General features: G+C 69.8%; 100 protein-coding genes, 3 pseudogenes and 1 riboswitch (2 of these 104 cut by a window edge). Of the genes and pseudogenes, 36 read left to right on the forward strand and 67 right to left on the reverse strand.

What is annotated here, in order from left to right:
- Positions 1 to 333 carry the 5' portion of a bifunctional adenosylcobinamide kinase/adenosylcobinamide-phosphate guanylyltransferase gene (cobU, locus tag C8P69_RS07985; RefSeq protein ID WP_108175874.1) on the reverse strand. It extends 207 nt beyond the left edge of the window, so only the first 333 of its 540 coding nucleotides appear in the window; it begins with the start codon at positions 331 to 333; the stop codon falls past the left edge of the window.
- A 106-nt stretch (positions 334 to 439) separates the two neighbouring features.
- Positions 440 to 631: riboswitch (cobalamin riboswitch) on the reverse strand.
- Between the two features lie 113 nt (positions 632 to 744).
- Between cobU and C8P69_RS07990 the strand changes: the two genes are divergently transcribed.
- Complete coding sequence (locus C8P69_RS07990) at positions 745 to 1,323, forward strand: GbsR/MarR family transcriptional regulator (RefSeq protein ID WP_108175876.1); 579 nt, start codon at positions 745 to 747, stop codon at positions 1,321 to 1,323.
- Here C8P69_RS07990 and C8P69_RS07995 read toward each other — a convergent pair.
- From C8P69_RS07995 to C8P69_RS08020, 7 genes are all read right to left on the reverse strand, one after another.
- Entirely contained in the window at positions 1,314 to 2,318 is a 1,005-nt protein-coding gene (locus tag C8P69_RS07995) for a cytochrome d ubiquinol oxidase subunit II (RefSeq protein WP_108175879.1), read from the reverse strand. The genes C8P69_RS07990 and C8P69_RS07995 overlap by 10 nt on opposite strands.
- Before the next feature lie 5 nt (positions 2,319 to 2,323).
- A complete protein-coding gene (locus tag C8P69_RS08000) occupies positions 2,324 to 3,676 on the reverse strand; it encodes a cytochrome ubiquinol oxidase subunit I (protein ID WP_108176528.1) in 1,353 nt (450 codons plus the stop codon).
- A 327-nt stretch (positions 3,677 to 4,003) separates the two neighbouring features.
- Positions 4,004 to 5,710, reverse strand: coding sequence for a methyl-accepting chemotaxis protein (locus C8P69_RS08005; protein ID WP_108175880.1), 1,707 nt, complete (start codon positions 5,708 to 5,710; stop codon positions 4,004 to 4,006).
- 157 nt (positions 5,711 to 5,867) lie between these two features.
- Positions 5,868 to 6,032 carry a hypothetical protein gene (locus tag C8P69_RS23805; protein ID WP_170118171.1) on the reverse strand — a complete coding sequence of 55 codons (165 nt, stop codon included), beginning with the start codon at positions 6,030 to 6,032 and terminating at the stop codon, positions 5,868 to 5,870.
- Positions 6,029 to 6,334 (reverse strand): hypothetical protein, encoded by a 306-nt coding sequence (locus C8P69_RS08010; protein WP_108175882.1) that lies wholly within the window; start codon positions 6,332 to 6,334, stop codon positions 6,029 to 6,031. The genes C8P69_RS23805 and C8P69_RS08010 overlap by 4 nt, the downstream gene beginning before the upstream one ends.
- Before the next feature lie 49 nt (positions 6,335 to 6,383).
- A complete protein-coding gene (locus C8P69_RS08015; RefSeq protein WP_108175884.1) occupies positions 6,384 to 7,262 on the reverse strand; it encodes a polysaccharide deacetylase family protein in 879 nt (292 codons plus the stop codon).
- Between the two features lie 113 nt (positions 7,263 to 7,375).
- Positions 7,376 to 8,983, reverse strand: a complete 1,608-nt coding sequence (locus C8P69_RS08020; protein WP_108175886.1) for a class I adenylate-forming enzyme family protein — start codon at positions 8,981 to 8,983, stop codon at positions 7,376 to 7,378.
- A gap of 394 nt (positions 8,984 to 9,377) precedes the next feature.
- On the opposite strand from C8P69_RS08020, the gene C8P69_RS08025 reads away from it, so the two are divergent.
- On the forward strand, positions 9,378 to 9,620 hold the full coding sequence (locus tag C8P69_RS08025) for a hypothetical protein (RefSeq protein WP_108175888.1): 243 nt from the start codon (positions 9,378 to 9,380) through the stop codon (positions 9,618 to 9,620).
- 76 nt (positions 9,621 to 9,696) lie between these two features.
- Here the strand turns inward: C8P69_RS08025 and C8P69_RS08030 are convergent, their stop codons facing one another.
- The 7 genes from C8P69_RS08030 to C8P69_RS08060 are packed head-to-tail and all read right to left on the reverse strand — an operon-like array spanning position 9,697 to position 15,302.
- The gene (locus C8P69_RS08030; protein WP_108175890.1) at positions 9,697 to 10,176 is read right to left on the reverse strand and encodes a GAF domain-containing protein; all 480 of its coding nucleotides are present in this window, start codon (positions 10,174 to 10,176) and stop codon (positions 9,697 to 9,699) included.
- Positions 10,173 to 11,075: a branched-chain amino acid ABC transporter permease gene (locus C8P69_RS08035; RefSeq protein WP_108175892.1), complete on the reverse strand. Its 903-nt coding sequence runs from the start codon at positions 11,073 to 11,075 to the stop codon at positions 10,173 to 10,175. Before C8P69_RS08035 ends, C8P69_RS08030 begins: the two co-directional genes overlap by 4 nt.
- Positions 11,075 to 11,938, reverse strand: coding sequence for a branched-chain amino acid ABC transporter permease (locus C8P69_RS08040; RefSeq protein ID WP_108175894.1), 864 nt, complete (start codon positions 11,936 to 11,938; stop codon positions 11,075 to 11,077). The genes C8P69_RS08035 and C8P69_RS08040 overlap by 1 nt, the downstream gene beginning before the upstream one ends.
- Before the next feature lie 2 nt (positions 11,939 to 11,940).
- Positions 11,941 to 13,143 (reverse strand): ABC transporter substrate-binding protein, encoded by a 1,203-nt coding sequence (locus tag C8P69_RS08045; protein ID WP_108175896.1) that lies wholly within the window; start codon positions 13,141 to 13,143, stop codon positions 11,941 to 11,943.
- Between the two features lie 28 nt (positions 13,144 to 13,171).
- Positions 13,172 to 13,873, reverse strand: a complete 702-nt coding sequence (locus C8P69_RS08050; protein ID WP_108176531.1) for an ABC transporter ATP-binding protein — start codon at positions 13,871 to 13,873, stop codon at positions 13,172 to 13,174.
- A 2-nt stretch (positions 13,874 to 13,875) separates the two neighbouring features.
- Entirely contained in the window at positions 13,876 to 14,640 is a 765-nt protein-coding gene (locus tag C8P69_RS08055) for an ABC transporter ATP-binding protein (RefSeq protein WP_108175898.1), read from the reverse strand.
- Positions 14,637 to 15,302 carry a TetR/AcrR family transcriptional regulator gene (locus tag C8P69_RS08060; RefSeq protein WP_108175900.1) on the reverse strand — a complete coding sequence of 222 codons (666 nt, stop codon included), beginning with the start codon at positions 15,300 to 15,302 and terminating at the stop codon, positions 14,637 to 14,639. Before C8P69_RS08060 ends, C8P69_RS08055 begins: the two co-directional genes overlap by 4 nt.
- A 188-nt stretch (positions 15,303 to 15,490) precedes the next feature.
- On the opposite strand from C8P69_RS08060, the gene lptM reads away from it, so the two are divergent.
- The 3 genes from lptM (at position 15,491) to C8P69_RS08075 (ending at position 17,834) form a co-directional block, all read left to right on the forward strand.
- On the forward strand, positions 15,491 to 15,778 hold the full coding sequence (gene lptM, locus C8P69_RS08065) for an LPS translocon maturation chaperone LptM (protein WP_108175902.1): 288 nt from the start codon (positions 15,491 to 15,493) through the stop codon (positions 15,776 to 15,778).
- Between the two features lie 36 nt (positions 15,779 to 15,814).
- Positions 15,815 to 17,080: a diaminopimelate decarboxylase gene (gene lysA / locus C8P69_RS08070; RefSeq protein ID WP_108175904.1), complete on the forward strand. Its 1,266-nt coding sequence runs from the start codon at positions 15,815 to 15,817 to the stop codon at positions 17,078 to 17,080.
- A gap of 82 nt (positions 17,081 to 17,162) precedes the next feature.
- Positions 17,163 to 17,834, forward strand: a complete 672-nt coding sequence (locus tag C8P69_RS08075) for a carbonic anhydrase (protein ID WP_108176533.1) — start codon at positions 17,163 to 17,165, stop codon at positions 17,832 to 17,834.
- Position 17,835: 1 nt separating this feature from the next.
- Here C8P69_RS08075 and C8P69_RS08080 read toward each other — a convergent pair whose 3' ends face one another.
- Both C8P69_RS08080 and C8P69_RS08085 read right to left on the reverse strand, forming a co-directional pair.
- Entirely contained in the window at positions 17,836 to 18,135 is a 300-nt protein-coding gene (locus tag C8P69_RS08080) for a YciI family protein (RefSeq protein WP_108175906.1), read from the reverse strand.
- An 85-nt stretch (positions 18,136 to 18,220) separates the two neighbouring features.
- Positions 18,221 to 19,258 (reverse strand): aspartate-semialdehyde dehydrogenase, encoded by a 1,038-nt coding sequence (locus C8P69_RS08085; protein WP_108175908.1) that lies wholly within the window; start codon positions 19,256 to 19,258, stop codon positions 18,221 to 18,223.
- 362 nt (positions 19,259 to 19,620) lie between these two features.
- Here C8P69_RS08085 and C8P69_RS08090 point away from each other — a divergent pair, with 362 nt between their 5' ends.
- Entirely contained in the window at positions 19,621 to 21,204 is a 1,584-nt protein-coding gene (locus tag C8P69_RS08090; RefSeq protein ID WP_108175910.1) for an OpgD/OpgG family glucan biosynthesis protein, read from the forward strand.
- Positions 21,205 to 21,635: 431 nt separating this feature from the next.
- Here C8P69_RS08090 and pbpC read toward each other — a convergent pair whose 3' ends face one another.
- The 7 genes from pbpC to C8P69_RS08125 all read right to left on the reverse strand — a co-directional run bounded on the left by pbpC (position 21,636) and on the right by C8P69_RS08125 (position 33,764).
- Complete coding sequence (gene pbpC / locus C8P69_RS08095; RefSeq protein ID WP_170118158.1) at positions 21,636 to 23,690, reverse strand: penicillin-binding protein 1C; 2,055 nt, start codon at positions 23,688 to 23,690, stop codon at positions 21,636 to 21,638.
- Entirely contained in the window at positions 23,690 to 28,579 is a 4,890-nt protein-coding gene (locus C8P69_RS08100; RefSeq protein WP_425440750.1) for an alpha-2-macroglobulin family protein, read from the reverse strand. The genes pbpC and C8P69_RS08100 overlap by 1 nt, the downstream gene beginning before the upstream one ends.
- 623 nt (positions 28,580 to 29,202) lie before the next feature.
- Positions 29,203 to 30,183, reverse strand: a complete 981-nt coding sequence (locus tag C8P69_RS08105) for an alpha-ketoacid dehydrogenase subunit beta (protein WP_108175916.1) — start codon at positions 30,181 to 30,183, stop codon at positions 29,203 to 29,205.
- Positions 30,180 to 31,175 carry a thiamine pyrophosphate-dependent dehydrogenase E1 component subunit alpha gene (locus tag C8P69_RS08110; RefSeq protein WP_108175918.1) on the reverse strand — a complete coding sequence of 332 codons (996 nt, stop codon included), beginning with the start codon at positions 31,173 to 31,175 and terminating at the stop codon, positions 30,180 to 30,182. The genes C8P69_RS08105 and C8P69_RS08110 overlap by 4 nt, the downstream gene beginning before the upstream one ends.
- Before the next feature lie 28 nt (positions 31,176 to 31,203).
- Positions 31,204 to 32,370, reverse strand: a complete 1,167-nt coding sequence (locus C8P69_RS08115) for an acyl-CoA dehydrogenase family protein (RefSeq protein WP_108175920.1) — start codon at positions 32,368 to 32,370, stop codon at positions 31,204 to 31,206.
- A gap of 5 nt (positions 32,371 to 32,375) precedes the next feature.
- Positions 32,376 to 33,341, reverse strand: a complete 966-nt coding sequence (locus C8P69_RS08120; protein ID WP_425440751.1) for a Bug family tripartite tricarboxylate transporter substrate binding protein — start codon at positions 33,339 to 33,341, stop codon at positions 32,376 to 32,378.
- 18 nt (positions 33,342 to 33,359) lie between these two features.
- The gene (locus tag C8P69_RS08125; protein ID WP_108175924.1) at positions 33,360 to 33,764 is read right to left on the reverse strand and encodes a cupin domain-containing protein; all 405 of its coding nucleotides are present in this window, start codon (positions 33,762 to 33,764) and stop codon (positions 33,360 to 33,362) included.
- Between the two features lie 197 nt (positions 33,765 to 33,961).
- On the opposite strand from C8P69_RS08125, the gene C8P69_RS08130 reads away from it, so the two are divergent.
- The gene (locus C8P69_RS08130; RefSeq protein ID WP_245901931.1) at positions 33,962 to 34,774 is read left to right on the forward strand and encodes a hypothetical protein; all 813 of its coding nucleotides are present in this window, start codon (positions 33,962 to 33,964) and stop codon (positions 34,772 to 34,774) included.
- On the opposite strand, the gene atzD is transcribed toward C8P69_RS08130, so the two are convergent.
- On the reverse strand, positions 34,775 to 35,866 hold the full coding sequence (gene atzD / locus C8P69_RS08135; protein ID WP_108175926.1) for a cyanuric acid amidohydrolase: 1,092 nt from the start codon (positions 35,864 to 35,866) through the stop codon (positions 34,775 to 34,777). It abuts the gene before it with no gap.
- Positions 35,867 to 36,019: 153 nt separating this feature from the next.
- On the opposite strand from atzD, the gene rpmB reads away from it, so the two are divergent.
- The 4 genes from rpmB (at position 36,020) to ppa (ending at position 38,803) form a co-directional block, all read left to right on the forward strand.
- A complete protein-coding gene (gene rpmB, locus C8P69_RS08140; RefSeq protein WP_108175928.1) occupies positions 36,020 to 36,310 on the forward strand; it encodes a 50S ribosomal protein L28 in 291 nt (96 codons plus the stop codon).
- 157 nt (positions 36,311 to 36,467) lie between these two features.
- Complete coding sequence (locus C8P69_RS08145; RefSeq protein WP_108175930.1) at positions 36,468 to 37,457, forward strand: TIM44-like domain-containing protein; 990 nt, start codon at positions 36,468 to 36,470, stop codon at positions 37,455 to 37,457.
- Positions 37,458 to 37,631: 174 nt separating this feature from the next.
- On the forward strand, positions 37,632 to 38,141 hold the full coding sequence (locus C8P69_RS08150; protein ID WP_108175931.1) for a GNAT family N-acetyltransferase: 510 nt from the start codon (positions 37,632 to 37,634) through the stop codon (positions 38,139 to 38,141).
- 122 nt (positions 38,142 to 38,263) lie between these two features.
- Positions 38,264 to 38,803, forward strand: a complete 540-nt coding sequence (gene ppa, locus C8P69_RS08155; protein ID WP_108175933.1) for an inorganic diphosphatase — start codon at positions 38,264 to 38,266, stop codon at positions 38,801 to 38,803.
- 61 nt (positions 38,804 to 38,864) lie between these two features.
- On the opposite strand, the gene C8P69_RS08160 is transcribed toward ppa, so the two are convergent.
- From C8P69_RS08160 to C8P69_RS24555, 4 genes and pseudogenes are all read right to left on the reverse strand, one after another.
- Entirely contained in the window at positions 38,865 to 39,248 is a 384-nt protein-coding gene (locus C8P69_RS08160) for a response regulator (protein ID WP_108175935.1), read from the reverse strand.
- A 2-nt stretch (positions 39,249 to 39,250) separates the two neighbouring features.
- Positions 39,251 to 39,781: a hypoxanthine phosphoribosyltransferase gene (gene hpt, locus C8P69_RS08165; RefSeq protein WP_108175937.1), complete on the reverse strand. Its 531-nt coding sequence runs from the start codon at positions 39,779 to 39,781 to the stop codon at positions 39,251 to 39,253.
- A gap of 105 nt (positions 39,782 to 39,886) precedes the next feature.
- Positions 39,887 to 40,681 (reverse strand): FxLYD domain-containing protein, encoded by a 795-nt coding sequence (locus C8P69_RS08170; RefSeq protein ID WP_245901932.1) that lies wholly within the window; start codon positions 40,679 to 40,681, stop codon positions 39,887 to 39,889.
- Positions 40,682 to 40,723: 42 nt separating this feature from the next.
- Positions 40,724 to 40,822: pseudogene (locus tag C8P69_RS24555) on the reverse strand (MJ0042-type zinc finger domain-containing protein); the annotation flags it as partial.
- A gap of 127 nt (positions 40,823 to 40,949) precedes the next feature.
- Here C8P69_RS24555 and ftsE point away from each other — a divergent pair.
- On the forward strand, positions 40,950 to 41,636 hold the full coding sequence (gene ftsE / locus C8P69_RS08175) for a cell division ATP-binding protein FtsE (RefSeq protein ID WP_170118172.1): 687 nt from the start codon (positions 40,950 to 40,952) through the stop codon (positions 41,634 to 41,636).
- Positions 41,630 to 42,613: a cell division protein FtsX gene (locus C8P69_RS08180; protein ID WP_245901933.1), complete on the forward strand. Its 984-nt coding sequence runs from the start codon at positions 41,630 to 41,632 to the stop codon at positions 42,611 to 42,613. The genes ftsE and C8P69_RS08180 overlap by 7 nt, the downstream gene beginning before the upstream one ends.
- Before the next feature lie 255 nt (positions 42,614 to 42,868).
- Here the strand turns inward: C8P69_RS08180 and C8P69_RS08185 are convergent, their stop codons facing one another.
- The 13 genes from C8P69_RS08185 to C8P69_RS08245 all read right to left on the reverse strand — a co-directional run bounded on the left by C8P69_RS08185 (position 42,869) and on the right by C8P69_RS08245 (position 58,311).
- Positions 42,869 to 43,606, reverse strand: coding sequence for a LolA family protein (locus C8P69_RS08185; protein ID WP_245901934.1), 738 nt, complete (start codon positions 43,604 to 43,606; stop codon positions 42,869 to 42,871).
- 127 nt (positions 43,607 to 43,733) lie between these two features.
- Positions 43,734 to 46,418: a DNA translocase FtsK gene (locus C8P69_RS08190; RefSeq protein ID WP_108175943.1), complete on the reverse strand. Its 2,685-nt coding sequence runs from the start codon at positions 46,416 to 46,418 to the stop codon at positions 43,734 to 43,736.
- Between the two features lie 237 nt (positions 46,419 to 46,655).
- Positions 46,656 to 48,155, reverse strand: a complete 1,500-nt coding sequence (locus C8P69_RS08195; RefSeq protein WP_425440754.1) for an ammonium transporter — start codon at positions 48,153 to 48,155, stop codon at positions 46,656 to 46,658.
- Positions 48,156 to 48,202: 47 nt separating this feature from the next.
- Positions 48,203 to 48,541 (reverse strand): P-II family nitrogen regulator, encoded by a 339-nt coding sequence (locus C8P69_RS08200; protein ID WP_108175947.1) that lies wholly within the window; start codon positions 48,539 to 48,541, stop codon positions 48,203 to 48,205.
- Positions 48,542 to 48,829: 288 nt separating this feature from the next.
- Positions 48,830 to 49,702 (reverse strand): acyl-CoA thioesterase II, encoded by an 873-nt coding sequence (gene tesB, locus C8P69_RS08205; protein WP_108175949.1) that lies wholly within the window; start codon positions 49,700 to 49,702, stop codon positions 48,830 to 48,832.
- Positions 49,703 to 49,801: 99 nt separating this feature from the next.
- The gene (locus C8P69_RS08210; protein ID WP_211353813.1) at positions 49,802 to 50,590 is read right to left on the reverse strand and encodes an ABC transporter permease; all 789 of its coding nucleotides are present in this window, start codon (positions 50,588 to 50,590) and stop codon (positions 49,802 to 49,804) included.
- Positions 50,590 to 51,492: an ABC transporter permease gene (locus C8P69_RS08215; RefSeq protein WP_108175953.1), complete on the reverse strand. Its 903-nt coding sequence runs from the start codon at positions 51,490 to 51,492 to the stop codon at positions 50,590 to 50,592. Before C8P69_RS08215 ends, C8P69_RS08210 begins: the two co-directional genes overlap by 1 nt.
- A 232-nt stretch (positions 51,493 to 51,724) precedes the next feature.
- The gene (locus C8P69_RS08220; RefSeq protein ID WP_108175955.1) at positions 51,725 to 52,885 is read right to left on the reverse strand and encodes an ABC transporter ATP-binding protein; all 1,161 of its coding nucleotides are present in this window, start codon (positions 52,883 to 52,885) and stop codon (positions 51,725 to 51,727) included.
- Between the two features lie 9 nt (positions 52,886 to 52,894).
- Entirely contained in the window at positions 52,895 to 54,013 is a 1,119-nt protein-coding gene (locus tag C8P69_RS08225; RefSeq protein ID WP_108175957.1) for a polyamine ABC transporter substrate-binding protein, read from the reverse strand.
- Between the two features lie 63 nt (positions 54,014 to 54,076).
- Positions 54,077 to 55,516, reverse strand: coding sequence for an amidohydrolase family protein (locus C8P69_RS08230; RefSeq protein ID WP_108175959.1), 1,440 nt, complete (start codon positions 55,514 to 55,516; stop codon positions 54,077 to 54,079).
- A gap of 32 nt (positions 55,517 to 55,548) precedes the next feature.
- Positions 55,549 to 56,571 carry an ABC transporter substrate-binding protein gene (locus tag C8P69_RS08235; RefSeq protein ID WP_245901935.1) on the reverse strand — a complete coding sequence of 341 codons (1,023 nt, stop codon included), beginning with the start codon at positions 56,569 to 56,571 and terminating at the stop codon, positions 55,549 to 55,551.
- A 37-nt stretch (positions 56,572 to 56,608) separates the two neighbouring features.
- The gene (locus C8P69_RS08240) at positions 56,609 to 57,388 is read right to left on the reverse strand and encodes an ABC transporter permease (RefSeq protein WP_108175963.1); all 780 of its coding nucleotides are present in this window, start codon (positions 57,386 to 57,388) and stop codon (positions 56,609 to 56,611) included.
- A 2-nt stretch (positions 57,389 to 57,390) separates the two neighbouring features.
- Positions 57,391 to 58,311 carry an ABC transporter ATP-binding protein gene (locus C8P69_RS08245; protein WP_108175965.1) on the reverse strand — a complete coding sequence of 307 codons (921 nt, stop codon included), beginning with the start codon at positions 58,309 to 58,311 and terminating at the stop codon, positions 57,391 to 57,393.
- Between the two features lie 171 nt (positions 58,312 to 58,482).
- Between C8P69_RS08245 and C8P69_RS08250 the strand changes: the two genes are divergently transcribed.
- Positions 58,483 to 58,986 carry a CinA family protein gene (locus C8P69_RS08250; RefSeq protein ID WP_108175967.1) on the forward strand — a complete coding sequence of 168 codons (504 nt, stop codon included), beginning with the start codon at positions 58,483 to 58,485 and terminating at the stop codon, positions 58,984 to 58,986.
- A 235-nt stretch (positions 58,987 to 59,221) separates the two neighbouring features.
- Here C8P69_RS08250 and C8P69_RS08255 read toward each other — a convergent pair whose 3' ends face one another.
- From C8P69_RS08255 to C8P69_RS08280, 6 genes are all read right to left on the reverse strand, one after another.
- On the reverse strand, positions 59,222 to 60,658 hold the full coding sequence (locus C8P69_RS08255; protein WP_108175969.1) for a homospermidine synthase: 1,437 nt from the start codon (positions 60,656 to 60,658) through the stop codon (positions 59,222 to 59,224).
- 140 nt (positions 60,659 to 60,798) lie between these two features.
- The gene (locus C8P69_RS08260; protein WP_108175971.1) at positions 60,799 to 61,593 is read right to left on the reverse strand and encodes an enoyl-CoA hydratase; all 795 of its coding nucleotides are present in this window, start codon (positions 61,591 to 61,593) and stop codon (positions 60,799 to 60,801) included.
- Positions 61,594 to 62,022: 429 nt separating this feature from the next.
- A complete protein-coding gene (locus tag C8P69_RS08265; RefSeq protein WP_108175973.1) occupies positions 62,023 to 62,595 on the reverse strand; it encodes a DsbE family thiol:disulfide interchange protein in 573 nt (190 codons plus the stop codon).
- Positions 62,592 to 62,768 carry a heme exporter protein CcmD gene (gene ccmD / locus C8P69_RS08270; RefSeq protein ID WP_108176541.1) on the reverse strand — a complete coding sequence of 59 codons (177 nt, stop codon included), beginning with the start codon at positions 62,766 to 62,768 and terminating at the stop codon, positions 62,592 to 62,594. Before ccmD ends, C8P69_RS08265 begins: the two co-directional genes overlap by 4 nt.
- Before the next feature lie 14 nt (positions 62,769 to 62,782).
- The gene (locus tag C8P69_RS08275; protein WP_108175975.1) at positions 62,783 to 63,547 is read right to left on the reverse strand and encodes a heme ABC transporter permease; all 765 of its coding nucleotides are present in this window, start codon (positions 63,545 to 63,547) and stop codon (positions 62,783 to 62,785) included.
- A 115-nt stretch (positions 63,548 to 63,662) separates the two neighbouring features.
- Positions 63,663 to 64,331 (reverse strand): outer membrane protein, encoded by a 669-nt coding sequence (locus C8P69_RS08280; RefSeq protein ID WP_170118173.1) that lies wholly within the window; start codon positions 64,329 to 64,331, stop codon positions 63,663 to 63,665.
- Between the two features lie 537 nt (positions 64,332 to 64,868).
- Here C8P69_RS08280 and C8P69_RS08285 point away from each other — a divergent pair.
- Positions 64,869 to 65,624 carry an SDR family oxidoreductase gene (locus C8P69_RS08285; protein WP_211353809.1) on the forward strand — a complete coding sequence of 252 codons (756 nt, stop codon included), beginning with the start codon at positions 64,869 to 64,871 and terminating at the stop codon, positions 65,622 to 65,624.
- A gap of 60 nt (positions 65,625 to 65,684) precedes the next feature.
- Positions 65,685 to 67,694 carry an excinuclease ABC subunit UvrC gene (uvrC, locus tag C8P69_RS08290; protein WP_108176545.1) on the forward strand — a complete coding sequence of 670 codons (2,010 nt, stop codon included), beginning with the start codon at positions 65,685 to 65,687 and terminating at the stop codon, positions 67,692 to 67,694.
- 3 nt (positions 67,695 to 67,697) lie between these two features.
- Here the strand turns inward: uvrC and C8P69_RS08295 are convergent, their stop codons facing one another.
- Complete coding sequence (locus tag C8P69_RS08295) at positions 67,698 to 68,432, reverse strand: lysophospholipid acyltransferase family protein (RefSeq protein ID WP_108175980.1); 735 nt, start codon at positions 68,430 to 68,432, stop codon at positions 67,698 to 67,700.
- Positions 68,433 to 68,460: 28 nt separating this feature from the next.
- The gene (locus C8P69_RS08300) at positions 68,461 to 69,087 is read right to left on the reverse strand and encodes a YdcF family protein (protein WP_170118175.1); all 627 of its coding nucleotides are present in this window, start codon (positions 69,085 to 69,087) and stop codon (positions 68,461 to 68,463) included.
- Positions 69,088 to 69,370: 283 nt separating this feature from the next.
- Between C8P69_RS08300 and C8P69_RS08305 the strand changes: the two genes are divergently transcribed.
- Positions 69,371 to 70,345, forward strand: coding sequence for an NADPH:quinone oxidoreductase family protein (locus tag C8P69_RS08305; RefSeq protein ID WP_108175983.1), 975 nt, complete (start codon positions 69,371 to 69,373; stop codon positions 70,343 to 70,345).
- A 9-nt stretch (positions 70,346 to 70,354) separates the two neighbouring features.
- Here C8P69_RS08305 and C8P69_RS08310 read toward each other — a convergent pair whose 3' ends face one another.
- Complete coding sequence (locus tag C8P69_RS08310; RefSeq protein WP_170118176.1) at positions 70,355 to 70,732, reverse strand: hypothetical protein; 378 nt, start codon at positions 70,730 to 70,732, stop codon at positions 70,355 to 70,357.
- A gap of 89 nt (positions 70,733 to 70,821) precedes the next feature.
- Positions 70,822 to 72,564, reverse strand: coding sequence for a gamma-glutamyltransferase (gene ggt, locus C8P69_RS08315; RefSeq protein ID WP_245901936.1), 1,743 nt, complete (start codon positions 72,562 to 72,564; stop codon positions 70,822 to 70,824).
- Between the two features lie 169 nt (positions 72,565 to 72,733).
- On the opposite strand from ggt, the gene C8P69_RS24190 reads away from it, so the two are divergent.
- A complete protein-coding gene (locus C8P69_RS24190) occupies positions 72,734 to 73,297 on the forward strand; it encodes a carboxymuconolactone decarboxylase family protein (protein WP_245901937.1) in 564 nt (187 codons plus the stop codon).
- Positions 73,298 to 73,299: 2 nt separating this feature from the next.
- Positions 73,300 to 74,781, forward strand: a complete 1,482-nt coding sequence (locus C8P69_RS08325) for an MFS transporter (protein WP_245901938.1) — start codon at positions 73,300 to 73,302, stop codon at positions 74,779 to 74,781.
- Positions 74,782 to 75,056: 275 nt separating this feature from the next.
- Here C8P69_RS08325 and C8P69_RS08330 read toward each other — a convergent pair.
- From C8P69_RS08330 to C8P69_RS08340, 3 genes and pseudogenes are all read right to left on the reverse strand, one after another.
- Positions 75,057 to 75,365, reverse strand: a pseudogene (locus C8P69_RS08330) (heavy metal-binding domain-containing protein); the annotation flags it as partial.
- Between the two features lie 46 nt (positions 75,366 to 75,411).
- The gene (gene purH / locus C8P69_RS08335) at positions 75,412 to 77,010 is read right to left on the reverse strand and encodes a bifunctional phosphoribosylaminoimidazolecarboxamide formyltransferase/IMP cyclohydrolase (RefSeq protein ID WP_108175999.1); all 1,599 of its coding nucleotides are present in this window, start codon (positions 77,008 to 77,010) and stop codon (positions 75,412 to 75,414) included.
- A gap of 78 nt (positions 77,011 to 77,088) precedes the next feature.
- Complete coding sequence (locus tag C8P69_RS08340; protein ID WP_108176001.1) at positions 77,089 to 78,795, reverse strand: heparinase II/III family protein; 1,707 nt, start codon at positions 78,793 to 78,795, stop codon at positions 77,089 to 77,091.
- 159 nt (positions 78,796 to 78,954) lie between these two features.
- On the opposite strand from C8P69_RS08340, the gene C8P69_RS23810 reads away from it, so the two are divergent.
- The 7 genes and pseudogenes from C8P69_RS23810 (at position 78,955) to C8P69_RS08375 (ending at position 84,800) form a co-directional block, all read left to right on the forward strand.
- Positions 78,955 to 79,767, forward strand: a complete 813-nt coding sequence (locus tag C8P69_RS23810) for a DUF3108 domain-containing protein (protein WP_170118177.1) — start codon at positions 78,955 to 78,957, stop codon at positions 79,765 to 79,767.
- A gap of 198 nt (positions 79,768 to 79,965) precedes the next feature.
- Complete coding sequence (locus tag C8P69_RS08350; RefSeq protein WP_108176003.1) at positions 79,966 to 81,015, forward strand: ABC transporter substrate-binding protein; 1,050 nt, start codon at positions 79,966 to 79,968, stop codon at positions 81,013 to 81,015.
- 109 nt (positions 81,016 to 81,124) lie between these two features.
- On the forward strand, positions 81,125 to 81,916 hold the full coding sequence (locus tag C8P69_RS08355; protein ID WP_108176005.1) for an ABC transporter ATP-binding protein: 792 nt from the start codon (positions 81,125 to 81,127) through the stop codon (positions 81,914 to 81,916).
- A gap of 84 nt (positions 81,917 to 82,000) precedes the next feature.
- Positions 82,001 to 82,807: an ABC transporter permease gene (locus C8P69_RS08360; protein ID WP_108176549.1), complete on the forward strand. Its 807-nt coding sequence runs from the start codon at positions 82,001 to 82,003 to the stop codon at positions 82,805 to 82,807.
- A 74-nt stretch (positions 82,808 to 82,881) separates the two neighbouring features.
- Positions 82,882 to 83,172, forward strand: a complete 291-nt coding sequence (locus C8P69_RS08365; protein WP_108176007.1) for a YggT family protein — start codon at positions 82,882 to 82,884, stop codon at positions 83,170 to 83,172.
- A gap of 12 nt (positions 83,173 to 83,184) precedes the next feature.
- A pseudogene (locus C8P69_RS24560) lies at positions 83,185 to 83,496 on the forward strand (DUF167 family protein); the annotation flags it as partial.
- 398 nt (positions 83,497 to 83,894) lie between these two features.
- Entirely contained in the window at positions 83,895 to 84,800 is a 906-nt protein-coding gene (locus C8P69_RS08375; RefSeq protein WP_108176009.1) for a DMT family transporter, read from the forward strand.
- A gap of 206 nt (positions 84,801 to 85,006) precedes the next feature.
- Here the strand turns inward: C8P69_RS08375 and putA are convergent, their stop codons facing one another.
- Entirely contained in the window at positions 85,007 to 88,099 is a 3,093-nt protein-coding gene (gene putA, locus C8P69_RS08380; protein WP_108176011.1) for a bifunctional proline dehydrogenase/L-glutamate gamma-semialdehyde dehydrogenase PutA, read from the reverse strand.
- A gap of 112 nt (positions 88,100 to 88,211) precedes the next feature.
- On the opposite strand from putA, the gene C8P69_RS08385 reads away from it, so the two are divergent.
- Positions 88,212 to 88,685, forward strand: coding sequence for an Lrp/AsnC ligand binding domain-containing protein (locus tag C8P69_RS08385; protein ID WP_108176551.1), 474 nt, complete (start codon positions 88,212 to 88,214; stop codon positions 88,683 to 88,685).
- Here the strand turns inward: C8P69_RS08385 and C8P69_RS08390 are convergent.
- Together C8P69_RS08390 and C8P69_RS08395 are read right to left on the reverse strand one after the other, a co-directional pair.
- A complete protein-coding gene (locus C8P69_RS08390; protein ID WP_108176013.1) occupies positions 88,682 to 88,882 on the reverse strand; it encodes a hypothetical protein in 201 nt (66 codons plus the stop codon). The genes C8P69_RS08385 and C8P69_RS08390 overlap by 4 nt on opposite strands.
- 99 nt (positions 88,883 to 88,981) lie before the next feature.
- Positions 88,982 to 91,327 (reverse strand): penicillin acylase family protein, encoded by a 2,346-nt coding sequence (locus tag C8P69_RS08395; RefSeq protein WP_245901939.1) that lies wholly within the window; start codon positions 91,325 to 91,327, stop codon positions 88,982 to 88,984.
- Positions 91,328 to 91,515: 188 nt separating this feature from the next.
- On the opposite strand from C8P69_RS08395, the gene C8P69_RS08400 reads away from it, so the two are divergent.
- The 7 genes from C8P69_RS08400 to C8P69_RS08430 all read left to right on the forward strand — a co-directional run bounded on the left by C8P69_RS08400 (position 91,516) and on the right by C8P69_RS08430 (position 98,612).
- On the forward strand, positions 91,516 to 92,256 hold the full coding sequence (locus tag C8P69_RS08400) for an MBL fold metallo-hydrolase (protein WP_170118178.1): 741 nt from the start codon (positions 91,516 to 91,518) through the stop codon (positions 92,254 to 92,256).
- 4 nt (positions 92,257 to 92,260) lie between these two features.
- The gene (locus C8P69_RS08405) at positions 92,261 to 92,677 is read left to right on the forward strand and encodes a cytidine deaminase (RefSeq protein WP_108176017.1); all 417 of its coding nucleotides are present in this window, start codon (positions 92,261 to 92,263) and stop codon (positions 92,675 to 92,677) included.
- On the forward strand, positions 92,674 to 93,474 hold the full coding sequence (locus C8P69_RS08410) for a purine-nucleoside phosphorylase (RefSeq protein ID WP_108176019.1): 801 nt from the start codon (positions 92,674 to 92,676) through the stop codon (positions 93,472 to 93,474). The genes C8P69_RS08405 and C8P69_RS08410 overlap by 4 nt, the downstream gene beginning before the upstream one ends.
- Positions 93,467 to 94,201 carry a deoxyribose-phosphate aldolase gene (gene deoC / locus C8P69_RS08415; protein ID WP_108176021.1) on the forward strand — a complete coding sequence of 245 codons (735 nt, stop codon included), beginning with the start codon at positions 93,467 to 93,469 and terminating at the stop codon, positions 94,199 to 94,201. Before C8P69_RS08410 ends, deoC begins: the two co-directional genes overlap by 8 nt.
- Positions 94,198 to 95,523, forward strand: a complete 1,326-nt coding sequence (gene deoA, locus C8P69_RS08420) for a thymidine phosphorylase (protein WP_108176023.1) — start codon at positions 94,198 to 94,200, stop codon at positions 95,521 to 95,523. Before deoC ends, deoA begins: the two co-directional genes overlap by 4 nt.
- Complete coding sequence (locus C8P69_RS08425; protein WP_108176025.1) at positions 95,523 to 96,716, forward strand: phosphopentomutase; 1,194 nt, start codon at positions 95,523 to 95,525, stop codon at positions 96,714 to 96,716. The genes deoA and C8P69_RS08425 overlap by 1 nt, the downstream gene beginning before the upstream one ends.
- 105 nt (positions 96,717 to 96,821) lie before the next feature.
- Entirely contained in the window at positions 96,822 to 98,612 is a 1,791-nt protein-coding gene (locus C8P69_RS08430) for a glucan ABC transporter ATP-binding protein/ permease (protein WP_108176027.1), read from the forward strand.
- Positions 98,613 to 98,941: 329 nt separating this feature from the next.
- Here the strand turns inward: C8P69_RS08430 and C8P69_RS08435 are convergent, their stop codons facing one another.
- The 4 genes from C8P69_RS08435 to C8P69_RS08450 all read right to left on the reverse strand — a co-directional run bounded on the left by C8P69_RS08435 (position 98,942) and on the right by C8P69_RS08450 (position 103,402).
- Positions 98,942 to 99,760, reverse strand: a complete 819-nt coding sequence (locus C8P69_RS08435) for a 2-keto-4-pentenoate hydratase (protein ID WP_108176029.1) — start codon at positions 99,758 to 99,760, stop codon at positions 98,942 to 98,944.
- Positions 99,761 to 99,841: 81 nt separating this feature from the next.
- Positions 99,842 to 101,218: a S41 family peptidase gene (locus C8P69_RS08440; protein WP_108176030.1), complete on the reverse strand. Its 1,377-nt coding sequence runs from the start codon at positions 101,216 to 101,218 to the stop codon at positions 99,842 to 99,844.
- On the reverse strand, positions 101,215 to 102,549 hold the full coding sequence (locus C8P69_RS08445; protein WP_108176032.1) for a murein hydrolase activator EnvC family protein: 1,335 nt from the start codon (positions 102,547 to 102,549) through the stop codon (positions 101,215 to 101,217). The genes C8P69_RS08440 and C8P69_RS08445 overlap by 4 nt, the downstream gene beginning before the upstream one ends.
- A gap of 133 nt (positions 102,550 to 102,682) precedes the next feature.
- Positions 102,683 to 103,402: a protein phosphatase CheZ gene (locus tag C8P69_RS08450; protein WP_108176034.1), complete on the reverse strand. Its 720-nt coding sequence runs from the start codon at positions 103,400 to 103,402 to the stop codon at positions 102,683 to 102,685.
- Between the two features lie 358 nt (positions 103,403 to 103,760).
- Between C8P69_RS08450 and C8P69_RS08455 the strand changes: the two genes are divergently transcribed.
- Together C8P69_RS08455 and aptA are read left to right on the forward strand one after the other, a co-directional pair.
- The gene (locus tag C8P69_RS08455) at positions 103,761 to 104,540 is read left to right on the forward strand and encodes a L,D-transpeptidase (protein WP_108176036.1); all 780 of its coding nucleotides are present in this window, start codon (positions 103,761 to 103,763) and stop codon (positions 104,538 to 104,540) included.
- A gap of 238 nt (positions 104,541 to 104,778) precedes the next feature.
- The gene (gene aptA, locus C8P69_RS08460; RefSeq protein WP_108176037.1) at positions 104,779 to 106,155 is read left to right on the forward strand and encodes an omega-aminotransferase AptA; all 1,377 of its coding nucleotides are present in this window, start codon (positions 104,779 to 104,781) and stop codon (positions 106,153 to 106,155) included.
- An 887-nt stretch (positions 106,156 to 107,042) separates the two neighbouring features.
- Here aptA and C8P69_RS08465 read toward each other — a convergent pair.
- From C8P69_RS08465 to argE, 5 genes are all read right to left on the reverse strand, one after another.
- Positions 107,043 to 108,092 (reverse strand): L-idonate 5-dehydrogenase, encoded by a 1,050-nt coding sequence (locus C8P69_RS08465; RefSeq protein ID WP_108176039.1) that lies wholly within the window; start codon positions 108,090 to 108,092, stop codon positions 107,043 to 107,045.
- A gap of 55 nt (positions 108,093 to 108,147) precedes the next feature.
- The gene (locus tag C8P69_RS08470) at positions 108,148 to 109,218 is read right to left on the reverse strand and encodes an NAD(P)H-dependent flavin oxidoreductase (RefSeq protein WP_108176041.1); all 1,071 of its coding nucleotides are present in this window, start codon (positions 109,216 to 109,218) and stop codon (positions 108,148 to 108,150) included.
- A gap of 589 nt (positions 109,219 to 109,807) precedes the next feature.
- Positions 109,808 to 110,863 (reverse strand): GTPase ObgE, encoded by a 1,056-nt coding sequence (gene obgE, locus C8P69_RS08475; protein ID WP_108176043.1) that lies wholly within the window; start codon positions 110,861 to 110,863, stop codon positions 109,808 to 109,810.
- A 97-nt stretch (positions 110,864 to 110,960) separates the two neighbouring features.
- Positions 110,961 to 111,926, reverse strand: coding sequence for a radical SAM protein (locus C8P69_RS08480; protein WP_170118179.1), 966 nt, complete (start codon positions 111,924 to 111,926; stop codon positions 110,961 to 110,963).
- A gap of 183 nt (positions 111,927 to 112,109) precedes the next feature.
- Positions 112,110 to 112,588, reverse strand: the final stretch of a protein-coding gene (gene argE / locus C8P69_RS08485; protein WP_108176047.1) for an acetylornithine deacetylase. It continues 685 nt past the right edge of the window; 479 of the gene's 1,164 nt are visible here — the last part of the coding sequence; its start codon lies beyond the right edge, outside the window; the stop codon is at positions 112,110 to 112,112.

Consider the following 112,588-nt stretch of genomic DNA (forward strand, 5'->3'; position numbering starts at 1 on the left):
CGCGTCGGCCGGATCGCGACCGGCGAGCATGACATTGGAGAGCCACAGGGTCAGGCAGTCGACGAGCAGGGAGCGGCCCGGGCGGGCTTCGCGCCCGATGGCGCCGGCCAGGTCCAGCGGCTCCTCCACCGTGGTCCAGCCGCGCCCCTGCCGGTCGGCGCGGTGGCGGGCGATGCGCTCCGCCATTTCCTCGTCATGGGCTTCCGCCGTGGCGATGTAGACGGGCTCGCCGCCGGCTCCCAGCGCGAGGCGCTCGGCATGGGCGGATTTTCCGGATCGCGCGCCGCCGAGGACGAGCGTCACGAGGCCGGTCGGAGGGAATGGAGGTGACACGAATCCTGTCCCGGCGCACGGCGCCAGAAGGCCAGCCCTGACGGTCGAGACCTGGCATTCGGCCTCGCCAGCGCGCCGCCCGTGCTCCCCGCCGGGCTGCGTCCATCAGCAGCGTTCCCGAGCAGCCGGTCTCCTGGCTCGCGACTCCAGCGCCCCATCGGCCTTCCCGGCCTCTCGGCCAGTGGCTGTCGACGGGGCTCGTCGCCTACAGTTGCGGGGGCAGCCGCGGCTTCGGGCGAACCCCCACCGCATTCCCGTTTCACCCGCCGCGGCGGGCACTGCTCGTGGGGCCAAGGTTGCACAACCCAAGGGGGCGCTCAACGTCGCCTGCCGCACATGGTGAACGCATCGGCGTTGATCGGCAGGGCCCCTTCCGCTAGTGCGGTGCGACCGATAAGGCTGATCCAACCGATGAACCTTCCGCCGCTCATTCAGGCCTTCGTGCTCCATTTCGGCGAGATGGGCTCGCGCTGGGGCATCAACCGCACCGTCGGCCAGGTCTATGCGGTGTTCTTCCTCGCCGACCGGCCGCTCTGCGCCGACGATCTCGTCGATGCCCTGGGCGTGGCGCGCTCCAACGTCGCCATGGCCCTGAAGGAATTGCAGAGCTGGGAGCTCATCCGGCTGAAGCATGTGCCCGGCGAGCGCCGCGACTTCTACGTCACGCTCGACGATGTCTGGGCCATCGTCCGCAAGCTGGTCGAGCAGAGGAAGCGCCGCGAGATCGACCCGACCATGACGGTCCTGCGCGAATTGCTGATGGAGCAGCCGGGGTCGGAGGCCGAGCGCTACGCCCAGGGGCGGATGCAGGCCATGCATGAGGCCATCGACCTGCTCACCACCTGGTACGACGACGTCGAGCGGCTGGAGACCGAGCGGTTGATCCAGCTCCTCAGCCTCGGCTCGCGCATCGTCAAGGCGCTGGACTGGAAGGACAAGCTCTTCCCCGGCAAGGGCCGCCGGGGCAAGGGCGAGCCCGATCAGTCGTAGCGCAGCTCGCCGGCCTTGCCGCGGAACACCCAGTAGGCGAAGGCCGAATAGGCGATGATGACCGGCACGACGATGAGCGCGCCGAAGAGGATGATCGCGAGGCTCTCGGGCGCAGCCGCCGCCGCATAGATGGTGAGCCTGTCCGGGACGATGAACGGATAGAAGGAATAGGCGAGGCCGAAGAAGGCCAGCACCATGATGCCGGCGGAGCCTGCGAAGGGCACCCAGCGGAACCGGTCGCGCGAATCCGGCAGATGCGAGAGGGCGATGAAGACCGCCACGGCGAGGAGGCCGGCGGTGATCGGCAGCGGCGACAGGAAGAGGATCTCCGGCAGCGAGAACCACTTGGTGAAGATGCGCGGCGAGACGAGCGGCGTCGCCACCGAGATGGCGAGGAAGCCGATCATGGTGACCACCAGCGCCAGCCGCGCCCGCTTCACCGCATAGCGCTGCAAATCGCCCTCGGTCTTGATGATGAGCCAGGCCGCGCCCATCAGCGCATAGCCGGCGGCGACGCAGACCGCCGTCAGCAGCCCAAAGGAGACGGTGGGCAGCGTGCTCTCGAGCCCGGTCACATAGAGGCCGAGCATGTAGCCCTGGGTCAGCGCGGTGAGCAGCGAGCCGCCGAAGAAGGCGCGGTCCCACAGCGGCTTCCACGAGGCCTCCGCCTTGGCGCGGAACTCGAAGGCGACGCCGCGCAGGATCAGCGCCACCAGCATCAGCGCCACCGGCAGGTAGAGCGCGGTGAGGATCATGCCGTGGGCGATGGGGAAGGCGACGAGCAGCAGGCCGATGGCCAGCACCAGCCAGGTCTCGTTGGCGTCCCAGAAGGGGCCGATCGAGGCGACCATGCGGTCGCGCTCCGCGCCGCTGGCGCCGGGAAAGAGGATGCCCACCCCGAGATCGAAGCCGTCGAGGACGACATAGATCAGGATCGACAGGCCCATCAGGGCGGCGAAGGCGAGCGGCAGCCAGACGGCGGGATCGTTGAACATCAGGCTCACTCCGCCGCGACGAAGGCGTTGGGATGCGGCGTCGGACCCGTCTCCACCGGCTTGCCGGCCGCACCCTTGCGGGCGAGCAGGAACAGCGTGGCGATATAGGCCGCGAGCAGCGCCGCATAAACGAGGAGGTAGCCGACCAGCGTCGTCGCCACCATCGCGGCCGGCACCGCCGAGACCGCGTCCGCCGTGCGCAGCACGCCCGAGACGAGCCAGGGCTGGCGGCCGATCTCGGTGACGTACCAGCCGGCGAGAGTCGCGACCCAACCCGAGAAGGTCATGGCGACGAGGCCGCGGGCGAGCCAGGGATGCGGCTCGCCGCGCCGCCACAGCCAGAAGGCGCCGCCCCACGAGACCAGCAGCATCAGCATGCCGACGCCGACCATGATGCGGAAGGCGAAGAAGACCGGCGCCACTGGCGGATGCTTGCCCTGATAGTCGTTGAGGCCGGGAATGACGCCCTGCGGGTCATGCTTGAGGATGAGGCTGGCGCCATAGGGCACGCCGATCTCGAAGCGGTTCTCGCGCGCCTTCTCGTCGGGCCAGGCGAAGAGGAGCAGCGGCTTGGCGGGACCGGTCTCCCAGTTGCCCTCCATGGCCGCGACCTTCTGCGGCTGGTGCTTCAGCGTGTTGAGGCCGTGCATGTCGCCGGCGAAGATCTGGATGGGGATGAGGATCGCCGCGAGGCCGACGCCGAATCGCAGGGCCGAGAGCACGGCCGGCGAGCGGTCATTGCGCAGCCACCGATAGGCGGACAGGCCCGCGATGAGGAAGGCCGCCGTCAGGCCCGAGGCGAGCAGCATATGCGCCAGCCGGTAGGGCATGGACGGGTTGAAGATGATGGCGAACCAGTCGGTCGCATGGACCACGCCATTGCGGATCTCGAACCCGACCGGCGTGTGCATCCACGAGTTCAGCACGATGATCCAGAAGGCCGAGAGCGTGGTGCCGCCGGCGACCAGCACCGTCGCGGTGGTATGCGCCCAGCCCGGCACCTTGCGGAAGCCGAACAGCATGATGCCGAGGAACACCGCCTCGAGGAAGAAGGCGGTCATCACCTCATAGGCGAGCAAGGGGCCGGCGACATTGCCGACTTTTTCCATGAAGCCCGGCCAGTTCGTGCCGAACTGGAAGCTCATGGTGATGCCCGAGACGACGCCGAGCGCGAAGGACAGGGCGAAGACCTTCACCCAGAAATGGTAGACGTCCATCCACTTGAGGTCGCCGGTCGCGCGGTAGCGGAGCTTGAAGAAGACCAGCGCCCAGCCCATCGCGATGGTGATGGTGGGGAAGAGGATGTGGAACGAGATGTTCGCAGCGAACTGGATCCGCGCGAGGATGGTCGGGTCCATGATGGTCGCGTTCATGGCGTCAAGGCTCCTGTTCCTGGCCGGGGGATACCGGAACACCCGCGAGCCGGGACCATGCCGGTGCGCGTCTCAAGAATGCCGTCAGCCCATGACGGCTGCAATGCTGAGGCGCGGGACGCGGCGGAGGACCAGGACATCGGGGGAACGGCTGGCTATCGTTATTTTCTGTTATTTCTGAAAATAACGATACCACCCGGAAAAGCAAGGGCACGGGGCCTGCTGAAACGCCGCGCCCGCCGGTGAGGGCACCGGCGGGCGAGATCATGGTGAAGGAAAGCTGGATGTGGGGGGCAGCCAGCCGTCCGGATGTCAGGCCGCGCGCACCGTCGCGAGGAAGGTCTGCAGCTCCTGCTGCAGCCGCTCCGAATTGCGCGACAGCTCACCCGCCGAGGCCAGCACCTGGCTCGCCGCAGCGCCGGTCGAGGACGCCGACTGGTTCACGCCTTCGATGTTCGAGGAGACCTCCGCCGTGCCGGCCGAAGCCTGCTGCACGTTGCGGGCGATCTCGCCGGTGGCCGAGGTCTGCTCCTCCATGGCCGCCGCGATGGAGGCCGAGATGGCGCTCATCTGGCGGATGGTCTCGCTGATGCCGTTGATGGCCGCAGCGGCGCCGCCGGTGGCATCCTGGATCTGGGTGATCTGGGCGCCGATCTGGGCCGTGGCCTTGCTGGTCTGCTCGGCCAGCTGCTTGACCTCGGAGGCGACGACCGCGAAGCCCTTGCCGGCCTCGCCGGCCCGCGCCGCCTCGATCGTGGCGTTGAGCGCCAGCAGGTTGGTCTGCGCCGCGATGGCGTCGATCAGGCTGACGATGGCGCCGATCGACTGGGTCGTCGTCGAGAGCTCCTGCATCTTGCGGCCGGTCTCGCCCGCCTCGTGAACCGCCTTCTCGGCGATCTCGGAGGACTTGGCGACCTGCGTCGCGATCTCCCGAGCGGAGATCGACATCTCCTCCGTCGCCGAGGCGACGGTCTGGACGTTGTTGGCCATCTGCTCGGAGGCCGAAGCAACGGCCGAGGTCTGGATCGAGGTTTCCTCGGCGGTGGAGGTCAGGGTGCGGGCCGCAGCCTCCAGCTCGGTAGCGGCGGAGGAGACCGAGCCGACGATCCCGCCGACGGCGCGATCGAACTGGTCGGCCAGCTCGTTCATGCTGCGGCGCTTCTCCTCGGCAGCGCGCTGCTCGGCCGCCCTCTGCTCCTCCTCCATGCGCTGCTTCGCCAGGCCGTTCTCGCGGAAGACCACGGCGGCGCGGGCGACATCACCCACCTCGTCCTTGCGATCGCCACCTTCGACAGGGGTCGCGTAGTTGCCGGCCGCCAGGGCCTGAAGCGTGGCGACGATCCGGCGGATCGGCGAAGCGATGCCGACATGGCCGATGAGCACGCCGATGCCGAGGCCCACCGCGATGCCGATGCCCGCAACCATGTTGATGATGAAGGAGCTGGACTTGTACTCCGCCGTCGCCTGGGCGGAGACCGCCGCGACATTGGAGTCGAGGGCCTCGGCGAAGGTCCGCATGTCGTTGCCGAGCCGGTCGGCGACGACACGGCTGCTTTCGACCGACTTCTGCAGGTTGGCGAGATCCTCAGACACGTCGAAGCGACGGACCTTGGCGGCCTGCACGAAGGTATCGTCGAGCTCGGCCTGATAGGCGCGCATCGCCTCGTCCACCTGGGCGAGGCGGCCGCGGAACTCGGCCGGCAGGTTGCGGCCGAGCCTCTCGCGCAGCTCGACATAGGCGCGCATGGTCTCGGCGATCTGCTGCTTCAGCCGCGCCACGCTTTCCGGGCGCGGGTCCGCGGCGATCGCATATTCGTTGCGGTTGAGCAGCGCGACGACCCGGTTCATCCGGGCGGCGATGAGCGCCTGGTTGGCCGAACGCTCCATGACGTCGGTCGCGTCGTTGAGCGAATGGAGGGACGTCGATCCCACATAGGCAATGGTGATAGAGACGGCTGATAGCAGGCCGATCAGGAAAAGGATTTTCGGAAGAATCTTGATACGTGACAGGATATTCATGGTGCCCCACCCCCAGGCTTTTGGCGACCACACCGGCCTACCGCACAAAGCTTAACGAGGTGGAAACCATGCAAAACATGGCAACATGCGACGTATGCTGGAATAAAGGCTCCTGAAAATCGTCAATACCGTCACGCAATACTGACGTTGCGGAAACTCAACGTGCGGCTGTGATCACCACCGGCGTCGTGGGGGTGGTCGTGACCGGCGACATGGCCGGGTGGGGCGGCCGAAGAGCAGTGGCGGCAAACAGGACGAGGCCGAACGACGCTGCGACCATGCTCCAGTCGCCGAGCCGCTTCAGGATGGAGGGCTCTCTCATCGCCCGCCCTCTACGACGGCGAGGGCGGCGAGCAGTCCGGGCGCCGGGGTGGCAACCACGGGGGTCTCAGGCCTTCCCGGCGCGAGGCCAAGGGACAGGCCGATCACGACCAGCACGGACGCGATGGCGCGGGCGCGATCGGCAGGAGGCAACGCGGCTTCGGCGGGATCATGGCTTTCGAGCATGGCGGCACGGCGGTGAGTGATCGGGACCGCAATGATCGGTCTGGAACACCGCGCCGGCAATGAAATGGCCCACTGAATGTGAGCGACGCCGGAGAAGACGATGGCACCGGAAGACATGTGGGGAGGAGGTTTTCCTCATGGGTCCCCGACAGGCACCGGCGACCGGTCAGCCGCCGGCCCGGACGCCCTGGTACCAGTCGTGGATCTCCTCGCCGTTCCAGAAGACCACGTCGCCGAGCGAGCGCGCGTACTCGTAGACCTCCTCGAGGTACCGGATGCGGTGCGGCTGGCCGGAAATGTAGGGGTGGATCGCCACCGCCATGATCTTGGCCCGCTCGGCGCCCTCGGCATGGAGCCGGTCCAGGCTGTCGCGGCAGCGCTGCGCCCAGTAGGGGCTCTCGTGGTGCTGCACGATCATGGTCGGAATGTCGTTGAGCTCGACCGTGTAGGGCAGCGTGGTCAGCGGGCCGTTGGCCGTCTCGATGACCGAGGGCTCGTCGTCCCAGACCCAGTCGCCGATATATTTGACCCCGGCCTCGGTCAGGAGATCGGGCGTCTCCAGCGTCTGCGTCAGGCCAGGTCCGAGCCAGCCGATCGGGCGCTTGCCGGTGAAGCGCTCGAGGATGTCCATGGAGCGGTGGATCATGCCACGCTGGTCCTCGACCTTGTGGATCGGCATCTGCTCATAGGCGTGGCCCATGAACTCCCAGCCGGCATCGCGCGCCTCCGCCGCCACCCGCTCGTAGTCCTCGCAGACGCGGGCATTGATCGAGAGAGTGGGGCGGATGCCCAGCCGGCGATAGAGGTCGAAGAAGCGCCAGACGCCGACCCGCATCCCGTATTCGTGCCAGCTCCAATTCGGCACGTCCGGCAGCAGGACCTGCCCCGTCGGCGCGGGCAGCACCTGGCGGGCCATGGGGCGGGAAATGTCCCAGACCTCGAGATTGACGATGGTCCACAGGACCACGCGCGCCTTGCCCGGCAGCTTCAGCGGCGGCCGGTCGACGATGGCGGAATAGGGAGCGCGGTCGCGGGGAAGGGTCATGGGGGGCCTGCGGGACAAATGTCTGATCGGCGTTGGGCGCGATTGTATACATACGCGCCGGACCTGCGTCACGGATCGTCGCTGGGAGCCCCTGCCGCAAAAAGCAGCACCCGTCAGGCGACGGGCCTCAGCCCTTCGCGCAGCACGCGCTTCATCACCTTGCCATTGGCGTTGCGCGGCAACGGATCGGTGGTCAGCGTCAGCGTCTCCGGCACCTTGTAGTCGGACAGCCGCGCCGCGCACCAGGCGCGGATCGTCTCCGCAGCGGGCTCACTCGCATCGGTGACGACCACCGCATGGACGCGCTCGCCGAGCACCGGACAGGGCACCGCGACAACGGCGCATTCGATCACGCCGGGGCAGGCGACGAGCACCGTCTCGACTTCCGCGGTGAAGATCTTGTAGCCGCCGCGATTGATCATGTCCTTCTTGCGGTCGAGCACCTGGACGAAGCCGTCAGCATCGATGCAGCCGAGATCGCCGGAATGCCAGAAGCCGGCCGTGAAGCCCTCGGCCGTCGCCTGCGGATTGCCCCAGTAGCCCTTCACCACATGAGGGCCCGCGATCCAGATCTCGCCGACCTCCCCGGCCGGCAATTCGCGGCCGTGATCGTCGACCACGATGATCTCGACGCCCGGTGCGGCCATCCCGACGCTGTAGCCATGGGTCGCCGTATAGCGCGGCGGCATGATCGTCGTCGGCGAGGTGGTCTCGGTGGCGCCATAGGCGTTCATCAGTGCGAGACCCGGGCAGCGGGCGGCGAGCCGCTCGATGGTCGGCGTCGGCATGGGCGCGCCGCCATAGCCGCCGATCCGCCAGGCCGAGAGGTCGTGGCTGTCGAAATCGGGCTGCAAGAGGCAAAGATTGTACATGGCCGGCACGAGCACCGACTGGGTCATGCGCTCCCGAGCGGCGAGAACGAGGAAATCCGCCGCCTTGAAGGCCGGCATGATGATGAGCGTCGCCGCCGCCCGGATCGTCGCGGTGATGTTGGCGATGAGCCCGGTGACATGGCTGAGCGGCACAGCGGCCAGCGAGCGGTCCGCCGCCGTCAGCCCCATGCAATGCTCATAGACCAGCGAGGAATGGACGATGCCGAGATGGGTGAGCATGGCGCCCTTCGGCCGTCCCGTCGTGCCGGAGGTGTAGAGGATCACCGCAAGATCCTCCTCATTCACCGCGGCAACGGGCGGTAGGGGGAGGTCCGCCGCCTTCGCCACCAGATCGGCGAGGCGCTCGCCGCCCTCGCCGCCCACTGTGAGACGGCGCACCGGGGCGGGGAGAGAACTGTCCGCGGGCAGCCTGTCCGCCATCTCGGCCTCGTGGACGAGGAGCCGCGCGCCGCAATCGGCTAGGATATGGGCAATCTCCGGCGCCTGGAGACGCAGGCCCATGGGGACCGCCACGGCGCCAAGGCGTGCGAGGGCGAAAAGCGCGGTGACGAAATCCGGCCGGTTGCCGACGAGGAGCCCGACCCGGTCGCCGGCAGTGACCCCCACGCCCGCAAAACCCGCCGCCATCCGGCCGACGGCCGCATCGAGATCGGCATAGGTCCAGCGGACGTCACCGCAGACGATCGCCTCGCCGCCAGGCCGGCGGGCAACAGCCTCCTCCAGCAGCGCGAAGAGGCTCGCCGGACGGTCGGCGAAGCAGGAGACCACGCGATCGCCGAAATGGGCCTCGCGTCGGAGGGGCGGCGGAGAGGTGTCGCGCCAGCTCATGCTCTGCTCCTGCAGCTGCCGGTCGGCGCTTCCCAAGGGAGGCGCCGCCAGCCGGATGCGCCAAGATCGCCGACATTCGCCCGCTCGCGCCATTGGCGGTTGGACAGAGTGTGAGGAGCCGCCGTCACGGCCAGCCCTGTCGCGCGGTACCGTTCCGCAAGGCTTGCCGGCTCACGGTTTCGCGACTGATGATCACGGATGTGCGATTGTGCACGAATGCAATATTAAGACGGCATTCATCATTGCATTTTCTCAAGTTCGTGATTGGCAAGTGATCGGGCGAAGGTCCATCTGTCTCCCTGTCGACGGCGGACACCTCCCGCCGACACCAACCTTTCGCAGGCGACGCGTGTCCCGATATGCCGCCCGCACCTCAACCGATCAGGAGATCATCATGAACTTCCGCACCCTGGCTCTCGCCACCCTCGCCATCGCTCCCCTCGCCACCGGCGCCCTCGCCCAGGAGGCTGGCTCGCCCTTCGCTGGCTCGCCGGAGCGTGACATCGTCAACACCGCCTCGCCCCGCGAGTTCAGCGCCCCGCGCGTGACCTACCGCTCGGCGACGCGCGTCCAGGCCGACGCCACTGGCGCCCAGGACCATGCCAATGTCCCGGAGGCCGGTTCCTTCGGTCAGTGAACGGGGGACATCGTCCCACATGGAAAAGCCGGGGCTCGCGCCCCGGCTTTTTCGTGCGTGGTCATGGGTATGGCCGTTACAGGCCGGCGCGCGCGGCGAGGAAGGCCGGCACCAGCACCGGGGCGAGCCGCGCCACCGGCGCCACATGCTCCTCGCGATAATGATGCTCGACGTCGAGCAGGTTCATCGTCCCGATCGTCGTGCCGTCATAGATCACCGGCACGTTGATGACCGAGCCAAGGCCCATGCTGCCGATCAGGTCGTGGTCGAAGAAGGCCCAGCGGATCGCCTCGCGGTCCCGGCCGAGATAGGGCCGCTGCTCTTCCAGCACATGCTTGCCCCAGGGCGTGGCGCCCATGGTCTTGCGGCCGGAGACCGGATATTCCGCCGGCCGGTTCGAATAGATGCGGGCGACGTCGGCCCCATCGACGAAGAGCAGCGTGAACAGCTTATGGCCGACGAGGGCCTGCGTCTCGCGCTCCAGCGCGGCGAACAGCGTCTGCGGCTGGCCGGGCGCGGCAAGGCTGGCGGCGAGAACGGCGAGCGGATCGGTCATGACGGCCTCGGGGCGGGAGGAATGCGCTCGGGCAGAAGGCCCTGCGGCCTCAGGTAGAGCACGAGGATGAGGGCGGCTCCGACCAGCATCTCGCGCAGGGCGGCCACCTGGACCGGCTGCAGGCCGGGAACCACCTCGCCGACGAAACGGGTCGCCTCAAGGAAGGCGACGACCAGCAAAGCGCCGATCACCGCGCCGATGGGCCGGCCGACGCCGCCCGCGGTCACCGCGAGGAAGATGTAGATGGTGATCAGCGGCTGGAAATGGTCGGGCGAGACATAGGTCTGGTAGTGGCCGTAGAGCGCGCCGGCGAGCCCGGCAATGGCGGCCGAGAGCGCGAAGGCCTGAAGCTTGAAGCGCAGGACCTTCTTGCCCGCGAAGGCGGCGAGCTCCTGGTCCTCGCGGATCGCCTTGAGCGTGCGGCCGAAGGGCGAGAGGTCCAGCCGCCGCAGCGCCAGCCAGACCAGCGCCACGATCACCGCGACGAGGCCGCAATAGAACAGGTTGAAGCCGAGCGGACCGAGCTCCGCCTTGAACGGGGCGCGGATGCCGGACATGCCGTCCGAGCCATTGGTGAGCCAGCGCTCGTTGAGGGCGACGAGTCGCACGACCTCCGCGAAGCCGAGGGTGACGATGGCGAGATAATCGTCGCGCAGCCGGAGCGTCGCGAAGGTGACGACGAGGCCGGCGACGACGCCAGCGCAGGCCGCCGCGATGAGACCCAGCGGCACCGGCGCGCCGGCGCCCGTCGCGATCGCCGAGGCATAGGCCCCCACCGCGAAGAAGCCGGCAAGGCCGAGATTGACCATGCCCGCGCCACCCCAGATCAGGTTGAGGCTGAGCGCCAGCAGGCCGTAGATCCCGCCGATGGTGAGGGTGAAGAGCAGGTAGTTCAGCATCACACGGCCCTCTCGCCGAGGAGGCCGCGCGGCCGGAAGGTCAGCATGAGCAGGATGGCGGCAAAGCCGATGGCCGAGCGATAGGTCGCCGGCACGGCGAGAACGGCCAGTTCCTCCGCAATGCCGACGCAGAAAGCGCCGACCACCGCCCCGGGAATGGAGCCGAGGCCGCCGAGCACCGCGGCGGCGAAGACCGTCAGCAGGATGCGCGTCCCCGCGAGCGGATCGATGGAGGTGTCGACGGCGAGCAGCACGCCGCCGGCCCCCGAGAGCCCGGCCCCGACGAACAGCGTCACCACCGCGACGAGCTGCGGGTCGATGCCCTTGAGGCGGGCGAGGTCGACATTGTCGGCCACGGCCCGCATCGCCTTGCCGAAGCGCGTATGGCGCAGGAACAGGAACACCGCCGCCATGACGATCGCGGCGAGGATGACATTCTCGATCTGCTGCGGCCCGATCCTCAGGTCGAGGAACCGGAGGTCGGGCTTGAGCGGCAGGTCATAGCCGCGCAGGTCGTTGCCGAAGCCGAAGCGGATGAGGTTTTCCAGGATCAGGTTCAGCGCGATGGTGGCGATCGCCACCGTCAGCGCTCCCGCAGGCCGGAGCCGCCTCAGGCCGCCCTCCTCCCCGATCACGCCCACTGCCCCCGCCACCACGAAGGCGATGGCCACCACGGGGAGCACGCCCAGGCCCAGCGTCGTGTTGGCGACCCACCCGGCGAAGCCGCCGATGGTGATGTAGGCCGCCACCGCGAAGCTCGGATAGCGCAGCACGGCGAAGATCGCCGTGAAGCCGATGGCCGGCACGGCAATCAGCGCGCCGGTCATCACGCCATTGAGGATGGCCTGGGCGAGAGGCGTCATGGTCAGGCGATCTTGACCAGGGCGATCTTGCCGTCGCGCACCTGTTCGTAGCGGAAGCGGCTATCGGTGATGTCGCCGCTGTCGAGGAAGTCGCAGGGACCGGAGGCGCCCTCGTAGTCGACCGCCTGACCCGCGGCGATGGCCTTCAGGCCGTCGATGGCATTGTCGACCTTGGCGCCGCCGGGCGCCTGGCTGACCTTGCGCAACGTGTCGCGGATGGCGGTGCCCGAGGAATCCTTCGCCGCGGCGATGGCCATGAGGATCAGGTTCACCTGGTCATAGACCTGCGTCGTGTAGGGATCGGGATTGGCGACGCCGATGAGCTTCACCAGCCGCGCATAGGCGCCCGAGGCCTCGTCGGAGGACGGCGAGATGGTGAAGATGTTCTGCACGACCTCGGCCGGCAGGCTCTCGACCAGCTTCTGGTTCACCGAATAGCCGAAGGCGATCTTCCGGCCCTGGAACCCGGCGCGGAACAGGTCGCGCAGCAGCACGGTCGTGTCCGGCGCATAGCCGCCGAGGATCAGCGCATCGGGGCGGAAGCGCAGGATCTCGTCCACCTCGGAGCGGTAGGACGGCTTCTTGTCGTCATAGATGAGCGCGCCGGTCTCGCCGCCCTTGGCCTTCACGGCGAGGGTGATGTTGTCGAACTGGCTCTTCTGGAAAGGGGTCTGCGGCGAGACGAAGAAGACGCGCTTCGCCCCCTGCTCCAGCGCGAACTCGCCGAACTTGCGGCCCTGCAGCGTCGTGTTGGGCTGGGTGCGGGCGATATAGCCCTGGTGCGGCAGCAGGGTGATGGAATCGGCGCCGGAAACGGTGGCGAGGAAGGTCTTCGATTCCCAGCAGAGCGGCGCGACCGCCGTCGTCACCGACGAGGCCCAGGTGCCAACGATGGCCGAGACCTTGTCGACATCGATCAGCTTGCGGGCGGCGCGCACGCCAGCCTCGGGGTTGGTCTGGTCGTCCTCGACGCTGAGCTCGACGCGACGGCCGAGCACGCCGCCGGCCGCGTTCACCTCGTCGACCACGGCGCGCATGGCGCGCGCCATGATGGGCCCATAGGAGCCGCCGGCGCCGGTGAGCGGCACCAGGGGCCCGAGGCGGATCGGTGCGGCCTGCGCGAGGACCAGGGCGGGAGCGGCCGGCAGGAGGCTGGCGGCAGCCGCGCCCTGCAGGAGAAGGCGTCGTGTGATGCTCTGTGTCATGCCGGGGCTCCTCTGGATCATGGTTCGCTCAGCCGCCCAGGAACAGGCGGCGAATCTCCGGGTCTGCTGCAAGGCCCGGGCCGGTTCCCTCGGCGCTGTTGCGCCCCGAAACCAGCACGTAGCCACGATGGGAGACGGCCAGCGCTTCCACCGCATGCTGCTCCACCATCAGGATGGGGAGCCCGTCGCGGTTGAGCGCGACGATGGCGTCGAAGAGGTCGTCGGCCGCCTTGGGCGACAGGCCGGCGGTCGGCTCGTCCAAGAGCATCAGGGACGGATTGCTCATCAGGCCCATGGCCATGGCGAGGATCTGCCGCTGGCCGCCGGAGAGGGTCCGGGCCAGCGCCCGGCGCTTGGCCGCAAGCATCGGATAGGTGGCATAGAGCCCCTCGGCGCGGGCGGAGGCCCCCGCCGGATCGAGGAAACCGGCGATCTCCAGGTTCTCGGCGACCGTGAGGCTGCCGAAGACATTGCGCTCCTGCGGCACGAAGGCGATGCCGGCCTTGGCCCGGCCGCCGGCATCGGCGGATGTCACGTCCTTGCCAGAAAGGATGATCTGTCCCTCCTTGGCGGCGACCAGTCCGGCAATAGTCTTCAGCAGGGTCGACTTGCCCGCCCCGTTCGGCCCGATGATCGTGACGATCTCGCCCGGCTCGACGCGCACCGAGGCGCCCTTGAGAATCTGCTCGGCGGCGCCATAGCCGGCGACGACGCCCTCGGCGGCGAGCACGCTCAATGCCGCCTCCCCAGATAGGCTTCGAGCACCCGCTCATCGCTGGCGACCTCGTCGAAGCTGCCGCGGGTGAGCGTCCGCCCCTCCGCCATGACGATGACCGGATCGCAGAGGCGGCGGATGAGGCCCATGTCGTGCTCGATCAGGCAGATGGTGACGCCCTCGCGGTTCAGCGCCACGAGATGGCCGGCGATCTCTTCCGTCAGGCTCGGATTGACCCCCGCCATGGGCTCGTCGAGCAGGATGAGCCGCGGCTCGGCCATGAGGGCCCGGCCGATCTCCACGAGCTTCTTCTGTCCGCCCGAGAGGGCGACGACCGGATTGTCCACCACCCCATCGAGCTTCAGGCGGCGGATGACCGCCCAGGCCTGTTCGGCCAGCGCCTCCTCGCGCAGGCGGGCTTTGTGAGAGCCGATCAGGGCGGATACTAGGGATTCTCCCGCCTGCTCGCGGCCATAGAGCATCAGGTGCTGGAACACGCTGAGCTTGGGGAAGCCGCGCGCCAGCTGGAAGGTGCGCACCAGCCGCCGGCGCACCAGCGCTTCCGGCGGCAAGGCCGTGACATCCTCGCCGGCGAAGGTGACCGCGCCGCCATCGGGCCGGTAGAGGCCGGAGACCACGTTGAAGAGCGTCGACTTGCCCGCGCCATTCGGGCCGATCAGGCCGGTGAAGCTGCCCTCGGGGATGGCGATGTCGACGCCGTTGAGGACGCTGACGCCGTAGAAGCCGCGGGTGAGGCCGGAGATGGTGAGGAGATCGGTCACGCCTTGCCTCCCCGCGAGGGAGCCTGCCGCACCGGCAGCGACGGGAAATGGCCGCGCACCTGATCCTTCCAGAAGGCCAGAAGACCGGCGAAATAGACGGGGTCGTCGCGCAGCACGGTCTGGGCGATCATGCCGCGGATCAGGCACATGGTGGCGTTGAGCACGGTGCGCGTTGTCTCCGGGTCCGTGCCGCAGCGGCTCGCCAGCGCCATCCAGATAGCATCCAGCGCCGCGTGGAAATCGCGCACCATCGGCACCAGGCGCGCCCGGAACTCGGGATTGTGTCGCGCCTCCGGCAGGTATTCGAGGGTGATGTAGAACAGCCGGTCGTTCATCACGTCCCAGATGCGGTCGACGATCTCGTCGCTCGACCCGCCGCGCTCCGCAACCTCCAGCGCAAAGGCATGGAGCGTCTCCGTCACCTGCTGGAGATTGCGGGTGACCGCGGTGATGATGAGCTCGTCGCGGCTGGCGAAATGATGGGTCAGCGCCCCGCGCGAGACGCCGGCATGGGCGGCGATGTCGGTGGTCGACAGGCGAGTGAGGCCGCGGTCGTGAATGAGGTCGATCGCGGCGTCCAGGATCTTGCTGGACGTCTCGCGACTGCGCTCCTCCTGCGATCGCCGGTCCCGCGCCGCCACGCCATCCCCCTTGGGTCCCATCGGATGGCCCGAGTTGATCGGGCGAAAAACAAACAGTCAAGTATGTTTCTATTCGGATGAGGGATGAGACAGGCGAGGGTCGGAAGGGTTCTGCAACGCCGGACGGCGAAGCAGCGCCTCGACCCCCTCGCAGTCGCTTCCGCCATCCGCTATGGTCCGCCGCGAACACGTGCCCGAGGGCTTCTGTCTTGACCGCATCGCTTTCCCGTCGCACCGCTCTCCTCGCCGTCGTCGCGGGCGCCGTGGCGCTCGGCGGCTGCGGCCGCCGCGGAGGCCTCGAATTGCCGGGCGAGACGCCCGCCGCCATCGGCGGACCGACGCCGCCGAACCTGCCGCCGCGCGCGGAAGCCGCGGCCGATCCCGCCAACCCAGCCCAGCGCGAGGCCGGCCCGCGCCGCGACTATGACCGCAATCGCCCCGTCGGCCGCGGTCAGCTCCTGCCGTCCGGACAGTTCATCCTCGATCCGCTGCTCTGAGCGGCCCTCCCGCCGCCAACGCCGAACGCTCGCCCCATGCATCATTTCGCCTATCGCGACGGCCGCCTCCATGCCGAGGACGTGCCGCTTGAGACCATCGCGGCCGAGGTCGGCACGCCGTTCTACTGCTATTCCACGGCGACGCTGGAACGGCACTACCGCGTCTTCACCGAAGCCTTCGCCGGCCTCGACACGCTGGTCTGCTACGCGATGAAGGCCAATTCCAACCAAGCCGTCATCCGCACGCTCGGCCGCCTCGGCGCAGGCATGGACGTGGTGTCGGGCGGCGAGCTGAAGCGGGCGCTGGCCGCCGGCATTCCGGGCGAGCGCATCATGTTCTCCGGCGTCGGCAAGACCGAGGCCGAGCACGCCGCCGCGCTCGAGGCCGGCGTCTTCTGCATCAATGTCGAGAGCGAGCCGGAAGTGGCCCAGCTGTCGCGTGTTGCCACCTCCCTCGGCAAGACCGCCCACATCTCCTTCCGCGTCAATCCGGATGTCGACGCCAGGACCCACGCCAAGATCTCGACGGGCAAGAAGGGCGACAAGTTCGGCATCCCCATTTCCACGGCGCGCGAGGCCTATGCCCGCGCCGCCAAGCTGCCGGGCATCCACATTGCCGGCATCGACATGCATATCGGCTCGCAGATCACCGACCTGCAGCCCTTCGACGATGCCTATGCCCTGCTGGCCGAATTCGTCGGCACGCTGCGCGCCGACGGCCACGCCATCGACCATGTCGATGTCGGCGGTGGCCTCGGCATCCCCTATCGCGACGACAACGAGCCGCCGCCCGAGCCGATGCGCTATGCCGAGGTGGTGAAGCGCCACACGGCCTCACTCGGCTGCCGCGTCATCATGGAGCCGGGGCGGATGATGGTCGGCAATGCCGGCATCCTCGTCACCCGCGTCATCTATGTGAAGGAGACGGAGGGCCACACCTTCGTCATCGTCGACGGGGCCATGAACGACCTCATCCGCCCGACGCTCTACGACGCCCATCACGAGATCCGCCCGGTCAAGGAGCCCGTCCCCGGCGCACCGAAGCCGAAGGTCGACGTCGTCGGCCCCATCTGCGAGAGCGGCGACTACCTGGCGCTGGGCCGCAAGCTGCCGAAGGTCGGCCCCGGCGACCTGCTCGCGGTGATGACGGCCGGCGCCTATGGCGCGGTCCAGGCCGGCACCTACAACACCCGCCCGCTCTCGCCGGAGGTGCTGGTCAAGGACGCCGACTATGCGGTCGTCCGCCCGCGCCTCGACGTCGAGGCCATCATCGCCATGGACAGGCTGCCCGGCTGGCTCTGAAACCCAGCCCTGCCGAAAGCCTGATTGACCGGCCGGGAACAAGGGTCTTCAAGCACGGTTTAAACCGTCACGGAGCCCCATGATGCTGCCCAAGCGCCTGGTCGACGGCTATGCCTCCTTTCTGGAAGGCCGCTTTCCGCAGGAATCCGAGCGCTACAGGCAGCTCGGCGAGGACGGCCAGAGCCCGAAGACCATGGTCGTCTCCTGCTGCGACAGCCGCGTCTCGCCGGAGGTGATCTTCGACGTCGGGCCGGGCGAACTCTTCATCGTCCGCAACGTCGCCAACCTCGTGCCGCCCTACGCGCCCGACGGCAGCCAGCACGGCACCTCGGCGGCGCTCGAATTCGCGGTCCAGGCGCTGCGCGTCTCCGACATCGTCGTTCTCGGCCATGCCCGCTGCGGCGGCATCCGCGCCTCGGTCGCCGAGGACGCGGAGCCCCTCTCCCCCGGCGACTTCATCGGCAAATGGATGTCGATGATCTCGCCGGCCATCGACCGCCTTGGGCCGCGCGGCAACCGGCCCATGGCCGACTATCTGAGCGCGCTGGAGCGCGCCTCCGTCGTCCATTCGCTGGCGAACCTCAGGACCTTTCCCTGCGTGAACATCCTCGAGCAGCGCGGACGCCTGCGCCTGCACGGCGCCTTCTTCGGCGTCGCCACGGGCGTGCTCAGCGTGTTGGACGAAGCGTCAGGCGTCTTCGAGCCGGTCCTCGACGCGCCGGGCAAGGTCTTCGCCTGCTCGGCGGCGAGCTGACCTACAGCGTCACCGCGCCATAGCATGGCGCCTTGCCCCAGACCGCGAGCCGATAGCCCTTGCGCAGCCCGAGGGTGAAATAGGGATCAGCCTCGACGAGGGCGACGGCCTCCTCACGGCTGTCCACCTCCAGCACCCACAGACCGCCTTCGAACCAGGCGCCCGGTTCCGGCCTTAGTCCGCCGCCGATCAGGATGCGGTCGGCATGGGCGGCGAGATAGTCGAAATGCGCCTGCGAATGGTCCTTCCGGACCCAGGCGGCGTCGGAATTGTCGTCGAACAGAACGATCCAGCGGGCCATGACGGCTCTCCAAAACGACGAACGGCGGGCCTTGGGGGCCCGCCGTCGCACACAATGGGTTCGATGCGAAGGAGAGGGCGACCGATCAGGCCGCCGCTTTCGCCCGCGGCTGGATGAGCTTGCGGTTGATCAGCACCTCGGCGATCTGCACCGCGTTGAGCGCCGCGCCCTTGCGCAGGTTGTCGGAGACGCACCAGAAGGCGAGGCCGTTCTCCACCGTGGCGTCCTCGCGGATGCGCGACACATAGGTCGCATCCTCGCCGGCGGCGTCGAGCGGCGTGGCGTAGCCGCCGTTCTCATGCTTGTCGATGACCAGCACGCCCGGGGCCTGGCGCAGCACCTCACGCGCCTCATCGGCGGTGATCGGCTGCTCGCACTCGATGTTCACGGCTTCCGAATGGGCGATGAAGACCGGCACGCGCACGCAGGTCGCGGTCAGCTTGATCTTCGGGTCGAGGATCTTCTTGGTCTCGACCGTCATCTTCCATTCCTCCTTCGTGAACCCGTCCTCCATGAAGACGTCGATATGGGGAATGAGGTTGAAGGCGATGCGGGCCGGGAACTTCTTGGTCTCCGGGTCCTTCATCGAATAGAGCGCCTTGGTCTGGCGATCGAGCTCGTCCATGCCTTCCTTGCCGGCGCCGGAGACCGACTGGTAGGTCGAGACGACGACGCGCTTGATGCCGAAGCGGTCGTGCAGCGGCTTCAGCGCCACCACGAGCTGGGCGGTCGAGCAGTTCGGATTGGCGATGATGTTGCGCTTGGAGAAGCCGGTGATCGCATCGGCATTCACTTCCGGAACGATCAGCGGCACGTCGGAATCGTAGCGCCAGGCCGAGGAATTATCGATCACCACGCAGCCCTGGGCGCCGATCTTCGGCGACCATTCCTTCGACACGGCGCCGCCGGCCGACATCAGGCAGATGTCGGTGTCGGAGAAGTCGTAATGCTCGAGGGCCTTCACCTTCAGCACCTTGTCGCCGAAGGAGACCTCCTGGCCGACCGAGCGGCGGGAGGCCAGCGGAACGACCTCGGAAACGGGGAACCCGCGCTCCTCGAGGATGGCGAGCATCTCGCGGCCCACATTGCCCGTGGCACCCGCGACGGCGACCTTGTAACCCATGATCTGGCCTCTTTCGGCTATGGTTCTCCCCCGGGACCGGATCGCCTGGCGATCCGTTGGCGCCCATCTCCCCGTCGGGGGAGCACCCGGAAGCGAGGACGAAGCGTCAGCCTGCCGTGCCGCGCGTGGCGACCGGCTTGGTTTTCGTCGTCGTTTTGCTGCGACCGAAAGCCATGGCTGGGATGGGGTGTCCTCGGCGGAAGTGCCGTGAGGCCAGCGAAAAACACCAGGTGCGGCGAAATGTCAATCGCGCTAAGGGCTCAGGGCTGGCAAGGGCACGACCCCGGGCACGAGAGCGCCCAAGTTTCGCCCGGAAGGCCATGCCATCACGGAGGGGGCCTCGTCGCCCGTTCGAGACAGAGATGACCCAGACCCTCACCCGCCGGAACCTGCTGACCGTCGCTGCCGCCGCTGGCCTCGCCCCGCTCCTGTCCGGGGAAAGCCGCGCCGCGACCCCGCTGCGCTTCGGCCCAGCCGCCCCCTTCTCCTACAACGCCCTGAAGCAGATGGCCGCCGCCCGCGCCGGCCGGCCCTATGTCGCCCCGCCGCGCCCGAACCCCGAGGTCGTCCGCCGCATCGACTACGATGCGCATGGCAAGCTGCGCTTCGACAAGGACAACGCGCTGTTCGGCGAGGGACCCGGCGCCTATCCCGTCACCTTCCAGCATGTCGGGCAGTACTTCCCCAAGACCGTCTCCATGCATGTGGTCCAGGGCGAGACGGCCCGCGAGATCCTCTACGACCCGCGCTACTTCACCATCGGCCCCGACCATCCCGCCTCGGCGCTGCCGGCCGAGCCCTCCGCCTTTGCCGGCCTCTGGCTGCAGGAGGCGAAGTCCGGCCCGTGGAAGACGCAGGAGCCCTGGGCCACCTGGCTCGGCGCGTCCTATTTCCGCGGCGTCGGCGAACTCGGCCAGGTCGGCCTCTCCGCCCGCGGCCTCGCGCTCGCCCCGGGCCAGGGCCCCGGGCCCGAGGAGTTCCCCGACTTCGTCGCCTTCTGGATCGCCCCGGCCGCCAGCGAGACGGATCCCGTCACGCTCTATGCGCTGATGGACTCGCCCTCTCTGTCGGGCGCCTACCGGTTCCTGTGCCGGCGCACCAATGGCGTCGTCATGGACATCGAGGCGACGCTGCATTTCCGCCAGCGGGTCACCCATCTCGGCGTCGCGCCGCTCACCTCCATGTACTGGTACTCGGAGACGACCTCGTCGCGGACCATCGACTGGCGCCCCGAGGTGCATGATTCCGACGGCCTTGCCATCTGGACCGGCGGCGGTGAGCGCATCTGGCGCCCGCTCAACAACCCGCCGCGCACCATGACCTCGAGCTTCGTCGACGAGCGCCCGCGCGGCTTCGGCCTGCTGCAGCGCGACCGCGAGTTCCTGCACTATCTCGACGGCGTGAAATACGAGAAGCGCCCCTCCGCCTGGGTTGAGCCGCAGGGGGACTGGGGCCGCGGCGCGGTGCAGCTTGTCGAGTTGAACACCGACGACGAGATCCACGACAACATCGTCGCCATGTGGGTGCCCGAGGTGCCGGGCGAACCCGGCCAGCCCCGCGAGTTCCGCTACCGCCTGCACTGGCTCGCCGACGAGCCCTACCCGACGCCGCTCGCGCGCGTGGTGGCGACCCGCCTCGGCCGCGGCGGCCAGCCGGGCCAGCCGCGCCCGCAAGGGGTGCGCAAGTTCCTGGTGGAGTTCGCCGGCGGCCCGCTGACCAGCCTGCCCAAGGGCACCCTGCCCCGTCCGGTGCTCTGGGCCTCGCGCGGCACCTTCGGCGAGTACCAGTACACCGAGGCCGTGCCGAACGACGTGCCGGGCCACTGGCGCACCCAGTTCGACCTCAAGGTCGAGGGCAACGAGCCAGTCGAGATGCGCTGCTACCTGCGCGTCGGCGACCAGGTGGCCTCGGAGAGCTGGCTCTACCAGTATCATCCGGGGGCGTGAGGCGGCCCACGGGCGCCGATAAGCGTACCTCCTGAACCTCCACCGTCATGCCCGCCCTTGTGGCGGGTATCCACGACTTGAGCACCGCATATCGAGAAGTCGTGGATGCCCGGGGCAAGCCCGGGCATGACGCGGAGAGGTGTCGCGAGACCCAACCACCACCAGCCTCCCGGCCTAAGCGCGGCGGCACCTTTCGCTCAGCCCGTCACCCCCGGCGAGGCCCGAAGCGAAAGGCGAACGCATCTTGCGTTCGCGTGAGCTTGGGCCGAGGGAAGGGGGTCCAGGGGCCGGTTCACGGCCCTTCATCCGGACGGATGGCTGGCGATCGGCAATCCTGGATCCCCTTCCCTCGCTCGCTGACGCTCGCTCGCCGGGGATGACGGCGGTGGGCGCTGGAGGCGCGCAGCGGATTTCCTCAGCTCAACCACCCGCTACTCCACTCGCACCGTCACCGAGGCGCTGCGGCCCTCGCCATCCACCACCGACAGCGTCGTGAAGCCCGGCCCGTCCGGCTGGACGTTCACCTGCCTCTGCGCGCCGAAACGCCCGGCGGGCCTCCCGTCCAGCAGCACCGTGAAGGGCGGACGGCCACCCTTGGTGTGGACCACGAGAGGGTCCATGGCGCCGCGCAGCGCACCGAGGTCGACGCGGACCCCATCCGGCGGGAAGGCGATCTTGAGGTCGCGCGTGTCGGTCGCCTCCTCCCGCGACGGCCCGAAGCGGCGAAGCGGCGCGGGCAGTTGGGCATGGGTGAGCGCCGGCGCACTCGACGGCCGCGGCGGCATGGCGGCCGGCGCGCCGAGCCGGGCGAAGGCGTCGAAGAGGATGGGGGCCGCGGCCGTGCGGCCGGTGATGCCCGGCACGGAGGACCCGTCGGGACGGCCGACCCAGACGGCAATGGTCCGACGGCCGTCGAAGCCCACGGCCCAGGCGTCGCGGAAGCCGTAGGACGTGCCGGTCTTATAGGCGAGGCGGCCGGTGATCGCGGCGTCCGGCGCCGGCGCCTCGGTGAGAATATCGCCGACATGCCAGGCTGCGGCCTCGTCCGTCACCGGACGGCCCGCCATCTGCGGCGCGCCCAGCCGCTCCACCAGCGCTGGCATCTCGCCGCCGCGGGCGAGGCCCGCATAGAGCGCCGCGAGGTCCGCGAGGCGAAGGCCGACGCCACCGAGGCCGACAGCGAGCCCCGGCACCTCGCCGCGCGGCAGTTGCGGGCGAATGCCGGCCTGTTCCAGCCGCGAGAAGAAGCGCTGCGGCCCCACCGCCTCCAGCAGCGCCACGGCCGGCACGTTCAGCGACATCTGCAGCGCCACGCGGGTCGGCACCGTGCCCTGATAGCCCCTGTCGAAATTGGCCGGCGCATAGGTGCCGAAGCGCGAGGGACGGTCCTCGATCAGCGTCTCGGGATGGGCAAGGCCCGCCTCATAGGCCATGGCGTAGATGAAGGGCTTCAGCGTCGAACCGGGGGAACGCACCGCCCGGGTCATGTCCACCGCGCCCTGCCGCTCCGTATCGAGCGGATCGGCCGCGCCGATACGGGCGATGACCTCCCCGCTCCGGTGATCGATGGCGATGAGCGCGCCGGAGAGCCGCGCGCCTTGAGCCCTCACGCGGTCGCGCAGCAGAGTCTCCAGCGCCTCCTGCGCCGTGCGATCGAAGGCCATGCGGTGGACGCGGCGGGCCGGCTCGGCGGCGATGGCCTCGTTCGCCGCATGCCAGGCGAAGGTCGGCATGGGCCGGCGTGCGACCGGCACGCGCTCGGCCTTGCCGGAGGCGACCTGCTCGGGCTTCAGCACGCCCGCCAGCAGCATCCGCTCGAGCACGCGGTCGCGGGCGCGCCGGGCCGCCTCGGGGTGGCGGTCGGGCCGCCGCGCTTCCGGCGATTGCGGGATGGCGACGAGCAGGGCCGCCTCGCCCGGCGAGAGGCGGCGCGGCTCCTTGCCGAAATAGGCGAGCGAGGCGGCGCGGATGCCCTCGACATTGCCGCCGTAAGGGGCGAGCGAGAGATAGAGGTCGAGCATCCGCGGCTTGCCGAGCTCGCGCTCCAGCCGCACGGCCCGGGCGATCTCGCGGAGTTTCACCGACAGCGAGCGCCCGTCCTCGCGCTTGTCGATGAGGCGCGCCACCTGCATGGACAGGGTCGAGCCGCCGGAGACGATGCGGCCCTGGCGCAGCCACTGGCCGGTGGCGCGGACGAGGGCGAGGGGATCGACACCGGGATGATGGGCGAAGCGCCGGTCCTCGAAGGCGGTGAGCATCTTCAGGAACAGCGGGTCCACCTCGGCGACGGCGCCGGGGAAGCGCCACATGTCGTCGTCGGTCTGGAAGGGCCGCAGCAGCCGGCCGTTGCGGTCCACCACCTCGCGCGAATAGGGCGTCGCCGCGCCGTCCGGACCCTCGCCCGCCCGGTGCAGCGCCACGAGCCCGCCCGCGCCGGCGAGCACGAGGCCGCCGGCGGCGAGCGCGAGAAGGCGGCGGCGGCCCATCAGCGGCCCGCCGTGACCTCGGTCTGGGCGGTGGCGGTGCGCGCCGCCCGCTCGGGCCGGTACATGTCCTCGATGGTGGCCGGCGGCACGAGGTAGCGCCCCGGCGTCACCGCACGGATCATGTAGGCGACCTGCCAGGTGCCGGCCGCGTCCGAGGTCCGGCTGTAGGCCGCCAGGAACCGATCGTCGCGGAAGGCCTTGTAGTCCGGCTGGACGGCTTCCGCCGGCAGCCATTTCAGCGCCGAGGTCTCGGCCGAGGCGATGAGGCTCGGATTGTCGATCTCGAAGCCGGCCGGCAGGCGGTCGACCAGCATGATCTGGCCAAGCTGGGGCTGGGCCTCCGTCACCTGCAGCACCACGACAAGCCGCGTGCCCTGGGCGACCCGGGCGATGTCGGCGGGCTGGCCGGTGAGCGTCATATAGCGCCGCTGCAGCGTGAAGCCGCTCGCCGCCGCCGGCTCCGGCGTCGCCGGCGTGCCGGTGACGGTGATGACGGCGCGCGCCGCCTCCGCGCCGGTATTCCGCAGCACGAGGCCGCTGCCGAGCTCGTCGGACCGGATCGTGCGGGCGAGCGCGCCCTCATACGGGCTGCCACCGACATCGAGGCGGATGCGCTTGGCATCCTCGATCAGCGCCTGGGCCGCCAGCACCAGCCAGACCTTCTCCTGGGTGGAGAGGTAGCGGGTCCGGCCGCGCAGGTCCTCGACCACGCGCTGGGCGTCGGCGACGATGCGGCGCGTCACCCGCGCCTCGACGCCGAGCGCCATGATGGCGGCAGCGTCCCGCAGCCGCGAGCCGTAGTCGAAGCGGCCCATGTCGGTCTGGCCGCGGGCGGTGAGCAGCGTCACCGCCGAGGCCATGACCCGCTCCGCCCGTGCCATGTCGCCCATCAGGGCGAGCGCCGCGCCAAGCTGGCCACGCGCCACCGGCGTGCCGATCTCGTTCAGCTGGGTGTCGGCGAGCCAGCGCAGCTCGGAGAGCGAACCGCGGCCGTTCCGCGCCAGCACGTAATGGGCATAGGCGAGGTCCATGCCCTTGTTGTCGCCGACGCCGTTGGTCGAGACCACGAGGGTGCGCAGCCGCTCGATGGCGAGGTTGAACGCCGTCGTCGGGATGCCGTAGCCCTTCTCCTTCGCCCGCGACAGGAAGTCCGTCACATAGGCGTCGAGCCAGGGATCCTCGTTGGCGCCGGCAGTCCACAGGCCGAAGGAGCCCGAGCCCGAGGCGCGCGACAGAATGCGCTCGATCGAGTCGGCGATGCGCTCGCGCACCGGCGTCTCAAGCCCGAGCCCGCCCTCGGCGGCCGACAGCACGTCGAGATAGAGCAGCGGCAGCGCCCGCGAGGTGATCTGCTCGGTGCAGCCGAAGGGATAGCGGTCAAGCGCCAGGATGAGGCCGGGCACGTCGATGGCCGTGGAGGGCCCGACCGAGATGGCGACCCGCGCCGAATTCGGCAGGAAGTCGCCGAGCAGGTCGTTCGACACGGTCACGGACTGGCCGGGCTCCATGGTCATCACCGTGCGCCGGGTGATGTCCGGTAGGGCCGGGCGCACGCCGAGCGCATAGCGCGAGGTGACGTCGAGCCCGTTCGGTCCGGTGAGCTGGACCGACAGGTGGCCGACGCCGAGCCCGCTCGCCGCGAGCGGCAGCGAGACCGAGCCGCGGCCGCCGCTGGCGCCGAGCTGCACCGTGGCTTCCGTCTGCGACAGGCGCAGCGGACCCTCGGGCCGCACGGTGACGCGGTAGGCGCCGGCCGGACCCTCGGCATTGACGAGGTCGAGCCGCGCCGTGGCGCTGTCGGCATGGCCGAGCACGCGCGGCAGCGTCGCCGTCACCACGACCGGATCGCGGGCGATCACGTCGCGCGACGCCGAACCGTGCTTGGTCGACGTCCAGGCCATGGCCATGAGACGGACCGTGCCGTTGAAGTCGGGGATGTCGAAAACCGCTTCCGCCGTGCCGTCTGGCCCGACGGTGAGGATGCCGGAGAACAGCGACAGCGGCTGCTGCGCCGGCGGCGCGCCGGAGAAGCGGTTGCCGGGTCCGTCGCCGCCGGAGCGGATGGAGCCGCGCACCGCCGACATGCCGTCGATCAGCAGGCCGTAGAGGTCGCGCACCTCGGCCGAGAGCCGGCGCTGGCCGAGATAGTGCTCCTCGGGCTTCGGCGGCTGGTAGTTGGTGATGGTGAGGATGCCGAGGTCGACGGCGGCGACCGTCACCCGCGCCTCCTCGCCGGGGCTGAGCCCCTCGACCTTCACCGGCACGCGCAGGGCAGTGCGCGGCGCCATCTTCTCGGGCGCGGTGAGGCTCACCTTGAGGCGGCGCGCCTCTGCATCGATGCCGAACCAGGCGAGGCCGATGGCCCGGCCGGGCATGCGCGAGGCGGCTGCGTCCAGCGGCCGGCGCACGAAAACCGTCGCATAGGCGCCGGAGCCCCAGTCGCGGCCGACCGGCACCTCGATGGTCGAGCGACCCTGCGGCACGTCCACGGTGCGCTCGGCGAGCAGCCGGTCGCCCATGACGGCGACCGTGGCCGACCCGGCGAAGCGGGAGTTGATGGCGACCGTCATGGTTTCGCCCGAGGCATAGGACGGCTTGTCGAGGCTCATCTCCAGCACATCCGGCGTATCGGCCGTGCCGCCGGCGCCATAGCCGGATTCGAAGATCACCGTGGTCATCGGCCCGGCGACATCGCCGCCCGAGGTGACCTCGAGGCGATATTTGCCCCACGGAACGGGCGCGCCGATCCGCGCCGGCGTGCCGGAAGCGGTGGCCTGCACCTCGCCATCGGCGATGCGGCGCGTGGTGACCACGGCCTGGCTCGACCAGCCGACGGACCCCCGGGTCCAGATCCAGCGCGTCTCCAGCTGCAGGAGCTGCCAGGTGAGCGGAGCGGCGCGGCGCGTGCGGCCATCCGCGGCGACCGCGATGAGCTCGAAGGAGGCCGTCTCGTTCTCGCCGATGCGGTCACCCTCGAAGAGCGGCTTGACGCCAATGAGCGGGGTGCCCGGCAGGACGGGGACCGTTGCGGTGCGCTCCACCGCACGGCCGCCGGGCTCGGCGACGCGCACCTGCAGGCGGGCCGACAGGGGCCGCGTCGTATCCTCCATCCGCGGCAGGCGGGCGGCGATGGTGGCCTTGCCGGCATCATCCGTCGTCAGGCCATCGGGCAACGGCTCGCGGTCGCGCTTCGCCTCCTCGTCGCCGAGGCCGAAGCGGAAGCCGGGGAAGTCCGGCAGGCCCGGCGTCGTCTCCATGACGACCTCGCCCTCGATGCCGAGATTGGCGCCGGGCATGCCGAAGAGGTAGCGCGCGTCGACGGTTGCGCCGAAGGGCGCGGTGCGGGCGAGGCGCTGCTCGGTGGGGGTCAACTCGAAGGCGATCCGGTCGGGCACGAAGTCCTCGACCATGAAGCGCACCTCGCCGGCCGCCGGCGCGCGCGGATCGGTGATGGCGCGGATGCGCCAGGTGCCGGTCGGCGCCGAGGAGACGATCGGGATGGGCACGGCGCGGGCGCCAGCGCCCTGGTCCTGCGTGACGATGCGGCGATATTCGACGCCATCGGGACGCTCGACCACGAGGGTGAGCGGCAGGCTCGGCACCGCATCGCCCTTGGCGTCGCGCAAGAGCGCGGTGAGATAGACCGTCTCGCCGGGCCGGTAGATGCCGCGCTCCGGCACCAGGAAGGCATCGAGCGGACCGGTGACCTCGCGTCCCGCCACGCCGCGATCCGACAGGTCGAAGGCCGGCTGGCGCAGGTTCAGGAAGGAATAGTCGCCCTGCCCCGTCTGCGCGACGAGAAGGGCGGGGGCCTGCGAGCCCTCGCCGCGGGTGAGGCCCGGGGCGAAGCGCACATGGCCGGAGGCATCGGTGCGGCCGGTGCCGAGCACCTCGTTGTTGCGGGCGAGAAGGCGCACCTCGACATCGGCCAGCGGCTTGGCCGAGTTCAGCGAATGGACATAGCCGTGGACGCCGTCGATGCCGGACAAGGCCGTAAGGCCGAGGTCGGAGACGATGAACCACTGGGCGACGCGGCCGTCGCCGCTGTAATCCTCGCCCTCGGGCGGCCGCTGGGCATTGGTCGGCTTGGCGGTGACGACATAGACGCCGGGCTCCAGCGTGCGCACCGCCTCGTCGATGGGCAGGGCCGTGGTCACGTCGGCGTTGAGGCGGTTCTCGGTCTCCAGCTTGCCCTTCCACACCGAGATGCCACGCTCGGCAATGAGCTGCTGCATCTCGAAGCTTTCGAGCGGCTTGGGGAACTCCTCCTGGATCGTCTGGGCGATGGAACGGTCGCCCATGCGGACGATCTCGACATCGACGGAGGCGAGATTGACGGTCACCACCGGCAGGCCGCGCTGGCCGGTGCGCGGCAGCACGTAGGAACGGCCGGAGAAGCGCACGGCCGGGGTGCGGTCGCGCACATAGACGGTGACGTCGATGTTGCGGGTCAGGCTCTCGCCGGGGATCTCGGAGGGCAGGCCCTCGCGGACCTGGAACGTGTAGCGCTCGCCATGGCGCAGGCCATCGACGCAGATCTGCCGGTCCTCGACCGTGATCGGCGGATTGTTCACGCCGGTCTGGCGGATATAGGGGGCGAAATCGGTGCGGCCGCGCTTCAGCGCCTCGGTGAAGACGAAGCAGGCGCGGGGGCGGGTGGCGTCGGAATCGATCTTGGTCTCGCGGAAGCGGAAGCCGTGCTGCTCGCGCAGGCGGTTATAGGCGTCGCGCGCCTCCGGCGTGTCGCGCGTCTCGACCACGAGGCGGGCGACGTCGATGGCCGGCCGCCACTGCTGCCGCGCCACCAGGACCTGGCGGATATGGGCGAGGGCGAAGGCCTCCTCGTTGCGGTTGGCCGAGCGGCGATAGGCCATGTAGGCCGCGCCCATGATGTCGTTCTGCAGCTGCTCGCGCTCGCGCCACTCATTGGTGCGGATGCCGGAGAGGGCCTGCGAGTAGCGCACCCAGGGGGCGGAATCGGTACCCGAGCGCAGCGCGATGGCTTCCCAGGCGCGGGCGGCGGCGCGGAAATCGCCACGCGTGGCGGCGGCATCGGCATCGCGGCGAATGTCGGCGATGGGGCGGCTGTCGGAGGCCTGCTTGGTGGCGATGGAGGCCTCGAACCGGCGCGCCTGCTCGGCCAGGTCGTCGCGCTGGAAGGCGCGCAGCGGCGGCAAGGCCGGAGCAGCGGGGGCGGCGGCCGGGGTCCGCTGGGGCTGGCCCTGCGCCGGCGCGGCCTCGGGGCGGCGCTGCGGCGGGGGCGGCGCCTGGGCGAGATCGATGAGTTCGGGTTCGGCCGTCTGCGCACGGGCAACGCCGAAGGGCACAAGACCCAGCACGGTGGCGACGACAAACGGCCCCGCGGCCGCCAGAAGACCTCGGATGCGCATGGTTCCTGCCCTCACTCGCGTGCCGATCGCCCCGCGGCCGCGTCATGGACTGTCCCATCCGCCCATGACGCGAACAATAAGGGCTGATACGTAATTCCCCTAAGCGGAAGGGCGGGGCGGGATCACCCCGCCATGACCGCCTTCGCCGCTGCCACGATCTTGGCCGGCGTGACCTTCACCGCATCCTCGAGCGGCGGCGAGAAGGGCACGGGAATGCGCGGCGCGCCGAGCCGGCGGGCGGCCTTCACCCGCGCCGGTCCAAGCCGCTCGATGACCGTCGAGACCACCTCGCCGCCGAAGCCCGCGGCGGTCACCGCCTCCTGCACCACCAGCAGCCGCCCCGTTTTCTCGACCGAGGCGCAGACGGCCTCCTCGTCCCACGGCCAGAGCGTGCGCAGGTCGATGACCTCGGCTGCGATGCCTTCCGCGGCGAGCGTTGCCGCGGCCTGTTCCACAGCCGGCAGGATCGCCGACCAGGAGACGAGTGTGAGGTCGCGCCCCTCGCGCACGGTCCGCGCCTTTCCGAAGGGGATCGGCTCGATGACCGGGGCCACCTCGCCGGTGAGCGGGAAGAGGTTCTTCGGATCGAAGAAGAGGACCGGATCGTCGGAGCGGATGGCGCTGACGAGGAGGCATGCCGCATCGGCCGGGGTCGAGGGCGTCACCACGATGACGCCGGGCAGGTGGACGAACCAGGCCTCCAGCATCTGGCTGTGCTGGGCAGCCGAGTTGCGCCAGATGCCATGCGGCATGCGCACCACCACCGAGGGCTTCGCCTGCCCGCCGAACATGTAGCGGATCTTGGCGATCTGGTTCACCAGCTCGTCCATGGCGCACATGACGAAGTCGAAGATGCGCATCTCGATGATCGGCCGCGTGCCGACCAGCGCCGCGCCGAGCCCGGCGCCCATGATGACGGACTCCGAGATCGGCGTTGAGACGACGCGCTCCGGCCCGAACTCGGGGAGGAAATCCTTGTACTGGCCATAGAGGCCTCCGCGGGCGACATCCTCGCCGAGCACCCAGACCCTGGGGTCGCGGCGCATCTCCTGCAGGGCGGCGAGGCGGACGGCCTCGACCAGGGTGACCGACTGCCCGCTCATGCCGAAGCTCCCGTGAAGCGCACCGCGCCGACGTCCTGAACATCCTCATAGGCGATGGCCTCGGCCGGCCAGGGCGCCGCCTTGGCATCCGCCACCGCCGCCTGCATCTCCTCGAAGGCCGCAAGCCGCACCGCATCGAGATCCGCCGCGGCGATGCCGCGCTCGGCAAGGACTCGCGCCAGCCGGTCGATGGGATCGCGCGTCTTCGCCTCCTCCACGCTCGCCGGATCGCGCCAGGCGGCGGCATCCGTCGAGGTATGGCCGGTGATGCGGAAGGTGCGGGCATGGAGGAGCCTGGGCCCCTTGCCGGCGCGCACCTCGGCGACGAGCCGGGCCGCCGCCTCGTCCACCGCCATGACGTCATTGCCGTCGACGCTCACCCCCGGAACGCCGAGGGATTCGGCACGGGCCATGACGCCCGGCCCCGCCGTCACCGTGTCCGTGGCGGTAAAGGCCGAGACGCCGTTGTCCTCGCAGATGAAGAGCACGGGCAGCTGGTAGAGCGCCGCCCAGTTCAGCCCTTCGAGGAAGGGCCCGCGGTTGATGGCGCCGTCGCCGAAGAAACAGACGGCGATGGCGCTCGAGCGCATCATCTTGAGGCCCTGCGCCGCGCCCACCGCGATGGGAATGCCGCCGGAGACGACGCCGTTCGCGCCCAGCATCCCCACCGAGAAGTCGGCAATGTGCATGGAGCCGCCCTTGCCGCGGCAATGGCCGCCCTCGCGCCCGAAGAGCTCGCGCATCATGCCCTGGACGCCCGCGCCCTTGGCGATGGCATGGCCATGGCCGCGGTGGTTCGAGGTGATGCGGTCCTCGGCGACGAGGTTGAGGCAGACGCCGGTCGCCACCCCCTCCTGGCCGATGGAGACATGGAGCGGCCCCGGCACCACGCCCTCCTTGTGGGCGTTGAGCGCCGCGGTCTCGAAGGCGCGGATGCGGCACATGGTGCCGAAGAGATCCAGCAGGCGCTGGATATTGTGCGTGCTCTGCATCGGCTGTCGTCCGGGCTGGGGTGGCGCGTCAGTAGGATTTCGGAAGGTCGAGGACCTTCTCGGCGATGAAGGAGAGGATGAGCTGCGCCGAGACGGGCGCGAGACGGGGGATCCAGGCCTCGCGCAGGTAGCGCTCGACATGGAATTCGCGGGCATAGCCCATGCCGCCAAGCGTCATCACGGCGGTTTCACAGGCGCGGTAGCCGGCCTCTGCGGCGAGATATTTGGCGGCATTGGCATGGGGGCCGCAGGGCTCGCCCCGGTCGTAGAGGGTCGCGGCCTTGAGCATCATCAGCTCGGCCGCCTCCAGCTCCATCCAGCGCTCGGCGAGCGGATGCTGGATGCCCTGGTTCTGGCCGATCGGCCGGTCGAAGACGCGGCGCTCTCTGGCATAGGCGCTGGCGCGCTTCAGCGCGGCGCGGCCGAGGCCGATGGCTTCCGCGGCGATGAGGATGCGCTCCGGGTTCAGCCCATGCAGGATGATGTCGAAGCCCTTGCCCTCCTCGCCGATCAGGTCGGCGGCGGGAACGGGCAGGCGGTCGAAGAAGACCTGGTTCGAGTCGACCGCCTTGCGGCCCATCTTGGCGATCTCGCGCACCTCGACATGGGCGCGGTCGAGGGTCGTATAGAACAGCGACAGCCCGTCGGTGCGCCGCTTCACCTCGGAGAGCGGCGTGGTGCGCGCCAGCAGCAGGATCTTGTCGGCGACCTGCGCGGTCGAGGTCCAGATCTTCTGCCCTGTCACCACATAAACGTCGCCCTGCCGCTCCGCCCGCGTCTTGAGCTTCAGCGTGTCCAGGCCGGCATCGGGCTCGGTGACGCCGAAACAGGCCTTCTCCCGGCCCTGGATGAGCGGCGGCAGCATGCGCGCCTGCTGCTCCTCCGTACCCTTCACCACCACGGGATGGAGCCCGAAAATGTTGAGGTGGATGGCCGAGGCCCCGGACATGCCGGCGCCCGAGGCGGCGATAGCCTCCATCATGATCGCGGCTTCGGTGATGCCGAGGCCCGAGCCGCCATGGGCCTCCGGCATGGCGATGCCGAGGAAGCCGGCCTCGGCGAAGGCGGCATGAAAATCGTTGGGGAAGCCGCCCTTGGTGTCGCGCTCCAGCCAGTAATCATCGCCGAAGCGGCTGCAGAGGCGGATCACCGCCTCGCGCAGGGCCTGCTGGTCGGCTGAGAGCGCAAAATCCATGGTGCTCACTGCGGCTCGATGCCGGCGTCCTTGATCATCCGTGCCCAGGTGACGAGCTGGGCGCGAACGAAGGCGTCGAGCTGGGCCGGCGTCTGGGCGAAGGCGTCGAAACCGATCTCGGCGAACTTCTTGACGAGCTCCGGATCGGTGGCGATCACGGAGATCTCGCGGTTGAGCCGCTGCACCACCTCCGCGGGCATTTTGGCTGGCCCGAAGACGCCGTTCCACGAGGTAATGTCGAAATCGGCGATGCCGGCCTCCTGCATGGAGGGCAGGTCCGGCAGGAGCTTGGAGCGCTCCGCCGTCGTCACCGCCAGGGCGCGGAGAGCGCCGGCATTCACCTGGGTCAGCGAGGAGGTGATGTCGACGAACATCATGGAGATGCGCCCGCCGATGATGTCCGTCACCGCCGGCGGGGTGGAACGATAGGGCACGTGCAGCACCTCGATCCCCGCCCGCCGCGCGAAGGTCGCCCCCGCGACGATGCCGGTGGAATTGCCGCTGGCATAGGTCAGCTTGCCGGGATTGGCCTTGGCGTGGGCGACGAGCTCGGCGACCGACTTCGCGGGGATGCGCGGATCGATCACCAGGAGGAAGGGCAGGTTGCCCATCCGCGCCACCGGCGTGAAATCGGCGACCGGGTCGTAGGGGATGGACTTCAAAAGGCTCGGATTGGCCGAATGCGACGTGTTCGTCGTCATGAACAGCGTATGGCCGTCGGGCTCGGAGCGCGCCACGAAGGTCGCCGCCACCGAGCCGTTGGCCCCCGCGCGGTTCTCAACGACCACGGAGCCGCCGAGCCGGGTGCCGAGCTGCTGGGCAACGATGCGCGCCACGGTGTCGGTGCCGCTGCCCGCGGCGAAGGGCACGATCATCGTGACGGGCCGCTCCGGGTAAGCGGCACGGGCGGGCGTCGCCGCAGCCATGGCGGCAGCCCCGGCGAGAAGCGCGCGGCGGTCGATCATGCTCATCCTCCCTCGGCCAGCCAATCAGCGGCGGCGGATGACCCGTTCCGGGTTTTCTTCGTAAGGCGGGGTGTAGATGACGAGGACGCGCACCGGCGTCTCGCTCGTCACCGTGAAGACATGCTCCATGCCGGCGGGGAAGAAGCAGGAATCGCCGGGCTGCATGGTGAAGCGCTGGCCGTCGACCTCGGCCTCGGCCGTGCCGGCGAGGAGGTAGCAGATCTGGTCGATGCCGGGATGGGCATGGGGCAGCGCGCCATTGCCGCGCTCGATCGTGCCGATCAGCATCTCGACGCTCTCGGCGCCGACCGTCTCGCGGCTGATGAGCCGGCGGTTCAGCGTGCCGGTATGGTTGGCGGGGTGGTAGCCCGGAACGTCCTCTTCGCGGACGTGGTAGCGGCGCGCGGCGCGCCCGGCCGAAGCCGTCATGGTATGCCTCCCGTCGCCGGTCTGTCGCCGGCTGATGCCCGCCGCAGCGGGTCGTTGGCCGCGAGTGTGAGGACGAGGGCCAAGGTGTCAAGCGAAGGGCCGGCATGACTGGCCCCCGCCGAAAGGCCCGGCTGGCGCGGTTGCGGGAGGGGTGCAGGATGGCGACAGTGCCGGTCCCTCGTTCCGACGGCCCCATCATGACAGCGCCACTCGTCCTCGACAGCGTGACCCACCTGACGGCGGAGGCACGCGGCCGCATCGCCGTCTGCGCCTCCCATGGCGCCGTCTACGCCGCCTGGTACGGCGCGCGGAAGGGCGTCTCGGCGCTGATCCTCAACGATGCCGGCATCGGCCGGGAACAGGCGGGCATCTCCGGGCTCGAATTCCTCGACGGGCTCGGCGTACCGGCGGCGACCGTCGCCCATACCTCCGCCCGCATCGGCTGGGGCGCCGACATGCCGGCGCGCGGCGTGCTGTCCTTCGTCAACGCGGCGGCGGCGAGCGTCGGCCTGCGCCCCGGCATGGCCTGCGCGGCAGCCCTCGACCTCCTCGCTCGCGCCGACCTCACGCCCTCGCCCGAACCGGAGCCGCTGGCCGAGGCCCGCCACGAGATCGCCGAGGCGGGTTCGGGGACGGTTCGCGTCTTCGTGCTCGATTCCAACGGTCTCATCGGGCCGGAGGATGCCGGCCATGTCGTCGTCACAGCCTCCCATGGCGGGCTGCTCGGCGGCCGCCCCGAGACCGCCGTCAAGGCACAGGTGCTCGCCGGCATCTATGTCGATGCCGACCGCGGGCTCGACGATGCCGGCCTGTCGCGTCTTCCCGCCCTGCAGGACCGCGGCATTGCCGGCGCCACCGTGTCCGCCTTCTCCGCCCGCATCGGCGACGGCCTGTCGGTCTGGGAGGACGGCTTCATCTCCGCCCTCAACCCGGAAGCCGCCCGCCGCGGCGGCATGATCGGCCAGTCCACCCGCGATTTCGTCGCGGCCATGGTGGCCTCCGCGACCTGATCAGGCCTTGCGCGCGATGACGGCCACCGGCCCGCCACCCGGCGGACCCTGGTGCTCGGCGCCGCCCGAGACATAGATGTCCGTGCGGCCGACAACGCCGGCGAGCGCCCCCGCCACGAAGGCGCGGGCATGGCGCGTGGAGGAAATGTCGGAATCGTCCAGCATCGTATGCCGCGCACCGCGCACCTCGCCGTCGGGCGAAGCCTCCGCCTTGGCGAGCAACGCCACGAGGCGGTCCCGCGCCGCCTGTCCAAGCTGGCCCGGCGCACCCAGTCCCAGCCGGTCCAGCGCCGCACGCACCGGCTCCACGTCGATGGCATCGGCCATCACCGCATGGTCGATGGCGAGCGGACCTGACCAGCCCTTCGACATGCCGAGCACGACGATCTCGTGGTTGAGCAGTTCGACGCCCGCCGAGGCGCTGGCGCGGCCCGACCAGAGCCCGAGGTCCCGGCCGATCAGCGCGCCGGTCAGGTCTTCCTCGGCAATCTCGCCCAGCGCCACCGCGACACCGAGCGAGGAGGCCCCGCGCGACAGGCCCATCGACTTCAGGGTGTCGCGCACGGCGACCGTCGCGCCGCGCGCCTCTGCCTCGCCGATGCGCTGGGCGGTGAGCAGCGGGCACTTGATCTGGACGAAGTGAACATCGGCGGGATCGCTGAGCCCCGCCTCGGCCATGGCCTGCCGCACCCCCGCCGCGACCTGCCGCACCTGCCCCATCCGGCCGAGATCCTCGGCGGCGAGCGCGGCGGTATGGACGCGGCCGATGGCCAGCGCAGGACCTGGCTCGCCATCGCCGTCCACCCGCTCGAAGACGGTCCAGTGCGGCGTCATCGCGCCCTCCGTGCCGCCGGACATGACGTAGCAGACCGCCTTGGCGCGCTCTTCGCCGATATGGCGGGCGAGCGCCAGGGTCAGCGACTGGGTGGCGTAGCCGCGGGTGAAGTCGTTGACGCAGCCATTGCCCTCGGTCTTGCCGAAAATGGCGAGGATGCCGGCAGGGTCGATCGTCCCGGATGCGATGGCCGCCTGCAGGCCCGACGCGTCGTCGGGACCCTGGGCGATGATGCGATGGACGCGGGCGATCGGCATGGCGTAATGGCTCCGGGGGTCAGATGTCAGGCGGCCCTTAGGGTTTTGCTTGACAGGCGGGGGTCCTGTCACTATCCCGTCGCGTCTCCGAACAGGACCAAGCTGTCCAGCGGCCGGCTCTCGCCGTCGCACTTTACCTCTGGGATCCGACCGATGTCGCGTCGTTGTGAACTCACCGGCAAGGGTGTTCTGGTTGGCCATCGCGTCAGCCACTCGAACATCAAGACGAAGCACCGCTTCCTGCCGAACCTGCAGAACATCTCCTTCTCGTCCGAGGTCCTCGGTCAGACTGTCTCGCTGCGCGTGTCGACCCACGCCCTGCGCTCGGTCGACCACAATGGCGGCCTCGACGCTTTCCTGCTGAAGGCCCGTGCCGAGGACCTGTCGCCCAAGGCGCGCCAGATCAAGTCGGCCATCGCCAAGAAGCGCGCCGAAGCCGCCTGATCGGCCAAGGCCCTAAGGTTTGGTGAACCGGCGTCGGGTGACCGACGCCGGTTTTGCCGTTTTCGCTGCGGCATTGTCTCACGGCGACAGGCCCCCCATATCCCGCGTACTCTGGCAGAAGCGGTCGTCAAAAGGCCGCGCCACCCGTGGGGAAACCATGTCGAAATCCTTCTTCCGGTCCCGGAAGCTCATCCGCGCCCTCGCCATTGCCGGCGTGGCCGTCATGCTCGGCGCCGTCGCCGCCGAAGCTGCGCCGCGTTCCGGCGGCAGCCGCGGCAGCCGCACCGATTCCGCGCCCGCCGCCACCAACACCGCGCCGAACACCATGCAGCGCACGCAGCCGGGTCCCGGCATGCAGCAGCCCGGCATGGCGCAGCGCCCTGGCATGACCCCGCCCGCCCAGCAGGGCTCGCGCTGGGGCGGCCTGGGCATGGGCCTCGCCGCCGGCTTCCTCGGTGCGGGTCTCTTCGGCCTGCTCTCCGGCCAGGGCTTCATGGGTGGCCTCGGCTCGATGATGGGCATGCTCGGCCTGCTGTTCCAGATCGCCCTCATCGCCGGCGTGATCTACCTCGTCGTCCGCCTCATCCGCGGCCGCCGCGAGACCCCGCAGCAGGGTGAGCCCGCCATGGCCCGCGCTGGCATGGGCGGCCCGATGGGCGGCCCCGCCAACGGCCCGATGGGCGCCCCCGGCCCGATCCCCGGCATGGCCGGCGGTTCCGTCGCCGCCCCCGCCGGACCGACCGACACGATCGGCGTGCAGCCGCAGGACTACGACACGTTCGAGCGCCTGCTCGGCCATGTGAACGAGGCCTATTCGCGCGAGGACCTGAACGCCCTGCGCGCCATGGCGACCCCGGAGATGGCCGGCTACTTCGCCGAGGACATCGCCGAGAACGGCCGCCGCGGCCTCGTCAACCGCATTTCCAACGTCAAGCTGCTGCAGGGGGACCTGTCGGAGGCCTGGCGCGAGCAGGATGCGGACTACGCCACCGTCGCCATGCGCTTCTCGCGCACCGACGTCATGGTCGAGCGCAGCTCGGGCCGCGTCGTCGAGGGCAACCAGCAGGGCGGCGAGGCCGTCGAGCTGTGGACCTTCCGTCGCCCGCATGGCGGCGTCTGGCAGCTCTCGGCCATCCAGCAGGCCTGATCCCGAACCACCGTCCCTGACGGCGAAGCCCCGGCCCCCGGCCGGGGCTTTTCGTTGGCGCGCAGGCCTGTCCCCCGGGCGGGCTGTTGATATTAACCCTTTGTCCATACCTGTTGACGAAACCTTAACGAAACCGTTGCGGCGCACACGGTCTCGTGGTTCCATCTTCGAACGATGAAGACGGTTACGACAGAAGTGCGCCTGGCGCGCCAGTCCGATGCTCCGATCGTGGCGGAAGTCCACGACGAGGCCTGGCGCGCGGCCTACCGTGGCCTGATCCCCGGCGCCGAGCTCGAGAAGCTCATCTCCCGCCGCGGACCGGGCTGGTGGGATGCCGCCATCCGCAAGGGCAACCGCATCGCCCTGCTCGGCTTCGGCGACGAGATCGCCGGCTATGCCAATTACGGCCGGAACCGCGCCAAGGCCCTCACCTACGAGGGCGAGATCTACGAGCTCTACCTGCGCCCGAAATTCATCGGCCTCGGCCTCGGCCAGCGCCTCTTCGCCTCCGCCCGCAAGGACCTCGAGGCCCATGGCCTCGACAGCCTCGTCGTCTGGGCGCTCAGCGACAACGATGCCGCCATGCGCTTCTATCGCGGCCTCGGCGGCAAGCCTGTCGCGCGCTCCTCCGAGACCTTCGGCGACCGCGCGCTCGACAAGACCGCCTTCGGCTGGACCGCCTGACGCAGCCTGTCTCCCTACTGCGCAGAATCGCCTGAAGTCGAAGGCGGATTCCGCACTGCGGTACTTGCAGGCGGGGTGCTGTTGCGGCTAACGAGACGCACCCTGTTCCGGAGACGAACACCATGCGTATCGATGCCATTTCGATCGGCAAGAACCCGCCTGACGAGGTCAACGTCATCGTCGAGGTGCCGGTCGGCGGCGAGCCCATCAAGTACGAGATGGACAAGGAAGCCGGCACCCTGGTGGTCGACCGCTTCCTCTACACCTCGATGCGCTATCCCGGGAACTACGGCTTCATTCCGCACACGCTCTCCGAGGACGGCGATCCCTGCGACGTGCTCATCGCCAACCAGCGCGGCATCATCCCCGGCGCGGTTGTCGCGTGCCGCCCGGTCGGCGTGCTGAAGATGGAGGACGAGGCCGGCGGTGACGAGAAGATCGTCGCGGTTCCCGTGCCGAAGCTCACCCGGCGCTACGAGAACGTCCACGACATCAAGGACCTGCCGGAGATCACCCTCAAGCAGATCGAGCACTTCTTCTCCCACTACAAGGACCTTGAGTCCAACAAGTGGGTGAAGGTCGTCGGCTGGGGCGATGCGGCCGAGGCCAAGCGCCTCATCCAGGAGGCCATCGAGCGCCACAAGGCGTCGAAGAAGGGCTGAGCCCTCCCCTCCCCGATCGAGCATTCAAGGGCGGCTCAGGCCGCCCTTTTTGCGTCCCGCCTCAGCCCGGCCGCTTCGGCCCTGCGGCCAGCGCCTCGGTCACCTTGGCGCGGATGTCGGCGAGGGTGAAGGGCTTGGTGACCACGTCATGCACCAGCGCTTCGAGGCCATGGGCGCGCTCGCGCTGGTCGGCATAGCCGGTCATCAGCAGGATCACGAGATCGGGGAATTGCGGCGCCGCCGCCAGCGCCAGCGCGATCCCGTCCATCAGCGGCATGCGGATGTCGGTGAGCAGCAGGTCGAAGGCGCCCTTGCGCTCCTCGAGGATTTCCAGCGCCTCGGCGCCGTCGCGCGCCTCGGTGACGACATGCCCGTCGATTTCCAGCGCCCGGCGGACGAAGGCCCGCACCGGCTCGTCGTCCTCGGCGATCAGAACTGTCGCCACGATCAGTCCTCGATCACGCCGACGAAGGGCAGCTGCCGCCAGGCATGGGCGACGTCCATGCCATAGCCGACGACGAAGACATCCGGGCAGGTGAAGCCGACATGGTCGGGCTCCAGATGGATGGCGCGCTTGCCGGGCTTTTCGAGGAGCACGCAGGTCTTCACCGAGCGGGCGCCGCGCGCCATCAGCAGGTCCTTGGCATAGGTGAGCGTGCGGCCGCTCTCCAGGATGTCGTCGACCAGCAGGACGTCGCGCCCCTCCACCGGGCTCTCGATGTCGTGGACGACGCGGACCTGCCCCGTCGACACCGTGCCTTCGAGATAGGAGGACAGCGACATGAACTCGACCTCCGGCGCCATGCCGGCGGCGTCCATGGCGCGGATGAGGTCGGCGGCGAAGACGAAGCTGCCCTTGAGCACGGCGACGACCAGCAGCCGCTCGGGCTTGGCGTCGGCGATCTCCTTCACCAGCGCCGTGTTGCGCTCGGCGATGGCCTCCGCCGAGAAGAGGACGCGGATATTGTCACGGTTCATCGGATGAGGGCTCCGGCGGGCTCCCGCGCGGCGGGATCGTTGGGGGAAAGATGTATCGCGGCGTGCAACCGCCGTCACCTGCGGGGGCGGACAGAGCCATGCGGCTTATCGGCCGCCGGCATCCATCCGGGTAAAGAAGCGCACCTCGACGCTCGCCCCGTCGGGCGGCGGCGAGGCGAGCCGCGAGCGGAACGGCACGGACTGGCCGGCTTCGAGCCGGGCGGCGGGCGGCGTCGCCGTCCAGGTGTAGATCTCCTTGCCGCCGGCATCCCGCACGGCGAGGCGCAGGCGCGGCAGGTCGGCGCCGCGGCTGGTGATGTTGACGAGCTGGCCCTCGACGACGAGCACCACCACGCCGTCCACCACCTCGTTCGCACCCTTCACATCGCGGAACTCGACGCCGCGCAGGTTCACCGGCAGGCCGATGCGCTCATAGACGCTGGCCGAATCCGGGACGGTGCGCACCACCTGCTCGCGCCCGAGCAGGAAGGTGGCGAGCAGGGCCGATCCCAGAAGCAGAATGACCACCGAAGGCGACATGCGGAAGCGGCCGCTCGGACGCGGCAGGGAAGGCTTGCGGAAGCGCCGCTTCGGCGGCTCGTCGGCCTTCGCCCGGGCGGGGCGCGGCGCCGGCGCATCGTCGGGATCGGCGATGCGCTGCGGCATCGGCGGAACATCGGCCGAGGGCTGGATGGAAGGCGCCTCGGCGGCCGGCACCGGCGGATCGAAGCCGATATCGTCGTCCTTCGGCCTCGCCGCATCGGCCGCACCGGGTTTGGCCTGCGCCTCTTCGGCAAAGGCAGCGCCCCAGTCGGCATCGTCATCGGCGGGTGCAGGCGGCGGCGGGGGAGGAGGCGCGGCGCGGCCGGCGGAGGCGCTCGCCGCCCCCGTCGATGCCATGGCGTCATCCTCGAGCGCGCTTTCGGGCGTCGCCAGCCAGACCGTCCGGCACTGGGCACAGCGGACCTGCCGCCCGGCATCGCCCAGGACGGTCCTCGTGACCCGGAAGGCCGTCGCGCAGGACGGGCAGACGATCAGCATGGTGACGCAAAGCCTCGGGACCTATGTCCCTCACCTCCACCATCGGCGAGCGTGGTTAATTGGCCGTTAAGCGCCCCTTCGTGGCATGATCCCGGCGGCGAATCGCCACCCCCGGGAGAGCCACGGCTTGGTCCGCTTCGAGAATGTCGGTCTGCGTTACGGGCTCGGGCCCGAGGTGCTGAGGGATCTCACCTTCGGCATCGAGCCGCATTCCTTCCAGTTCCTCACCGGTCCCTCGGGCGCGGGCAAGACGAGCCTCTTGAAGCTGCTCTTCCTGTCGCTGCGGCCGACGCGCGGCACCCTCACCGTCTTCGACCACGACACCTCGCACCTCACCAAGGACGAGCTCTCGGTGCTGCGCCGGCGCATCGGCATCGTCTTCCAGGACTTCCGCCTGCTCGACCACCTGACGACCTACGAGAATGTCGCGCTGCCCTTGCGCGTCCTCGGCAAGGAGGAGGCGAGCTATCGCTCCGAGGTCGTCGACCTCTTGGAATGGGTCGGGCTCGGCGAGCGCATCGACGCCTATCCGCCGATCCTCTCCGGCGGCGAGAAGCAGCGCGCCGCCATCGCCCGCGCCGTCATCGTGCGACCGGAGATGCTGCTCGCCGACGAGCCGACCGGCAATGTCGACCCGCCGCTGGCCAAGCGGCTGCTGCGCCTCTTCGTCGAACTGAACCGCACCGGCACCGCCGTGCTCATCGCCACCCACGACCTCTCCCTGCTCGACCAGGTGGAGGCGCGCCACCTCTTCATCCGCGACGGTGGCCTCACCGTCACCGACCCTCATGGCGGCGAGGACGGCGGATGGTGACGGGAACGCGGCGCAGCGCCTCGCTGCAGCACTGGGTGGCGGCGCAGGGCCGCAACGGCGCAGGACAGGCGGATGCCCGCCCGGGGCGCGGCGCCTCGCTGGTGCCGCCCTCCTCCATCGCCGGCCGGGCGCTGATGGTCATCATCGCCATCATGACCTTCCTCGGCTCGCTCACCGTCGGGGGCGTCGATCTCGTCCGCACGGCGGCTGCCGACTGGACCTCCTCCATCGTCCGCGAAGCGACGATCCAGGTGCGCCCGGTAGCGGGCCGCGACGTCAATGCCGACGTGACCCGCGCCACCGAGATCGCCGTGCGCTTTCCCGGGGTCGCCGATGTCGCGCCCTACACGGCGGAGGAGACGCGGCGGATGCTCGAGCCCTGGCTCGGCACCGGCCTCGGCGCCGAGGACCTGCCGATCCCCCGCCTCATCGTGGTGAAGCTCGCCGACGACCGGCGCACCGACATGGAGGCCTTCCGGCGGGCGCTGGCGGAGGTGCCGACCGCCAGCCTCGACGACCATCGGCAATGGTTCGACCGGCTGCGCGCCATGGCCCGCGCGGTGATCGTCGTCGGCCTCGTCATCGTCGCCCTGATGATCGCCGCCACCGGCCTGTCGGTGGTCTTCGCGACCCGGGCGGCGGTGGAAACCAACCGGCCGGTGGTCGAGGTGCTGCATTTCGTCGGCGCCCGCGATGCCTTCATCGCCGGCGAGTTCCAGCGCCATTTCCTCTGGCTGGCGCTGAAGGGGGCTGTGGCCGGCGGGCTCGCTGCGCTCGGCGCCATCATGGCCTCGGGCCTCATCGCGGCGCGCTGGCGCGCGACGGCGGGCGGCGACCAGATCGAGGCGCTGTTCGGCTCCTTCGCGCTCGGATCGACCGGCTATGCGGGGATTGTCGTTCTGGTACTGCTGGTGACCGGGGTTGCCGCGGTGACCTGCCGCCTCACGGTGATGCGGACGCTGGCGGCGATCGACTAGGGGCCGGGCGCCCTGCAGAACGGGAGTGCGTCCTTCGAGGCTCGCCTCCGGACGATGCTAACGCATCGCCGGGTCTCGCACCTCAGGATGAGGAGGGTGGTGATTGGCCCCGCTGTCGCCCGGCGGAAGGTCGTGATGCAGAGCACACACGGTCCTCATCCTGAGGTGCGAGCGCCAGCGAGCCTCGAAGGACGCACTTGAGCACTGCAGCGGAACGGCCGCCCAGATGCTACCGGCTCTCGCGAGCCGCCACCGTCACTCCAGCAGGCGCTGGTAGTTGATGCGGAAGAGCCGCTGGTCCGGCCGCACGCGCGGATCGAGATTGTGCAGCGCCACCGAGGTCTCGTAGCCCTGCGCATCATAGACGGTCCATTGGCGCAGCGTCAGGTCGGAGGCGTTGAACAGCACCATCAGGCGGTTGGTGCCGCCGAGCGCCTGGCGCTCCTCCAGCATGACGATGACATAGTCGGGATCGCGGGTGACCGAGGTCACGTTGGCGTCGCGCAGGATGTCGATGCGCTCGGAGAGCAGGAAGCGCAGCGGCGTCTGCGACAGCGGATAGATGTCCTGCGTGTTCAGGCGGCGATCTCGGACGGCGACCGACTGGCCATCGGCGACCACCTCGACCGGGCTCGGCGCATCGTACTGGAAGCGGATCTTGCCGGGCTTGTCGAGATAGAGCTTGCCGGTGGTGCGGCGGCCGTCTGGCCCGACCTGGACGAAGTCGCCCTGCAGGTAGCGGATGCCGTTGAAATAGGCGTTCACCTGCTGGGCGATGTCGCGGGAGTCCGCGTCGACCCCGCGGGCGGCACGCGGCGCGGCGCGGCGGATCGGCGGGGAGAGAGCCGGAGGGGCCGCAGCGGCCGGCGCGGCCTGGGCCGGGGCGGTGGGCGCGCCCCGGGGCGGGGCGGCGCCGGGCGCCGGGCTCAGCTGCATCGGCGCGCCCTGCCCGAAGGCGGGCCCGGCGGCGACGAGGCCGGCGAGGCCCAGCATGAGGCTCCGACGGCTGACGGATCCGGTCTCGGCGGTCGGGGAGGCGGCTCGCGGCGTCAGGGTCATCGGGGTCATGGCGTGAGGGGAGATAGGGAGGCGTTGGGGCGATTTCGAGGCGGCAGGCCCGTCAATCCGCCGCCTCCGGTACCAGGATCTCGCGCTTGCCCGCATGGTTGGCGGGTCCGACGAGGCCCTCCCGCTCCATCCGCTCGATGAGCGAGGCAGCGCGGTTATAGCCGATCTGCAGGCGCCGCTGGATATAGGAGGTGGAGGCCTTCTTGTCGCGGAGCACGACCTGCACCGCCTTGTCGTAGAGGTCGGCCGGCTCCTCGCCGAAGGCGCCCTTGTCGAAGACGGCGCCGTCGTCGCCATCGCCCTCCATGCCCTCATCGTCATCGGTGGTGACGGCGTCGAGATAGTCGGGCGCGCCCTGCATCTTCAGGTGGTTGACGATGCGCTCGACCTCCTCGTCCGAGACGAAGGGACCGTGGACGCGGCTGATGCGGCCGCCGCCCGCCATGTAGAGCATGTCGCCGCGGCCGAGCAGCTGCTCGGCGCCCTGCTCGCCGAGAATGGTGCGGCTGTCGATCTTCGAGGTGACCTGGAAGGAGATGCGGGTGGGGAAGTTCGCCTTGATCGTGCCGGTGATGACGTCGACCGAGGGGCGCTGCGTCGCCATGATCAGGTGGATGCCGGCGGCGCGCGCCATCTGCGCGAGGCGCTGGATGGCGCCCTCGATCTCCTTGCCGGCGACCATCATCAGGTCCGCCATCTCGTCGACGATGACGACGATGTAGGGGATCGGCTCGAGGCCCATTTCCTCCTGCTCGTAGATGGCCTCGCCGGTCTCGCGGTCGAAGCCGGTCTGGACGGTGCGGGTGAGCACCTCGCCCTTGGCCTTGGCCTGCGCCATGCGGGCATTGAACCCGTCGATGTTGCGCACGCCGAGCTTCGACATCTTCTTGTAGCGCTCCTCCATCTCGCGCACCGCCCATTTGAGGGCGACGACCGCCTTCTTCGGGTCGGTGACGACGGGGGTGAGGAGGTGCGGAATGCCGTCATAGATCGACAGTTCCAGCATCTTCGGATCGACCATGATGAGCCGGCACTGGTCCGGGCGGAGCCGGTAGAGCAGCGACAGGATCATGGTGTTGATGGCGACCGACTTGCCCGAGCCGGTGGTGCCGGCCACCAGCAGGTGGGGCATCTTGGCAAGGTCCGCGATGACCGGATCGCCGCCGATCGTCTTGCCGAGCGCGATCGGCAGCTTTTCCTTGGCGGTGATGAAGTCCTGGCTCGCCAGCATCTCGCGCAGCAGCACGTTCTCGCGCTTGGCGTTGGGCAGCTCGATGCCGATGGCGTTGCGCCCCGCGACGAGGGCGACGCGGGCCGAGATGGCCGACATGGAGCGGGCGATGTCGTCAGCGAGGCCGATGACGCGGTTGGAGCGCGTTCCCGGCGCGGGCTCCAGCTCGTAGAGCGTCACCACCGGGCCGGGGCGGACATTGATGATCTCGCCGCGCACGCCGAAATCGTCGAGCGTGGAGGCCAGCGTCGCCGCATTGTCCTGCAGCGCCTCCATCGACATGGACGGGTCGCGCTCCGAGGGCTTCGGCTCGGCGAGAAGGTCCAGCGGCGGCAGCTCGTAGGTGTCGTCCACGCCGTCCGGCGGCGGCAGGGGCAGGGCCTGCTGGATCGGCATGGTGCGCGGACCCGGCGGCGGGGCATGGATGCGCGGGCCGGCGGTCGCGGTGCGGGGCGCGGCCTGCGAGGGCAGCGGCGCCTCGTCCTCGGGCTCATGGGCGGGCGCCATGCGCGGCGCCGGGACCTCGCGCGGCTCATCGCTTCGCGGCCGCGTCGGCGGCGCGTGGAAGGTGCGCGGCTGGCGCTCGGCGGCCGGCTCCTCGAGCACGGGCTCGCGGCGCACGCCGGAGGTCGGCCGGGCGGCGGGCAGGCCGTCGTCGTCAGGCTCCTGGAAGAAGGCCTTGGCGCGGGAGGTGAGGCCGGGCCCGGCGGGGCGGGCCTGGGCCTCGGCCGGCCGGCCAGCGGCCGCGCGCGCCGCGGCGGGGGCCTCGGCCACCATGCGGGCGACCCGCGCCCGCGCCGACAGCATGCCGTGGGTCACGGCGCCCGCGACGTTGGAGACCATGCCGCCGACGAGGCCGGGCTCGCGGTCGTCATCGGCCGGGCGCCGGGCCTTGGGCGCGACGCGGTCGAGCTCTTCCTCGAGCGTCTCCGGCTCGGGGCGGAAGATCCAGCCGATGGCCGCGGCAAAGAGGAACAGGCCGATCGTGGCGACGACCAGCAGCGCGATGATGCGCGACAGGCCGGTGAGCCGGCCGGCAAGGGCCGAGATGACGGTCACGCCGCCATCGCCGATGACGCCGCCGATGCCGGTCGGCAGCGGCCAGCCGGCCGGCGCGGGGGCAAGCGAAGCAGCAACCGCCACCATCATCGCCGCGCCGATGCCGAGCGGCACGCGCAGGCCCTCGCGGTCGAACGGACGGGCGCGCAGCATCAGCCAGCCCCAGACGGCGGACACCGTGAGGAGGGCGACGGCGGCAAGGCCGAAGAGCTGCATGAGGAGGTCGGCAAGGATGGCGCCGGGCTTGCCGATCCAGTTCTTCACCGGGGCATTGGTGGCGTGGCTGAGCGAGGGATCGCCCGCCGTCCAGGTCAGCATCGCGACCGCGGCGATGACGACGCCGGCGAGGATGCCGAGGCCGGCGAGACGGCGCAGCTGCCGCCGCATGGCGCCACCCAGTCCATCGGGGACCAGCGAAGGTCCGGTGTGCCGGCGCGCCACTGCCATCGTCGTCCAATCCCATGCGAGGGAGGACCGCGGCGGCGCGGGAAGACAGCGCCGCCGGCGGACCGTCCGGTTCGGTCGCTCACCCTAGCGAGGCAACGGTTGACGGCCGATTAACCATCGGCAGCTGGCGAGACCCGTGGCGAGGCCGGTCGTCCGCCCGGACCTCCTGTGCCCAAAAAGAAAAGACCCCCGGCACGGTGTGCCGGGGGCCAGGATGGCCTTGGGAGGAAGGCCGGATCAGAGATTGTAGGCGCGCTCGCCATGCTCGGCGAGGTCGAGGCCCTCGCGCTCGCGGTCGGCGGTCACCCGGAGACCGACGACCACGTCGACGATCTTGAACAGGATGAAGGAGCCGATGCCGGAGAAGGCGAGGGTGAAGAGCACCGCCTTGGCCTGCGCCCAGAGCGCCGGGATCAGCTCGTAGGTGCCAGCCACCAGCTCGCCCGGCTTGGTCTCGTAGTCCGGGATGCCGGCGCCGCCGAGGGCGACGTTGACCACGATACCCGTGCCGAGAGCACCGATGATGCCGCCGATGCAGTGGATGCCGAAGACGTCCAGCGTGTCGTCGTAGCCAAAGGCGTTCTTCACCGTCGAGCAGAAGATGAAGCAGACGCCACCCGACACGAGGCCGAGGATGATGGCGCCCATCGGACCGGCGAAGCCGGCGGCAGGCGTGACGGCGACGAGGCCGGCCACCGCACCCGAGGCCGCGCCAAGCAGCGACGGCTTGCCCTTGGCGGCCCATTCGACGAAGAGCCAGGCGAGCGTCGCGGCGCCGGTAGCCACGAAGGTGTTGATGGCAGCGAGCGCGGCGGTGCCGTTGGCCTCGAGGTTGGAGCCGGCATTGAAGCCGAACCAGCCCACCCAGAGGAGCGCGGCGCCGATCAGCGTCATGACCAGCGAGTGGGGAGGCATCAGCTCCTTGCCGTAGCCGATGCGCTTGCCGATGACGAGGCAGCCCACCAGGCCGGCGATGCCGGCATTGATGTGGACGACCGTGCCGCCGGCGAAGTCGAGCGCGCCCCACTGGAAGAGCAGGCCGGCATCCGCCTTGGCTTCGGCGAGCTTGGCCTCGGCGGCAGCCTTGGCGGCAGCGTCGGTGCCGGCAGCGGCAACGGCCTTGGCGGCGTCAGCGATGGCGTCGGGGCCGGCCCAGTACCAGACCATGTGGGCCATCGGGAAGTAGATGAAGGTGACCCAGAGGACGACGAAGAGCAGCAGCGCCGAGAACTTCACGCGCTCGGCGAAGGCGCCGACGATGAGGGCGGGCGTGATGCAGGCGAAGGTCATCTGGAAGATGATGTAGGCATATTCCGGAATGACGACGCCGTTGGAGAAGGTCGCGGCCGTCTTGGTCGGGTCGACATTCATCAGGAAGGCCTTGGAGAAGCCGCCGATGAAGGCGTTGAGGCCACCGCCCGAGGTGAAGGACAGCGAGTAGCCGTAGATCACGTAGATGATCGACACGACGGCCACGATCACGAAGACCTGGGTCAGCACCGACAGCATGTTCTTGGTGCGCACGAGGCCGCCATAGAACAGGGCGAGGCCCGGAATGGTCATCAGCAGCACGAGATAGGCCGAGATGAGCACGAAGGCCGTGTCACCGGCATTCGGCTTCGGGGCGGCGGGGGCGGCCGCGGCGGGCGCCTGGGCGAGAGCGGGGTCGATGACCGCCGCAGCGAGGCCCGCGAGCGCGAGAGCGCCCAAACCCCACCTGGAAAGGCTCGATCTCATCATGTGGAAAGTCTCCAGAGGAATGTCTGTGGTCGGGGAGGAGCGCGTCACAACGCGTCGACGTCGGTTTCGCCGGTGCGGATGCGCACGGCGTGCTCGATCGAGGTGACGAAGATCTTGCCGTCACCGATCTGGCCGGTCTTGGCGGCGCCGGCGATGGCGGCCACGACCTTGTCGACGTCCGGACCTGCGACCGCGACCTCGATCTTCAGCTTGGGCAGGAAGCTGACGGCATATTCGGCGCCGCGATAGATCTCGGTATGGCCCTTCTGGCGCCCGTATCCCTTCACCTCGGTGACGGTGAGGCCATGGACCCCGATCCCCGTGAGGGCATCGCGGACCTCCTCCAGTTTGAATGGCTTGATGATCGCCATTACGATCTTCATGTCGTCATCCCCGCATTGGCTTCCCCCTTGGCCAAAGCCGGGTGAAGCGGTTGTCTGCAAGCCGGGCCGACCAGGTGACCGGCGTCCGAACCGCGTTGGGGGAGTCAATTCTCGTGCCAGTGGCGCGAAGCGCGGGATTATCGCGACAAATCAGATAGTTGAATATGGACGAGGCGCCTCAGGCAGGGCCTCGGCGAGCCACCTGATGAAAAATCGTGCAGCATTCGCGCCCCGCCTTGTTTGGGCCGCGTTTAGCCCGCCGATTTGCACAAGGAAAAGGCAGAACGGTCAGCGCTTCTTCTCGCGCAGGAGGCCTTCCTGCGCCACCGAGGCCACCAATACGCCCTCCCGCGTGTAGATCGAGCCGCGGGTGAACCCTCGCGAGTTCTGACCCGAGGGCGAATCGTGGGCATAGAGCAGCCAGTCATCGGCGCGGAACGGCCGGTGGAACCACATGGCATGGTCGAGGCTCGCGGCCTGCACCGACTGGTCGAAGAACGAGCGGCCATGGGGCACGTTGGCGGCGTCCAGCAGCGTCATGTCCGAGGCATAGGCGAGCACGCACTGGTGGACGACGGGATCATCCGGCAGGGGCGCGGTGGTGCGGATCCAGACGTGGAACTTGCCCTCGGCCTGCGCCTCGCCGGTATAGCGGCCAAACTCGACCGGGCGGATCTCGATGGGCCTTTCGCGGGCGAAATAGGCCTTCATCGCGTCGGACATATGGGCATGGAAGAGCTGGCGCACGTCGGCTTCCGACTTCAGCGCCTCCGGCGGCGGCACGTCCGGCATGGAGAACTGGTGCTCGGCCCCCTCCTCCTCGACGTGGAAGGAGGCCGAAAGCGAGAAGATCGCCGCGCCGTGCTGGATGGCGCGCACGCGCCGGGTCGAGAAGGAGCGGCCGTCGCGCACCCGCTCGACATCGTAGATGATCGGGTGCTTCGGATCGCCCGGCAGCACGAAATAGCCGTGGAGCGAATGCGGCCGCCGGCCCTCTACCGTGCGGCAGGCCGCCACCAGCGCCTGGCCGATGACCTGGCCGCCGAAGACGCGCTGCCAGCCGTCCTGCGGGCTCTTGCCGCGGAACAGGTTCACCTCCAGCCGCTCGAGGTCGAGGATCGACAGGAGATTGGCGACGGCGGAGGCGGGAGGGGCGGACATGGTGGTGCTCGGGCGGGATCAGGGGTCTTCCGCCACAAACCACCCGTTGCGCCAGTGGGTCAAGGCGCGCCGGGGGATGCGGCCCTTGCGCCGCCCGCCTCAGCCGCGCGCCGCCCCGCGCTTGGTGGCGAGCGAGGCGGCAATCACCAGCACGGTCACCGCCGCGATCATCAGCGTCGAGATGGCGTTGACCTCCGGCGTCACGCCGAGCCGCACCTGGCTGTAGACGCGCATGGGCAGGGTGGTCGCGCCCGGGCCCGTGGTGAAGCTCGCAATGACCAGGTCGTCGAGCGACAGGGTGAAGGCGAGGAGGAAGCCGGCGATGACGGCCGGCGCGATGATGGGCAGCGTTACGCGGGTGAAGACCTGCCAGGGCTTCGCGCCGAGATCGGCCGCCGCCTCCTCCAGCGAGCGGTCGAAGGTGACGAGCCGCGACTGCACCACCACCGCGACGAAGCCGCAGGTGAAGGTCGCGTGCGCCACCGTCACCGTCCAGAAGCCGCGCTCGAGGCCGAGCGAGACGAAGAGCAGCAGCAGCGACAGGCCGGTGATGACCTCGGGCATGACGATGGGCGCATAGACGAGACCGGAGAACAGCGTGCGGCCGCGGAAGCGGGCATAGCGGGTCAAGGCCAGCGCCGCGAGCGTGCCGATGACGGTCGCGAGCAGGGCGGAGAGTGTCGCCACCTTCAGCGTCATCCAGGCGGCATCCATCAGCTGCCGGTTCTGCCAGAGGCCCTGGTACCAGCGCGTCGAGAAGCCGCCCCAGACGGTGACGAGCTGGCTGGCATTGAAGGAGAAGATCACCAGGATGACGATCGGCAGGTAGAGGAAGGCGAAACCGAGGGTCAGCGCCGTGGCGTCGAGGAAGCGGGAGCGCGAGGAGATCATCGGCCCGCCTCCAGCTGGCGGCCCTGCTGGCGCTGGTAGACCATGATCGGCCCGACGAGGATGACGAGCAGCACCACCGCCACGGCGGAGGCCACCGGCCAGTCGCGGTTGGAGAAGAACTCGGTCCACAGCGTCTTGCCGATCATCAGCGTGTCGGAGCCGCCGAGGAGGTCGGGGATCACCACCTCGCCGGTGATCGGGATGAAGCAGAGGAAGCAGCCGGCGACGATGCCGGGCAGCGACAGAGGCACGGTGATGCGCCAGAAGGCGAGCCAGGGCGGGCATCCCAAGTCGGCGGCGGCTTCGAGCAGTGTGCGATCCATCCGCTCCAGCGCCGCATAGAGCGGCAGCACCATGAAGGGCAGGTAGGAATAGACGACGCCGATGAGCACGGCCGTCTCGGTATTGGCGATCTGGAGCGGCGCGCCGATGAGACCCAGGCCCAGGAGCAGCTCGTTCAAAAGGCCCTCGGGCTTGAGGATGCCGATCCAGGCGTAGACGCGAATGAGGAAGCTCGTCCAGAACGGCAGGATCACCGCCATGACGAGGATCGGCCGCCAGCGCTCCGGCGCGCGCGCCATGGCATGGGCCATGGGATAGCCGACGAGAAGCAGGATCGCCGTGCCGATCAGCGCGATGCGGATCGAGGAGAGGAAGGCGTCGATATAGAGCCGGTCGCCGGCGAGCACGGCGTAATTGTCGAGCGAGAGCTCGCGCGCCTTGGCGAGCCACCCGGCCGGGCCGTCCTCCAGCCCGAAGACCGGCGTGTAGGGCGGGATGGCGGTCGCGACCTGCGACAGCGACATCTTCGCCACGATGGCGAAGGGCACGAGGAAGAACACCGCCAGCCACAGATAGGGCACGAGGATGATGGTCCGGCGGGTGGCGCGCTCGCTCATCGGGCGCTCCCCCCCGCGGGCAGCCCAGCACCAAGACGAGCCGCCGCCCCACCTCTCCCCGGCGGGGAGAGGTCGGCCGCAGGCCGGGAGAGGGGGCAAAGTCCAGAGGAGGAGATCCTCCCCCTCACCCGCCTCGCTGCGCTCGTCGACCTCTCCCCGCCGGGGAGAGGTGTGGGAGGCCGCAGCGCCCCGGCAAAGGGATGCGAAACGGGTCGCGAGAGGGTTCGTCCCATCACCGCACCAGCAGGATCAGCGCCTCGGGCGCCACGGCAAGCCTGGCCTTGTCGCCCCAGGCGATGGCATCCTCCGCCCGGCGCACGGCATTGGCCACCGCCGCCTTCAGCCTCAGGCCGCCCATGTCGACGTGATAGGTCGACCAGTCGCCGAGATAGCCGATATCGGCGACCGTGCCGGCGAGCATCGACACGCCCTGCGGCCCCGCCTCGCCAGCCGGCAGCAGCCGGGTCTTCTCCGGACGCCAGGCCACGGCCACCGCCTGGCCGACCGAAACGGCCTCAGAGGTCTCCGCAACGACCATGTCGCCGAGCGCCGTCGACACGGTGACGCGGATCCCGTCCACGCCGGAAACCTTGCCCTCGACGCAATTGATGTCGCCGATGAAGTCCGCGACGTAGCGGGTCGCCGGCGCCTCGTAGATGGTCCGCGGCGTGTCGATCTGGGCGAGCCGGCCCTTGTCCATGACGGCGATGCGCGTCGCCATGGTCATGGCCTCGTCCTGGTCGTGGGTGACGATGATGAAGGTGAGGCCGAGCCGCTCCTGCAGCGCCATCAGCTCGAACTGGGTCTCCTCGCGCAGCTTGCGATCGAGCGCGCCAAGCGGCTCGTCGAGCAGCAGCACCTTCGGCCGCTTCACCAGCGCCCGGGCGAGCGCCACGCGCTGGCGCTGGCCTCCGGAGAGCTGGTGCGGCTTGCGCGCCGCGAGGCCGTCGAGCTTCACCATGCGCAACGCCTCGCCGACGCGGGCGACGATCTCGTCGCGCGGCCGGCCCTCCATGGCGAGCCCAAAGGCGATGTTCTTCTCCACGCTCATATGCGGAAAGAGCGCGTAGGACTGGAACATCATGTTGACGGGCCGCAGGTGTGGCGGCACCCCCGCAAGGTCCTCGCCGGCGAGCAGCACGCGGCCCTCGCTGGGGCTCTCGAAGCCCGCCAGCATGCGCATCAGCGTGGACTTGCCGCACCCCGAGGGCCCGAGCAGAGCGAAGAACTCGCGCTCATAGACGGCGAGCGACAGGTCGGCGACCGCGGTCTCGGCGCCGAAGCGCTTGGTCACCCGGTCATAGACGACGAGCGGCGTCGCGCCCGGATCGTCCCACGGGGCGAAGGCCGCGCGCGGGCCGGCTTTCGCCGCGCCGTGTTCGGGAGGCTCCACGATCCGGCCTCAGCGGCCGGTCTTGGCGCGCGTCCAGGCGCGGGTGATGACGCGCTGCAGCCGCGCATCGGGGCTCGTCACGGTGAAGAGCCGCGCCATGACAGCATCCGGCGGATAGATCGACGGGTTGTCGCGCACGGCCGGCGCCACCAGCGGCCGCGCGGCGAGATTGCCGCTGGCATAGGAGACGAAGGTCGCGATCTTCGCCATGACCTCGGGCCGGTTCACGTAGTTGATGAAGGCATGGGCGAGGTCGGCGTTCGGCGCATCGGCGGGAATCGCCATCTGGTCGAACCACATCTGCGCGCCCTCCCGCGGGATGACGTACTGGATGTCGACGCCGTTGCCGGCCTCCTTGGCCCGCTTCTGCGCCTGGAAGATGTCGCCGGAATAGCCCACCGCGAGGCAGATATCGCCGTTGGCGAGCGCGGAGATGTATTCGGAGGAGTGGAACTTGGTGACGAGGGTGCGCAGCTGCTGCACATGGGCGGCGGCGGCCTCCCAGTCCTCGGCGCGCTTGGAATTGGGGTCGCGGCCGAGATAGCGCATCACCGAGGGCAGGAAATCCTCGGCCGTGTCGAGGAAATGGATGCCGCAATCCTTGAACTTGGCGAGCGTGTCGAAGTCGAAGGCGAGCTTCCAGGAATCGAGCGGCGCGTCGGGCATGCGCTCGCGGATCTTGGCGACGTTGTAGCCGATGCCCGTCGTGCCCCAGAGATAGTTCACCGAGAAGGCATTGCCGGGGTCATAGGCGGCGGTGCGGCGCTGGATGTCCGGCCAGAAATGGGTGCGGTTCGGGATCTTGGAGAGGTCCAGCCGCTGGTGGACATTGGCGGCGATCTGCCGGGACAGGAACGGCGCGGAGGGCACGACGATGTCGTAGCCGGTGCGGCCCGCGAGCAGGCGAGTCTCCAGCACCTCGTTGGAATCATAGGTGTCGTAGACGACCTTGGCGTTGAACTCGCGCTCGAAGTCGCGCAGCACCTGCTCGTCGATATAGTTCGACCAGTTGAATATCCTCAGCTCCCGGGGGGCCTGGGCCGTGGCGGCAGCGCCAAGGCCGACCATCGCCAGCGTCAGCGTGGCAAGACCCGCAACGACACGTCGCGACAGGGAGCGTGGGACCATGATGCCATCCTTCGTTTCAGAGCCTGCCGAAAGGCCGGCGGCAATCTAGGCGAAGCGCGGCGTTTAGCAACAGCCGAGACGGTCGGAGAAATGGCGACAGATCACCGCTTCCAGCTCCGGCAGGGCGGCGCGGAAGGCCGAGCGAGCCTCCACCTGCCCACGCATGGCGGCGCGCAATTCGCGGTGGACGGCGGCAAGGTCGACGCCGGTCACCGTGCCGTCCTTCACTACGCTGCGCCCGGCGACGAGCGTCTCCTTCAGGTGCCGCCCGGAGGCGCGGGCGAAGAGCAGCTCGACCGGCGGCACCTCCATCAGCGCGTCGTCGTCGAGCGCCGCGCGGTCGAGGATGACGAGATCGGCCGGCGCGCCGGCCTCGATGCGGCCGGTGACGGGCGAGTTCAGCGTGCGGTGGCCGGCCGTGAACACGGCCTGCATGACGTCGGTGGTCGAAATCTCCTTGTCGAAGCCCCAGCCGGCATGGAGCGACCAGACCAGCCGCATCTCGCGCAGGAGGTCATCGTCCTCGTCGAAGGCCTGGCCGTCGATGCCGAGGCCGACCTTGCAGCCCGCCTTGATCATCGCCGCCACCGGCGCGAGCCCCGAGCGCAGGGCGAGGTTGGAGGAGGTGTTGACCGAGATGGTCGCGCCGCTCTCGGCGATCAGCTCCAGATCCTCAGGCGACGCCCAGGTGCAATGGGCCAGCGTCAGGCGCGGCGAGAGGAGGCCGATCTCCTTCAGATGCCGGACGATGCCGCCGGGGAAATGCCGGTCGGCCCATTCGCGCTGGTAGCGGGTCTCCAGCAGGTGCATGTGCACCCGCCGGCCGGTGCGCGCCGAGGCCTCGGCGATCCCTTCGAGCAGGGCCGGCGTCGCCCATTGCACGCCGTTGGGGCCGTACTGCACGTCGACCATGGGCGACGCGATGGCCGCGGCGACAGCATCGACGCGGGCGAGCTGCTCGGCCACCGGCAGGGGCTTGGCGAGGAACCGCGCTTCGACCTCGGCGCGGGCCTCGGGGGCAAGAGCCTCGAGGATCGGCCCGCTCTCGCCATAGACGAGCGGATTGGCGTCGCGCATGGCGATGCCGAAGGCGATGCGCAGGCCAACGTCGCCAGCCGCGCGCGCCACCTCCTTCGCTTCCGTGACGAAGTCGGTGAGCCCCTGGACACGGGTGTAGTGGACCATCGAGGCCCCCTGCCCGCCGAGCAGCGCCCGGCCGAAGGGCGCCACCGAGGCCAGCCAGGGATCGACCGATCCGAAGAGCTGGAGGCGGTGCAGCCAAGTCTCCAGTGGCCGGCCGAAGCCGCCGATGGAGGAGGTGCGCAGCGAGCGCGCATGGTCATGCGCGTTCGCCAAAGCGGGAAGGACCAGCACGTCATCATGGGCCTCGCCGGGCGCGAGCGCCCGGACCGCGGTGATGCGGTCGCCCTCCACCGTGATAGCGGAGGGCCCAGCGGCGCCGCCGGCGTCGATGAGGCCGGCGGCGGTGATGATGCGGGTCATGGCGGTCCTGCGGATGCGGGAGAAAAGCGCCCTCAGGCGCCGGCAGCGCGCTCGGCGGCCGGCGGCAGGAAGGAGCGGTTGAACACCTCGGAGGGTGCCGGGGCCCGCGGCAGCTGGAACACGTCGACGATCTGCGCGATGGCGCGGGTCATGCGCGCATCGTCCACGTCGCCGAAGCCGAGGGTCCGGACCTCAGGGGTCACGATAGCCGTCTTGGCGGCATAGTCGACCCGGCGGGCCTCCAGCGCCTGGTTGAACAGCGGCTCGACCTTGGTCATCGGCGCCATGGCGGCGGCGGGGTTGGCGAGCGTCTCCTTCATGGCGCGGTTGACCGCGGAGACGAGGCCGCGCACGGCGGTCGGATTATCGCGGGCGAGCTTCTGCGAGACCATCACGCCGTTGGAATAGGCGGCGATGCCGTGGTCGCCGAAGACGAACCAGCGGAAGTCCTTGTCCGGGTCCTGCCGCATGCCGATCAGGTTCATGTAGCTGGTCAGCGTGAAGATCAGCGAGGCCTGCACCTGGTCCTGGATGAGCATCTGCTCCTGCAGGTTCGGCGCCATGTTGACGATCTCGCTCTTCGCCGGGTCGATGCCGTTGAGCTTGGCGAAGGCGGGCCACATGCGCGTCGTCGCCGAACCGGCGGGACCGCCGAGCTTCTTGCCCTCGAGATCCTTCACCGTGTTGATGCCGCTATTGGCCTTCACGACGATGCCGAAGGGGGCCTTGTTGTAGATCATGTAGACCATGACCGGCTGCTCGCCGGGCCGCTGCGCGGCGTTCTGGATGATGGCGTTCACGTCGCCGAAGCCAGCATCGTAGGCGCCGCCCATGACGCGGGAGACGGTCGCGGCCGAGCCCTCGCCCTGATCGATGGTGACATCGAGGCCGGCGTCACGGAAATAGCCCTTCTCCTGGGCGAGATAGTACCAGGCGTGGACGCCCTGGAACCGCCAGTCGAGGGTGAACTTCAGCGCGGTGCGGGACTGCGCGAGGGCCGGGGCAGCGAGAAGCGTGGCGGCCGAGCCGATGAGCATGCGTCGGGAGAGGTGCACGGAAATCCTCCGGTTTGGGGGGAAAGGCATGCTGTGGTCAGGTTACCGCAAGGTCCTTGCGGTGGGCCCAGCCGGTGATGCGGTTCTCGGCGAGCGAGAAGATCGCGTAGAGGCCAACGCCGAGGCCGGCGAGGATGAAGAGCCCGGCAAAGACCAGCGGCACGTTGAAGGTGGAGGAGGCCACCATCATCATGTTGCCGATGCCGCGGTTGGAGGCGACGGTCTCCGCCACCACCGAGCCGACAAAGGCGAGCGTCACCGCCACCTTCAACGAGGCGAAGAAGTACGGCATCGCGCGCGGCAGCGAGACGTTCCAGAGGATGTCCCACTTCGACGCCTTGAGCGTCTTCATCACGTCCTCGAGCTCCGGCTCCACCGTGGCGATGCCGGTCGCGACGTTCACGACGATCGGGAAGATGCAGATGATCGCCGCGGTGAGGATCGCGGGCACGGTGCCGGCGCCGAACCACAGGACGAAGATCGGCACGACGGCGACCTTCGGGATCGAGGAGATGCCGACCAGCAGCGGATAGGCCGTGTCATAGGCGAGGCGCGAGGAGCCGATGGCGACACCGAAAGCGACGCCGATGAGCACGCCGATGCCGAAGCCGGCGAGCGTCGTGAACAGCGTCTGCGCCGCATGCGGGCGGATCGCCGGCCAGTACTGGATCAGCGAGGCGATGATCTGGGTCGGGCGCGGCAGCACGATGTCGGAAATGCCGCCGATGAGGCAGGCGACCTCCCAGAACACGAAGACGCCGATGATGAGGGCGATGGAGGCCGACTTGCGGCGAATGAGATCGGAAAGGCCGTCCATGGTCAGTGTCCTCCCGCCTGGACGATGCCGGTGCCGCCGCGGGCCTCAACGATCAGGCTGCGCAGGCGCTGGTTGAGCGCGACGAAATCGGCCTCGTAGGTCATGTCGATGCTACGCGGCCGGGCGAAGGCGACGGAGGAATCGTCGAGGATGCGGCCGGGCCGGGCGCTCATCACGCAGATGCGGTTGGCGAGGAAGCCGGCCTCGCGCAGGTCGTGGGTGACGAGAAGGACCGTGGTCTTCTTGGTCATCCAGAGGTCCTGCATGATCTGCCAGAGCTCCTCGCGGGTGAACTGGTCGAGGGCGCCGAAGGGCTCGTCGAGGAGCAGCAGGTCCGGCTCGTGGATCAGGGCGCGGCACAGGTTCGCGCGCTGCATCATGCCGCCCGACAGCTGCCAGGGGAATTTCTCGCCGAACCCGGCAAGGCCCACCTGGGCCAGCAGCGCCTCGACCCGGTCGCGGAACTCGGTCTTGCGCTTGGCCGAGAACTCGGACCGGAAGGGCGGCACGATCTTCAGCGGCAGCATGACGTTGTCGCGGATGTTCATCCACGGCAGCAGGGTCGGATTCTGATAGGCCATGCCGATGCGGATGGGCGTGGCACCGAGCTCGCGGCCGCCGACGAAGACGTGGCCGGTCGAGGGCTTCAGAAGGTCGCCGACCAGCTTCAAAAGGGTGGACTTGCCGCAGCCCGAAGGGCCGACCAGCGCGACGAAATCGCCTTCCTCGATCGACAGGCTCGTCTCGGAGAGGGCCTGGACCTGCTTGTCGCCCTTGCCGAAGCGCACCGTGACCTTCTCGAACTCGATGAAGGGGCGGGCAGCCGAGACGCGGGTCGCGCTGCCTGTTTCAGTGCTGCCTGTTTCTTGGGCAGTGATCCCGTCATCCGGCGGCGGAGCGACCTTGGCGAGAGCGAGGGACATGGCAATTCCTGCAGATGCGGGAGCGGGGCGCCGTGAGGCCCCTCGGGGTTCGCAAGACGGGTGCCAAGCCCGCCCTCGCGGCCTGCGTCATCCCGGCGCGGCCCCCTCTCCTGGCGGTGTTGCCGCGTCATCCGGGCTCGGGCAGGCTCCGGACATGCACCGGAGCCGCCCATGACAGCCTCATCGCCCGACCTCGACGCCCTCGCCGCCTGCATCGCCGCGCGGCTGGTCGCCCGCGGCGAGACCGTCGCCGTCTCCGAATCCTCCGCCGGCGGGCTGATTTCCGCGGCGCTGCTCGCCGTCCCGGGCGCCTCCGCCTATTATCTGGGCGGCGCTGTGGTTTACACGCCGAAGGCCCGTGACGCCCTGCTGCGCATTTCCACCCGGCAGATGGTCGAAAGCGGCATCCGCTCGGCCTCGGAGCCCTGGGCGGCGCTGATGGCGAAGACCATTCGCGAGAGCCACGGCGCGGTCTGGGGCCTGTCCGAGACCGGCGCCACCGGCCCGACCGGCAATCGCTACGGGGATCCGGCGGGCCATGCCTGCCTCGGGCTCGACGGGCCGGTCACCCGCACCATCACCATCGCCACCGGCTCGGCCGACCGCGCCGCCAACATGCGCGCCTTCGCGGCGGCGGCACTGGGGCTCTTCGCCGAGGTGCTGGAGACCAATTGAGGGGATTTGAATGCCCCACCCTTACCCTCCCCTCTGGCGAGGGGAGGGGGACGTCGACCGCCTGCCGTGTCTTGATGGGTTGGGCCTGGCCCAGCCGTGTCAGACAAGGCGATACGTCATGGCCCCCCTCCCCTCGCCAGAGGGGAGGGTGCGGGTGGGGCCTTCCCTCAAAAGCGCCCCCAAAACACAAAGGGCGGGCCCATGGCCCGCCCTTCGCGCATAAGGTCCGTGCCGCTCAGTCGCGCACGAGGATGTTGCGGAACTGCCAGGGATCCGAGGTGTCGATATCCTCGGGGAAGAAGCCCGGGCGGCCCTTGAGCGGGGTCCAGTCGGTATAGGTGCCGATGACCGGGCCGAGATAGGGCCGCTGAACCTCGAGGCAGCGGCGGAAGTCCATATCGTCGGCCTCGACGATGCCGGCCTCCGGATTCTCCAGCGCCCAGACCATGCCGGCGAGCACGGCCGAGGTCACCTGTAGGCCGGTGGCGTTCTGATAGGGGGCGATGCGCCGCGTCTCCTCGATGGAGAGCTGCGAGCCGTACCAGTAGGCATTGCCGGCATGACCGTAGAGCAGCACGCCGAGCTCGTCGATGCCGTCCTCGATCTCGTTCTCGTCCAGGATGTGCCAGCTATCCTGCCGCTTGCCGGCAGCGCCGAACATCTCGTGCAGCGACAGCACGGCATCGTTCGCCGGATGATAGGCGTAGTGGCAGGTGGGGCGGTAGGTGACCTTCCCCGACCCGTCGCGGACGGTGAAATAGTCGGCGATGGAGATCGCCTCGTTGTGGGTGACGAGGAAGCCGTACTGGGCGCCCGGCGTCGGGCACCAGGAGCGGACGCGGGTGTTGGCGCCGGGCTGCAGCAGGTAGATGGCCGCGCCGCAGCCGGTCTCGTGGGTCCCGGCATTGGCCGGCATCCACTTTTCATGGGTGCCCCAGCCGAGCTCGGCCGGCTGCATGCCCTCGGACACGAAGCCCTCGACCGACCAGGTGTTGACGAAGACATTGGCCGGCTTCGGCTTCTTCGAGCGCTGGGTGTCGCGCTCGGCGATGTGGATGCCCTTCACGCCGACCTTGGCGGCCAGCGCCGCCCACTCCGCCTTGGTCTTCGGCTCGGTGAAATCGACCTTGTGGTCGGTGGCGACGTTGAGCAGCGCCTGCTTCACGAACCAGGAGACCATGCCGGGATTGGCGCCGCAGCAGGACACGGCGGTGGTGCCGCCGGGCTTGCGGTCGCGGGCCTCCAGCACGCGCTCGCGCAGCATGTAGTTGGAGCGCGCCGCCGGACCCTTCGACGTGTCGAAATAGAAGCCGGCCCAGGGCTCGGCAACCGTATCGATGTAGAAGCAGCCGAGCTCGCGGCACAGCTCCATGATGTCGACCGAGGAGGTATCGACCGAGAGATTGACGCAGAAGCCCTTGCCGCCGCCGGCGGTCAGCAGCGGCGTCAGCAGGTCGCGATAGTTCTCCGCCGTGACATGCTCCTGCACGAAGCGGATGCCGCGCTCGTCCAGCAGCTTGCGATCCGTGTCGACCGGATCGATGACCACCATGCGCGTCTGATCATATTTGAAATGCCTCTCGATCAGCGGCAGCGTGCCGCGGCCGATGGAACCGAAACCGATCATCACGATCGGGCCGGTGATTTCATGATAGACGGGCCACTGGCTCATGCGAGGTCTCCGGACTGGCATGGGTGACGGAAAAAGGGTCCCGGCTTGTCAGCCCCGGGACCCGCGGAAGAATGGCGCATTGGCCATGAAGGGACCCGCCCGTCAACGCCTATTCGCGTGACGTGGCGATGACGCGTGGCTCAGCGGCTGCGACCTTTCGCCTGCACCCCTGCCCTGCGCGCCTCCAGTTCGTCCGGCCGGAGCGCGGTGTTGTGGCGGCGGGAGAGGTCGGTCTCGAGCGCCAGGGCCTCGCCGAAGGGCAGCCGGTAGCCCTCGTCCATCAGCTGCTTGTAGGCCGCGACGAAGGAGGGCTCGACCTCCGCCATGTCGCGGGCCAGCGCCATCGCCTCGTCCATCAGGCGGGCCGCCGGGACGGCGCGGCTGACGAGACCCCAGTCGCTGGCCTGGCTTGCGGTGATGAAGCGGCCGGACAGCGCCATCTCCTTCGCCCGCGACGGACCGATGATGCGCGACAGCTTCTGGCTGAGGCCCCAGCCGGGAATGACGCCGACCCGCTGGTGGGTATCGGCGAAGCGCGCGGTATCGGCGGCAATCAGCACGTCGCAGGCCAACGCCAGCTCGAAGCCACCGGTGATGGCGACGCCATTGACCGCGGCGATGACCGGTTTCGGGCAGTTCTCGATGGCGCGGATCGGGTTCGGCCGCTCGCCGTCCGCCTCGACCATGCCGAGGAGGCCGGATTTGGCGCCGAGTTCCTTGAGGTCGAGGCCGGCCGAGAAAGCGCGGTCGCCGGCCCCGGTCAGCACGATGACCCGGACGGCGTCATCGGCCGCGAGCCACAGGATCTCGGCGGTGAGCGTGCGGATGAGCGCCTGCGAGAGCGCGTTCATCGCCCGGGGCCGGTTGAGGGTGAGGATCGCGACCGGCCCCTGGCGGTCGGTGAGGAGCACGGGTTCGGCGGTCGTGTCGGTCATGGCGCGGTCCAGCGATCGGGCGATGGACCGCCAGTGTGGGACCTTGGACGCGACCGCCGCATCCCGCCATTCGGCGGAGGGGGAATATGGCCCCTCACCCTTCCCTCTCCCCGCTCGCGGGGAGAGGGGGCACCGGCGTCGCATGGGATCGCATACCGCTGTGCCTGGCACTCCGGATGTCAGCGAAGGCGGAACGTCATGGTCCCCCTCTCCCCGCGAGCGGGGAGAGGGAAGGGTGAGGGGCCTCGATCGCACCGTTTGGCAGCCAAAACACGCCCTCACCGTCATGGCCGGGCTTGTCCCGGCCATCCATGACTTGAACACCGCCATCTCAAAGCAATTCGTGGATGCCCGCCGCAAGGCCGGGCATGACGGTCGGAGGTTCGGGTGCGACGCCCGGCGGGACGCGGCGATCAACGGCCGCGGCGCTTACCGCGCCAGCGCCTTCTCGATCTCGGGCCGCAGCCGGTCGCGCAAGGACTCCGCCGTGATCGGCCCGACATGCTTGAAAAGGATCACCCCGTCGCGCCCGACGACGAAGGTCTCCGGCACGCCATAGACGCCCCATTCGATGGAGGCGCGGCCCGACATGTCGGCCCCGACCAGCGCATAGGGATTGCCGTTGCGGCCGAGGAACCGCCGGGCATTGTCCGGCTGGTCCTTCTGGTTGATGCCGGCGAGGCGGAAGCGGCTGTCCTTCGCCAGTTCCATGAGGAAGGGATGTTCCTCGTGGCAGGGAATGCACCAGGAGGCGAAGACATTGACCAGCGTCACCTGCCCCTGCAGCGCCGCCGTGGTGAGACCCGGGCGGTCGACGCCCTCGACGGGCGGCAGCGCCACCTGCGGCGCCGGCTTGCCGATGAGCGCCGAGGGCAGCTTTTGCGGATCGCCGCGCAGGCCGATCAGGAAGACCACGACCAGTCCGGCGAAGATGACGAGCGGCAGGAAGGCCAGGAAGGACCGGCGGCGCGGCGCCGCCGCCTCGCCCGTGATCTCGCTCATGACGCCTCTCCGCCGCGGGCCGAGCGGCGCGTGACGCCGCGCGCCTCGAGCGCCGCCAGCGCCGCCTTCTGGCGGCGGTGGTCGATGGCGATCCAGGCGATGAGGGCGCCGATCGTCGCGATGGTCACCGCATAGGAGGCGATGATGAAGCCGGCATGCTGCACCCCGAACATCGTGCCCATGGCGCTTACTCCCCCGGCACCGGCTGGGCGCCGGCCGGCAGGGTCTCGCGCTGCGCCTCGATGAGCTGCATGGCACGCACGCGGCGGCGCAGGATCTCGTTGCGCATGGCGGCGAGGTGCAGGACGAGGAAGAGCAGGGTGAAGGCCAGCGCCGACACCATCAGCGGCGTCAGCAGCGAGGGGTGAATGGTAGGCCCGCCGAGTCGGAAGACGGAGGCCGGCTGGTGCAGCGTGTTCCACCAGTCGACCGAGAACTTGATGATCGGCAGGTTGACCGTGCCGACGAGGGTGAGCACGGCCGCGGCGCGCCCGGCCCGGCCCGGATCGTCGATCGAGCGCCAGAGCGCCATCAGGCCGAGATACATAATGAGCAGGACGAGCTCGGAGGTCAGCCTTGCGTCCCATATCCACCAGGTGCCCCACATCGGCCGGCCCCAGAGCGAGCCGGTGGCGAGGCAGATGAAGGTGAAGGCGGCGCCGATGGGGGCCGCGGCCTTGGCGGAGACATCGGCGAGCGGATGGCGCCAGACCAGGGTGCCGAGGGAGGCCGCAGCCATCACCGCGTAGCAGAACAGCGACAACCAGGCGGCCGGCACGTGGATGTACATGATCCGGACCGTGTCGCCCTGCTGGTAGTCGTCGGGCGAGACGAAGAAGACCTGCCAGGCGGCCACGGCGAACACGGCAACGGTCGCGGCGATGAGCCACGGCTGCACACGGGCGACGAGCGCGAGGAAGCGCGAGGGATTGGCGAGGTCGAGAAGCCCCATGCCCTTCTGATAGTGCGGGGCATGGGCCAAGGCAATGCGGCCGATCAACCGGGGGACCGACGCAAAACGGCCCGGGACGAGCCCGGGCCGTCTGGCATCACGCGGTTGTGCGCGATCAGAAGCGGTAGTTGATGCCGGTGCGGATCGTGTGGCTCGACAGGCCGATGCGCGGGGCGCCGGTCAGGTTGACGTAGGTGGCACGGCCGAGATCGGTGTAGCGGTACTCGAGCAGCGCCGACCAGTTCGGGGTGAACTTGTACTCGCCGCCGGCGCCGAGGGTCCAGCCGGTGAGGGTGCGCGACTGGCTCACGAGGCCAGGGGCCAGCTCGCGGGCGTTGACCGTGCCGAGGGCGAGACCACCGGTGGCGTAGATCAGCAGGTTGTCCTGGACGGCGTAGCCGAGGCGGCCGCGGATCGAGCCCTGCCAGTTCTCGGTGGCGCGCACGTCGAAGGGCGCGGCCGAAACGAAGCGGCGGGAGATGCTGCCGTAGGAGATGTCGCCGGCGAGGCCGAGGACGACGCGGTTGATCTGGTAGTCATAGCCGCCCTGCAGGCCGCCGAAGAAGCCCGAGGCGCTGCCGAGCGCGTAGCCGGCATTGTTGCGGAAGTTCGAGGAGAACCCGGCACCGAGATGGGCACCGAGGTAGAAGCCGGTCCAGACGCCAGCCGGGGCGGCCGGGACGAACACGGTGTCGGCGACCGGCTGGCGGCGCACGAGGTCGGCCGAGTAGGCCGGGGTGGCGAGCATGGCGGCAGCGGCCGCGGCCCAGACGATCTTCTTCATAATCAACTCCTGTCCCACGGACGGCGGCCGGAAAAGGAAGCGGCCGCGGTCCCCGTCGTGATGCGGTGAATGATCCATAACCGCATTCGTTCGAATTTTCGCCTGTTCCTTGACCGCGTCCTTAATGGAGCGTTACCGCAGACAGACCTCGCAAGCGTCGATCGACGCCTGCCCATGCTCATTTCCATCGGTTGTTGGCTGAAATGAGGCACGATTTCAAAGTCATATTTGGAAATTAAGTGTTACTTTGACCCAAATAAGAGATTTATACTTTTAATAAGCCCAGTATTTGCTTTCGTTTGACTGTCGAACTGTGGCACAATCGTGGCTGCGCTCGGTCAACGATCGGGCATCCCAGGTGAACCGGCCCGGAGGTGCCGGCGTAGTGCGTCACGACCACCTGACAGGCCGGCGTGCAGTGTCACGGAGCCTTGGGGTTACCTGCCAGGTAAGGCTCTCGCCTGCCACGGCCGGGTGTGGCAGGACGGCATCGGCGGCGCGACATTGCGTCCGATGCCCATGACGGGAGCCTTGTTCATGAGCCATCCGGGAGCGGCGCTCGTCACCGGCGGGGCGCGACGCGTCGGCCGCGCCATCGTCGAGGCCCTGGCGGGCGTCGGCTATGCCGTCGCCATCCACGCCAACCGCTCGCGCGGCGAGGCCGAGGCCCTGGCGGCGGAGCTGACGGCCCGTGACGCGCGGGCGGCCGTGGTCGTCGCCGATCTCGCGGAACCGGCCGAGGTCGACGGCCTCATCGCCGCGGCGGTGGCCGCCGTCGGACCGCTGACCCTGCTCGTGAACAATGCCAGCTCCTTCGAGGCGGACGAACTCGGCACGCTCACCCGCGAGATGTGGAACCGGCAGTTCCGGGTGAACATCCAGACCCCCTCCTTCCTCGCCCAGGACTTCGCCGCCCAGGCACCGGAGGGGTCGGCCATCATCAATCTCACCGACCAGCGCGTCTTCAAGCCGACGCCGCAGTTCTATTCCTATGCCCTCACCAAGGCGGCGCTGCATGCGGCGACCGTCGCCATGGCGCAGGCCTTCGCCCCGCGCATCCGCGTCAATGCGGTGGCACCGGGCCCGAGCCTGCAGGGCCATCGCCAGGAGCCCGAGGACTTCGCCCGCCAGACCGCCGCGACCCTCACCCGCACCGGGAGCCCGCCGGCCGAGATCGCCCGCGCCGTGCTCTACCTCGCCACGGCCACGGCCGTGACCGGCGTCACCATTCCCGTCGATGGCGGGCAGCACCTCATCTGGCAGACGCCGGACGTCACCGGCGTGCGCGAATAGGGGGGGCTGCGCCGCTCCTGCCAGATGCCGGACGGCCCGATCGCCTATATATCGCTGACCATGAGTCGCGCCGGCCGCACCAATATCGATCCAGACCTGAGGGACCCGGAAACCGTCGAGGCCGACGAGCCGGAAGCCCTCGTCCTCGACCTCGTGCCGGAGGATGAACAGGCCCCGGCGGAAGGCACCATCGCCGCCGGCATGGAGGTCATCAAGGCGGCGGTGAAACACGCGCCGAAGGGCCCGGGCGTCTATCGCATGATCGATGCGAAGGGCGAGGTGCTCTATGTCGGCAAGGCGAAGTCCATCGCCAAGCGGGTGATCTCCTATGCCCGCCCGACCGGCCTCGTCAGCCGCATCGCCCGCATGGTCGCCGCCACCACGGCCATGGAATTCGTCTCGACCAAGACCGAGACCGAGGCGCTGCTGCTCGAGGCCAATCTCATCAAGCAGCTGCGTCCCCGCTTCAACGTGCTGATGCGGGACGACAAGTCCTTCCCCTACATCCTCATCACCGGCGACCATGCGGCGCCGCGCATCGCCAAGCACCGCGGCGCCCGCGTCGCCAAGGGCGACTATTTCGGCCCCTTCGCCTCGGCCTGGGCGGTCGGGCGCACCATCAATGCGCTGGAGCGCGCCTTCCTCGTGCGCTCCTGCACCGATGCGGTCTTCGAGAGCCGCACGCGGCCCTGCCTTCTCTTCCAGATCAAGCGCTGCGCCGGCCCCTGCACCGGCGAGGTCTCGGGCGAGGACTACGCCGCCCTCGTCAAGGAAGCGAAGCTGTTCCTGTCCGGTCGCAGCCAGGCAGTGAAGCAGTTGCTCGCCCGGCAGATGGAGGAGGCGGCCGAGGCCATGGAATTCGAGCGCGCCGCGGTCTATCGCGACCGCCTCGCCGCGCTCTCCGCCGTCCAGGCGACGCAGGGCATCAACCCGCGCGGGGTCGAGGAGGCCGACGTCTTCGCCGCCGTCCAGGAAGGCGGCCAGACCTGTATCCAGGTCTTCTTCTTCCGCACCGGCCAGAACTGGGGCAACCGCGCCTACTACCCCAAGGCCGACCGCTCGCTGGAGGCAGCCGAGGTGCTCTCCTCCTTCGTCGCCCAGTTCTACGACGACAAGCCGCCGCCCTCGCAGGTGCTGCTGTCGCACGACCTCGAGGACCAGGCCGTGCTCGCCGAGGCGCTCACCGCCCGCGCCGGCCGCAAGGTCGAGGTGGCGGCGCCGAAGCGCGGCGAGAAGAAGGACCTTGTCGACCACGCCGCCCAGAATGCCCGCGAGGCCCTTGGCCGCCAGCTCGCCGAGAGCGCCTCGCAGCTCAAGCTGCTGCAGGGCCTCGCCAGCGCCTTCGGCCTTGCCGCCCCGCCGCGCCGCATCGAGGTCTATGACAACTCCCACATCATGGGCACGAACGCCGTCGGCGGCATGATCGTGGCCGGACCCGAAGGCTTCCGCCGCCGCGACTACCGCACCTTCAACATCAAGTCCGACATCGCGCCGGGCGACGATTTCGGCATGATGCGCGAGGTGCTGGAGCGCCGCTTCAAGCGCCTCGTCAAGGATGCCGTAAGGCCCGCCGAGAATGGAGTGGAGGGCACGACCGAGGATGCCGAGGCCGACTCATCCTGGCCCGACCTCGTGGTGATCGATGGCGGGCCCGGCCAGCTCTCGGCGGCGCAGGCGATCCTCACCGACCTCGGCATCACCGACGTGCCGCTCGTCGCCATCGCCAAGGGGCGAGACCGTGAGGCCGGCCGCGAGACCTTCCACATGCCGGGGCGCGAGCCGTTCCGGCTGGAGCCCCGCGATCCCGTGCTCTACTTCGTCCAGCGCCTGCGCGACGAGGCCCACCGTTTCGCCATCGGCACCCATCGCGGCCGCCGCAAGAAGGATATCCGCTCGGCCGGCCTCGCCGAGATCGGCGGCATCGGCCCGGCCCGCAAGCGCGCCCTGCTCAACCATTTCGGCACGCTGAAAGCCATCGAGCGGGCGAGCCTCGACGACCTGCAGCGCGCGCCCGGCATCAATGCCGCGACGGCGCAGGCGGTCTACAACTTCTTCCACCCGCAGGGCTGAGGCTCACTCGCCCTCGCCGCGCGCCCGCGATTCCGCGATCAGGCGGTTCGTGGCCTCCTCGATGCCGGCCTCGAGCCGGGCGGAGAATTCGGCGGGCGGCAGGCCCGGCGGGATCGGGTCGAGGAATTCCACCAGCACCGTTCCGGGCCGGCGCGTCATCGACTTGCGGCTCCAGAACATGCCGGAATTCAGCGCCACCGGCTGGCAGGGCAGGCCGAGCGACCGATAGAGATGGGTGACGCCGAACTTGTAGTCTGGCGGCGCATCGACCGCCCGGCGCGTGCCTTCGGGGAAGATCATCACCTGCCGGCCGATGGCCGCCGCGCGCTTGGCGCCGACGGTGATCGAGGCGAGCGCCTCGCCCTTGCGGCCGCGATCCACCGGGATCTGCTTCGCCTTCCAGATGAGCCAGCCGAACAGCGGCACATAGGCGAGCTGGCGCTTGTAGACATAGGCCGGCCGCCGGAAGGGGATGAAGAAAGCGAAGGTCTCCCAGGCGGACTGGTGCTTGGCCGCGACCAGCAGCGGCCCGTCCGGGATCTTCTCCATGCCGCGCCACTCGACCTTCAGGCCGCAGATCACCCGGAGCGCCCAGAGATTGCCGCGGCCCCAGACGAGGCCGATGCCCAGGATCGGCCGGTCATTCGGCCAGGCGAGCGCCGGCAGGACGATGATCATCAGGATCAGCGTCCACAGATAGAAGAAGATGTTGAAGAGCAGGGAACGCAGGTGGAGCATCTCGGGCGGGTCCTCGCCGCCCGGCGGATCAGCTCCGGGCGGTGCGCAGTCGTTGCTGCGCGGGGTCTGCTGTCGCGCGGTCGAGACGGAGCCCGACCGCGGCCATCAGGTATTTGGCATATTCGAAGCCGAGAATCTTCACGCTCGCCGCGTCTTTCCACCATCCGTCCGGATGGAGCACCCCGGTCTGGACCGGGAAGGCCACCAGCCGCACCTCCGGCATGAGCTGCTGCAGCTCCAGCATGGTGCGCGGCATGTGATAGCCCGAGGTCACCACGAGCAGCGAGCGGAAGGCATGGAGACGGACCCATTTCGCCGTCTCGATGGCATTGCCGCGGGTGTTCAGCGCCCGGTGGTCGAGGTCGATGCAGCAGCCGAGGAAGGCGGTGGCGCCGGGAACGGCGCGGGCGAGCTCGCGCTCGCCGACCATCGGGTTGACGCCGCTGATGAGCAGGCGGCGGCCGTGGCCGGTGCCGAGCAGCGTCACCGCGTCGCTGACCCGCGAGGCGCCGCCGGTCAGCGCCACGATGGCCTCGGTGCGCGGGCTCGACGGATCGTAGGGGCGGGTGGCGCTCTCGGCGAAGGCGATGAAGCCGCCGAGGAGCCCGGCCGCCAGGGAGGCGCAGATCGCGGGGAGCAGAAATCCTGGGCGCATGAGCCGACGCAATGCGGGAACCCGGCCGGACCGATCATCCGCCGGGGCAGTACCCGTCTCGCGGCCGGGGAGGTTCCGGCCTGACGCATTGTCCATGCGCAGGGTCGTCATGGAGAAGATCATAGCGCCGAATGCGGCAATCCGAAGTCCCCTTCGTGATGGCCTGCCACGCGTCCTGCCAAAGGCTTAAGCGTGTCTTGCCGGGCTCGCCGCCTCCCCCTTCGGCCGGATTGACTTGAGGTCTGCCGCCCCGAACTCTGGCGGCCTGATCCGGAGACCCCCGATGCGTGCCGTCCTGTGCAAGGCCTATGGCCCCCCCGAGAGCCTCGTCGTCGAGGAGCTGCCCGATCCGGTGCCCGGCCCCGGCGAGGCCGTGGTCGCCGTCACGGCGGTCGGCCTCAACTTCTTCGACAACCTGATCATCAAGAACATGTACCAGGTGAAGCCCGAGCTGCCCTTCTCGCCGGGCTCGGAATTCGCCGGCCGCGTCGCTGCCCTCGGCGAGGGCGTCACCGGCCTGAAGGTCGGCGACCGCGTCCTCGGCAACGTGCCGCACGGCGCTGCCCGCACCCACATCGTCGCCAAGGCCAAGACCCTCGCCCCGATTCCTGACGGCCTCACCGACGAGCAGGCCGCCGGCATGATCATCACCTATGGCACCACGATCCACGCGCTGAAGGACCGCGCTCAGCTGAAGCCCGGCGAGACGCTGGCCGTCCTCGGCGCTGCCGGCGGCGTCGGCCTCGCGGCGATCGAGCTCGGCAAGGCGATGGGGGCGAAGGTCATCGCCTGCGCCTCCTCCGACGACAAGCTCACCTTCTGCCGCGAGCACGGCGCCGACGAGGTGCTGAACTATGCGACGCACGACCTCAAGGAAGGGCTGCGGGCCCTGACCGGAGGCAAGGGCCCGGACGTCATCTATGATCCCGTGGGCGACAAGCTGGCCGAGCCGGCCTTGCGCGCCATCGCCTGGGAGGGCCGCTTCCTGGTCATCGGCTTTGCCGGCGGCGAGATCCCGAAGATCCCGCTGAACCTCACCCTGCTGAAGGGCTGCGACATCCGCGGCGTGTTCTGGGGCGCCTTCGCCCAGAAGGAGCCGGAGAAGAACCGGCAGAACCTCATCCAGGTGGCGAAATGGACGGCGGAGGGCAAGCTCTCCCTCCACGTCCACGGCACCTATCCGCTGGAGAAGATCGCCGAGGCGCTGAACGTGCTGACCAGCCGCCAGGCCCGCGGCAAGGTCATCCTCAAGCCCTGAGCGACCGGCTCAGGCGGCGTTGGCCACGAGGACGGGCGCGCGGGTGACGAGGTCGGCCTCGACCGCGGCGCGGGCCTCCGCGCTTTCGGCGATGAGGTGGACATGCACCTCCTCGGCCCGCTTCATCTGGGCGAGCCGGGCAAGCGCAGCGCCGGACGCTGGCGAGCGCCCGGCCCAGAGCGCCACGCGGGTGCCGTCCGCCTCGCGGCGGGCCAGCACCACGACGGCGCCGGGATAGGCCGGCGCGGCAGTGACATCATGCACGGTGACGAGGTAGCGGCGCCCCGAGGCGCCGCGCCAGGCGTGGAAGCGGGAGGCGAGCCCGGCCGCGGCGAGGGCGGCGGGCGTTCCGGCATCGAAAGCGTGGATCATCTGGCGGTTCGACATGAGAACATAATGCGAACAGACCGGCGCCGCGGTCAAGCGCCCTGTGGGACCCGACGCCCCGCCTGCTGCCAGCGTTCTGGCAGGAGCCGTCAGTGGCCGGCGGCGAGCGTGCCGCGCTGCCGGCTGTCGGAGGCCCCCGCCCAGCCGCCGGGCACGGCGAGGATGGCGTTGACGTTGCCGAAGGCCGGCCGCGGCGTCAGCGTATGGCCACGGGCGGTGAGCAGCCGCTGGGTGTCCACCGAGATGCCCTGCTCCACGTCGATGGCATCCGGCATCCACTGGTGATGAACCCGCGGCGCTGCCACCGCCTCGGCGATGTTCATGCCGTGGTCGATGACGTTGAGGATGGTCTGCAGCGTGATGGTGATGATGCGGCTGCCGCCGGGCGAGCCCGTCACCATCGCCACCTTGCCATCGCGGAACAGGATGGTCGGCGTCATCGACGACAGCGGCCGCTTGCCGGGACCGGGCAGGTTCGCCGCGCCCTGGACGAGGCCGAAGGCATTCACCGCCCCGGCCTTGGCGGCGAAATCATCCATCTCGTTGTTGAGCAGGATGCCGGTGCCCTCGGCGACGAGGCCGAGGCCATAGGAGAAGTTCAGCGTGTAGGTGTTGGACACCGCATTGCCGAACCGGTCGACCACCGAGAAATGCGTGGTCTGCTCGCCCTCGTGCGGCGCCGGGTCGCCGGCGCGGATGGCCGAGGACGGCCGCGCCCGCCCCGGGTCAATCTGCGCCCTCAACGTCGCCGCATAGGCCTTGGAGGTGAGGCCGCGCACGGGAATGCGGACGCTGTCGGGATCGCCGAGATACTGCGCCCGGTCGGCATAGGCGAGCTTCATCGCCTCGACCATCCAGTGGATCGTCTCGGCGCTGTTCTGGCCGGTCGCGCCGAGATCGAGCGGCTCGAGCATGTTCAGCATCTGCACGAGATGGACGCCCCCCGAGGAGGGCGGCGGCATGGAGGCCAGCGTCCAGCCCTTGTAGCTGCCGCGCACCACCTCGCGGATCACCGGTCGGTAGGCGCGGAAATCCTCGGTGGTCATGATGCCGCCGTGCTGGGCGAGCGCCGCGACGATCCGCGCGGCCGTCGCGCTCTCGTAGAAGCCGGCCGGGCCCTGCTGCGCGATGGCCTCGAGCGAGCGGGCGAGATCCTCCTGCACCAGCCGCTCGCCGGGGGCGGGGGCGGTCCCGTCAGGCTTCAGGAAGATGCGCCGCGAGGAGGGAAAGCGGCCGAGCCGGGCAGCGGCCCGCGGCAGGGAATCGGCAAGGTCCTCGTCGACGATGATGCCGTCGCGGGCGAGCCGGATGGCCGGCGCGACCAGTTCGGCCAGCGAGAAGCGGCCCGAGCCCCAGCGCCGATGCGCCTCGGCAAGCCCCGCCACCGTGCCGGGCACGCCGGCGGCCAGCCCCGAATCGCGCGATAGCCGCGGATCCGGCTCGCCATTCGGGCCGAGGAACATGGTCGGGGTCGCCGCCGCCGGGGCTGTCTCGCGATAGTCGATGGCGACGGTCTCGCCCCGCTCGGCGAGATGCACCAGCATGAACCCGCCGCCACCGAGATTGCCGGCGCGCGGCAGCGTCACGGCCAGCGCGAATCCCACCGCCACCGCCGCATCCACCGCATTGCCGCCCTGGCGCAGCACCTCGACGCCGACGCGCGTCGCCCGCGCCTCCTGGCTCGCCACCATGCCATTGGCCGCCGTGGCCGGATAGACGCGCGCGCCCTCGGAGATGATCGGCCAGGCTTGCGACGGGGCGGGAGGCGTCTGTGCCGCCGCAGGCGACATCGCGAGTGCGGCGATCACCGCCAGCCGGAACATCTGTCTCATCACCCCTCCCATCGGACGCCGCAGGGCCCTTCGCGCCCCGCATCCCCGTCCCCCGTGTCGCCCCCTTGGCAAGGGCTGGTGGAACCTCATGATGCGACGGCTCGTGCGAGCGAGTCGACCATGTCCGGGCGTTCCCGGGCCCCCCGCAACCCTGCCGAGAAGAACCCTCATGGCTGCCCCGGATCGCCTGCCGCCCATCCCGCCCGCCGACTACACGCCGGACCAGGAGGCTGCCGCCGCCGATTTCCGCCGCCGCCGCGGCGTCGAGCCCTTCGGCCCCTATGCGCCGCTGATGCGCTCGCCCAAGGTGATGATCGATGTCGAGGCCCTCGGCCGCCGCCTGCGCTACGGCTCGTGCCTGCCGGAGGACCTGAAGGAACTCGCCATCTGCCAGGTGGCGCGGTCCTATTCCCAGCAGTTCGAATGGTCGGTCCATGCCATGGAGGCCGAGAAGGCCGGCGTGTCCAAGGCCATCCTCGCCGCCATCGCCGAGGGCCGCCGCCCCGACGGCATGAGCGAGGACGAGACGCTGATCCACGATGCCGTGGCCGAGCTCATCACCACCAAGCGCTGGTCGGACACCACCTATGCCCGCATCGTCGCCCGCCACGGCGAGCAGGGCGCGGTGGAGATCCCGACCCTCGTCGGCATCTATTCGCTCCTCGCGCTTGTCCTCAACGTCGCCCGCACCCCGGCCGACGGCGCCGAGGGCCTCGCCCGCTGGCCCGAATAACAGTGCATCGCCGTGGCGGGGGCGGCTCTGATCCCCCCGCGCCTGCCGTCTCCGCCCCAGGCTGGAGACGCCCGCGAAGGTCCAAGCCCATGCTGCCCCCGGTCCCCACCTCCGACATGGCGCCCCGCCAGGCCGCGCCGCGCTCGGCCATCGCCGGCTGGGTGCTCTTCGACTGGGCGGCGCAGCCCTATTTCACCCTCATCAACACCTTCGTCTATGCGCCCTTCTTCGCCAGCGCGGTGGCCGCCAATCCGGTCGAGGGCCAGGCCATGTGGGGCTTCGCGACGAGCGCTGCCGGCGTCGCCATCGCCGTGCTCTCGCCGGTCCTCGGCGCCATTGCCGACGCCTCCGGACGGCGCAAGCCCTGGATCGCCGCCTTCGGCCTGCTGCTGATCATCGGCGCGAGCCTGCTCTGGCTGGGCAGGCCCGGCGCGCCGGAAACGGTCGCCATCGTCCTCGTCGCCTTCGTCATCGCCACGATCGGCGCGGAATTCGCCACCGTCTTCAACAATTCAATGATGCCCTCGCTGGTGCCGCCCGAGCGCATCGGCCGGCTCTCCGGCCTCGGCTGGGCAGTGGGCTATGTCGGCGGCATGGTCTCGCTGATCTTCATGCTCGGCTTCCTCGTGGCGAGCCCCGAGACCGGCCGCACCCTGATCGGCTTCTCCCCGCTCTTCGGGCTCGATGCGGCGGCGCGCGAAGGCGACCGCGCGGCGGGGCCGCTCACCGCCCTCTGGTTCATCATCTTCGTCATCCCGCTCTTCCTCTTCACCCCCGATGCGCCCGCCCGTATGGGCATGGCGGCGGCGGTCAAGGCGGGCTGCACGGGGTTGAAGGCGACGCTGCTGGAGGTCCGCCGCCACGGCAATGTCATGACCTTCCTCATCGCCAATATGATCTACATGGACGGCCTCGTGGCGCTCTTCGCCCTCGGCGGCATCTACGCGGCCGGCGTCTTCGGCTGGACCACCATCGAGATCGGCCTCTTCGGCATCCTGCTCACCATCACCGGCACGGCCGGCGCGCTAATCGGCGGCCGGCTCGACGACACGCTCGGCTCCAAGCCAGTCATCCTCGGCTCCATCGCCGCGCTGACCTTTTCGGTGGTGACGATCCTGCTGATCGGCCGCGACCACGTGTTCTTCGTCTTCGCGACGACGCCGCCTGCTCCCGGCGACGGGCTCTTCGCCACCGCGCCGGAGCAAGTCTATCTCGTGCTGGGCGGGCTGATCGGCGCCGCCGCCGGGCCCTTGCAGGCCGCCTCGCGGTCGCTGCTGGTGCGCCTCGCCCCGCAGGAGCAGATCGGCCAGTTCTTCGGGCTCTTTGCGCTGTCGGGGAAGGTCACGGCCTTTGTCGGCCCGTTCCTCGCGAGCGTCGTCACCCTGGCGCTCAACGACCAGCGCGCCGGCCTCGGCGTCCTGGCGTTCATGTTCCTGATCGGCGCGACGATCCTGTCCTTCGTGCGGACGAAGGCGCCGGCCTGACGGTCATGCAAGGACTTGGCGCGACCCTTTTCGCGTCATGCCCGGCCTTGTGCCGGGCATCCACGACTTGAACACCGCACTCTGAAACTCAATTCGTGGATGCCCGGGATAAACCCGGGCATGACGGACGGAGGTTCAATGCCCCCCGCCCGAGAACCTGATGCAACGCGGGACAGCACCCCGCCAAATGGATCACAGCCTCAGCGCTGGCCCCAGGGCGGCACCGACCCGCCGAAGCCGGCCGGCGACGGGGCCGGCTGGCCGAGCGCCATTTCCACCGTGACCGCAGTGCCGGAGGCCGAGACCATCAGCATGGACTTGCCGAGCGTCTCGTAGTCGAGGTCGATGCCGACGATCGCATTGGCGCCGAGCCGCTGCGCCTCGGACATCATTTCCTGGAAGGCGGTGTTGCGGGCATCCCGCAGCACGGTCTCGTAGGACCCTGCCCGCCCGCCGACGATGTCGCGGATCGAGGCGAAGAAGTCGCGGAAAATGTTCGCACCGAGGATGACCTCGCCGGTGACGATGCCGTTGTAGCGGATGATCCGGCCGCCCTCGAGGGTCGGGGTCGTGGAAAGCAGCATCTGAAGGGGTCTCCGTGTCGCCCACGGAGAATGTAGGCGTTCCCCATCAGTGCCGGAAGTGGCGAACCCCGGTGAAGACCATGGCGAGGCCCGCGGCATCCGCCGCGTCGATGACCTCCTGGTCGCGCATCGAGCCGCCCGGCTGGATCACCGCGGTGGCGCCCGCCTCGACGGCGGCCAGCAGGCCGTCGGCGAAGGGGAAGAAGGCATCCGACGCAACGACGGAGCCCTTGGTCAGCGGCACGGCCCAGCCGCCGGCCTCCGCCGCATCCTGCGCCTTGCGGGCGGCGATGCGGGCGGAATCGACGCGGCTCATCTGGCCGGCGCCAATGCCCACCGTCGCGCCGTCCTTGGCATAGACGATGGTGTTGGACTTCACGTGCTTGGCGACGCGGAAGGCGAAGCGCAGGTCGGTGAGCTCCTGCGCGGTCGGCGCGCGCTTCGTCACCACCTTGAGGTCCATGGCGTCGACCACGGCATTGTCGCGCGACTGGACGAGCAGGCCACCGGCGACGCTCTTGACGATGACGCCCGGCGCCTTCGGGTCCGGCAGGCCGCCGGCAAGCAGCAGGCGGAGGTTCTTCTTCGCCGCGACGATGGCCTTGGCCTCCTCCGTCGCGTCGGGAGCGATGATCACCTCGGTGAAGATCTCGACGATCTTCTTCGCCGCTTCCGCGTCGAGCGTGCGGTTCAGGGCCACGATGCCGCCGAAGGCCGAGACGGGATCGCAGGCCAGCGCCTTTTCATAGGCCGCCAGCAGGTCCGGACCCTCGGCGACGCCGCAGGGGTTGGCGTGTTTGATGATGGCGACCGCCGCGGTGCGGGCGGGATCGAACTCGCCGACCAGCTCATAGGCCGCGTCGGTGTCGTTGAGGTTGTTGTAGGAGAGCTCCTTGCCCTGGAGCTGGCGGATCGTGGCGACGCCCGGCCGCGGATTGGCGCCCTGCGCCGTCTTGTAGAACGCCGCCCACTGGTGCGGGTTCTCGCCATAGCGCAGGCCCTGGGCGAGCGTGCCGCCGAAGGCGCGCGACGGCGTCGCCGTCTCGCCGAGCTGCTCGAAGAGCCAGGTGGAGATGGCCGCGTCATAGGCGGCGGTGCGCGCATAGGCCTTGGCGGCGAGGCGGCGGCGCAGGTCCAGCGTCGTCGCGCCCTTGTTCGCCCGCATGGCCTCCAGCACCGGCGCATAGTCGGCGCCGTCGACCACCACCGTCACCGCGTCGTGGTTCTTCGACGCGGCGCGGATCATGGCCGGGCCGCCGATGTCGATGTTCTCGATCGTGTCCTCCCACGAGGCGCCGCGGGCGATCGTCGCCTCGAAGGGGTAGAGGTTCACCACCAGCAGGTCGATCGGCAGGATGCCGTGGGTCCTGGCCGCCGCCTCGTGCTCCTCATTGCCGCGGATGGCGAGCAGGCCGCCATGCACCTTCGGGTGCAGCGTCTTCACCCGGCCGTCCATCATCTCGGGAAATCCGGTGAGCTCGGCCACCTCGGTGACGGCAAGGCCGGCATCCTTCAGCGTCTTGTAGGTGCCACCGGTGGAAACGAGCGCCACGCCGAGATCGGCGAGGGCGCGGGCGAAGTCGACGATCCCCGTCTTGTCCGACACGGAGAGGAGGGCACGGGAAACGGGACGGTCGGTCGACAAGGCGATGGCTCCGGCAGCGGCGGGGGATGCCGCGCGCTCTAGCACGGTCGACGCCGCACCGAAACCGTGTTTGCACCCTCAGCCGAGCGGCAGTTCCGGCTCGGGCAGCGGCTCGGCCCGCTTCTGCGGCCGCTCCAGCCTCTGGAAGGCCCAGGTGACCGCCGGGATCGCCGCCGAGGAGGCCACGGCAACGACGATCTGCAGCGCCCGCCGCGGCCCCTCGGCCTGGGCGAGGGCGACGCTCTCCTCGATCGCCACAGGCTGGTCGGCGACGAAGCGCCAGCCGTCGCCGCCCGGCAGGCGCAGCAGCGCCGCCTGGGGATGCTCGGTCGGAATGACCTCGACGCCGGGATGGAGATGGAAGCGCAGCGTGTAGGGCTGGTCGGCGCCCTCGATGCGGTCCTCGCCGGCGAGGCGGTCGCCGGTCGCGGCAAGGTCCAGCCGCCGGACATGGACGACCCCGAGGCGGCTGCGATAGCCGTCATGCCGCGCGACGAGCGACTGGCCGCGGCGCTCGCGCGTCACCGGGCCCGTGCCCGACACGACGAGGCCCTCCGACCAGATGCCGGTGCCGATCCTCATGGAGGAGCGGTTGGCGACGGAGACGGTGGAATGGGCTGCGGTCTTGCGGGCATCGGTCCGCCAGGCCGCCTTGAGGATGGGCGGCACGCCGCAATTGACGACGATCGGATCGCGGCCGGCGGAGAATTCGAAGGAGAGGCAGCCGGCATGGGCATCGCCGCTGTAGCGCGCCGGCGGCGCCGCGCCGGCATCCACCAGCACGATGGCAGGTCCCGCCTCCAGCCGCTCATAGCCGCCATGGCTCGCGGACAGAGGAGCCGTGCCGCGGGTGTCGTCATAGACGAGGGCGGTCGCCACCTGGTCGATGGGCGTCGGGCCCATGCCGTTGAACCGCCCGAGGCTGCCATCGCCCAGCTGGAAGAAGCGGATCATCGGCATCATCCGGTCCACTGCCGTGACGATTGTCGCGGGCGGGGTCGCATTGCGGGCCGGGAAGAGCTGGCGCAGCGGCAGGAGGTCGAGGATCAGCCCGACGATGATGCCGGGGTGGCGGCTGACATGGCAGCCATCGGGCAGGATCTGCGCCTGGAGCTCCTCCCCCAGCAGGCGCGAGGCCTTGGCGAGCAGCTTCTCCTCGCCGCTCATGCAGAGCGCGGCGGTGACGAGGGCAATGAGCACGGCCAGCCGGTCCTTGCCCGGCGGAACGCGCGGCAGCCGCGCCTCGAGGTCGCGCACCTGTCGCCACAGCGCCCGGGCGAAGCGGCGGTAGAAGACCTGGTCGGCGCCCGAGAGCAGCAGGCCGGAGGCGCCGATGAAGGCGCGGATCCGTTCGGCGGCGACCGTGTCCGCCCGCCCCGCCGGATGCCGGCGTCCTTCCGCCGCGATCCAGGCCACGACGAGACGGCGGCCCGCCTCGGCGGCCTCCGGCGTGCCGGACGCCCGCAGGTGCCGCAGCCAGGAGAAGGTGGCCAGGGCCTCGGCCCAGTCCTCGCTCGGCGGCGTGATGGTGAAGGGGTCGGCGGCCTCGACGGTGCGGCCGGCGAAGGTGAAGATGCCGGCGGCGAGCTCATCGGCGCGGACGGGATCGGTGGTGCGCAGGTCCTGCGGCACGAGGACGATGGCCGGCGCCCGGCTGGCGCCGAGGCGCACGCGCAGGCGGCCGGGCCAGGTGAGCAGGCTCGCGAGCGCGCGACGGCCGGCGCCAATGCCGAGCCCGACGGCTATCCGCCGCTCCCTGATCCACCGCCCCCAGGCCCCGCTCACGCGCCCACTGCCCCCGTCGTTGCCATCGGACCACGTCCCTCGCCGGGCCCGTTACGGCCATCAAGCCACAGCCGGATTTCCAAGCCATTAACCATTTCGGGGTTTGATGCGGAACGTTCCGGCCGGCCTGCCCGACCGGTGGTTCTGGAGTTCGTGCCCGTGTCCCGATCGACCCTGCCCGTCGCAGCCGCGCTCGCCGGCCTGATCGCCCTGCCGGCTGCCGCCGAGGAGCGGGTCTCCGGCCGCTACGAGATCCTCATCGGCGGGCTGCAGGTCGGCGTCGCCGGCTTCGAGGGCCGCCTGTCGGACGATGCCTACCAGGCCTCCGTGTCGCTGCGCCTGTCCGGCGTCTCCCGCGTCATCGCCTCAGGCCGCGGTTCGGCCACCGCCTCCGGCCGCATCGCTAGCGGCCGCGCCGTGCCCGCCGCCTACCAGCTGAACCTCACCACCACCCAGCAGAACGACGCCATCCGCATGGCCATGGCCGGCGGCTCCGTGCGCTCGCATTCGGCCGAGCCGCAACGTCCCGACGCGCCCGACCAGGTGCCGCTCTCCGCCACCCACAAGCAGGGCATCCTCGATCCGCTCTCGGCCGGTTTCTTCTTCGTGCCCGGCTCCGGCCCGCTGGTCTCGGCCGAGGCCTGCGCCAAGACCTTCCCGGTCTTCGACGGCCGCCAGCGCTACGACCTCTCCTTCTCCTACGCCCGCACCGAGCCGCTGAAGGTCGCCGGCTATGACGGCCCCGCCGTCGTCTGCAACGCCCGCTACCGGCCGATCGCCGGCCACCGGCCCGCGGTGACGGCGCCGATGGAGGCGAACCGCGACATGCAGATCTGGCTCGCCCCGGTCGCCGGCACCCGCGCGCTCGTGCCCGCCCGCATCGCCATCCGCACGCCGGTGGGCATGGCGCAGATCGAGCCGACCCGCCTCGACCTCGGCGCGCCGGCCACGACCGCCTCGGTCCGCGAGTAAACGGCCCAGGCCTTCAGCAAACTGCACAATTGTTGCGCAGAATTGTCGCGGGGCGACAGATTCAGGTTGCCGTCCCTTGCGGCATGGTCTTTGCTGCCCGGGCAGTGAGACGGTGTCCGGCCTGGTGTGGCCGGGAACACCTCGGCCCCGCCGCCGGCTCAGGCCCCGACAACCCGCGACCGCCCAGAAGGCCCGTCCATGACCGTGTTCCGCTTTCGTCCGACCCGCCGCGACACCCTGAAGCTCGCCGGCGCTGCCTCCCTTGCCTCGCTGTTCGCCCCCGCCGTCCACGCCCAGGCCACGACCAATGTGCGCTTCACGCTGGACTGGCGCTTCGAGGGTCCCTCGGCGCTGTTCCTCACCGCGCTGGAGAAGGGCCATTTCCGCGCCGAGGGCCTGAATGTCACCATCGACGCCGCCTCCGGCTCGCGCGAGGGCGTCACCCGCGTCGCCTCGGGCACCTATGACATCGGCTTCGGCGACATCAACTCGATGATCCGCTTCCGCGACGAGAACCCGACGGTCGACCTCAAGGCGAACATGATCGTCTATGACCGCCCGCCCTTCTCCATCGTCGGCCGCAAGTCGCGCGGCATCACCACCGACGTGAAGAGCCTCGAGGGCAAGAAGTTCGGCGCTCCCGCCCCTGACGCGGCCTATGCCCAGTGGCCGATCTTCAAGACCGTGAACAAGCTCGACGATTCCAAGATGCGCTTCGAGAATGTCGGCTTCCCCGTGCGCGAGCCCATGCTCGCCTCCGGCGAGGTGGACGCCATCTTCGGCTTCGCCAACTCCTCCTACATCAACCTGAAGTCGCGCGGCGTGCCGGAGAACGACATCGTCGTCCTCCACATGTACGACTACGGCGTCGAACTCTACGGCAACGCCATCATGGCGAGCCCGGCCTTCCTCGCCGCCAACCGCGGCGCCGTGGCCGCCTTCAACCGCGGCCTCGTCAAGGGCATCCGCGACTGCATCGCCGACCAGGCCGCCGGCGCCCGGATGGTGGTCGCCCGCAACGACGTCGCCCGTCTCGAGACCGAGACCGAGCGCCTGAAGATGACCATCGACAACTATGTGCTGTCGCCCTGGGTGAAGGCGAACGGCATCGGCGGCATCGACCCGGCCCGCATGGCCACTGCCATCGACCAGATCGGCCTGACCTTCACCTTCAAGAACAAGCCGAAGGTCGAGGACGTCTTCATCTCCGACCTGCTACCCGCCGCCGCCGATCGCAAGGTGGCCTGAGGTTTGCTACACCTGTGAGTTGCGGGGGCGCTCGCGCCCCCGTTCCCTCCCCATGCGGCAGCGTTGGTAACAAGACACCGCGAGGCCCTCTTCGAGAGACGATCAGCCCTTGCGTCCCTTCGTTGAACTGACCGGCGTCAGCCACACCTATGCCACCGGCGGCACCCTCGCCGTCGACGGCCTCGACATCCGGGTCAACGAGGGCGAGTTCGCCGCGGTGGTCGGCCCCTCCGGCTGTGGCAAGTCCACGCTGATGAAGCTCGCCACCGGCCTGCAGTTCCCGCAGTCCGGCGCCGTCGTGGTCGACGGCCAGGAGGTGCGCGATCCCGTCAAGATCGCCGGCATGGCCTTCCAGGCGCCGACCCTGCTGCCCTGGCGCACCACGCTCGAGAACCTCATGCTGCCGCTTGAGATCGTCGAGCCGCATCGCTCGCGCCTGCGCCGCCACAAGGCCGAATATGTCGCCAAGGCCGAGGCCCTGCTCGAGTCGGTCGGCCTCAAGGGCGCCGGATCGAAGTTCCCCTGGCAGCTCTCCGGCGGCATGCAGCAGCGCGCCTCGCTCTGCCGCGCCCTCATCCACGAGCCCAAGCTGCTGATGCTCGACGAGCCCTTCGGCGCGCTCGACGCCTTCACCCGCGAGGAGCTGTGGTGCGTCATCCGCGACCTCCATGCCCGCATGGCCGGCACGCTGACGGTGATCCTCGTCACCCACGACCTGCGCGAGGCCGTCTTCCTCGCCGACCGCATCTTCTGCATGTCGGCCCGGCCGGGGAAGATCATCGCCGAGAAGGAGGTGACCTTCCCGCGCCCTCGCGACCTCGAGATCACCTACACCTCGGAATTCTCCGACATCGTCCACGACCTGCGCGGCCGCATCGCCGAAGCCCGGACCGCCGCCTGAGGACCGACCATGGACGCGCTTGCCGACTTCCTGCTCCTCAACTGGCCGACCGCGCTGATCATCGGCTGCGTCGCCTATGTGGCCATGCTGCTCTACAAGGTCATCGGCGCCTCGGCGCTGGACCGCACCAAGCTCGGGCTGCAGCTCGCCCCGCTGCTCTGCACGGTGGGCACGTTCCTCGCCTGGGAGCTGCTCTGCAAGGCCTTTGCGGTCTCGACCTTCGTGCTGCCGGCCCCCAGCGACATTGCTATCGCCATCTGGCAGTTCCGCCGGCAGATCGGCTTCCATTCCTTCCACACCGCCTGGATGACGCTGGCCGGCTTCGGCCTCGCCGTCGCGGTCGGAATCGCCCTCGGCCTCGTCCTTGGCGCCAGCCGGTTCTTCTACGCCGGCTTCTATCCGCTCCTCGTCGGCTTCAACTCGATCCCGAAGGTCGCGGTGGTGCCGATCCTCGTCATCTGGTTCGGCGTCGGCTGGCTGCCGGCCGTGCTCACCGCCTTCATGATCTCGTTCTTCCCCATCGTGGTGAACGTCGCCACGGGCCTCGCCACCATCGAGCCGGAGACCGAGGACGTGCTGAAGGCGCTCGGCGCCTCGAAGCTGCAGATCATGACCAAGGTCGGCATTCCCCGGTCGCTGCCCTATTTCTTCGGCTCGCTGAAGGTCGCCATCACGCTGGCCTATGTCGGCTCGGTCATCGCCGAGTACAACGCCTCGCGCTACGGCATCGGCAACCTCATGGCCCGCGCCTCGGCCGACTTCAACGTGCCGCTGCTCTTCGCCGCGCTGATCGCCCTCGCGATCCTCGGCGTCGCCATGTACATGGCGACCGTCTGGCTGGAGAACCGCATGACCGGCTGGGCCCAGCGCTCCTCCTTCGCGGCGGGCTGACGCGGCCCGCTTGCCCCGGAGGTCCGGAGCCCCCATAAATCGGGTCCGGACTTCCCTCCCCCTATGGCGGATCCATGAAAGCGGTCATCGACATCCTCATCATCGCCCTCAACCTCTATTGGTGGGTGATCATCATCTCGGCGGTGCTCTCCTGGCTCATCGCCTTCAACGTCGTGAACTACCGCAACCAGATCGTCGCGCAGATCGACACCACCCTGCGGGCCCTGACCGAGCCGGTCCTCGCGCCCATACGGCGACGCATGCCCAATCTCGGCGCTGTCGACATCTCCCCCATCGTCCTCCTGCTCGGCATCATCTTCATCCAGATGGTGCTCAGCTATTACGTCCGCCCCTACGTCTTCTGAGGACCTGAGGGGATGGACAGCGCGCCCTATCGCATCGTCGACGGCCGCGTCCTCGTCGATGTCCGCCTGACGCCGCGCGGCGGCCGCGACGCCGTGGAAGGCGCCGAGCGCCTCGCCGACGGCCGCGCCGTGCTGAAGGCGCGGGTGCGCGCGGTTCCCGAGGACGGCAAGGCCAATGCCGCGCTGGAGGCGCTCCTCGCCGGGGCGCTTGGTCTCGCACGGTCGGAGGTTGCAGTGGTGCAGGGCAAGACGGCGCGGCTGAAGACGGTCTGCCTCGGCGGCGACACCGCCTCCATCACAGCCGGCCTCGGCAAGCTCGCCGCGACGCTCCTCCTGGCGATCGTCCTCATCGGCGGCCTCGGCGCCGCCCCCGCGGCGGCGCAGTTCGCCATCCGCGGCGACCTCTGCTCCGACGCCAATGTCATCCTGCGCTCGCGCGCCGCGGTGGAGCGCGCCGGCCTGCAGTCGCAGGACCGCGCCCGGCTGGTGCGCACGCTGCGCGCCGCCCAGTCCCTCGCCCGCGACGGCTGCCCCAACCGCGATCCCTGGCTGCTGCGCCGCGCCACCGGCATGGTCAATGCCGTGAACCGCGAGGTTCGCCTGCCGCCGATCGACCTGCCGGGCTCCGCCCGCCCCTGACGCAGGCCCGCCACCCGAGGGATCGGGTGGTTCCCCGTGCCCCCGCGCGCTAGACCGGTCCGCCCCGACCGGAGCCGACGCCGTTGAGCCTGCGCGACTGGAGCCTCCTCATCTTTCTGTCCATCCTCTGGGGTGGCTCCTTCTTCTTCGTCCGCGTCGCGCTGGACGACCTGCCGCCGCTCACCCTCGTCCTGTCCCGCGTGCTGATCGGCGCCGCCGTCCTCGCCGTGGTGATCCGTATCTCGGGCGAGGCCCTGCCGCGCCGTCCCATGGTGTGGTTTACCCTGGCGGTGATGGCGCTGCTCAACAACGTCATCCCCTTCTCGCTGATCTTCTGGGGCCAGACCGCCATTCCCGCCGGGCTTGCGGCCATCCTTAACGCCACCACGCCGCTCTTTACCGTGGTGGTGATGCACCTCTTCACCACCGACGACCGGGCGAGCCCGAACAAGGCGGCGGGCGTCGCCCTCGGCTTCCTCGGCGTGGTGGTGCTGGTGGGGCCGGCCGCGCTGGGGCGCCTCGACACGCCGCTCTGGGCCATTGCGGCCTGTCTCGCGGCAACGCTGTCCTATGCCTTTTCCGGCCTCTGGGGGCGGCGGATCAAGGCGCTCGGCATCTCGCCCACCATCACCGCCTGGGCGCAGCTCAGCGTCACCACGGTGGTGATGACGCCCATTGTTGCGCTGGTGGACCGGCCCTGGACCCTCGCCATGCCCGGCATGCCGGCCATCCTCGCGGTCCTCGCCCTCGCCATCCTGTCGACGGCGCTCGCCTACATCATCTTCTTCCGCCTGCTAGCGACGGCCGGGCCGAGCAACCTGCTGCTCGTCACCTTCCTCATCCCGGTCTCGACCATCCTGCTGACCAGCCTGTTCCTCGGCGAGCGCCTGGCGCCGACCCATTTCGCCGGCATGGCGCTGATCGGCCTCGGCCTCGCCGCCATCGACGGGCGCCTGTGGCGGCGGATGGTGGGAGCTAAGGGCAGCTAAGCCCGCAAGGGAGCGCTTTTGGTCTGCCCCTCACCCTTCCCTCTCCCCGCCAGCGGGGAGAGGGTCCGGAGGCGTTCCGCCCTCGTCGTTCCCGGTGCGCACCGCTGCATGGTCGGCGAACGGACACGACGCTGGTCCAACCCTCTCCCCGCTTGCGGGGAGAGGGAAGGGTGAGGGGCCTTGGCCGGCCGCCAAGCAAACGCTGATTAGCCCTCCCCGCCCGCCAGAAGGCTGGCATTGCCGCCGGCCGCGGCGGTGTTGACAGTGACCACCTGCTCCAGCGCGAAGCGCGGCAGGTAATGCGGCCCGCCGGCCTTGGGCCCGGTGCCGGAGAGGCCCGAGCCGCCGAAGGGCTGGGTGCCAACCACCGCGCCGATCATGTTGCGGTTCACATAAACATTGCCGTTGGCGAGGCGCGCCACGACCTCCTCGACCACCTGGTCGATGCGCGAATGGATGCCGAGGGTGAGGCCCGTGCCATTGGCGGCGATGGCGTCGGTGAGCCTCGCGAGGCCCCCCGCCTTCCAGGTCGTGACATGCAGGACGGGGCCGAAGACCTCCTCGGTCAGGTCCTCCGGCTTCGCCACGCGAATGACGGCCGGCGGCACGAAGAGGCCCGGCGGCAGGTCGGCGGGGAGCCGCGCCTGCCAGACGAGCCGGCCCTCCGCCTTGGCCCGCTCCACCACCGCCTCCAGCCGCGCCTTGGCCTCGGCATCGATGACCGGGCCGACATGGGTCGCGGGGTCCATGGGGTCGCCGATGCGCAGCTCCGCGGCGGCGCCGATGACCATCTCCAGCATGCGCTCCGCCACGTCCTCCTGCAGGCAGAGCAGGCGCAGCGCCGAGCAGCGCTGGCCGGCGGAGCGGAAGGCCGAAAGCACCACATCGTCGCTCACCTGCTCGGGAAGCGCGGTGGCATCGACGATCATGGCGTTGATGCCGCCGGTCTCGGCGATGAGCGGCACGATGGGCCCGCGCTTCGCCGCCAGCTGGCGGTTGATGATCCAGGCGACCTCAGTGGAGCCGGTGAAGGCGACACCGGTGACGCGTGGCTCGCCGACGAGCAGCGCGCCGACCCGCCCGTCGCCGGGCATGAGCGCCAGGGCGTCGGCGGGGATGCCCGCCTCATGGGCGAGCGCCACGGTCGCCGCAGCGACCAGCGGCGTCTGCTCGGCGGGCTTGGCGATGACGGCATTGCCGGCGGCGAGCGCCGCCGCCACCTGGCCGAGGAAGATCGCCAGCGGGAAGTTCCACGGGCTGATGCAGACAATGGTGCCGCGGCCGCGCAGCCGCAGGCGGTTTTCCTCACCCGTGGGCCCCGGCATCACCACCCCCTCGCCGAACTGGCGGCGGGCCTCCTGCGCATAGTAGCGGCAGAAATCGACCGCCTCACGGACCTCGGCGACGCCGTCGTCGAGCGTCTTGCCGGCCTCGCGGGCGAGCAGCGCGCAGAAGGTGCCGAGCCGCGCCTCCAGCTTGTCGGCGAGCGTCTCCAGCGCCTCGGCGCGGGTGCTGACCGGCGTGCGGCTCCACACCGCGAAGCCCGCCGCCGCGCGGTCGAAGGCCGCCGTCACGGCGGCCGCATCCGCCTCCTCGACCGCGCCGACGGGCGCCCCGTCCACCGGGCTCGTCACCGAGCGGATGGCGCCGCGCAGCGCCTTGCCGCCGACCAGCGGGCGCGCCGCCTCGGGAAAGCTGGCCGGGCCCTTGGCCACGGCTTCGCGGAAGAGGGCGAGTGCGCGCGCATCGCCGAACTCGACGCCGGCCGAGTTCACACGGCCCGGCGCATAGAGGTCCTTCGGCCGCGGCAGCTTCACCGGCCGCGCATCGGCGGCGGCGCCGATCCAGCTCTGCGGCCGGGTCAGCAGCGTTTCCACCGGCACGGCGGGATCGGCCGAGGCCGAGACGAAGGAGGAATTGGCGCCATTTTCGAGAAGGCGTCGCACGAGATAGGCGAGGAGGTCGCGATGGCCGCCGACCGGCGCATAGGTGCGGCAGGCGGCGTCCGGCAGCGTCGCCAGCAGCGAGTCGTAGAGCGCCTCGCCCATGCCGTGCAGCCGCTGGAACTCGTAGCCCTCGGCGCCGCCGGCCTCCTCGAGGATCGTCGCGATGGTCAGCGCATTGTGGGTGGCGAATTGCGGATAGATGCGCGGCCGCGCCGCCAGCAGCCGGCGGGCGCAGGCCATGTAATGGAGGTCGGTCATCGGCTTGCGGGTGAAGACCGGGAAATCAGCAAGGCCGCGCTCCTGCGCCCGCTTCACCTCGGTGTCCCAGTAGGCGCCCTTCACGAGCCGCACCATCAGCCGCCGGTCGAGGCGGGCGGCGAGGTCGTCGAGCCAGTCGATCACTGCCAGCGCCCGCTTCTGGTAGGCCTGCACGGCAAGGCCGAAGCCGTCCCAGCCGGCGAGAGAGGGATCGGCCAGCACCGCCGCGATCACGTCCAGCGACAGTTCGAGCCGGTCCGCCTCCTCGGCGTCGACGGTGAAGTTGAGGTCATGGGCCTTGGCGGCCTGGGCGAGGGCGAGCAGCTTCGGCACCAGCTCGCCCATGACCCGCTTGGCGCTCACCGCCTCGTAGCGCGGGTGCAGCGCCGAGAGCTTCACGGAGATGCCCGGGCGGTTGGGCAGCGCCTCGTTGCCCGCGCTCTTGCCGATGGCGGCGATGGCGGCGTGGTAGGAGGCAAGGTAGCGCTCCGCATCGGCGGCGGTGCGGGCGCCCTCGCCGAGCATGTCGTAGGAGTAGCGGAAGCGGCGGGCGGCGCCGGCCCGGCCCAGCGCCTCCTCGATGGTCTGGCCGAGGACGAAATGCGAGCCGAGCAGCCGCATGGCCTGCCGCGTCGCGGCGCGCACGGTCGGCAGGCCGAGCCGCTTGCCGAGCGTCTCCAGGATGCCCTCCGGCGTCTCGCCGGGATGGATGACGCGGGCGGTGACGCCGAGCGCCCAGGCCGAGGCCGAGACCAGCCACGCCTCCGAGCGCGTCGCCCGGTGCGCCCAGTCCGTGCCCGACAGCTTGTCCTCGATGAGCGCGTCGGCGGTGCGCGAATCCGGCACGCGCAAGAGCGCTTCCGCCAGCACCATGAGGGCGAGGCCCTCCTTGGTGGTCAGCGAATATTCGCGCAGGAAGTCCTCGATGCCGCCGAGCCCGCCCGACTTCGCCCGGATGGCGCCGATGAGCGCCCGCGCCCTGTCGTCGATCCGCGCCTCGGCGGCGGCCGGCAGCGCCGCACCGGCGAGCAGCCGGGCGGCGATCGCCTCGTCGGCTTCGGCATAGGGGGCATCGAAACGGGGAAGGAGCGACATCGGGGGCCTCGCTAGCTGATATCGCGACGATATCGGCTCGCCGGCCGTGCTTCGATATGCTATTTCGGCGGCTTGATAGTGATATCGATGGCCGAGAGGCACCTCTACCGTGATATCTTCGGAAGGCCTTGGCCTCGATGGCGTCGACCGCCGCATCCTTCGCCTGTTGCAGGATGACGGCCGCATTTCGAACGTCGATCTCGCCGAGCGGATCGGCCTGTCCCCCACCGCCACGAGCGAGCGGGTGAAGCGGCTGACCCGCGACGGCTACATTGCCGGCTATGGCGCGCGGCTCGATCCGGTGAAGCTCGGCCGCGGCTTCCTCGTCTTCGTCGAGGTGACGCTGGACAAGACCACGCCGGACATTTTCGACCGTTTCGCCGCGGCGGTCGCCCGCGCGCCCGACGTGCTGGAATGCCACCTCGTCGCCGGCGGCTTCGACTATCTCGTCAAGACCCGGGTCGCCGACATGGCGGCCTACCGCGCCTTCCTCGGGGATGTGCTGCTGTCGCTGCCGGGCGTCCGCGAGACGCGGACCTATGCGGTGATGGAAGAGGTCAAGGCCACCGCGAACCTGCCGGTCTAGGCCTGCTCGTGCGACGGGGCGGCAGCTGCCGCCATGGCATGGCGCCTTGCCGCGTGGGCGGCCAGCCGATCGGCCAGCGTGCTTGCTTCGCGCGCCATGGATGCGAGGTTGCCCCCGCGGCCCTTGCCGCTGCGGATCATCACGTCGATCGCCGCCAGCGCCTGTTGCAGGCCAACCAGCGTCTCGAAACTCGGCATGGGTATGCTCCTCCGGACACCCGGAGGCTAGGAACGGTCGGTTTCAGACCATCGCTGGATGCCAGCGCTCATGTTGCCGGTTGAAACAGGAGGCAATGGTCAGCCCGGCCGGCACTCCACGCGATGGGCCACGGCCGCCGCCACGGCAGAGGGCGTGTAGGGCAGCGGCACGTAATCGCCCTTGGCCCAGCGCTCGAACAGGTCGCGGTAATGCGGCGAGTTGGGATTGCCCGACTGTCCCGGCGTGTTGATCGTCACGGAACGGTCGAGATCGGCGAGGTCGACGACGAGGCGGAAGGACGAGCCCATCATCGTGCGGAAATCCGTGCCCCGATAGCCGGTATGCATCGGCGTGACCGACGAACCGGCATGGGGGATCGGCCCGATGGACCAGGCCTTCGCCGTGTCGGGCGGCAGGAGGAAGGACAGGGGGTGCTCGAAATAGCCGTGGTGCAGCTTGCCCCAGGCCCAGCCGGCCGGATCGGGCCCCAGGAGCTGGACCATGTCGGCATAGGCCGCGCCAAGGGACGAGAGCAGGATCGCGTCGCGCGCCGCTGCCGGATCGGCGCCGAACCGGTCGTCGGGCGCCTCCAGCACGGCGAGTGTGCCGTCGACATCGCCCGGCACCATCAGCGCATGCAGGTCCGGCGCAACGATGGCATTCCACAGCGCCTTCTTCAGGTGCCGCGACCACCAGACCTCGAAGAGCGCGCCGGCGGCAGAGTCCGCGGTGAGCGCATGGTCCCAGTTGGCGAGCAGTGCGAGGGCCTTGGCCGTCGCCTCGTCCCCGACCTTGAGGCCCGCGAGCAGCTGGCCGAGCCGCCGCGCCGGGATCGACACCACGTCGGTCTGCAGCGCCCGCGAGGTCGAGAGCGTGTGCGGCGAGACCGAGGACAGCACCTCCGCGATGCGGGTGGCGCGGGAATAGTCGACCCATTCGAAGCCGAAGGGATAGGCCTGATGGTCCCAGCCCTCCGGCACGTTCATCTCGTTGGCCGAGAAGACAAAGCCGCGCGACGGATTGTGGATGACTGGCGCCTCGGCCCGGTCGCGATAGCCCGCCCATTCGTAGCGCCCGTCGCCCGGCACCGGCATGAGCCCGTCCCAGTTCGGCCGGATCGGGTTGATGCCCGCCGGCATCCAGGCGATGTCGCCGGCCTTGTCGGCGAAGACGAGGTTGCACGACGGCGTGCCCCAGGTGACGGCGGCCGCGCGGAACTCCTTCAGGTTCTTGGCGCGCATCAGCTTGTGGGCGACGAGATAGGGCGCCGTGCCAGGCTCGAAATAGGCGGCGCGCACCGCGTAGATCCGGCCCGCGGCCGGGTCCTCGTAGACCACCGGCCCGTGGCGGGTGAACTTCAGCGTCAGCACCTGGTCCGGGCAGCCCTTCACCTTCACCGTCTCGGTGACGGTGCGGACCTTTTCCCATCCCTCGCCATAGCGATAGCTGTCGGGATCGCCGGCCTTGGTCTCGTAGACGTAGAGGTCTTCCTGGTCGATGTAGAAGATGGTCAGTCCCCAGGCGATCGTGCCGTTATGGCCGATCATCACGCCGGGCACCGAGGGTTCGCCCGCGCCCACCACGTCGAGGGTCGGGCAGGTCAGGTGGAAGACCGTGCGCAGCGACGGCATGCCGTGGATGCGGTGCGGGTCGGAGGCGAGGATCGGCATCCCCGTATCGGTCTTCGAGCCATGCACCGCCCAGTTGTTCGAGCCGGTGTACTGGGCATCGAGCACCACTTCGAGCAGGTCGGTGGTGGACCGCCATTTCGGGGCGTCCGCGAGCGTCGCCGCGAGGCGCTCCTTGGAGAAGGTGGCGTTGGCCGTGGCGAGCTTGACCATGTCGAGCACGCGCATCGGGATGGAGGCGGGGTCGAGCCCCTCCGGCACGACCGGCGTCACCTGCGGCTCCAGCCAGCGGCGCAGGAGGTCGGTGCGGTGGTCGGCCTTGCCCTGGACCTGGCAGCGCAGGATCTCCGAGAGCACGTTGCGGGAGAGGGAGTGGGTACGGACGCGCGACACGTCCTCGGGCGCCCAGCGGGCAGGCTTGGTGCCGAGCAGGCCGAACTCGAAGGGCAGCAGCGAGGGGTCCGCCTCGGTCATGCCAATGAAGGCATTGATGCCGGCGGCGAAGGCGGTGAAGGTCGCCTTGGCCTCCGGCCCGTAGCCGGCATATTCCGCCTCCATGTCGCCGCGATAGAGGAAGAGGCGCGAGGCGCGGTCCTGTTCGAGATAGCCGGGCCCGAAATCGGCGGCGAGCAGGCCGAGGCCGCGCTTGCGGAACAGGTCGATCTGGAACAGCCGTTCGCGGGCGACGTGGAAGCCCTGGAGGAAGAACAGGTCTGCCTCGTTCGCCGCCTGGATATGCGGGATGCCGTTGGCGTCGATGCCGATGGTGCCCGGTGCCGAGAGCCCGGGAAGGGCGAGGGTTTCTGTCGTGGCCATCGTCATGAACACCGCTGCGAGGGGAGGCGGAGTCTGCACAGCCTCCGGTGCGGTGTCATCCGACGCAGCGGAAGATGAGGCCTGCAACGATGCGGGCCTATCGCCAAGCAATACGATTTGACCGATGCAGCATGGTCGCGCAAGGCGGCCGGACTTGGCATAAGGGGATGGCGGAGGCGAAGCAGCGCATGAAGGTCACGGTCCTGGGTTCGGGAGACGCGTTCGGCTCGGGCGGGCGCTACTCCACCTGTCTCCATGTCGCAGCGAGCGACGGCGCGGTCATGCTGCTCGACTGCGGCGCCACCGCCATGCTGGCGCTGCAGCGCGCCGGCATCGACCGCAACACCGTCTCGGCGATCCTGCTGACGCATTTCCACGCCGACCATGTCGGCGGCCTGCCCTTCTTCCTGCTCGATGCTTTGTTCGAATCCCGCCGCAAGGCGCCGCTGACCATTGCCGGCCCCAAGGGGGTGGAGGAGTGGATCGCGCGGGTGACCGACACCGCCTTCCCCGGCTTCGGCACCAACAGCTTTCCCTTCCCCATCCACTATGTGGAAGTGACCCCGGAGACCGTGACCGAGGTGGCGGGCCATCAGGTCACCGCCTTCCCCATGGACCACGACCAGCGCGCCGGGCCCTGCCAGGGCTATCGCCTCGCCCGCGACGGCCGCGTCTTCGCCTATTCCGGCGACACCCGCTGGACCGAGAGCCTGGTGCCGCTGGCGGCCGGCGCCGACGCCCTGCTCATCGAGTGCTACACCTACGACAAGCCGCTGAAGAACCATCTCGACTGGATGAGCCTTGCCGCCCGCTTGCCGGACCTCGCCGCGCGCCGCATCGTGCTCACCCATATGGGTCCGCAAATGCTGGCGAACCAGGACAAGGCGACGCTGGAATGTGCCTTCGACGGCATGGTGATCGAGGTCTGACGTCATGAGCACGGCCGTCACCGACCCCCGGATCGACCAGCTCTTCGCCGCGGCAAAGGCGGCGCAGGCGAAAGCCTATGCGCCCTATTCGCGCTTCCGCGTCGGCGCGGCCCTGCACTCCGACACGGGCGGCATCCATGCCGGCTGCAATGTCGAGAATGCCGCCTATCCCGTTGGCACCTGCGCCGAGGCCGGCGCCATCGCCGCCATGATCCTCGCCGGCGACCGCGCCATCACCGAGATCCTCGTCCTCGGCGAGGGGCCGGAGCTCTGCACGCCCTGCGGCGCCTGCCGGCAGCGGCTGCGCGAGTTCGGCGCCGCTTCGCTGAAGGTCCATGTCGCCGGGCCGGAGGGCCTGCGCGCCCATTTCACCCTCGGCGAGCTGCTGCCGCACTCCTTCGGCCCGGACAATCTCGCATGAACGCCGCCGACGCGATCACCCGCCGCGCGGGCGCGGAGCCCATTGCCGCAGCCATCGTGCTCGGCACCGGCCTCGGGCCGCTGGCGGACGCCGTCGCGGAGGCCGTGGCGATCCCCTATGCGGATCTCCCCGGCTTCCCCCATGCCGGCGTCTCCGGCCATGCCGGCCGGCTGGTGATCGGGCATCTTGGCGGCCGCCGCGTCGCCGTCCTGCAGGGCCGCGTCCACACCTACGAGACCGGCGATCCCCGCGCCATGAAGCCGGTCATCGACACGCTGAAGGCGCTCGGCGTGCCGCGCCTCCTCCTCACCAATGCGGCGGGCTCGCTGCGTCCGGACATGCCGCCGGGCAGCCTCATGGTCATCGAGGACCACATCGCCCTGTTCGGACCGAACCCGCTCATCGGCCTCGCCGGCGACGACCGCTTCGTGCCGATGAACGGCGCCTATGATGCTGGCCTGCGCCAGGCCATCGCATCCGGCGCGGCCGAGGCCGGAATCCCGCTGTTCGAGGGCGTCTATGCCTGGGTCACCGGGCCGAGCTTCGAGACCCCCGCCGAGATTCGCGCGCTGCGCACTCTCGGCGCGGATGCGGTCGGCATGTCCACGGTGCCGGAGGTGATCCTTGCCCGCCATGCCGGCCTTCGCGCCGCCGCCCTCTCGATGATCACCAATCTTGCCGCGGGCCTTGCGCCGGAAGCGCCCTCCCATGCCGAGACCAAGGCGGTGGCGCATGCCGGCGCTGCGGCCATGGCCGCGGTGATCCGCGGTTGCCTGACGAGCCTTGCTGATGCCTGATGCCGCCTTTGCCCGCCGCGCCATCGCGCTGCTGGACCTCACCGACCTGTCCAACGGCCTCGACGAGGCCGGCGTCGAGCGGCTCTGCGCCCGCGCCGTGACGCCGCTCGGGCCGGTGGCGGCGGTGTGCCTCTGGGCCGGTTTCGTGCCCCAGGCCCGCAGGCTCTTGCGCGGCACGCCGGTGCGCATCGCAACGGTCGTGAACTTCCCCGCCGGCGAGGACGACGTCATGCGCGCTGCGGACGAGGCCCGCTACGCCCTGCTCGACGGCGCCGACGAGATCGACGTCGTCCTGCCCTGGCGGTCTCTGATCGCCGGCCGGCAGGAGGTGGTGGGCGCGCTGCTCGGCGCGGTGCGGGCGGTGGTTCCCCCCGGCAAGACCCTCAAGACCATCCTCGAGACGGGGGAGCTCAAGACCCCGGCGCTCATCCGCGCCGCCGCCCGCATCGCCATCGGCACCGGGGCGGACATCATCAAGACCTCCACGGGAAAGACCGCGGTCTCGGCGACGCCCGAGGCGGTCAGGCTGATGCTGGAGGAGATCCGCGCCTCGGGCCGTCAGGTGGGCCTCAAGCCCTCCGGCGGTATCCGCACGGCGGACGATGCCCGCGCCTATCTGGCGCTCGCCGACGAGATCATGGGCGAGGGCTGGGCGCGGCCCGAGACCTTCCGCTTCGGTGCCTCGGGCCTCCTCGATGCGTTGCTGGTAGAAGGAGGCGCGACGTGACCTTCATCCCGCAGGAGATCATCCGGGCGAAGCGCGACGGCGCCACGCTGTCCCCCGACGACATCGCCGCCTTCGTCGGCGGCATCGGCACGGGAACGGTGACCGAGGCGCAGGTCGCCGCCTTCGCCATGGCGGTGTTCTTCAAGGGCATGACCATGGACGAGCGCGTGGCGCTGACCCGCGCCATGACCGCTTCCGGCAAGAGCCTCGCCTGGTCCGACCTCTCGCTGCCCGGCCCCGTCCTCGACAAGCACTCGACAGGCGGCGTCGGCGACGCAGTTTCGCTGATGCTGGCGCCGCTGGTGGCGGCGGCCGGCGGCTTCGTGCCGATGATTTCCGGCCGCGGCCTCGGCCATACCGGCGGCACGCTCGACAAGCTGGAATCGATCCCCGGCTATGACGCGACCCCCGACCACGACCGCTTCCGCCGCACGGTCAGGGATGTCGGCTGCGCCATTATCGGCCAGACCGCCGATCTCGCCCCTGCCGACAAGGTCATCTACGGCGTGCGCGACGTCACCGCGACGGTGGAGTCGATCCCGCTAATCACCGCCTCCATCCTGTCGAAGAAGCTCGCCGCCGGGCTCGACGCCCTGGTCATGGACGTGAAGACCGGCTCCGGCGCCTTCATGCCGGACTTCGAGCGCTCGGCCGAGCTCGCCCGCTCCATCGCCACGGTGGCGACCGGCGCAGGGCTCCCGACCATCGCCCTCGTCACCCCCATGGACCAGCCGCTGGCGCCCGCCGCCGGCAATGCGCTGGAGGTCCGCGTCGCCATCGACCACCTCACCGGCGGGCTCTCCGTCTCGCGCCTCCACGGCGTCACCATGGCGCTCGCCGCTGAAATGCTGGTGCTCGGCGGCCTTGCCCCCGACCTCGACGCGGCGCTGGGTAAGCTGGAGCGGGTGCGCGACAACGGCCGCGCCGCCGAGATCTTCCAGCGCATGGTCTCGGCGCTTGGCGGCCCATCCGACCTCGTCGAGCACCCGGACAAGCACCTGCCCCGCGCGCCCCTCGTGCGTCCCGTCCCGGCCCCGGCGGCCGGCACGGTGCTCGCCATCGACACCCGCGCGGTCGGCATGGCGGTGGTGGCGCTCGGCGGCGGGCGGACCCGCTCCGCCGACCCGGTCGACCATGCGGTGGGCCTGACAGACCTCGTCGCCCTCGGCGACAGGCTCGAGGCAGGCCAGCCGCTCGCCCTCGTCCATGGCCGCGACGACGCCGCGATCGCCGCGGCCAGCGCCATGCTGGCGGAGGCCGTCACCCTTGGCGAGGGCGGCGCCGCCATCGGCGCGCTGGTCCAGGCGCGGATCACCGGCTGATGACCCGCGCCCTCATCCTCGTCCTCGATTCCGTCGGCATCGGCGCGGCGGCCGATGCCGCGCGCTATGGCGACGCGGGCGCCGACACGCTCGGCCATGTCGCGGAGTGGTTCGCGGCCCATGGCGAGCCCTTCGCCCTGCCGAACCTCGACCGTCTCGGCCTCGGCGCGGCCGCAGCAGCCTCCACGGGGCGCCTGCCGCCGGGCCTCACGTCCGATGGCCCCTTTGCGGGGCGCTGGGGCTATGGCGTCGAGACCTCGCGCGGCAAGGACACGCCCTCCGGCCATTGGGAGATCGCCGGCCTGCCCGTGCCCTTCGACTGGGGCTACTTCCCCGAGACGGTTCCGGCCTTTCCCGCCGACCTTACCGCGGCGATCATCCGCGAAGCAGAGCTTCCCGGCATTCTCGGCGACTGCCACGCCTCCGGCACCGAGATCATCGCCCGGCTCGGCGAGGAGCATGTGCGGACGGGCAAGCCGATCCTCTACACCTCGGCCGATTCGGTCCTGCAGATCGCCGCCCACGAGACCGCCTTCGGCCTCGACCGGCTCTACGCGCTCTGCGCCATCGCCCGCCGGCTCTGCGATCCGCTCGGCATCGGCCGCGTCATCGCCCGGCCCTTCATCGGCACCGACGCCGCAAGCTTCGTGCGCACCGCCAATCGCCGCGACTATGCCGTGCCGCCGCCCTCTCCGACCATCCTCTCGGCGGCCGAAGCGGCGGGCCGCAGCGTCGTCACCGTCGGCAAGATCGGCGACATCTTCGCCCATGTCGGCACCGGCACGGTGCTGAAGGCCGCCGGCAACGCGGCGCTGGGCGAGCGCACCCTCGAAGGGCTCGCGAGCCTGCCCGATGGCGGGCTGCTCATGGCCAATTTCATCGATTTCGATTCGCTCTATGGCCATCGACGCGACCCGGAAGGCTATGGCCGCGAGCTCATGGCCTTCGATGCCTGGCTGCCGACGCTTGGGGCCGCGCTCCGCCCCGGCGACCTCTGCATCGTCACCGCGGACCATGGCTGCGATCCGACCTTCAAGGGCACGGACCACACCCGCGAACACGTGCCGGTCCTGGCTTTCGGGCCGGGCCAGCCGGCCGGCCCCATCGGCAGGCGCGCGACCTTCGCCGACATGGCCGCAACGGTTGCTCGCCATCTCGGCCTTACCTGGACCGGCGCCGGCACCGCCTTCTGAACGGCACCAGCGGGCCCCATCCGCGTTCTCCCCTTGCCGCGGGCGGTGCGCCATGTTTCACAGGGCGCGATTTCCACGGGCATCCCGCCGTCGCGAGGCCGTCGCATGTCGCTCCTGAAAGTCTATTGGCGCGTCCTCAAGCAGCTCGGCCCCGAGACGCGTCTCGGCATGATCCTGCTCACCTGCAACATCGTGCTCGCCTGCATCATGTTCGCCGAGCCGATCCTGTTCGGCCGGATCATCGACACGCTGACCCGCGCCCAGGCCCAGGGCCGCGTGGTGACCTGGGCGGAGATCCTGCCGCTGGTGGTGGCCTGGGTGGTCTTCGGCCTCTTCACCATCACCGCCGGCGTGCTCGTCGCGCTCCATGCCGACCGCATGTCGCACCGGCGCCGCCTCGCCTTCATGCAGCATTTCTTCGAGCACGTGCTGAACCTGCCGCTCAGCTACCATTCCGGCGCCCATTCCGGCCGTCTGCTGAAGCAGATGCTGGAAGGCTCCAACGCCATGGCCTGGCTGCTGCTCTCCTTCCTGCGCGAGCACTGCGCCTCGATCATCGCGCTGGTCATCCTCGTGCCGGTGTCGCTCTGGGTGAACTGGCGCCTCGGCAGCCTGCTCGTCGTCATGGTGTTCTTCTTCTTCTTCCTGACGAGCTGGGTGCTGCGGCGCACCGAGAGCCTGCAGGGCAGCGTTCAGGAGTACCACAACGCCCTCGCCGAGCGGGCGACGGACGCCCTCGGCAACGTGCCGGTGATCCAGTCCTTCACCCGCGTCGAGGCCGAGGTCCGCGCCATGCGGGCGACCGTCGACGCGCTGCTCGCCGCCCAGATCCCGGTCCTCTCCTGGTGGGCGATCGCCGCGGTCGCCTCGCGCGCCTCGGCGACGCTGACCGTGCTGTCGATCTTCCTCGTCGGCACCTGGCTGCACATCAACGGCCTCGCGACGATCGGCGAGATCGTCACCTTCATGGGCTTCGCCACCATGCTGATCGGCAAGCTCGAGGCCCTCGTCGGCTTCATCAATGCGGTGTTCCTCGAAGGGCCGAAGATCAAGGACTTCTTCGACGTCGTCGACACCGCCCCGCAGGTGCGCGACCGGCCCAACGCCACCGATATCGGCCGCGTCGAGGGCACGGTGGCCTTCGAGAACGTCTCCTTCTCCTATGACGGCAAGCGGCCGGCGGTGGCCGACCTTTCCTTCGTGGCGAAGCCCGGCGACACCATCGCCCTCGTCGGCTCGACCGGCTCGGGCAAGTCGACCACCCTGTCGCTGCTCCACCGCGTCTTCGACCCGCAGTCCGGCCGCGTGCTCATCGACGGCCACGACATCCGCGACATCCTCCTCGTCTCGCTCAGGCGGAACATCGGCGTCGTCTTCCAGGAGCCGATGCTCTTTGCCCGCACCATCCGCGAGAACCTGCAGGTCGGCCGGCCGGAGGCGACTGAGGAGGAGATCTGGCAGGCCTGCGCCCGCGCCCAGGCGACCGAGTTCCTCAAGCGCCAGCCGGACGGGCTCGACACCGAGGTGGCCGAGCGCGGCCGCTCGCTCTCCGGCGGCGAGAGGCAGCGCCTCTCCATCGCCCGCGCCCTGCTGAAGGATCCGCCGATCCTGATCCTCGACGAGGCGACCTCGGCGCTGGACGCCACCACCGAGCAGAAGCTGCAGCTGGCGCTGGAGGAGGTGATGAAGGGGCGCACGACCTTCGTCATCGCCCACCGCCTCGCCACCATCCGCCACGCCACCCGCATCCTCGTCTTCGACCAGGGCCGGGTGATCGAGGCTGGCACCTTCGAGGAACTGGTGGCGCAGGGCGGGACCTTCGCCAACCTCGCCAAGGCCCAGTTCATGGCCGGCACCGAGGATGCGCCGGCGCCGAAGCCGGTGGTGGAGACCTGAGGGGGGCTTGTCCCCCGGTAGACCCTGCACAACGGCAAGTGCGTCCTTCGAGGCTCGCCTTTCAGGCTCGCACCTCAGGATGAGGATGGTCGTAGTTTGCAGGGCGGCAGGCCCCGCCGCGCGTGACCTCATTGCAAGGCACCACCTCCCTCATCCTGAGGTGCGAGCCCCGGCGATGCGGCAGCATCGTCCGGCGGCGAGCCTCGAAGGACGCACTTGGGCGGTGCAGCGCCCTTCTTGCGGAAGAGCCGCCGGACTCTCAGCCCGTCATGCCCGGGCATGACGACGAGCAAACGGAGCTGCCGGAGAGATCAGGCAGCCGCGCTCCCTCACCCGAAGGTCAGGCTCATCGGTTTCACCGCAATCCCCTCGACCTCGGTCGACCAGGTCTCGCCCGCGGCCACCGGGAAGGCCCGCGTGACCGTCCCCGTGGTGATGATCTCGCCCGCCGCAATGGGGCTCGCCAGCGGATCGGCAGCCAGCACGCCGGCGAGGTGCCGCATCGCCGAGAGCGGGCCATCCAGCACATTGGCGGCAACGCCCTGGTCGATGCGCTCGCCATTGCGATAGAGCGTGATCGAGAAGGTCGTCAGCGCCTTCAGCCACCCCTCCGCATCGCCCTCGACCTCTATCCGCGGTCCGCAGAACAGCGCGCCGTGCAGGCCGAAGGCGGCCTGGCAATCGGCGCCCTGGAAGCGCCAGCCCGGGAACAGCGACTGGACGATCTCGAAACCGTGGGCCACCCAGCCCACCGCGCCGAGGATGGCGCGCTCGTCCATGCCGGCGGTCACCGGCGCCTTGAAGCCGAGCACGATCTCCGGCTCGATCCGCGGCTCGACGAGATGGCCGATGGCCACCGTCGTCGGTCCGTCCACGTCCCGGAAGGTCGTGTCGTAGACCGGGCCCCAGATCGGCGAGTAGACGCCGTATTCCGCCCAGATGGTCCGGTTGGTGAAGCCGATCTTGCGGCCGATGATGCGCTCGCCGGCCGCCACGCGCCGCCGCGCCACCTCATGGCCCACCTTCTCGCCATCCGCGACGGAGAAGGTCGGCTCGAGGCTCGTCAGCGGACCGATCTGCCGGCGCGAGCGATAGGCGGCCAGCACCTCGTCGGCGAACATCCGGGTCTGGGGCGAACAGAGCGACATGGGAACCGTCCGGGCGAGGGGACATGAAAAACCCCGGCCGCGAACGGCCGGGGTCGGAGAGGATCAAAGCGGCGCAGCGCCTCAGCGGGTGGGCGACGCCGGAGCGGCCGGGGTGGCCGGCGCCGGGGCGGCGGCGGCGCGCTGGCTCGGCGGGAAGGCCGGGTCGGTCGCGGTGCCGCGCAGCAGTTCGAGGGCTCGGCCGATCTGCACGTCCTCCTTCTGGTCCTGCGGCACGTAGACGGAGGAGGCGGAGCGCTCCTCGTTGGCCTCGGTGTTGTTGCGCAGGTGGCCGCGCAGGCCTGCCTCGCCGCGGTTCTCCTGCAGGCGGGCGCGCATCGCCTCCGGCACCGGCTGCTCCAGCACGATGTCCGGATCGATGCCGCGCGCCTGGATGGAGCGGCCCGACGGCGTGTAGTAGCGCGCCGTGGTGAGGCGCAGGGCGCCCTGGTTGCCGAGCGGGATGATGGTCTGCACCGAGCCCTTGCCGAAGGACCGGGTGCCGAGCACGGTCGCCCGCTTGTGGTCCTGCAGCGCGCCGGCAACGATCTCGGAGGCCGAGGCCGAACCGCCGTTGATCAGCACGATGACCGGCTTGCCGCCGGTGAGGTCGCCGGCGCGGGCGTTCCATCGCTGGGTCTCCTCGGCATTGCGGCCGCGGGTCGAGACGATCTCGCCGCGCTCCAGGAAGGCGTCGGAGACCGATACCGACTGGTCGAGCAGGCCGCCCGGATTGTTGCGCAGGTCGATCACGTAGCCGCGCAGCTTGTCGGCCGGCACCTTCGCCTTGATGTCCTCGATCGCCTTGCGGAGGTTGTCCGTCGTCTGCTCGTTGAACTGGGTGACGCGGACATAGCCGATGTCGTCGCCCATCACCGAGTGGCGCACGGCGCGGATGACGATGCGGTCGCGGGTGATGTCGATGTCCCGCGGGGCGGCGCCGGAGCGCGTCACGCGGATGGTGATCTTCGAGCCCACCGGGCCGCGCATCTTCTCCACCGCCTGCTGCAGAGTGAGGCCCTGGATCGGCTCGTTGTCGATGTGGGTGATGATGTCGTTGGCGAGGATGCCCGCCTTCGAGGCCGGCGTGTCGTCGATCGGCGAGACGACCTTGATCAGGCCGTCCTCCTGGGTGACCTCGATGCCGAGGCCGCCGAACTCGCCGCGCGTCTGCACCTGCATGTCGCGGAAGTTGCGCGCGTCCATGAAGCTGGAATGCGGGTCGAGGCCGGTGAGCATGCCGTTGATGGCGCTCTCGATGAGCTTGGCGTCATCGGGCTTCTCGACATAGTCGGTGCGCACCCGCTCGAAGATGTCTCCGAACAGGTTGATGTGCCGATAGGTGTCGGAAGCCGCGGCATTGGCCGGCATCCCGAGGATGGCGCGGGGTTGCGTGACGGCGACGGTCGCCAGCGCGCCCATGGCGGCACCGGCTAGGAGGATCGAAGCTCTGCGCATCATCCGCGAACCCTTTCATTGGCCTGTGGCCCCGGTGTCCGTGTCGTCCACCAGGGCGCCGGGTCGATGCTCGACCCGTCTTTGCGAAACTCGACATAGAGGACGGGCTGCGTCGCGCCCGTCGTCACGGCGGAGGCTGGCGGCGGGGTGTGGCCCATGACCCCCACCGGCTCCCCCGCCAGAACGAACTGACCCAGATCGACCGTGATCCTGTCCATTCCGGCGAGCACCAGATGATATCCGCCGCCGGCGTTGAGGATCAAGAGTTGCCCGTAGGTCCTGAACGGCCCGGAATAGACCACCCAGCCATCGGCCGGGGCGGTCACCGCAGCCCCCGTGCGGGTGGCGATGGACAGGCCGCGCTCGCTGCCGCCGAGCCCGTCCGGATCGCCGAATTCACGCAGGCGCACACCCAGAACGGGCAGGGAAAGGCTGCCGCGCGCCTGCTCGAAGGGCATGGCGGGGTTGATCCGAGCCGCGTTCTGCAGCGCCGCCATCTGCTGGCGGCGGTCGAGCGGGGCCGCCCCGCGCGCCACCGTGGTAGTGCGGGCGGCATCCGCGGCGCGCTGCGCGGCGCTGATTTCCGTCTCCATCCGGCCTATCAAATGTTCGAGATCGGCGGCCTGCCGGGCGAGCGCCGCGGCGCGCGTCTTCTGCGCCTCCAGCGATTGTTCGCCCGAGCTGACCTCCGTCCGGCGCGCCTCGGCCAGCGCATCGAGCCGCACCCGCTCGTCGCGCAGATGGGCGGCCTCGCGGCGCAACTGCTCCTGCTCGCTGGCGATGCGGCGGCGCAGGCCCGACAGTTCCTCGAGGTCGCGGGCGAGCACCGTCACCGCCTCGCGCATTTCCGGCACGAGCGTTCCGAGCAGCATGGCGGTGCGCACGCTCATCAGCACGTCGTCCGGGCCCACCAGCATGGCCGGTGGCGGGCGGCGGCCCATGCGCTGCAGCGAGGCCAGCACCTCGGCGATCAGCTCGCGCCGCTCGTGCAGCGACTGGCGCAGCGTAAGCTGGCGGGCGTCGAGCCCTTTCAGATTGTCCTCGAGAACGGTCATCCGCTCCTCGCCGGCGCGCACCCGGCGCACCGCATCGAGCGAGGCGGCGACGAGCGCGGCGCGGTCGTTGCGGAGCGCTGTGACCTCGGCCTCAATGCGCGATCGCTCGGCCTGGCTCTTCGCCAGATCCGCCTGGATGGCGTCGAGCTCGCGCTGGCGCTGCCGCCGCTCGGTCTCCGCCCGCTCGGCCGGGCTCGCCGGCTCGGCGCGCAGGGCCGCGCCCGCGCCGGGGACGGCGACGGTCAGGGCGGCGGCGAGGGCAAGGAGGGGCGAGCGCATCGGGCCCGAATCACGAGGGACGGGAAGGGACCGATGCTACATGGGCGGGGCGCCGGGCGGAATCGCGGCGCCGCCCCGCCCTTTTCGCGGCGGGGCGCACGTTCAGGTGAGAACCGGGCGTGAGACCGGGGCCTCAGTTGAACAGGGCGTCGATGTCGTCCTGGCTGGCGTGGCCGGCGTCCTCCTGGAGCTTCGGACCGTTGAGCAGGGCCGCATCGCCCGTCGCCTCGGCAATGCTCTCCACCTCGATATCCTTGAAACTGTCGAGGCCGCCCCAGATCTCCATCATCTTGACGATGCGGTCCTCGATGAACTTCAGCGTGTTCACCACCTTGGTGATGCGCTGTCCGGTGAGGTCCTGGAAGTTGCAGTGCTCGAAGATGGTGATGATCTTCTGCTGGATGTCGTCGACGGCGGCCTTGTCGTGCGTGCTCTTCAGGCCGGCCGAGAGCTGGTTGGCCAGCTGGTCGATGACCTCCGCCGCGCTGAGGATGCCCTCGGTGGCCTGCTCCGTGCCGGTGACGATGGCGTCGAGCTCATGCGTCACGCGCGTCATCTGCTTGCCCTTGAAGCCGGTGACGTGGAGCGTGGCGATCTCGTGCTTGGTCTGGTCGATGGCCTGCCAGATCTGGTCCAGCTCGGCCTTCAGCTTCATCGCCTCCTGCATTTCCTGCTTGTAGGCGTCGATCATCTGCCGCGTGACCTCTTCGGCCGGGCGGATGAGGGCTTTCAGCTGCTTGATCTCGGTGAGGATCTCGTGATGGCCGTTGGAGCCGGCCGACCCGCCTGAGGGGGCGGCAACCTCCGGCTGGGAAATCACTTCGATGCGAAAGGCTCGTTTGGTGGCGCGCATGGACGTTCCGGGCAGGGCGTGTCACCGGTCGGGCAGGTACCGGTCGTGGCAGCGACGATGCGGCGGGAGGGTTAAGGCGTGGTTCCGAAAGTGCCACATCGGCGATCTGCACAATGAGAAAACAGGGTAGGGTTAACCGGTGGTATCGACGTAGGCATGCCCCGCCGCGGCAGGTGCGCCGCGATTGGCAAATCCTTAACCCTAAAGAAGATCGAAGCGGCTTAACGCAGCGAAAAGCATCGGCGAAGCAGCGGCGTTTACCATTTCTGGGGCCTTCGCGGTGCTTGTCTTGACATGACGGCAAGGACGACGGGTGCGAGCCCGTCCTGCTTCAGTATTGCGTTCAACGAGTCCGCCGATGTCCCGCTTCGCCTTGAAGGCCGCAGCCGCGGCCCTGCTGCTTCTTTGCACCGCCCACGAGGCCTCCGCCCAGATCGCCGGCGCCCGCCGCTCCGACCTTGGCGGCGGCTTCATCGAGTTCCTCTACCAGGGCGGCCAGCCGACCGGCCCGATCGCCGGCGCCCGCCGCGCCGGACCCGCCCCCGAGCCGGCGGCCCCCGCAGCCCATCTGCGCGCCAGCTACCAGGTCTCGCCGCAGGTGGAGCCGGTGCGCCCGCTTCTCGCCCCGCCCGCCGGCGCCGTGCCGCAGGGCGCCGCGCCGCAGGGTCAGCGCACCGCCGAGCCGCGCGGCATCGACCCGCGCTTCCTGCCGCAGGTCGTGCCCTATCGCGGCGGCCAGCGCCCCGGCACCATCGTCATCAACACCGCCGAGCGGCACCTCTATCTCGTCCAGGCCGACGGAACCGCCATGCGCTACGGCGTCGGCATCGGCCGCCCCGGCTTCGGCTGGACCGGCACCAAGACCATCACCCGCAAGGCCGAGTGGCCGGACTGGCGCCCGCCGGCCCAGATGCTGCGCCGCCGCCCGGACCTGCCGCGCTTCATGGCCGGCGGCCCCGCCAATCCGCTCGGCGCGCGGGCCATGTATCTCGGCTCCTCGCTCTATCGCATCCACGGCTCCAACGAGCCCTGGACCATCGGCCAGGCCGTGTCCTCCGGCTGCTTCCGCATGCGCAACGAGGATGTCATCGACCTCTACAAGCGGGTGCGCGTCGGCACCCGGGTGGTGGTCATGTGAGCTTCGCCGCCGGGGTCCCGCCGGACCCCGCGGCATGTCTTGCGGCGGGCAAGCGCAACAGCGCCCCGTCGCGGCGCTCGAACGAGCGGACAGGAGGGGCCGCCTCGTCGCAGGACGGGGCGGCCTTTCTGTTGGGAGCGGACCGCCCCCCGCATCCCTCCCCTTCGCCGCCATGCCTTGCGGGACCCCGGCCCGCTGATAGGATCATTCGCGATCCAGCCCTTTCCGGAGACGATCCATGTCGAAAACGAGCGCGCTGCGTGTGGTCGGCGACGATGCCGCGACCACCGCCATCCCGAACGACCTCCAGGCCTTCTGGATGCCGTTCACCGCGAACCGCTCGTTCAAGGCCCGCCCGCGCATGGTCGCCCGCGCCAAGGACCTCTATTACTACACACCCGAGGGCAAGCAGATCATCGACGGCACCGCCGGCCTGTGGTGCTCCAGCGCCGGCCATTCGCGCCAGCCCATCGTCGAGGCCATCCAGAAGCAGGCGGCCGAGCTCGACTTCGCCCCGACCTTCCAGTTCGGCCACCCGAAGGCCTTTGAACTCGCCAGCCGCATCGCGGCGCTCGCCCCCGGCGACCTCGACCACGTCTTCTTCTGCAACTCCGGCTCGGAAGCCGCCGACACCGCGCTGAAGATGGCGATCGCCTACTGGCACGCCCGCGGCAAGGCCTCGAAGACCCGCCTCATCGGCCGCGAGCGCGGCTATCACGGCGTCGGCTTCGGCGGCATCACGGTCGGCGGCATCGTCGCCAACCGCCGCGTCTACGGCTCCATGCTGGCCGGCGCCGACCACCTGCCGCACACCTATAACCGCGAGAAGCAGGCCTTCTCGAAGGGCGAGCCCGAATGGGGCGCCCATCTCGCCGACGAGCTGGAGCGCATCGTCGCCCTGCACGACGCCTCGACGATTGCCGCCGTCATGGTCGAGCCGATGGCCGGCTCCACCGGCGTGCTGCCGCCGCCGGTCGGCTACCTGAAGCGCCTGCGCGAGCTCTGCGACAAGCACGACATCCTGCTCATCTTCGACGAGGTCATCACCGGCTTCGGCCGCCTCGGCGCGCCCTTCGCCTCCGAGCGCTACGGCGTCATCCCGGACCTCATGACCTTCGCCAAGGGCGTCACCAACGCCGCCGCGCCGATGGGCGGCGTCGTCGCCCGCAAGCACGTGCACGATGCCTTCATGACCGGCCCGGACCATGTGATCGAGCTGTTCCACGGCTACACCTACTCGGCCCATCCGCTGGCCTGCGCGGCCGGTCTCGCCACCCTCGACCTCTACCGGGACGAGGGCCTGTTCGAGCGCTCCAAGGCGCTGGAGCCGGTCTGGGCCGACGCCATCTTCTCGAAGCTCAAGGGCCAGGCGGGCGTGCTCGACATCCGCCAGCTCGGCCTCACCGCCGCCATCGACATCGAGAGCTGGAAGGACGCGCCGGGCAAGCGCGCCTATGTCGCCATGGACAAGGCCTTCCACGACGAGGGCATCATGATCCGCACCTCGGGCGACTGCCTGGTGGTGACCCCGCCCTTCATCATCACCGAGAACGACATCGCGCAGATCGCCGACAAGCTGTCGAACGTGATCGCCTCGACGGCCATGCCCTCCTGAGGCGGCTTTCCCGGCTGGCATGATGAAAGGCCCGGCCCACGCCGGGCCTTTTGCGTGTGGGATGGCTCAAGCCCCTCACCGGTCCCGCCACCCCCACCTCTCCCCGGCGGGGAGAGGTCGATCCGAGCGCAGCGAGAAACGGGAGAGGGGGAGCCTTCGCATCGGGACAACGCCCCCTCTCCCGGCCTTCGGCCGACCTCTCCCCGCTGGGGAGAGGTGAGCAGCGGCCCGCGCCGCAGCCGGACCGAGACACCAAAGCGACGGCTATCGTCCGTCATTCCAAGCCCTCGCCGGTCCCACCACCCACACCTCTCCCCGGCGGGGAGAGGTCGATCCGAGCGCAGCGAGGAGCGGGAGAGGGGGAGCCTTGGCATATTGGCAACGCCCCCTCTCCCGGCCTTCGGCCGACCTCTCCCCGCCGGGGAGAGGTGAGCAGCAGCCGGCGCCGCAGCCGGACCGAGGCACCAAAGCGACGGCTATCGTCCCTCATTCCAAGCCCTCGCCGGTCCCACCACCCACACCTCTCCCCAGCGGGGAGAGGTCGATCCGAGCGCAGCGAGGAGCGGGAGAGGGGGAGCCTTGGCATCACGGGAACGGCCCCCTCTCCCGGCCTGCGGCCGACCTCTCCCCGCCGGGGAGAGGTGAGCAGCGGCCCGCGCCGCAGCCGGACCGAGGTACCAAAAGCGACGGCTAACGTCGTGCGATGTGATGCCCCTCACCCTTCCCTCTCCCCGCAAGCGGGGAGAGGGGGCAACAGCGTTGCGCTTCGAGGAGCGCCGGCGGTGCCTGGCATGACGGGCCAGGACCCAGCGCGACGTCGTGGTCCCCCTCTCCCCGCTTGCGGGGAGAGGGAAGGGTGAGGGGCCATCAGTGGCGAGCCTGCACCCTCACCCGAACGCGATCTGCACCTTCATCGCCTTCGACCGGTCGGAGGCAAGGTGAAACGCCTCCACCGCCTGCGCCATGGGCAGCGTCGCGGTCAGCAGCGGCCGCACGTCGATCCGCCGCTCGCCGATCATCTGCACGGCCATGGCGAATTCCTCGTGGAAGCGGAAGGTGCCGCGCAGCTCGAACTCCTTCGCCACCAGCACCGAAATCGGGATCGTGAAATCCCCGCCCGTGCCGACCTGCACGATGACCGCGCCGGGCCGGAGCGCGGCAAAGGCGCCGGTCAGCGCCTTCATGTTGCCCGAGGCCTCGAAGAGTACGTCGAAGCTCCCCTTGTCCGCCTCGTAAGCCTTCAGCGCGTCCGGATCCTCGGCCGTGTTCAGCGTCGTCGCGACCCCGAGCCCCTTCACCACGGCGAGCGTTGCCGGGGCGATGTCGGTCGCGACGATCTCCGCCGCGCCCGCCGCCCGCGCCACCAGCACGCAGAGCGCGCCGATGGGCCCGCAGCCCGTCACCAGCACCCGCTTGCCGAGGAGCGGCCCGGCGCGCCGGACCGCATGGAGGCACACGGCCAGCGGCTCGCAGAAGGCGGCCTCGCCGAGGCTGACGCCATCGGCCACCTTGTGCGCCTGCACGGCGTCGCAGACCAGCACCTCGCGGAAGGCCCCCTGGATGTGCGGGAAGGGCATGGCCGAACCGTAGAAGCGCATGTTGAGGCAATGGTTCTGCCGGCCCTCCTGGCAATAGCGGCACTCACCGCAGGGCCGCGACGGGCTCACCGCCACGCGGTCGCCGGGCTTCACCGAGGCCACCTCGGCCCCGATGCGCTCCACCGTGCCGGCAATCTCGTGGCCGAGGATCATCGGCTCCTTCAGCCTGACAGCACCGAAGCCGCCATTGTGGAAGTAGTGCAGGTCCGAGCCGCAGATGCCGCCCGCGCCGATCCTCACCGCGATCTCCTTCGGGCCGAGCGGCGCGACGGGCTGCTCCTCGAGGCGCAGGTCGTGGGGGGCGTGGATGACCAGCGCCTTGGTGACGGCAGCGTTCATGAGGGTCCTCGGGACGTTTGTTGTGGTTGGCGCGAGACTAGCGGTGGTCCGCGCCTCACGCCATGCGCAGCCGCTCCAGCGTCTCGCTCCACAGCGTGCGGGTGAGATCACCGGCGCCCATCTCGCGGCCGAGCGCCGCCGCCTGGCCCGACCATAGCGAGGAGAAATCGCCGCTGCCCGCCGCCTCCGCCTTGGCCTTGAGCGGCGCCAGCGCCCCGCCCGCCGTCGGGAAGGCCGGCGCCAGGTCGGAGATCGGCCCGGCCTCGCGCATCAGCCGGTTGACGAGGCCGCGGGCGGGCCGTCCGGTGAAGAGATTGGTCAGCGCCGTGCCGTCGTCCTTGGCCTGCCGCAGCGCCTCGCGATGGATCGGCGTGATGGTCGCCTCCGGCGTGAACAGATAGGCCGTGCCGATCTGCACCGCCGAGGCGCCGAGCGCGAAGGCGGCGACGATGCCGCGGGCATCGGCAATGCCGCCGGCGGCGATGACCGGCACGTCCACCGCATCCACCACCTGCGGCAGCAGGGCGAAGAGGCCGGGCTGGTTGCCGACATCCCCGGTGAGGAAGATGCCGCGATGGCCGCCGGCCTCATAGCCTTGCGCGATGATCGCATCGGCGCCGTGATCCTCGAGCCAGCGTGCCTCGTCGGCCGTCGTGGCGGAGGAGATGACCTTCGCCCCCGCCGCCTTGACCCGGGCGAGGAGCGCGGCCTCCGGCAGCCCGAAATGGAAGCTCACCACCTCCGGGCGGAACTCCTCGACGATGGCCGCGAAAGTCGCGTCGAAGGGCGTGCGGCCGGCGCTGGGGATGGGAGCGGCCGGGTCGATGCCGAACTCGCGGTAATAGGGGCCAAGGCGCTCGCGCCAGCGCTGCTCGCGGGCCGCGTCCGGGGCGGGCGGGGTGTGGCAGAAGAAGTTCAGGTTGATGGGCTTCGCCGTGCGCTGGCGGATCAGCGACAGCTCGGCGCGCATCGTCTCGGCGGTCAGCTGCGCACCGGGCAGGGCGCCGAGGCCGCCGGCCTCCGAGACGGCAATCGTCATGGCCGAGCCCTGCGCCCCCGCCATCGGCGCCTGGAGGATGGGCAGGTCGATGCCGAACAGGGTCTGGATGCGACGGTCAAGGGGCATCGGACGCCTCCATGCAATGGGGCGCAGACTGTAGACGCTGGAAGGGTGAGGAAAAGGGGGGACGTTCGGCGGACAAGGCGCAGTCGTCGAAGATGGGCGCAGGATAGGCCAGCAGCGTCACGCTGTCAAGGACTTTGGTCCTATCCACGGGCCGCCCGGGCCCTCGTGGTCGCCCCGGCTCCGGCCCCTCCGCCCGTCATGCCCGGCCTTATGCCGGGCATCCACGACTTGAACACCCCGCCCCAAAGGAATTCGTGGATACCCGGGATGAACCCGGGCATGACGGGCGGAGGGTCTGGCGGCTCAACGGAAGACGCAGCGCTGCATCAGCCAAGTGCGTCCTTCGAGGCTCGCCGTCGCATCGAGCGGACGCGAATGGCGTCCGCATCTCGCTTTGGCTCGCACCTCAGGATGAGGAGGGGTGTGCGTGGCAGTCCGGAAGCAAGCCGGCAGGGAGCCTTCGACCCTGATGCAGGTCTCAACCACCCTCATCCTGAGGTGCGAGGCCCCGGCGATGCGACAGCATCGTCCGGCGCCGAGCCTCGAAGGACGCACTAGCCCCGGTGCAACCCGGCCGACCCTGCCCGCCTCACGGCCGCCAGCCGGTCTCCTGCGGCAGGCCATCATCGGGGAGATCCGGCTTCGGCTCGGCGGCGCGCGCCGCGTCGATGATGGTCAGCAGTTGCACCAGCGCCTCGTCGACCCCCTCGCCGGAGGTGGCGGAGAGCGCCAGCGGCGTCTTCTTGGCCGCCCGCTTCAACCGCGCCATCTGCTGCTTGCGCGTATCGGGGTCCAGCGCGTCGACCTTGGCCAGCGCCAGGATCTCCGGCTTCTCGGCGAGGCCATGGCCATAGGCCTCGATCTCCTCGCGCACCAGCTTGTAGGCCTTGCCGGCATGCTCCGACGTGCCGTCCACGAGATGGAGCAGAACGCGGCAGCGCTCGACATGGCCGAGGAAGCGGTCGCCGAGCCCGTGGCCCTCATGCGCCCCCTCGATCAGGCCGGGAATGTCGGCGAGGACGAATTCCCGCCCGCGCACCCTCACCACCCCGAGCCCGGGATGCAGCGTCGTGAACGGATAGTCGGCGATCTTCGGCTTCGCGGCGGTCGTCGTGGCGAGGAAGGTCGACTTGCCGGCATTGGGCATGCCGACGAGGCCGGCATCTGCAATCAGCTTCAGCCTGAGGATGATGATCGCTTCCTTGGCGGGCTGGCCGGGATTGGCGTGGCGCGGCGACTGGTTGGTCGAGGTCTTGAAATGGGCGTTGCCGAAGCCGCCATTGCCGCCCTGCAGCAGCACGAAGCGCTGGCCGACCTCGGTGATGTCGGCGATCAGCGTCTCGCCGTCCTCCTCGAAGATCTGCGTGCCCGCCGGCACCTTCAGCACCACGTCGGCGCCGCGCGCACCGGCCCGGTCGCGGCCCATGCCGTGCATGCCGGTCTTGGCCTTGAAATGCTGCTGGTAGCGGTAGTCGATCAGCGTGTTGAGGCCGTCGACGCATTCGACCACCACGTCGCCGCCGCGGCCGCCATCGCCACCGTCCGGACCACCGAATTCGATGAACTTCTCACGGCGGAACGAGACGGCCCCGGCGCCGCCGGCACCGGACTTCACATAGACCTTGGCCTGATCAAGGAACTTCATCGTCTCGCCGCTGCCGCCGGAAGGGCGGGCCGGGTCTCTACATCATTGGGCCCGGAAGGTCCAAGAAAAAGCGGATTCGGGCGGCGTTCGCCGGCGATCATGCAAGTCCCGCCCAGCGCTGCATCCGCGCCATGAGGCCGGGCGCCGGCGGCACGGCGTATTTCTGGCAGAAGTAGAAGCAAAAGGAGGTGTCGCAGGTCCGCGGCCTGCCCAGCAGCCTGAGGCTGCCATCGAGCAGGTTGCCGAGGCGGGTGTTCTCGCCGCAGCGATAGACCGTGCCATCGGTCTCGATGCGCACGAAGCGCGAGCCGGCGGCGCAGCTCCAGCCGCGGAACTCCGGCTCGCCATGGAGGATGGCCTCGTCGGCGAAGACATCGATGGAGGGCTGCTCGCCCTCCCCCAGCATGGCGGCATAGGCAAGACGCGCCTCGGCCGACCGGGCGCGGAACGTTGAACGTTCCGCCTCGGTATAGGCGTCGGGATAGCGGCGCCCGTCGACGACAGCGCGCAGCGCCTTCGGCACCACAACGAGGCCCGACGGTGCGACGAGGCTCTGGACGGCGTCGAAATCGGCGAGCACGGCCGGGGTCGCGACGACCGAGACAAAGACGCGGAAGCCCCGCTCCTGCAGCAGGTCGAGGTTCTTCAGGAAGCGGTCCCGCCCGGCATGGCGCGCCTGTTCGAACGGATGCAGCCCGGCATTGATGAAGCTGACGCGGGCGGGATCGACCACCTGCGCCATGGCACCGATCGCCGGACCGGTGAGGTTGGTGTTGAACGACAGGTGATGGCGCTGCGACAGCCGCAGGGCGAGATCGGCAAGCTCGGGGTAGAGGCTCGGCTCGCCGCCGGTGATGTGCAGCAACCAGCGCCGTCCGGTCCGGGCGAAGGCCGCCTCCCAGGTGGCGGCATCGGCCGCGGGGCGCAGCTTCCGGCCGAGCCGCTCGGCGTCGAAGAAGCAGTAGCCGCAGCGATAGTTGCAGGTGTCGAGCAGCTGCCAGTCGGCTTCCACATCGTAGTCCATGGCGCCGCCGATCAGGTTCGAGCCGCGGCGAGCATCCATGGGATCGGCGCCCCGCGCAAGCAAAGGCTCCATAAGCGCCGGGCGGCCGCATTGCTGCGACCGCCCGGTTTCTCAGGTTCCACCGTTCCCCCGAATGGATGGAGCCCGATAGCTATGGCTACATCCTGCCGTGGGGCGCGCCGCTGCGCCTTGATGCGGATCAATCAACCGGAGCGGGAGGCTTCAACCCCCGCTGGCATGGGCGATGAGCTTGCCGATGAAGGCATCCGCCTTGGCGAGCTCGACGGCTTCCACATACTCGTCGGGCTTGTGGGCCTGCTCGATCGAGCCGGGGCCGACGATGATGCTGGGAATGCCGATTTCCTGGAACAGGCCCGCCTCGGTGCCATAGGCGACCTTGGCGTGGTCGTTGCGCCCGGCGAAGCGCTTGGCGAGCAGCGTCACCGGGGCATCCGCCGCCGTGTCGAGGCCCGGCACCAGCGCCAGTTCCTCGAAGGTGAAGCCGGCGCCGGGGTGGATCGCCTTCATCGGCGGCTCCAGCACGTCGCGGGCATAGGCCTCGATCTCCGCGACGATGGCGTGCGGATCATCGCCGGCGACGCAGCGCAGGTCGAAATCGACCACGCATTCACCGGCCACGATGTTGCGCACCGTGCCGCCGCGGATGACGCCGATGGAAGTCGTCGAGCAGGGCACCGCAT

Source organism: Phreatobacter oligotrophus (assembly GCF_003046185.1).
GTDB lineage: Bacteria > Pseudomonadota > Alphaproteobacteria > Rhizobiales > Phreatobacteraceae > Phreatobacter > Phreatobacter oligotrophus.

What these genes read in the sequence shown, in the direction of transcription:
- C8P69_RS07990 (WP_108175876.1), top strand. Translation starts at nt 745, where the DNA reads ATGAACCTTCCGCCGCTCATTCAGGCCTTCGTGCTCCATTTCGGCGAG.
- C8P69_RS07995 (WP_108175879.1), bottom strand. Translation starts at nt 2,318, where the DNA reads ATGTTCAACGATCCCGCCGTCTGGCTGCCGCTCGCCTTCGCCGCCCTG.
- C8P69_RS08000 (WP_108176528.1), bottom strand. Translation starts at nt 3,676, where the DNA reads ATGGACCCGACCATCCTCGCGCGGATCCAGTTCGCTGCGAACATCTCG.
- C8P69_RS08005 (WP_108175880.1), bottom strand. Translation starts at nt 5,710, where the DNA reads ATGAATATCCTGTCACGTATCAAGATTCTTCCGAAAATCCTTTTCCTG.
- C8P69_RS23805 (WP_170118171.1), bottom strand. Translation starts at nt 6,032, where the DNA reads ATGAGAGAGCCCTCCATCCTGAAGCGGCTCGGCGACTGGAGCATGGTC.
- C8P69_RS08010 (WP_108175882.1), bottom strand. Translation starts at nt 6,334, where the DNA reads ATGTCTTCCGGTGCCATCGTCTTCTCCGGCGTCGCTCACATTCAGTGG.
- C8P69_RS08015 (WP_108175884.1), bottom strand. Translation starts at nt 7,262, where the DNA reads ATGACCCTTCCCCGCGACCGCGCTCCCTATTCCGCCATCGTCGACCGG.
- C8P69_RS08020 (WP_108175886.1), bottom strand. Translation starts at nt 8,983, where the DNA reads ATGAGCTGGCGCGACACCTCTCCGCCGCCCCTCCGACGCGAGGCCCAT.
- C8P69_RS08025 (WP_108175888.1), top strand. Translation starts at nt 9,378, where the DNA reads ATGAACTTCCGCACCCTGGCTCTCGCCACCCTCGCCATCGCTCCCCTC.
- C8P69_RS08030 (WP_108175890.1), bottom strand. Translation starts at nt 10,176, where the DNA reads ATGACCGATCCGCTCGCCGTTCTCGCCGCCAGCCTTGCCGCGCCCGGC.
- C8P69_RS08035 (WP_108175892.1), bottom strand. Translation starts at nt 11,075, where the DNA reads ATGCTGAACTACCTGCTCTTCACCCTCACCATCGGCGGGATCTACGGC.
- C8P69_RS08040 (WP_108175894.1), bottom strand. Translation starts at nt 11,938, where the DNA reads ATGACGCCTCTCGCCCAGGCCATCCTCAATGGCGTGATGACCGGCGCG.
- C8P69_RS08045 (WP_108175896.1), bottom strand. Translation starts at nt 13,143, where the DNA reads ATGACACAGAGCATCACACGACGCCTTCTCCTGCAGGGCGCGGCTGCC.
- C8P69_RS08060 (WP_108175900.1), bottom strand. Translation starts at nt 15,302, where the DNA reads ATGGGACCCAAGGGGGATGGCGTGGCGGCGCGGGACCGGCGATCGCAG.
- lysA (WP_108175904.1), top strand. Translation starts at nt 15,815, where the DNA reads ATGCATCATTTCGCCTATCGCGACGGCCGCCTCCATGCCGAGGACGTG.
- C8P69_RS08075 (WP_108176533.1), top strand. Translation starts at nt 17,163, where the DNA reads ATGCTGCCCAAGCGCCTGGTCGACGGCTATGCCTCCTTTCTGGAAGGC.
- C8P69_RS08080 (WP_108175906.1), bottom strand. Translation starts at nt 18,135, where the DNA reads ATGGCCCGCTGGATCGTTCTGTTCGACGACAATTCCGACGCCGCCTGG.
- C8P69_RS08085 (WP_108175908.1), bottom strand. Translation starts at nt 19,258, where the DNA reads ATGGGTTACAAGGTCGCCGTCGCGGGTGCCACGGGCAATGTGGGCCGC.
- C8P69_RS08090 (WP_108175910.1), top strand. Translation starts at nt 19,621, where the DNA reads ATGACCCAGACCCTCACCCGCCGGAACCTGCTGACCGTCGCTGCCGCC.
- pbpC (WP_170118158.1), bottom strand. Translation starts at nt 23,690, where the DNA reads ATGGGCCGCCGCCGCCTTCTCGCGCTCGCCGCCGGCGGCCTCGTGCTC.
- C8P69_RS08100 (WP_425440750.1), bottom strand. Translation starts at nt 28,579, where the DNA reads ATGGGCGCGGCCTACATGGCCTATCGCCGCTCGGCCAACCGCAACGAG.
- C8P69_RS08105 (WP_108175916.1), bottom strand. Translation starts at nt 30,183, where the DNA reads ATGAGCGGGCAGTCGGTCACCCTGGTCGAGGCCGTCCGCCTCGCCGCC.
- C8P69_RS08110 (WP_108175918.1), bottom strand. Translation starts at nt 31,175, where the DNA reads ATGCAGAGCACGCACAATATCCAGCGCCTGCTGGATCTCTTCGGCACC.
- C8P69_RS08115 (WP_108175920.1), bottom strand. Translation starts at nt 32,370, where the DNA reads ATGGATTTTGCGCTCTCAGCCGACCAGCAGGCCCTGCGCGAGGCGGTG.
- C8P69_RS08120 (WP_425440751.1), bottom strand. Translation starts at nt 33,341, where the DNA reads ATGAGCATGATCGACCGCCGCGCGCTTCTCGCCGGGGCTGCCGCCATG.
- C8P69_RS08125 (WP_108175924.1), bottom strand. Translation starts at nt 33,764, where the DNA reads ATGACGGCTTCGGCCGGGCGCGCCGCGCGCCGCTACCACGTCCGCGAA.
- C8P69_RS08130 (WP_245901931.1), top strand. Translation starts at nt 33,962, where the DNA reads ATGACAGCGCCACTCGTCCTCGACAGCGTGACCCACCTGACGGCGGAG.
- atzD (WP_108175926.1), bottom strand. Translation starts at nt 35,866, where the DNA reads ATGCCGATCGCCCGCGTCCATCGCATCATCGCCCAGGGTCCCGACGAC.
- rpmB (WP_108175928.1), top strand. Translation starts at nt 36,020, where the DNA reads ATGTCGCGTCGTTGTGAACTCACCGGCAAGGGTGTTCTGGTTGGCCAT.
- C8P69_RS08145 (WP_108175930.1), top strand. Translation starts at nt 36,468, where the DNA reads ATGTCGAAATCCTTCTTCCGGTCCCGGAAGCTCATCCGCGCCCTCGCC.
- C8P69_RS08150 (WP_108175931.1), top strand. Translation starts at nt 37,632, where the DNA reads ATGAAGACGGTTACGACAGAAGTGCGCCTGGCGCGCCAGTCCGATGCT.
- ppa (WP_108175933.1), top strand. Translation starts at nt 38,264, where the DNA reads ATGCGTATCGATGCCATTTCGATCGGCAAGAACCCGCCTGACGAGGTC.
- hpt (WP_108175937.1), bottom strand. Translation starts at nt 39,781, where the DNA reads ATGAACCGTGACAATATCCGCGTCCTCTTCTCGGCGGAGGCCATCGCC.
- C8P69_RS08170 (WP_245901932.1), bottom strand. Translation starts at nt 40,681, where the DNA reads ATGGCATCGACGGGGGCGGCGAGCGCCTCCGCCGGCCGCGCCGCGCCT.
- C8P69_RS08180 (WP_245901933.1), top strand. Translation starts at nt 41,630, where the DNA reads ATGGTGACGGGAACGCGGCGCAGCGCCTCGCTGCAGCACTGGGTGGCG.
- C8P69_RS08185 (WP_245901934.1), bottom strand. Translation starts at nt 43,606, where the DNA reads ATGCTGGGCCTCGCCGGCCTCGTCGCCGCCGGGCCCGCCTTCGGGCAG.
- C8P69_RS08190 (WP_108175943.1), bottom strand. Translation starts at nt 46,418, where the DNA reads ATGGCAGTGGCGCGCCGGCACACCGGACCTTCGCTGGTCCCCGATGGA.
- C8P69_RS08195 (WP_425440754.1), bottom strand. Translation starts at nt 48,155, where the DNA reads ATGAGATCGAGCCTTTCCAGGTGGGGTTTGGGCGCTCTCGCGCTCGCG.
- C8P69_RS08200 (WP_108175947.1), bottom strand. Translation starts at nt 48,541, where the DNA reads ATGAAGATCGTAATGGCGATCATCAAGCCATTCAAACTGGAGGAGGTC.
- tesB (WP_108175949.1), bottom strand. Translation starts at nt 49,702, where the DNA reads ATGTCCGCCCCTCCCGCCTCCGCCGTCGCCAATCTCCTGTCGATCCTC.
- C8P69_RS08215 (WP_108175953.1), bottom strand. Translation starts at nt 51,492, where the DNA reads ATGAGCGAGCGCGCCACCCGCCGGACCATCATCCTCGTGCCCTATCTG.
- C8P69_RS08225 (WP_108175957.1), bottom strand. Translation starts at nt 54,013, where the DNA reads ATGGTCCCACGCTCCCTGTCGCGACGTGTCGTTGCGGGTCTTGCCACG.
- C8P69_RS08230 (WP_108175959.1), bottom strand. Translation starts at nt 55,516, where the DNA reads ATGACCCGCATCATCACCGCCGCCGGCCTCATCGACGCCGGCGGCGCC.
- C8P69_RS08240 (WP_108175963.1), bottom strand. Translation starts at nt 57,388, where the DNA reads ATGGACGGCCTTTCCGATCTCATTCGCCGCAAGTCGGCCTCCATCGCC.
- C8P69_RS08245 (WP_108175965.1), bottom strand. Translation starts at nt 58,311, where the DNA reads ATGTCCCTCGCTCTCGCCAAGGTCGCTCCGCCGCCGGATGACGGGATC.
- C8P69_RS08250 (WP_108175967.1), top strand. Translation starts at nt 58,483, where the DNA reads ATGACAGCCTCATCGCCCGACCTCGACGCCCTCGCCGCCTGCATCGCC.
- C8P69_RS08255 (WP_108175969.1), bottom strand. Translation starts at nt 60,658, where the DNA reads ATGAGCCAGTGGCCCGTCTATCATGAAATCACCGGCCCGATCGTGATG.
- C8P69_RS08260 (WP_108175971.1), bottom strand. Translation starts at nt 61,593, where the DNA reads ATGACCGACACGACCGCCGAACCCGTGCTCCTCACCGACCGCCAGGGG.
- C8P69_RS08265 (WP_108175973.1), bottom strand. Translation starts at nt 62,595, where the DNA reads ATGAGCGAGATCACGGGCGAGGCGGCGGCGCCGCGCCGCCGGTCCTTC.
- ccmD (WP_108176541.1), bottom strand. Translation starts at nt 62,768, where the DNA reads ATGTTCGGGGTGCAGCATGCCGGCTTCATCATCGCCTCCTATGCGGTG.
- C8P69_RS08275 (WP_108175975.1), bottom strand. Translation starts at nt 63,547, where the DNA reads ATGGGGCTTCTCGACCTCGCCAATCCCTCGCGCTTCCTCGCGCTCGTC.
- C8P69_RS08280 (WP_170118173.1), bottom strand. Translation starts at nt 64,331, where the DNA reads ATGAAGAAGATCGTCTGGGCCGCGGCCGCTGCCGCCATGCTCGCCACC.
- C8P69_RS08285 (WP_211353809.1), top strand. Translation starts at nt 64,869, where the DNA reads ATGAGCCATCCGGGAGCGGCGCTCGTCACCGGCGGGGCGCGACGCGTC.
- uvrC (WP_108176545.1), top strand. Translation starts at nt 65,685, where the DNA reads ATGAGTCGCGCCGGCCGCACCAATATCGATCCAGACCTGAGGGACCCG.
- C8P69_RS08295 (WP_108175980.1), bottom strand. Translation starts at nt 68,432, where the DNA reads ATGCTCCACCTGCGTTCCCTGCTCTTCAACATCTTCTTCTATCTGTGG.
- C8P69_RS08300 (WP_170118175.1), bottom strand. Translation starts at nt 69,087, where the DNA reads ATGCGCCCAGGATTTCTGCTCCCCGCGATCTGCGCCTCCCTGGCGGCC.
- C8P69_RS08305 (WP_108175983.1), top strand. Translation starts at nt 69,371, where the DNA reads ATGCGTGCCGTCCTGTGCAAGGCCTATGGCCCCCCCGAGAGCCTCGTC.
- C8P69_RS08310 (WP_170118176.1), bottom strand. Translation starts at nt 70,732, where the DNA reads ATGTCGAACCGCCAGATGATCCACGCTTTCGATGCCGGAACGCCCGCC.
- ggt (WP_245901936.1), bottom strand. Translation starts at nt 72,564, where the DNA reads ATGAGACAGATGTTCCGGCTGGCGGTGATCGCCGCACTCGCGATGTCG.
- C8P69_RS24190 (WP_245901937.1), top strand. Translation starts at nt 72,734, where the DNA reads ATGGCTGCCCCGGATCGCCTGCCGCCCATCCCGCCCGCCGACTACACG.
- C8P69_RS08350 (WP_108176003.1), top strand. Translation starts at nt 79,966, where the DNA reads ATGACCGTGTTCCGCTTTCGTCCGACCCGCCGCGACACCCTGAAGCTC.
- C8P69_RS08360 (WP_108176549.1), top strand. Translation starts at nt 82,001, where the DNA reads ATGCTGCTCTACAAGGTCATCGGCGCCTCGGCGCTGGACCGCACCAAG.
- C8P69_RS08365 (WP_108176007.1), top strand. Translation starts at nt 82,882, where the DNA reads ATGAAAGCGGTCATCGACATCCTCATCATCGCCCTCAACCTCTATTGG.
- putA (WP_108176011.1), bottom strand. Translation starts at nt 88,099, where the DNA reads ATGTCGCTCCTTCCCCGTTTCGATGCCCCCTATGCCGAAGCCGACGAG.
- C8P69_RS08390 (WP_108176013.1), bottom strand. Translation starts at nt 88,882, where the DNA reads ATGCCGAGTTTCGAGACGCTGGTTGGCCTGCAACAGGCGCTGGCGGCG.
- C8P69_RS08395 (WP_245901939.1), bottom strand. Translation starts at nt 91,327, where the DNA reads ATGGCCACGACAGAAACCCTCGCCCTTCCCGGGCTCTCGGCACCGGGC.
- C8P69_RS08400 (WP_170118178.1), top strand. Translation starts at nt 91,516, where the DNA reads ATGAAGGTCACGGTCCTGGGTTCGGGAGACGCGTTCGGCTCGGGCGGG.
- C8P69_RS08405 (WP_108176017.1), top strand. Translation starts at nt 92,261, where the DNA reads ATGAGCACGGCCGTCACCGACCCCCGGATCGACCAGCTCTTCGCCGCG.
- C8P69_RS08410 (WP_108176019.1), top strand. Translation starts at nt 92,674, where the DNA reads ATGAACGCCGCCGACGCGATCACCCGCCGCGCGGGCGCGGAGCCCATT.
- deoC (WP_108176021.1), top strand. Translation starts at nt 93,467, where the DNA reads ATGCCTGATGCCGCCTTTGCCCGCCGCGCCATCGCGCTGCTGGACCTC.
- C8P69_RS08425 (WP_108176025.1), top strand. Translation starts at nt 95,523, where the DNA reads ATGACCCGCGCCCTCATCCTCGTCCTCGATTCCGTCGGCATCGGCGCG.
- C8P69_RS08430 (WP_108176027.1), top strand. Translation starts at nt 96,822, where the DNA reads ATGTCGCTCCTGAAAGTCTATTGGCGCGTCCTCAAGCAGCTCGGCCCC.
- C8P69_RS08435 (WP_108176029.1), bottom strand. Translation starts at nt 99,760, where the DNA reads ATGTCGCTCTGTTCGCCCCAGACCCGGATGTTCGCCGACGAGGTGCTG.
- C8P69_RS08440 (WP_108176030.1), bottom strand. Translation starts at nt 101,218, where the DNA reads ATGATGCGCAGAGCTTCGATCCTCCTAGCCGGTGCCGCCATGGGCGCG.
- C8P69_RS08445 (WP_108176032.1), bottom strand. Translation starts at nt 102,549, where the DNA reads ATGCGCTCGCCCCTCCTTGCCCTCGCCGCCGCCCTGACCGTCGCCGTC.
- C8P69_RS08450 (WP_108176034.1), bottom strand. Translation starts at nt 103,402, where the DNA reads ATGCGCGCCACCAAACGAGCCTTTCGCATCGAAGTGATTTCCCAGCCG.
- C8P69_RS08455 (WP_108176036.1), top strand. Translation starts at nt 103,761, where the DNA reads ATGTCCCGCTTCGCCTTGAAGGCCGCAGCCGCGGCCCTGCTGCTTCTT.
- aptA (WP_108176037.1), top strand. Translation starts at nt 104,779, where the DNA reads ATGTCGAAAACGAGCGCGCTGCGTGTGGTCGGCGACGATGCCGCGACC.
- C8P69_RS08465 (WP_108176039.1), bottom strand. Translation starts at nt 108,092, where the DNA reads ATGAACGCTGCCGTCACCAAGGCGCTGGTCATCCACGCCCCCCACGAC.
- C8P69_RS08470 (WP_108176041.1), bottom strand. Translation starts at nt 109,218, where the DNA reads ATGCCCCTTGACCGTCGCATCCAGACCCTGTTCGGCATCGACCTGCCC.
- obgE (WP_108176043.1), bottom strand. Translation starts at nt 110,863, where the DNA reads ATGAAGTTCCTTGATCAGGCCAAGGTCTATGTGAAGTCCGGTGCCGGC.
- C8P69_RS08480 (WP_170118179.1), bottom strand. Translation starts at nt 111,926, where the DNA reads ATGGATGCTCGCCGCGGCTCGAACCTGATCGGCGGCGCCATGGACTAC.